This window comes from Nocardioides bizhenqiangii (genome assembly GCF_034661235.1).
Classification (GTDB): Bacteria; Actinomycetota; Actinomycetes; order Propionibacteriales; family Nocardioidaceae; genus Nocardioides; species Nocardioides bizhenqiangii.
Map to the genome: position 1 here is coordinate 341,170 of NZ_CP141059.1, position 111,404 is coordinate 452,573.

A 111,404-nucleotide genomic window follows, 5' to 3' on the forward strand; every position below is an offset into this window, starting at 1 on the left:
CGCAAGGTGTCGTGGGGCGTCGAGTGCGACGAGACCCGCGCCCTGTTCACCCACGTCGCGGCGCCGGTGATGACCCGGCTCCGGCAGCCCGAGCGCCGGGTGCTCGACCTGCTCGTGGCCGGCGGCGTCGCACGCAGCCGCAGCGACGCGCTCGGCTGGTGCGTCCGGCTGGTCCAGCAGCACGCCGACGACTGGCTGACCGAGCTCCGGGAGTCCCTGGTCCAGGTCGAGGAGGTACGCCGCCGGGGCCCCGACGCTTCCGCCAGCTAGCCGGGAGTCAGTCCGCCGGTCAGCCCGCCAGGTCGATCACCACGGCGATCACGGCGAGCAGGGGGATGAGTCCCTGCTTGAGCGCGGCCGACGCGCGGGACCGGTTCCCGAGCACCAGCACGATCGCCGCCGCTGCCATGGAGCCGGTGCCGGCGAGCACCAGAGCCCGCCCGGCGTCTCCGCAGTCGCACACCGTCAGCGCGATGCCGACACCGGTCACGATCGCCAGGAAGAGGTTGTAGAACCCCTGGTTGAACGCGAGCTCCCTGGTGGCCTCGGCCTCCTCGGCGGAGGTACCGAAGACCGCGCGCGTGCTCGGCCGGGTCCACGCCAGCGACTCCATGAAGAAGATGTAGACGTGGAGCGCGGCGGCCAGGCCCGCGAGCACGAGTCCGGCCGTCAGCATGACGGCAGCGTCCCACACGGGCGACCGGTCCCGGTACGTTGCTGAGCATGGAGCCCTGCGCCGGCCGCGCCAGTGTGGTGTTCGACCCGTCGCTGACCGAGTACGACTTCGGGCCCGATCACCCGATGACGCCACTCCGGGTCGACCTGACGATGCGCCTCGCCGCGGAGGCAGGCGTGCTCGACGGGCTCGAGCAGGTCCCGGCGCCGATGGCCTCCGACGACCTGATCGCCACCGTCCACGATCCCGGCCTGATCGAGGCAGTGCAGCGGATGAGCGCCCGGCCCGGGCCCGGCGAGGAGCTGCGCGGCCTGGGCACCGACGACAACCCGGTGTTTCGGGGGATGCACCACGCGTCGGCGCACATCGTCGGCGCCAGTCACGAGGCGTTCCGCAGGGTGTGGACCGGCGAGAGCATCCACAGCGCCAACATCACCGGCGGGCTCCACCACGCGATGCCCGATCGGTCGAGCGGGTTCTGCATCTACAACGACGTCGCGGTCGGCATCCGGTGGCTGCTCGACAACGGCGCCCAGCGGGTGGCGTACGTCGACGTCGACGTCCACCACGGCGACGGGGTGGAGGCGATCTTCTACGACGACCCCCGCGTCCTGACGATCTCCCTGCACGAGTCCGGCCAGTTCCTCTTCCCGGGCACCGGCTTCCCGGCCGACACCGGGGGCCGGGACGCCGAGGGCAGCGCCGTCAACCTCGCACTCCCGCCCGGCACCAGCGACGCCGGCTGGCTGCGCGCCTTCCACGCCGTGGTGCCGCCGCTGCTGCGTGAGTTCGCTCCCGACGTGCTGGTCACCCAGCACGGCTGCGACTCCCACGCCGACGACCCGCTGGCGCACCTGATGCTGAGCGTGGACGGCCAGCGCGCGGCGTACCTCGCCCTCCACGACCTGGCGCACGAGGTCGCCGGCGGCAGGTGGGTGGCCACCGGCGGCGGCGGGTACGCCGTCTTCGGCGTGGTCCCGCGCGCTTGGACCCACCTCCTGGCGGCCGTTGCCGGTCGGCCGCTCGACCCGGTGTCGCCGGTGCCGGAGGCGTGGCGCGAGTACGTCCTGGAGCGCTGCCTGGTCGAGGCACCCCGGCGGATGACGGACGGCGGATCCGCCGACTACCGGCGCTGGGAAGAGGGCTACGACCCCGACACCTGGCTCGACCGGGCGGTGCACGCGACCCGCTCCGCCGTGTTCCCGCTGCACGGTCTCGACGTGTATCCGTGATCCCGAGGAGCGGCCGGGACGTCACCCCTCCGCCGAAGCGGAGACTCGCTCGGCCCGTCGAAATGCAAGCCGACACGCCGAGTTGACAAAAGTTGCAGAGGTGAATCCCTTCCCCATGAGTCACATCTGGCCCTATTCTCACCGATAGGCGTCCGCAGATCACAGCTGGGGAAGGCGGTGACGGGCGCGCAGAAAGTGTGGTTGGCCATGGCTTCGTCCCAGGAGCGGTCCGAGTCTCGACCGGATCCCAAGTTCCTCACCATCGCCGAAGTGGCGACCATGATGCGCGTCTCGAAGATGACCGTCTACCGCCTCGTGCACAGCGGTGAGCTGCCGGCGGTCCGCGTGGGCCGCTCGTTCAGGGTGCCCGAGGGCGACGTCGACGAGTACCTCAGGAAGTCCTTCTACAACGCTGGCTGACCGCGAGATCCCGAGCGAAGCGAGGGAACTCGCGAAGAGTCAGCCAGGTCGAGTGCGCCCGCGGGCGAGGTACGAGCCCGCGACGGCGTCTATCGAGACCCGGTGAGACGAAAGCCGACCGCGACCACTCCGATGGGATGTTCCTCTCATCGTCGCTCGTGATTGTCCGGACGCTCTCCACGGCGGATAGGCTGTTCCAGTCGTCCGGCCACCGCCGGTCCGGCGGTAGTCGAATGGCCGGGCCATCCGGGCCCGGTGTTGTCGGAGAGGTTCCACGTGGGTTCTGTCATCAAGAAGCGGCGCAAGCGCATGGCGAAGAAGAAGCACCGCAAGCTGCTCAAGAAGACGCGGGTGCAGCGCCGCAAGCTCGGCAAGTGACCCGTCCCTAGCTGACGTCGGGAGTCGTGGGTATGAGCGGTCGTACCGTCCTGGTCACGGGTGTCTCCCGCGACCTCGGCCGCACCTGCGCCCGATCCCTGGCGAGCGACCCGTCCGTCGACCGGGTGATCGGCGTCGACGTGATGCCGCCGCGCGGTGACATCGGCGACGTCCAGTTCGTCCGGGCCGACATCCGCAACCCGGTGATCGCCAAGGTGATCGCCCGGGAGGACGTCGACACCGTCGTCCACATGAGCGTCATCGCCACCCCCGGCAGTGCCGGCGCGCGCGGCACGATGAAGGAGCTCAACGTCATCGGCACCATGCAGCTCCTCGCTGCGTGCCAGAAGGCGGAGTCGCTGCGCACGCTGGTCGTGAAGTCGACGACCACCGTCTACGGCGCCAGCAACCGCGACCCCGCGATGTTCACCGAGGACCTCGAGCCACGCCGCGCCGCTCGCAGCGGCTACGCCAAGGACGTCGCCGAGGTCGAGGCCTATGTCCGCGGGTTCGCCCGCCGGCGTCCCGACGTCACCGTGACGACGCTGCGGTGCGCCAACGTGATCGGCCCGCGCGTGGTCAGCCCGGTCACGTCGTACTTCCGGCTGCCGGTGATCCCGACCGTGCTCGGTTTCGACCCGCGCCTCCAGTTCCTCCACGAGTCCGACCTCAACCGCGTGCTCCGCCACGCCGTGATGGCCGGCGTCCACGGGACGTTCAACGTCGCCGGCGACGGCGTCCTGATGCTGTCGCAGGCCCTGCGCCGGCTGCAGCGGCCCGGAGTCCCGCTGCCGGGCGTCGCGTTCGGTGGCCTCGGGTCCGCGCTGCGCTCGGCCAGGTTCGCCGACCTGTCGCCCGAGCTGGTCGCCTTCCTCACCTACGGCCGCGGCGTCGACACGACGCGGATGCGCACCGAGCTCGGCTTCGAGCCCCGTTACTCCACCGCCGAGGCGTTCGGTGAGTTCGCCTCCACCCTGCCGCCGACCGGCGGTCGCACCGAGCGGGTGCTCGCCGCGGTCGCCGAGCGGCTGCCCGAGGTCGCCGACGACCGCGCGCCCGCCCTGACTCTCGCCGGAGGCAGCGATGGGTGACGCCGAGATCATCCCGATCGGCACCCGCGGCCGGCCCGGCCGGGGCACGGGCACCCGCCCGTCCGCAGCCGCCCGCACCCTGGCGGGCAAGTCGCGCGCTCCGAAGTCCGAGGCCCGTCCCGACCCGCCGGAGGCGGAGGCCGTCCGGACCGAGGAGTCCGGCACGCAGCCGCCCGTCGCGGAGCAGCCGGCGACCGAGCCCGTGATCCCGCTCCTGGGTGAGGACGTTCTGCCCCTCGCCACCGACTCCGAAGCGCTCGCTCCGCGCCTCGCGGTCACCCAGCGCGAGGGACCGGGCATCCCCGTCGGCGACCTGCTGGCGGCGTTCCAGGTGGCCGCCCGCGAGGTCTTCGGCGAGCAGTGGGAGACCCAGCTCGCCCACTTCCTGGCGTTCCTCCGCCGGCGCCTCACCGGGGACTACGTCGTCGACGAGTTCGGCTTCGACCCCGAGATCACCGAGCGGTTCTTCCTCGCCGCGGTGCGACCGATCGCCGAGAAGTGGTTCCGCATCGAGGTCCGCGGCGCTGAGAACATCCCCACCGACGGCGGCGCGCTGATCGTCTCCAACCACTCCGGCACCATCCCGGTCGACGCGCTGATGACCATGGTGTCGGTCCACGACCACACCGACCGCTACCTGCGCGCGCTCGGTGCCGACCTGGTGTTCAGGCTTCCGTTCGTCGGCACGGTGGCTCGCAAGGGCGGCGCCACCCTGGCCTGCAGCGAGGACGCCGAGCGGATGCTCGCCGCCGGTGAGCTGGTCGGCGTGTGGCCCGAGGGCTTCAAGGGCATCGGCAAGCCCTACTCGCAGCGTTACAAGCTGCAGCGGTTCGGTCGCGGGGGCTTCGTGTCCGCCGCGCTGCGCACCCAGGTGCCGATCATCCCGCTGTCGGTCGTCGGTGCCGAGGAGATCTACCCCCTCGTCGGCAACGTGCCTGCCCTGGCGCGGCTCCTCGGCGTGCCCTACATCCCGATCACGCCGCTGTTCCCGCTGCTCGGCCCGCTCGGCCTGGTGCCGCTCCCGTCGAAGTGGCTGCTGGAGTTCGGCGAGCCGATCCGGACCGACGAGTACGACGAGGGCGCCGCCGAGGACCCGATGCTCGTCTTCAACGTCACCGACCAGGTGCGGGAGACGATCCAGCAGACGCTCTACAGCCTGCTGATGCAGCGCGACTCGGTCTTCCGCTGAATCCGGTCGGCGATCGGCCGGGCTGTTCTGTGCCGGCTACTTGGTGCCGAGAAGTCCGTCGACCAGCCCGCCGACGCCGCTGACGACGCCGCTGATCACCTCGACGGGGTCGACCACGCCGGGCTCGTCGCCGTTGAGGTCGTCCTTGATCTTGTCGCCGAGGTCCTTGATCGGGGTCTTCGGGCCGTCGGTGTCAGGGGGGTCGACGCCGGGCACCTCGGTGCCGGGGTCGGTGTCCGTAGCAGTCTCGTCGTCGATGCCGCCGGTGTCTTCCTGCCGCTGCTTCGGCTCCTTGTCGAGCTGCCCGGCGAGCTCCTCGACCCGTCGGATGTCCACCGAGAGGCCGGTGGGCGCCGCACTGAGGAGGCCGTTGAGGTCGGAGACCGACGCGGCCGACCGGGTGGCGAACTCGGGGAGCTCGGTCACCGGTCCGTCGCCGCAGGTGGGGCAGACCTGGAAGGCAGCCGAGTCGGCCTGGAGCACCGACTGCGCTGCGGTGATCAGCGCCGGCCGGGCGTCGGCGGGCACGACCTCACCGAGCGCGTCGAGGTCGTCCATCGAGTCGTTCGCGAACGACCGCAGGTCGCCGATGGCGTCCTGGTCGCCGGTGGTCGTGTAGTCGTCGAGCGCCAGCTCGGCGGCCTGGTTGGACTGGTCCGTGAAGTCCTGCAGGGTCTCGGCGACGGTGTCGGCGTCGGCGCCCTCGGCCGTCAGCTGCTCGGCCTCCTGGAGCCGCCGCTGTGCGTGTGCGATCAGCGTCTGCGCCTTGGCCGTGTCGTCGGACTGCAGGTTGGTCTGGGCGTTCTCGATGGCCCGCTTGACCGGGTAGAGCACCTCACCCGGCAGCGCAGCCTGGGACGCCATCGCCATCGACCCGGTGGCCGCGACGATGGCGAAGCCGCCGAGCAGGGTCGCGGCGCGCCGCTCGCGGGCGCCACTGCGCTGGCGAGGAGTGAGCCGGAGTCGCAGCTCGTCGTCGACGACCGGGCGCGCCATCCGAGCCGCTTCCACGACCAGCTGGCTGCGGAGCTCGGAGACGAAGTCGGGTCGGGCGGAGACCTCGGGCATCGAGCGGAGGGAACCGACCAGGTCGAGCAGCTCGGCATCCTGCGTCGCCTTGACCTGCGCGCGGGCAGGGGCGGACACCAGCGCGTCGAATTCCTCGGCGCGGCGTCTGTTCCCGAACGCCCTGGTCATGCCTGCCATCCTCGGTCGATTTGATGCTTCCAATCGGTGAACGACCGCGCGGGAGCGTTGGTTACGCGTGATCGGATGTGACCTGCGTAATCCGTGGTGACTATGTCGACATAGCCCGAAGGGGTCATTGCCAGGAGGACCGTCATCGCAGGCCCTCCGGCATCAGCTTGGCGAGGTTGCGGACGCCCCGCAGCTGCAGCTGCTTGATCGCTCCCTCGCTCCGGCCCAGCACCTGCGCCGTCTCGGCGATGCTCATGCCCTGGAGGAAGCGCATCACCAGACAGTCCTTCTGCTCGTTGGGCAGCTCGGTGAGCGCCTCGAGGAGGATCTCGTTGGTGAGGCTCGCCAGGACCGCGGTCTCGGGCCCGTCGGTCGTGTCGTCGTGCTGGCCCATGTCCTCGGTCGTCATCTCGAGGCGGGTGCGACCAGCCTTGAAGTGGTCGGTGGCGAGGTTGCGGGCGATCGTCATCAGCCAGGCGCCGAAGTCCTTGCCCTGCCAGCGGAAGGACGCCATGTTGCGCAGAGCGCGGAAGAAGGTCTCCGAGGTCAGGTCCTCGGCCACCACGACCGACCGGGTGCGGTAGTAGAGAAAGCGGTAGATCGACGGCTGGTAATGGTCGTAGAGCAGGCCGAACGCGTCGGCGTCGCCGCCGCGGGCGAGCTCCACCAGGCCGATCAGGCGCTCCCGCGCCTCGGGGGAGTCCTCCGACGAGGCGGCGAGGCGGGCGTCGCCGTAGCCGGACCCCACGCTCGAGTCGGCCGCGTAGCTGCCTCCGTCGACCTCGCTCAGCAGCCAGCCGTACGACGACGGGCCCGCGGCACCGAGCCGGGATCCGCCGCCCGCGATGGCGAGACCGGGGGCCGCCGGCGGCTGCAGAGCGGCGAGGACGGCAGCGCGCAAGGCCGCGAAGCCGCGCGTGATGTCCTCGTCCCGGCCCACTGGTTTCCCTCCCAGGTTGACGCCCCTCAGGGGATCTTAGGGGGGATCGTGCCCATGTGAAACCTGAACGCAGGGACTGGACCCCTGTAATCGGATCTGAACACGTTTCGGATCAGCGCAGGCGGCGGCGTACCCGGTTGCGGACAACCACGCCGGCGAGCGCCGCACCGGATGCGGCCGACCCGATCACGAGCCCGGCGCGAGCGGCCTTCCGGCCGGTCCGGTAGTCCCGGATGCGCCAGCCCTGGGCACGCGCGTGCGCGCGCAGCCTCGGGTCGGGATTGATGGCGCACGGGTCTCCGACCAGGCTCAGCATGGGCAGGTCGTTGTAGGAGTCGGAGTACGCCGAGCACTGGCCCAGGTCGAGTCCTTCCCGCTCGGCGAGCGCCCGGATCGCCTCGGCCTTCGCGGGACCGTGGAGCATGTCGCCCACCAGCCGGCCCGTGTAGACGCCGTCGACGTGCTCGGCAACCGTGCCCATCGCGCCGGTCAGGCCGAGCCGGCGGGCGATCACCTGCGCGATCTCGATCGGAGCGGCGGTGACCAGCCACACCCGCTGACCCTCGTCGAGGTGCAGCTGGGCCAGGGCGCGGGTCCCGGGCCAGATCCGGTGCGCCATCGCCTCGTCGAAGATCTCCTCGCCGAGCTCCTCCAGTTCGGCGACGGTGTGGCCGGCGATGAACGCGAGGGCCGAGTTGCGGGCGTCGGCGACGTGCTCGGGATCCTCGATGCCCGCGATCCTGAAGTAGGCCTGCTTGTAGGCGGCACCGACCAGGTCGCGGGTGGTGAAGAACTTCCGACGGTAGAGACCACGGGCGAGGTGGAAGATGCTCGCCCCCTGCATCACCGTGTTGTCCACGTCGAAGAACGCCGCGGCCTGGGTGTCCGCGGGCAGGGAGAGGGCCGTCTCGACCTCGGCAGCCGCTGCGGCGGCCTCCCCCGCCAGCTTGGAGCGCTGCTTCAGGTTGAGCCGCTTGGTGCGGTCGGAAGGCGCTGCCATGACCGAAGCCTAGTGCGGCGGGGCCGGGGCATCCTGGCGAGTCGCCCGGCGACCATCACCACTGTCCGCGCCGACCGCGAGGCCCCGGCAGCGTGTCGCACCGCGGCGAAGCCGCACGGTGCGAAGGCCGCGGGCCGAGCGAAGCGATGGTCCGTGCGCCGAGCTCCGTCTGCGACACGCTCGGCCAGATGGAACTGCGTAGGATCGGGCCCATGTCTGTCCCCGACGTGGCCGCCCTGGTGGCAACCGCGGCAGCCGAGTCGGGCGATCGGCTCGCGGTGGTCGAGGCAGGCGGCCGCGGCATGACGTGGTCCGACCTCGATGCCGAGGTGAGCCGGGTCGCGAGCGGTCTCGGTGCGGCCGGGATCGTCGCCGGTCACCGGGTGCTGCTGGCGATCGGGAACCGGATGGAGTTCGTGACCGCCTACCTCGGCGTGCTGCGGGCGCAGGCGGTCGCCGTACCCGTCAACCCCGCCTCCACCAGGGGCGAGCTCACCCGGATGCTGGCCGACTCGGGTGCCCGGATGGCCATCGCCGATCCCGACACGGTCGGCGCGGTGCGCCAGGCCGTTGCCGCGGCCGGGAACGACGACGCCCGGCCGGTGCGGACGGTCGTGGTCGGCGCGCCCGCGGAGGCCGACGAGCTGTCGTACGACGACCTCCGCGCGGCCGTGCCGCGCGAGGTCCCGCCGCTCCCCGACCCCGAGAAGCTCGCGGTGCTGCTCTACACCAGTGGCACCTCCGGCCTCCCACGTGCGGTGATGCTGACCCACCGGGCGCTGGTCGCCAACATCGAGCAGGTGGCGACCCTCGAGCCGCCGATGATCCACAGCGACGACGTCGTCCTCGGCGTGCTGCCGTTGTTCCACGTCTACGGTCTCAACGCCGTGCTCGGCGGAGTGCTGAAGCACCGGGCCAAGCTGGTGCTCGCGGAGCGGTTCGACCCGGAAGGCACCCTCGACCTGATCGAGGACGAGGCGTGCAGCGTGGTGCCCGTCGCGCCGCCGGTCTTCGCCCACTGGCGCGGCGTCGATGCTCTCGAGGAACGGCTGGGGCCGGTACGGCTGGTCCTCTCGGGATCGGCGCCGCTGGCCGCCGACGTGATCGACGAGTTCACCGACCGCACCGGGGTCCCGGTGCACCAGGGCTACGGCCTCACGGAGGCGGCACCGGTCGTCACCACCACCCTCCGGTCGGAGAAGTCCGAACCCGGCTCGGTCGGCTCGCCGCTCGACGGCATCGAGCTGCGGCTGGTCGACGACGAGCGGATGCCGCTCAGCGGCGCCGACCTCAGCGACCCGGGCGAGATCGAGATCCGCGGTGCCAACCTGTTCAGCGGCTACTGGCCCGACGGCGCCGACGGGCCCGACAGCGACGGCTGGTGGCCCACCGGTGACGTCGGCGTCCTCGACGCGGCCGGCGGCCTGCACCTGGTCGACCGGGTCAAGGAGTTGGTCATCGTCTCCGGCTTCAACGTCTATCCGACCGAGGTCGAGGCCGTGCTCCTCGAGGTCCCCGGCGTCGCCGAGGCTGCGGTCATCGGCACCGAGGACGAGTTCACCGGCGAGGCCGTCGTCGCGTACGTCGTACCGACCGATCCGGACGCCGACCGCGACCGGCTGGCCGCCGCCGTCGACGCGCACTGCGGTGAGCGGTTGGCCCGGTTCAAGCGGCCGTCCCGCCTCGAGATCGTCGCCGAGCTGCCGCACACCGGCACCGGGAAGGTGCAGAAGGGCCGGCTGCGGGGGCAGGAGCGACGCCGCGCCCTCGGGCTCATCGAGTGATGCACGACCCAGGAGCGCGGGTCACCCTCTACTCGCGACCCGGCTGCCACCTGTGCGACGACGCGCGGGCGGTGATCACCGCGGTCTGCGCCGAGCTGGGCGAGGAGTACGTCGAGATCTCCATCGACGACGATCCCGCGCTGCAGAGCCGGTTCGCCGAGGAGATCCCGGTGACCTTCGTCGACGGGCGTCAGCACGACTTCTGGCGGGTCGATCCGGCGCGCCTGCGGAGGGCCCTCGCCGGCTGAGCCGCCCGTTCGTCTAGGGTCGCCCGCGTGATGGGGAAGGCGCGACGCATCGGGGCGCTCGCGGGGATCGGCCTGGTCATCGCCGTCCTCCTGCTGAGCCACCGCATCGGCCGCGCGGACCCGACCGGCGACTACCGCCCGGACCTCCCGCCGGACGCGCTGGCCACCGGCTGCTTCCCGCTGCCGGGCGGCGTCACCCTCGACTTCGGCTACCAGATCCGCCGCGACGGGGACGTCGAGGTGGACGGCGAGCTGCGCCGGCGCCTGTTCGGCCAGTACGACGAGATCGACGAGTCGGAAGCACTCGAGGTGATCGTCGCCGACTTCGTCGAGGCCGGTTTCGTCGCGTCCCGGCGGCCCGCGCCGTACGACGCCGTGCTCCGCAAGCCCGGTGCCGGCCGGGCCGACGTCGTCCGGGTGTCGGTCGAGCAGCTCTCCGGGATCGAGGAGGACACCCTCGTCCGCGGCACGTTCGAGCTCGACCTCCCGGTCGCGAAGGCCAGCCCCGACGCGCCGGCGGTCTGCAGCGACCCGAGGGCCACCAAGCGCTGGGACGACGAAGAATGAACACCGTCGCGCGGGCCGGTGGCCTGGTGACGCGGGTGGCGGCCCGGCTGCCGCGTCCCGAGGTGTTGCTGGTGTGGCTGCTGGTCGCACACGTGGTGATGAAGCTGCTCATCTATCCGCTGACGATGAACGCGCCGGCGTACAACGACGAGCAGCAGTACTACGACAGCGCCCGCGCGCTGTCCAACCTGGTGCGCGACGTGTTCGCGTTCAACACTCCCGACGGTGCCGAGCTCGAGCGCAACGTCGTCGGGTCCGGCTGGTTCATGCCAGGCATGGCGATCCTGATGGCCCCGCTGTTCGTCGTGTTCCCCGACGCTGCCGACCCGTTGTGCCGTGCCTATCTCGGGCTGGCCAGCTTCTTGGTGCTGCTGTGGGCGGTCGGGTCGCTCCGCAAGCGGCTCGGCACCGGCTACGCGGTGCTCTTCGTCGCGTTCCCGGCGCTGCTGCCGAGCTGGGTGCTGATGTCGTTCACCGCGTACGGCGACCCGCTCAGCGGCGTCGTGCTGATCGTGCTCGTCGCCCACGTCGTCGACATGCTCCGCAAGCTGCGCGGAGGTGAGCCGCCGGCGTGGAAGGAGGCGGTCCAGCTCGGGCTGCTCGCGATCGCCGTGCTCTACCTGCGGTCCAGCACGTCCATCGTGCTGGCCGTCCTCGGTGGCGTGACCCTGGTCGCGGCGTTGCTGCTGCTGAGGGGCGTCCAGCGGTGGCGGGCGGTGGGTGCGGCCGCCGTGGCCGGCCTGGTGTGCATGGTGCTGCTGGCTCCCTGGTCGATCGCGGCGTCCAAGTCCCTCGACACCCGCGTGGTCACGACGACCACCGTGCCGATCTCCCTCGCCAACACGTTCGGCGACCGCGAGCAGATCTGCTTCGGCAAGTGCGACCCCGACAGCTATCTCTGGTTCCGCCCGCTGCGCTACGCGCGCGAGGTCGGCCGCGCGACCGGCGAGTCGGAGGTCGTCGTGGAGAAGCAGATGTCGGACTACGCGCTCCGCGACCTGACGCGCCGTGACTACGCGCGCCAGGCGTGGTGGAACATCGGCTCCTACTTCTTCATCCCGGCCAACTTCGTCCGCTACATCGCGCCGGACGGCGGACGCGGGGCGGTCGGTGAGGTCGGCGAGGAAGTCGCGTGGTGGTCGACCTACCTCCTGTACGTACCGTTCTTCCTGCTGATGCTGATCTCGATGCTCTTCGTCCAGCTCCGGTCGCTGGAGGCGCAGATCCTGGACGCCATCACGAAGCTCGCCCTGCTGGCGCTGTTCGTGCAGCCGTTCGTGCACATCGCGGGGTCCCGCTACTGGACCACGGCCGGTCCGCTGTTCATGGTCGCCGCGGTGGGCTTCGTCCGGGAGTCCCAGGTACGACGACGCCCTGGCCTTCCGGTGCGCGAACGTCTCGAGGGCACCGACGCGCAGCTCAGCCAGTGGCTCAAGCCGGTGCAGCTGTCGCTGTCCGGTGTCTTCGCGCTGACGCTCGTCGTGCTCGGCCTGATGGCCATTTAGCGGTCCTCTAGAGTTCGCCGCATGCCCGATCCCGCCGACCCTGACGGCGCAGACCGGCGCCGGATCGCCTACGTCCTGCCCGTCTTCAACGAGCAGGACAACATCGCGGTGTTCCACTCCGCGCTCAGCGAGGCGACCGACGCGCGGGCCGACCTCGACTTCGAGTTCATCTACGTCGACGACGGCAGCCGGGACGACTCGCTCGAGCGGCTGCTCGAGCTCCGCGCCGCCGATCCTCGGGTCACCGTGCTCTCCCTCTCCCGCAACTTCGGCCACCAGCTGGCGGTCACCGCGGGGCTCGACCTGGTCGCCGAGGACTCGTCGGCGGACGCCGTGATCGTGATGGACACCGACCTGCAGGACCCGCCACAGGTCAGCGTGCAGATGCTCGACCTGTGGGAGGACGGCGTCGACGTCGTCTACGGCCAGCGCCGCAGTCGCAAGGACACCCTGTTCAAGCGCAGCACCGCCTACGTCTTCTACTGGGTGCTCGACCGGCTCGCCTCGACCGAGATCCCGCGCAACGTCGGCGACTTCCGGTTGATGGACGCCAAGGTGGTGGCCGAGGTCGCCCGCTACCGCGAGCACGGCCGGTTCCTCCGCGGCATCGTCGCCGACGTCGGGTTCCGGCAGGAGGCGCTGCTCTTCGACCGCGACGAGCGGTTCGCGGGCGAGACCGGCTACCCGCTGCGCAAGATGCTGAGCTTCGCGGCCAACGGCATCCTGGGCTTCTCGACCGCGCCGCTGCGGCTGATCAGCCGGCTCGGCATCTTCATCTCCCTGCTCAGCGTGCTGCTGGCGGTCTACGTGCTCTACGTCCGGCTGTTCCAGCCCGACCAGTCGGTGCCCGGGTGGGCGTTCCTCGGCGTCGGCATGTTCCTGCTCGGCGGCATCCAGCTGATCATGATGGGCGTGATCGGGTCGTACCTCGGCCGGGTCTACATCGAGGCCCAGGACCGACCGCTCTACTCCCTCGCGCTGGTCGCTCGGGACGGCGGACCACCCCACCCGCGGCGGCACCGGGACATGGGTCAGGCCGACCCCGGCATCGACGTACGCCGGCCGAGGTCGGTCTCCTGAATACCCGGATCCCGTGGACGGTGGTGCGGTTCGCCGGCGTCGGCGTCTGCAACACCGCCATCGACTGGGCGCTGTTCCTGGTGCTGCACGACCGGCTCGGGATCACGCTGGCGAACTTCGTCTCGTCGAGCGCCGGCATGGTGTTCAGCTTCGTCGTCAACGGGCTGTTCACGTTCCGCGCCGAGCGACTGACCCTCCGGCAGGCGCTGCTCTTCGTGGCGACCACTGGCGCTGTGATGTGGGTCGCACAGCCGCTGCTCATCCACGGTTGGCTGTGGGCGCTGGAGCAGATGGTCGACGACGCCGATCTGCGGCTGGCCGTGGCCAAGCTCGCCTCGATCGCGTGCAGCCTGGTGCTGAACTTCGCCGCCTACCGCCTCGTGGTGTGGCCTCACCTCCCGGGTGCGTCCGAGGGACGAGGACGCGCCCGAACCGGAGGGGAGATCGAGTAGGCGCGCCGGGGCGCGAGGCACGAGCGGACCGGCGACTGCCGTATCGAGATCCGGTGAGACGGTCACCGACGGCGACCACGTGGAGGGGTCTCGATACGCCCTCGCCTAGGGGCTCGGGCTACTCGACCTCCGAGGACTGACCGAGTGCTCCGCAATTTGTTCTCGCGTTCACAAACTCCTAAATTGAGTCCGTCGCGGTCCCGGTGAGCGCGGCTGGAAAGTAGAGCTGTGACCGCACGGAGTTCGAGCGAGACGGCCCGGGTCATCCCGGAGGCCACGGTCGCGCGCCTGCCTGTCTACCTCCGGGCCCTCACGGCGCTCGCCGACGACCACATCCGGACCTGCTCGAGCGAGGACCTCGCGACGGCCGCGGGCGTCAACAGCGCCAAGCTCCGCAAGGACCTCTCCTACCTCGGCAGCTACGGCACCCGGGGGGTCGGCTACGACGTCGACTACCTGCGCTACCAGATCGCCCGCGAGATCGGCGTCACCCAGGACTGGCCCGTGGTCATCGTCGGGATCGGAAACCTCGGCCACGCGCTCGCCAACTACTCCGGCTTCCGCAGCCGTGGCTTCCGGGTCGTCGCGCTGCTCGATGCCGACCCGGAGCGGCACGAGGAGATCGTCGCCGGCGTCCAGGTGCGCCCGTTCGACGACCTCGAGGCGATCGCCCGCGAGCACGCCGTCGCAATCGGCGTCATCGCCACGCCGGCGGGCTCCGCCCAGGACGTCGCCGACCGGATGGTCGCGGCCGGCGTCACCAGCATCCTCAACTTCGCCCCGGCGGTGATCTCGGTGCCCGACGGCGTCGACGTGCGCAAGGTCGACCTGTCGATCGAGCTGCAGATCCTCGCCTACCACGAGCAGCGGAAGGCGCACGAGCACGCGCGCGACGAGATCGCCGCCGCCGCTGCAGGGGGCGAGTCATGAGCGTCCTGGTCGTAGGCATCTCCCACCGCTCGGCGCCCGTCGCGCTGCTCGAGCGGGTCGCGCTCGACGACGACGGCGTCCAGAAGCTGATGGCCGACGCGTACGCCTGCGACCACGTCGCCGAGGCCACCGTCATCGCCACCTGCAACCGGGTCGAGATCTACACCGAGGTCGACCGCTTCCACGGCAGCGTCGAGTCCCTCTCGCGACTCCTCGTCGACCGTGCCGGCGAGGCGACCGAGGCGATGCTGCCGCACCTCTACGTCCACTACGACGACGGCGCGATCTCGCACCTCTTCCAGGTGGCCGCGGGCCTCGACTCGATGGCCGTCGGCGAGGGCCAGATCCTCGGCCAGACCCGGGAGGCACTGCGCCGCGGCCAGGAGCTCGGCACCGTCGGGCCCGCCCTCAACACGCTGTTCCAGCAGGCGCTGCGCGTCGGCAAGCGCACCCGCGCTGAGACCGCGATCGACCAGGTCGCGCCGACCCTGGTGTCCGCCGCGCTCGACCAGGTCGGCGGCGTCGGCGACTCCGTCCGCGGCAAGGACGTCGTCGTGCTCGGCGCCGGCGCGATGGCCGGGCTGGCCACGGCCACGGTCTCCAGGATGGGCGCCCGCAGGGTCGCCGTCGTCAACCGGTCGCAGGATCGCGCCCGGCACCTCGCCGCGCAGTACGACGCGCACCCCGTCCCGATGAGCGGGCTCGCCACCGAGCTGGCCGCCGCCGACGTGCTCATCACCTGCACCGGCTCGGCTGGCACCCTCGTCAGCAGGGACATGCTGGCGACGGTCCGTGCCGCCCAGGAGGAGGACCGGCCGCTCGCGATCGTCGACCTCGCGCTCCCGCACGACGTCGACCCGACCGCAGCCGACCTGCCCGGGGTCACGCTGCTCGGCCTCGCGGAGCTCGCCGCGGCCCTCCACGACGGGTCCGACGGCGCCGAGGTGCTCGAGGTGCGCCAGATCCTCGCCGAGGAGATCACCGCGTTCCTCGCCGCCCGCCGCCAGGCCAGCGTCACGCCCACCGTCGTCGCGCTCCGCTCGATGGCGACCTCCGTCGTCGACGCCGAGATGACCCGGCTCGAGAGCCGGCTGCCCGACCTCGACGAAGCCCTCCGCGCCGAGATCCGCCACACCGTCCGTCGGGTGGCCGACAAGCTGCTCCACGAGCCCACGGTCCGGGTCAAGGAGCTCGCCAACGAGCAGGGCGCCGTCTCCTACGCCGCCGCCCTCGCCGAGCTGTTCGCGCTCGACCCCGAGGCCGTCGACGCAGTCACCCGCCCGATCGGCGTCCCCGAGGACGGTGCGCCGTGACCATCGCGCTCCGCACCGTCCGCGTCGGCACCCGGCGCAGCCTGCTCGCGACGACCCAGGCCGAGCAGGTCGCCGCGCTGCTGCGCGAGCGGCTCGACGTCGACACCGAGCTGGTCGAGGTGACCACCGACGGCGACCGCAGCCAGGCCGCCGGCACACCCCTGCAGGGCAGCTCGACCGGGGTCTTCGTCGGTGCCCTGCGCGACGCCCTGCTGGCGGGCGAGGTCGACCTCGCGGTGCACTCGCTGAAAGACCTCCCGACCTATCCCGAGCCGGGCGTGGTGATCGCCGCCATCCCCCCGCGCGAGGACCCCCGCGACGTCGTCGTCGCGCGCGACGGACTCACCCTGGGTGAGCTCCCCGCCGGGAGCGTCGTCGGCACCGGCTCGCCGCGCCGGGCCGCCCAGATCAACGCACTCGGCCTCGGTTTGGACGTGGTCGGCATCCGTGGCAACGTCGACACCCGGATCGGCAAGGTGCGAGCAGGAGAGTGTGACGCGGTGGTGCTGGCGCGAGCTGGGCTGGCCCGGATCGGGCGGCTGGACGAGGTGAGCGAGGTGCTCGACCCGCTCCAGATGCTTCCCGCGCCCGGCCAGGGTGCGCTCGCCGTCGAGTGCCGCTCCGACGACCCGCTCGCCGGCCTGGTCGCCGTGCTCGACGACCCGATGACCCATGCCGCCGTCCTCGCCGAGCGCACCACCCTCGCCACCCTCGAGGGCGGCTGCTCCGCCCCGATCGGCGCCCTTGCCGACGTCGCCGAGGGCGACCACGGACCCGAGCTGTGGCTCCGGGCCGTCGCGCTCTCACCGGACGGCTCCCTCGCCGTACGCCGCTCCGCCACCGCCCCGTTGACCGACCGCGCCGCCGCTGCCGCCCTGGGGGCGCGGCTGGCGCAGGAGATGCTCGCCGACGGCGCCGGGCAGCTCGACTCCGCTCCCGAACCCGCCCCCACCCACGCCCCCACCGCAGGATCGACAGAGGTGCACAACGCATGACGCGAAAGACAGCACAGACAGCCGCCACCAAGGCTGCCCACGCTGCCAATTCAGACGCCACGAACCGCGCGGGCGGCATCGCCTTCGTCGGCACCGGCCCCGGTGACCCGGAGCTGCTCACCGTGCGCGCGCTCCGGATGATCGAGGACGCCGACGTGCTGATCACCGAGGGGCCCGAGCACCTCGACCTGGTCGCCCGGGTGCGCGGCACCGTCGACCCCGTCGACCCGGGGGCCGGTCCCGAGATCGTCGACGGTGGCTTCGGGGAGGACGGCCAGCCGCTCACCCACGCCGCCCGCGCCAAGGTGGTCGTCAAGCAGGCCAAGCGCGGGCTGCGCGTCGTCCGGCTGCTCAGCGGCGACCCGTTCCTCTACGCCTCCGGTCCCGAGGAGGCGCAGGCGGTCGCCAAGGCCGGCCTGGCGTTCGAGGTCGTGCCCGGTGTCTCCTCGGTCGCGGCCGTTCCGGCGTACGCCGGCATCCCGCTCACCACGAAGGACCACCGCGAGGTCGCCGTCGTCACCTGCGGCGACCGCGTCGACTGGAGCCGCTACTCCCACGCCCCGACCCTGGTGCTGCTCTCGGCCGTCGGCCAGATCGGCGACATCGCCAAGGACCTGATCGCCGCCGGCCGCTCGCCGGAGACGCCGGTCGCGATGACCAGCGTCGGCACCACCACCCAGCAGCAGACGGTCACCTCCACCCTCGCCCGGATCGCCGCCGACGCGCGCACCGTGCGGATCGCCCCGCCGGCGATCACGGTGGTCGGCAAGGTGGTCGACCTCCGGGCGACGCTGTCGTGGTTCGAGACCAAGCCGCTCTTCGGCTGGCGGGTGCTGGTGCCCCGCACCAAGGAGCAGAGCGCGTCGCTGTCCAACCGGCTGCGCCACTACGGCGGCGTGCCCGAGGAGGTGCCGACCATCTCGGTCGAGCCGCCGCGCAACCCGCAGCAGATGGACAAGGCCGTGCGCGGCCTGGTCGAGGGTCGCTACGAGTGGATCGCGTTCACCTCGGTCAACGCGGTCAAGGCGGTCCGCGAGAAGTTCGAGGAGTACGGCCTCGACGCCCGCGCCTTCAGCGGCCTCAAGATCGCAGCGGTCGGCGAGAAGACCGCGCAGGCGATCGCCGCGTGGGGCCTGCGCGCCGACCTGGTGCCGTCGGGCGAGCAGTCCGCGGCCGGCCTGCTCGAGGACTGGCCCGAGTACGACGAGCAGCTCGACCCCATCAACCGGGTCTTCCTGCCGCGTGCCGACATCGCGACGGAGAACCTCGTCGCCGGCCTGATCGACCTCGGCTGGGAGTGCGACGACGTCACGGCGTACCGGACCGTGCGGGCCGCGCCGCCCCCGGCGCCGACCCGCGACGCGATCAAGACCGGCAAGTTCGACGCGGTGGTCTTCACGTCGTCGTCGACCGTGCGCAACCTGGTCGGCATCGCCGGCAAGCCGCACCCGTCGACCGTGATCGCCGTGATCGGCCCCGCCACGGCGAAGACCGCCGAGGAGCACGGGCTGCGGGTCGACGTGATGGCGCCCAAGCCCGACGTCGACGTCCTCGTGGAGGCCCTCGCCGACTTCGGTGCCTCCCGCCGCCAGGCGATGGTCGAGGCCGGCGAGACCGTCACGAAGCCGAGCGACCGGAAGGCGTCCGGACGGCGGCGTAAGGCCGAGTAGCGATCCCGGTGGTCGAGTAGCCGGAGCCGCTGGGCGAGGGCGTATCGAGACCCAGTGACGTACCCGCCGACGGTAGGGACGGCCGAAGAGACGGTTGCGCCGTCTCGATACGCCCTCGCGCCAGAGCGCTCGGGCTACTCGACGACCGAGGGCGGCAGGCTGCGACAATAGGCACATGAGCGAGATCGACCCGCCCGTCGTACGTCCCCGTCGGCTGCGCACCACTCCGGCGATGCGGGACCTGGTCGCGGAGACGACGCTTCGGCCGAGCCAGCTGGTGCTGCCGCTGTTCGTGCGGGAGGGCATCGCCGAGCCCCAGCCGATCGCCTCGATGCCGGGACTCTTCCAGCACACGCGCGACACCCTGCGCAAGGCGGTCACCGAGGCCGCCGAGGCGGGGGTCCGGGGCGTGATGCTCTATGGGATCCCGGAGACCAAGGACGCCACCGGGTCCGGCGGGATCGACCGCGAGGGGATCCTCAACGTCGCCATCCGCGACGTCGTGGCCGAGGTCGGTGACGCGGTCGTGGTGATGAGCGACCTGTGTCTCGACGAGTTCACCGACCACGGGCACTGCGGCGTCCTCACCTCCGACGGCCGGGTCGACAACGACGCGACGCTGGCGGCGTACGCCGAGATGGCGGTCGTGCAGGCCGAGGCCGGCGTCGACCTGGTCGGGCCAAGCGGGATGATGGACGGGCAGGTCGCCGTGATCCGCGCCGCGCTCGACGCCTCGGGTCACACCGACACCGGCATCCTGGCGTACGGCGCGAAGTACGCCTCGGCGTTCTTCGGCCCGTTCCGCGAGGCGGTCGACTCCTCCTTGGAGGGTGACCGCCGCACGTACCAGCAGGACCCGCGCAACGGCACCGAAGGAGTCCGCGAGGCGCTGCTCGACGTCGAGCAGGGCGCGGACATCGTGATGGTGAAGCCGGCGCTGGCCTACCTCGACGTGCTGCGCCAGGTCCGGGACGCGCCCGAGCTCCGCGGCGTGCCGGTCGCCGCCTACAACGTCAGCGGCGAGTACGCCATGGTCGAGGCCGCGGCCGCCAACGGCTGGATCGACCGCGAGCCGGCGATCCTCGAGACGCTCACCGCGATCAGCCGGGCCGGCGCGGACGTCATCCTCACCTACTGGGCCGCGGAGGCCGCTCGTCTGGTGCGCTGAGGCGCGCGCTCGGAAAAAGGCGGAAGGCCCGGATCGGACTCGACCCGGGCCTTCGCGCGATACGTCAGTTCTGCGGGGTTCCTACGAGGTCGTTCACGCACTCCGTCTTGTCGTCGATCAGCCCCAGGGACTGCAACAGGGCAGTGGTGTTCAGGCCGAGCGGGTTGGCGACACCGTCGAGCAGCTGTGCCACGCACGCAGCCGTAGCCTCGGCCACGGTCCACAGGTTCTCGAGCGGCTCGTCGATGGGAGTGTTGGTGTCGGGGATGTTGTCGGTACCACCGTTGTTGCCCGGGTTGGTGGGGTCCGTCGGGTCGACGGGATCGGTGGGATCGGTGGGATCCGTCGGCTCCTCGTCGTCACCGCCCGCGGGCGGGACGTAGTCGCCTTCGTTGTCGAAGCCCGGGTCACCCGACGAGTCGTCGTTGAGGCCGTTGTAGGTGCCCGGGTTGTAGCTCGGCGCCTCGGGCACGATGTAGCCGGCCACGGTGGTGTTGTTGGGGATCGTGGTGAAGTCGCCCTCGAGGTAGGCGTCCATGATCGACAGCACCAGGTCGACGTAGGCCTGGCTGTGGTTGTAGCGGTAGACCGCGGCGCGCTGGCCGACCACCGTCGACAGGTCGTCCTTGCCGGAGCAGAGGTAGACCGCGGTGGCGAGCGCGGCGTCGTCGATGTCCTGCGGGTTGCGCTTGGCGTCACCGTCGGCGTCGACACCCACGATCGACCAGGTCGACGGGATGAACTGCATGGGGCCGACCGCGCGGTCCCACTGCGTGTCGTTGTCGAACTGACCGCCGTCGGTGTCGCTGATCGCCTTGGTGCTGCTGCGGCCGTTGAGCGCGACGCCGTAGATGCCCGGCTTCGCGACGCCGTCGTCGTCGAGGACGTTGCCCTTGAAACGGCCGTGGTTGGACTCGACGCGGCCGATCGCGGCGACCAGCTGCCAGGTGAGGTGGCAGGACTTGTCGGCCTTGTTGATGACGGCCTCGGCGCGCTGGTAGGCGGCGAGCGCCGCGGACGGGATCTGGTTGGTCGACGCCGTCGCCACGATGTTCTGGGTGTTGCCGGTCGGGCTCAGGTCGCCCGGGTCCGAGACGCTCGCCGGTGCCTCGATCGCCTCGGTCGGCACGCTGGTGCCGTCCGGCAGCGACCCGTCGGGGCCCTGGCTGGCGGAGACGGGCGGGGTGACCCCGCCGATGCCCGCGACGCTGGCCGTCCAGGCTGCCGACAGCAGCGCGAGCGGAACGATCGTGGCGGCCCTCTGCAGCCGTCCCAAGCGTTTCCTCGACATTCGGTCTCTCTCCCCGGCCTTTCTATCGGCCCCAAACTCGGTCACGCGAGCCACTCCCTCACCACCGGGCCCACTGTGGCGTCGCGCCTGCTCCCACGGGTGCGACACCTACAAGAACGAAGCGTCCCACATTGACGTTACGGGTGTCACATGTAGGAATTTCCCCAGTACCCGGCGTGGCGCACCCCACACCCCGCCCCCGAGGCGTATCCGGTTCCCGGGATCAGCGACAATGATCCGGTGACTTCCGTCCCGTCGACCTCCGGCAGCGCCGCCCCGACCGTCGGCCCGACCGACCGGTCGCAGGCGCTCTTCGAACGGGCTCGCGAGGTCACCCCGGGCGGGGTGAACTCCCCGGTCCGCGCGTTCAACGCCGTCGGGGGCACGCCCCGGTTCATCGCGTCGGCGCAGGGCGCCTGGCTGACCGACGTCGACGGCAACGAGTACGTCGACCTGATCGGCTCCTGGGGACCGATGCTGCTCGGTCACGCCCATCCCGAGGTGGTCGCGGCGGTCCAGGCGGCGGTCGCCCGCGGGACGTCGTACGGCACGCCGACCGAGGGCGAGGTCGCACTGGTCGAGGAAATCATCGACCGCACCCCGGTCGAGAAGGTCCGTCTGGTGTCGTCGGGCACCGAGGCGACCATGTCCGCGATCCGGCTCGCGCGCGGATTCACCGGTCGCGACGTGGTGGTCAAATTCTCCGGCTGCTACCACGGTCACCTCGACGCCCTGCTGGCGTCGGCCGGCTCCGGCCTGACCACGTTCTCGATCCCGGGCACTCCCGGCGTGCCGGAGTCGTCGACCGCGCTGACGCTGGTGCTGCCCTACAACGACCGCGCCGCGGTCGAGGCGGTGTTCGCCGAGCACGGGGACCGGATCGCCTGCCTGATCACCGAGGCGGCCCCGGGCAACATGGGCGTCGTCCCGCCCGAGCCCGGCTTCAACGCCTTCCTCGCCGAGACCTGCCGCCGCCACGGTGCCCTCTTCATCAGCGACGAGGTGATGACCGGGTTCCGCGTCTCCGCGAGCGGGCAGTGGGGCACCGACGGCGCCGTCGAGGGCTGGCGGCCCGACCTGACGACCTTCGGCAAGGTGATGGGCGGAGGCCTGCCCGCCGCGGCCTTCGGCGGCCGCGCGGACGTGATGTCGGCGCTCGCCCCGGACGGCCCCGTCTACCAGGCCGGCACCCTGTCCGGTAACCCGATCGCCACCGCGGCCGGACTCACGACGCTCCGGCTGGCGACCCCCGAGGTCTACGACCACCTCGGTGCGGTCGCGGACACGATCCGGTCCGCGGTCACCGACGCCTTCGCCGCAGCAGGGGTGCCGCACGTCATCCAGTCGACCGGCTCGATGTTCTCGGTGTTCCTCGCCGACGAGCCCGTCCGCGACTTCGCGGGCGCGTCCCGCACCGACACCGCGGCGTACGGCGCCTTCTTCCACGCCATGCTCGACCGCGGTGTCCACCTGCCGCCGTCGGCCTTCGAGGCCTGGTTCGTGTCCGCTGCCCACGACGACCGTGCGGTGCAGACCGTGCTCGACGCGCTGCCCGCTGCGGCCGACGCCGCCGCGGTCTCGACAGGCTCGACCAGCAAGGAAGGCGGCTGATGGCCATCCCCGACACCGTCGTCCACCTCGTCCGTCACGGTGAGGTGCACAACCCCGACGGCATCCTCTACGGCCGGCGCGACGGCTTCCACCTCTCCGACCTCGGGCGGGACATGGCGGAGAAGACCGCGGCGTTCCTCGCCTCTCGCGACATCACCGTGCTCCGCTCCTCGCCGCTCGAGCGGGCGCGAGAGACCGCGGCTCCGCTGGCGGACAAGCTGGGGCTGGAGATCGGCATCGACGCGCGGGTCATCGAGTCCACCAACCGGTTCGAGGGCCTGACCTTCGGTCGAGGCACCAACGCGCTGCGCAACCCGCTGCTGTGGCGGCACCTCTACAACCCGTTCCGGCCGTCGTGGGGCGAGCCCTACCGGACGATCGTCGCGCGGATGATGGCGGCGATCCACGACGTACGACGAGACACCCTCGGTCACGAGGGTGTGATCGTGTCCCACCAGCTGCCGATCTGGACGACGCGGCTGCACGTCGAGCGCCGGTCGTTCCTCCACGACCCGCGCCGGCGTCAGTGCACCCTGTGCTCGGTGACGTCGCTCCACTTCGTGGACGACAGGATCGCCCAGGTCAGCTACCAGGAGCCGGCGATCGACCTGATCCCGAAGAGCGACCGCAGCGCGCCGTTCTCGGCCGGCGATGCGCCCGTCGAGAAGCGCCCGGAGGGTTCGCTGCCGCCCGAGGAGCATGAGTCCTGAGCATCGTCCGTCGCGCCGCGCTCCCGGCCCTCGCCGGCGCGCTCCTGCTCACCGGCTGCACCGACATCGCGGGCACGGGTGACGGTGACTACGTGCCCGGCGACGGCAAGGTCATCGAGGTGCCGATCGACGAGCGGGAGGGTCCGGTCGACCTCGCCGGCGAGACCGTGCAGGGCGAGGTCCTCGACCTCGCCGACCTGCGCGGGGAGGTCGTCGTGGTCAACATGTGGTGGTCGGGCTGCGGCCCGTGTCGCACCGAGATGCCGATGCTGGTCGAGGCGGAGGGCGAGCTGGCGGCCGACGAGACCGAGTTCGTCGGCATCAACATCCGCGACCTCGCGCCGGAGAACGCGGAGGCGTTCGAGCGCGACCTCGGAGTGACCTACCCGTCGATCTACGACCCCGGCAGCGAGCGGCTCAACGCGTTCGGCCGCTACACGCCCTACGCACCGCCGACCACCTGGGTGCTCGACCGTGAGGGCCGGGTCGCGGCCCTCATCAACGGGCCGGTGCCGTCGAAGAGCACGCTGACCACCGTGGTCGAGGACGTGCTGGAAGAGCCCGTCGATGGGTGAGTGGTTCGAGACCCAGGCCGCGGCCGGTTCGCTGGCGCTCGCGGTGCCGGTCGCGGTCATCGCAGGCCTGGTCTCGTTCTTCTCCCCGTGCGTGATCCCACTGCTGCCCGGCTACCTGTCCTACGCGACCGGGCTCTCGGGCGCCGACCTCGCCGACATCAAGGACGGTCGCGGGAGCGCGCCGCGGGGGCGGATGCTGCTCGGGTCGGTCCTCTTCGTCCTCGGGTTCGCCGTGGTGTTCGTCCTGATCGGCGCTGCCTTCGGCACCGTGGGCGTCTGGCTGCGCAGCTGGCAGGACGAGATCACCGTCGTGCTCGGACTCGGGCTGATCCTGCTTGGTCTGGTCTTCTCCGGTGTGGTGCCGTGGCTGCAGCGCGACTGGCGGATCCACAAGATCCCGGCGGTGGGGTTGGGCGCGGCTCCGTTGATCGGCGCCCTGTTCGCCATCGGGTGGACGCCCTGCATCGGCCCGACGTACGGCGTCATCGTCAACCTCACCTTCGAGGACGCCACGGCCGCCCGCGGAGCGCTGCTGTCGCTCTTCTACGCGCTCGGGCTCGGCATCCCGTTCATCGTCGCCGGTCTGGCCTACCGCCGGACCCTCGGCGCCGTCGCCTGGGTGCGCCGGCACCAGGTCTGGGTGATGCGGATCGGCGGGGCGTTCCTCATCCTGCTCGGGATCGCGATGGTGACCGGGCTGTGGGACCACCTCGTGCAGTGGGTGCAGCTGCAGGTGGTCGACTTCGGGGAGACAGCTCTATGACCCAGACCGACCAACGTCCCGTCGAGCGGGGCGAGCTGACCGCCCGCGAGCTGGGGCGGTGGGTCTGGCGCCAGGTCACGTCGATGCGGACGGCGTTGGTGCTGCTGCTCCTGCTCGCGCTGGCAGCGATCCCGGGGTCGGTGATCCCGCAGTCGGGTGTCGACGCGCTCGCCGTCACCCGGTGGAAGGAGGAGCACCCCGACCTCACGCCGATCTACGAGAAGCTCGGCCTGTTCTCGGTCTACGACTCGATCTGGTTCTCCGCGATCTACCTGCTGCTCGTCCTGTCGCTCGTCGGCTGCATCGTGCCGCGGCTGTTCGTCTACGCGAAGGGGCTCAGGGCCCAGCCGCCCAGGACGCCCCGCAACCTGTCCCGCCTCCCGGACCACACGTCGTACGAGACGGACCTGCCGGCCGACGAGGTGCTCGCGAGGGCGCGCGCCGTGCTCGGGAAGCGCCACCGGCTGCGGGGTCTCGATAGGCCCTCGCCTAGCGGCTCGGGCTACTCGACCAACGAAGGGTCGGTAAGCGCGGAGCGCGGGTACCTGCGCGAGGCGGGCAACCTGCTGTTCCACCTCTCGGTGCTCATCGTCCTCGCGGGCTTCGCGATCGGCGGCCTGTTCGGCTACCAGGGCGGCGTGATCCTGGTGCAGGGGTCGACGTTCGGCAACAACCTCACCCAGTACGACGACTTCGACCCCGGCGGCCTGTTCACGCCGGAGCAGCTCGACGACTTCGCGTTCACCGTCGAGGACTTCGAGGTCGAGTGGCTCAGGAGCGGCGCGGGCGCGGGCACCGCCCGCGGGTTCGAGGCCGGCCTGTCCTACCACCAGGGCGACGGACCGGAGGAGCGGTACGACCTTCGGGTCAACCACCCGCTGTCGATCGGTGACACCGACGTCTTCCTCATCGGCCACGGATACGCGCCGGTGATCACGATCCGCGACGGCGAGGGCAACATCGCCCACACCGGACCGGCGCCCTTCCTGCCGCAGGACCAGTCGTTCGTGTCCTTCGGCGTGGTCAAGACGGCGGCCGCGGAGCCCGGCCAGATCGGGCTGGAGGGCCTGCTCTACCCGACGTTCAGGTTCTACGACGGCGACCCGGTCTCGGTCTTCCCGGACGACCTCGACCCGCTGGTCTCGATGCTCGTCTACACCGGCGACCTCGGCCTCGACTCCGGCGCCTCCCAGTCGGTCTACGTCCTCGACAAGAGCAACGCGGACCAGGTCCTGGACGAGGACGGCAAGCCGTTCCGGCTCGACCTGTCGGTCGGAGAGACGATCGAGCTCCCCGACGGCCTCGGCTCGGTGACGCTCGAGCGGATCGACCCGTGGGTGCGGGTCCAGATCAGCCAGTCGCCCGGCAAGGAGGTGGCCCTGGGTGGCGTCATCCTGGCGCTGATCGGCCTGTGCGGGTCGCTCTTCATCCGTCCCCGCCGGGTCTGGGTGCGGGCCCGGTCTGTGGACACCGGGGCCCCGGGAGACACAATGACCACGGTCGTCGAGGTCGCCGGACTCGACCGGTCCGGCAACGGCGACCTGGACGAGGTGCTGGCCGACCTGGTCGCGGCACTGCAGAAGGAGTGATGGTGACCAACGCTGCATGGGAGACCCTGAGCAACCAGGCCGTGGCTGCGGCCGGGCTCGGCTACTTCGTCGCACTGCTCGTTCACCTGGCGGAGTGGGCAGCGCTGCGTCAGCCCGCGCGCGAGGAGGCTGCACTTGTCGGCGCCGACGCGCCTCGCAGCGTGACCAGCGGCGAGGCCGACGATGATGCTCGTCGTACGCCGGCCGAGCGGATCGCCTTCCTCGGCCGGCTCGGCTTCCTCGTCACCTGCATCGCGGCCGGCGCCCACCTCGTCGCTCTGGTCGGCCGCGGCATGGCCGCCGATCCCGACCGGGTGCCGTGGGGGAACATGTACGAGTTCACGGTCTCGGGCACGTTCGTACTCACGCTGATGTACCTCGGCCTCTACCGCCGCTTCAAGCTCGCCTGGATGGCTCCGATCGTCGTCGGCTTCGTGCTGACCACGCTCATGGTCGCCGTGATCTGGCTGCACGAGCCGGTACAGCCGCTGCGCGAGGCGCTCAACTCCTACTGGCTGGTGATCCACGTCGTCTCCGCCGTGATCGCCACCGGCGCGTTCACGCTCGGCGGCATCGCGTCGATCATGTACCTGGTCAAGATGCGCGCCGGCGAGGACCCGCAGGGCTGGCTCGGCCGGGTGCCCACCCTCGACGCGCTCGACAAGCTCGCCTACCGGGTGCACGCGTTCGCCTTCCCGGTGTGGACCTTCGCGGTGCTCATCACCGGTCCCATCTGGGCGCACGAGGCCTGGTCGCGCTACTGGAACTGGGACCCCAAGGAGGTGTGGGCCTTCATCACCTGGGTGGTCTACGCCGGGTACCTCCACGCCCGGGCGACGGCCGGCTGGAAGGGCCGCAACGCGGCGATCCTCGCGCTGGTCGGGCTGGCGACGCTGTGGTTCAACTTCATCGGGATCAACTACTTCTCGACGACGAGCCAGCACTCGTACGCGAGCGAGCAAGTGCCTGCGAGGTACGAGCAGGCGCTGTAGCGAGCGAAGGTTGAGGAAGCCCCGCGACCGAGGAACGAGGTCGCGACGGGCGCATCGAAACCCGGTGACGTTCCACGCCGACAGTGGGGACGGTCGGCGCTCAGCCGTCCTCGGGCGGGTTGAGCCGCTTGCGGTCGAGGTCGCGCAGGAAGTCCTCGTCGTCGTCGGGAGCGACCGGACGCGGCGGCGTGCTGGGGCGCTTCCGGGCCTTGGGACGGGGCAGGCCGGGACGCTCACCCGGTCCGCGTTCCTGGAGCGCCCGGGTGACCAGGTAGGTCACGGCCGCGAAGACCAGGACGACCACGAGGAACTTGAGCACGTCTCCAGAGTAGATCGTTCCTGGTCACTCATGGTCACGGATTGAGAACACTCGCTCCCATCAACCTAGGCTGGAGGGGTGAAGGAGTTCTGGGTCTACACGCTGCTGCGCCTCGGTCTGTTCGCCGGATCGTTCGTCATCGTCTACGGCGTGTGGTGGCTCGTCGCCGGCGAGCTCGACTTCGCGCGCGACTCGGCCGCGCTGTGGTCGGTCATGATCGCGTTCGTGCTGAGCGGCATCGGTTCGTACTACCTCCTCCGCGGTCAGCGCGAGGCGTTCGCGCAGAAGGTCGAGGGCCGCGCGAACAGGGCAGCCCAGCGGCTCGAGCAGCAGCGCGCCAAGGAAGACGCGGACTGACGGAGTCGCGTCAGGCCACCGTGGGTTCGGCAGCGAGGTGTGGTGGATGTGGAGTGGTCGCGCAGCCCTGGTCAGGCCCCGGGCACCGCGCCCCAGCAACGGGTGACGCCAGCATTGTCGATCCCGCACGCGTAGCCGGCGCCGGATTCGACCGTCACGAATCGGCCCACGGGGGGAACGGTGACCGTGCCTTGGCCCCAGCACGTGAGCAGCCCGTCGACGCCGACCGCGCATGCGTGCGCAGCTCCCGCGGACACGGCGACGAACGCACCGGCCGGTTCCCCGGCTCCTGGTCCGGCGCCCCAGCAGGTCAGCTTGCCGGCTGTGCGCATCCCGCATGTGAACCCCTCACCGGCGGAGAGGGAGTTGAACGTGCCGGCCGGGACGGCTGGTCCGGCGCCCCAGCAGGCAACCGTCCGATCCGCGCGCAGCCCACAGGTGTGGTCAGCGCCAGCGGACACGGTGACGAACAGGCCGGACGGAGCGTCGGCCTGGCCGGATGCGTTGCTGCCCCAGCACGACACCCGGCCGGTGGCCTTCAGGCCGCAGGTGTGGGCGTCGCCGGCGGTCACGGTCGTGTAGCGGCCAGTCGGGTTGCTGGCCTGGCCGGATGCGTTGTCGCCCCAGCAGTTCACGGTGCGGGTGACGGTGAGCGCGCACGCGTGCCGGTCGCCGACGCTGGCCTGGAGGAACTGGCCGTCAGGGGCGGCGTCGACGACCGCACTCGACGGTCCGGTGCACGACAAGGTCGCATCGGCTGCGATCGAGCAGCGGGCGGTGCCGCCGGACGAGACGGCTCCGAGGGTGAAAGTGGTGTCGGCCGGCGCCTGGGTGCGGTGGGTGTGGTCGTCCTCGCCCCAGCATTCGACGAGCCCGGAGGGCCGGGAGCCGCACAAGTAGTCGTCGCCTGCCATCAGTCGGGTGAACGTTCCGTCGGGAACCTCGATGTCGCGGTTCTCGATGAGGCCCGCGCAGACCGCTGCTCCGTTGGGCCGGATTCCGCAGCCGAAGGTCCTTCCGATGGCGATGTCGACGAACCTGCCGGGCGGAGGCGGCGGCGGCGCGTACTCGTACTTGGGCCAGCACGTGACAGTGCCGTCGGGCCGCAGACCGCAGACGCTTCCGGGTCCGGAGTCCAGCCTCGTGAACTGTCCGTCGGGGGTGTCCTTGCTGCGGATGGAGCCCCAGCACACGGCGGTGCCGTCGGGCCGCAGCCCGCATGCGTACAGCGGTCCGGCGGTCAGCGTGGTGAGCCGGCCGGCGGGAGCGTCGGTCTGCCCGTACTGGTTCTCACCCCAGCACACGGCTCGACCCGACGGGCGGAGCCCGCAGGCGAAACCGGACCCGCCGGCCAGTGTGGTGAGCACGCCGCCGGGCGGGTCGAAGGAGCCGAATCCCCAGCAGACCGCCGTACCCCACGGCCGCAGGCCGCAGGCGTAGCTGCCGTCGCCGCCGATGATGGAGGTGATCTTCCCGGTCGGCGGGCTGCTGGTGTTGAACCAGTTGAAGCTCCAGCAGCGGGGCCGGTTGCTGGTGTTCAACCCGCATCCGCCGTCGGAGCCGGTGACCCCGACCCGGACGACGGTCGCGCCCGTGGTGCCGGGTACTGCCGGGGGCGGGTCTGCGGCCGCTGCTGGTGGACGGAGGCCGAGCAGGGCCACGACGGCGACGGCGACGGCGATGAGTGTGTGCAACAGGCGTGTTCGGTTCACCACAGCGGCGGGGAGCTGGGTGTCCATGGAGGTACTCCTCAAGGTCCGAGTGCGTGGTGGTCCGCGGACGACCGGTAGGCCGCTGGACGGCCAGCATGCAGCGCGTGCCCAACACTCGTGCGTCCTTCGCAGACGCGGCGATACCAGTAGTGGTCACAACGTCGAGAACGCCGGAAGAACCGTAGGAGGAGTTCGTCCCTGGCGCATGCTGTGGCGCAGGTCTGCACAGAGGATCTCCCCTTGCGGCCGAGCTCAGGCGACCGCGAGCCCGATCCCGCAGCCGAGGGCCCAGACCAGCTCCGCCAGCCCGGTCCGTTGGAGCACCGGGATCAGGCCCGGCCCCACGGCCCCGCCGAGCACCGTCCGTCCGGCCGGCACCGCGAGCGCCAGGAAGGGCAGACCGAGCAGCGCCCACGGCGTCGCCAGCGCGGCGACGCCCACCAGCGCGGCGAGGGCGAGGCCGACGAGCACCGCGTAGAACAGGCGCGTGCGACGGTCGCCGAGCCGGACCGCGAGCGTGATCTTGCCGGCCACGGTGTCGGTCGGGATGTCGCGCAGGTTGTTGGCGACGAGGATGGCGCAGGCGAGGGCACCGACGCCGGCGCCCGCGACCAGGGCGGTCCAGCCGCTCTCGCCCCACTCCTCGGTCTGCACGTAGGTGGTGCCGGCGACGGCGACGAGACCGAAGAAGACGAAGACCATCACCTCGCCGAGACCGAGGTAGCCGTAGGGCTTCGACCCGCCGGTGTAGTACCACGCCGCGAGCACGCAGAGCAGGCCGACGGCGACCAGCCACCACGCGGTGGTGGCGGCCAGCACCAGCCCGGCGACGCCGGCGACGCCGAACGCCAGGAACGCGGCACGCTTGACCGCCGCGGGCGAGGCCAGCCCGGACCCGACCAGCCGCAACGGGCCGACCCGCTCGTCGTCGGTGCCGCGGATGCCGTCGGAGTAGTCGTTGGCGTAGTTGACCGCCACCTGCAGCGCGAGGCTGACCACGAGGGCCAACAGGGCCTTCCACCACACCGCCTCGGCGCCGAAGCCGTCGTACGCCGCGACGCCGGTGCCGGCGACCACCGGAGCAACTGCTGCGGGGAGGGTGCGTGGACGGGCGCCCTGGAGCCAATGTGCGGGGGTGGCCATGATGCCGCGATTCAAGCAGGTTGCGTGATGCCTTGGTCGGCCAGGTGGCGTTCGGCGGCGCGGGCGGCGGGATGGATCAGCACCGCGGCCACGAGCACGATCGCGGCGATCACCAGCCAGCCCGGCGGGCCCCAGGACATGGCGAGGAACGTGTAGAGCGCCGGCGCCCACACCGAGCCGAGGGTGAAGCCGAGCTGGGAGACGCCCTGGTACTCGCCGCGGCGCTCGGGGTCGGACAGCTCGGCCTGGAGCCCCCACTCGCCGGCGGACTGGAAGAGCTCGGCTCCGGTGACGGTGACGTGCCCGATCCAGACCAGGGCGATGGTGATCCAGCCGACGGTGTCGTGGGTGACCAGGACGATGCCGCAGGAGAGCACGAAGAAGAACGCACCGCGGCGCTGGGCGCGCAGCGAGTCGGCGACGGTGGTGATGCCGCGTGCTGCGGCGACCTGGAGCAGCACCGCCATCACGGTGTTGGTGCCGAACAGCCAGGCCAGCAGGACGCGGGGGGCGTCGGTCTCCTCGACCAGCCAGAGCGGGATGACCACGTTGAGCAGCACCTGGTGCGTCGAGAGCACCCCACCGAGCACGGCCATGGCGACGTACGCGCGGTTCCGCAGGGCGCTGCGGCGCTCCCCGGATGCCTCGATCGCCACCTCCAGCGCCGGCTCGGTGCTGACGTGGTGGGCGGCGCGCGGCAGCCGGGCGACGAGCGCGGCGTTGAGCACGAGCAGTCCGGCAGTGATCACCGGCACCAGGCGCACGACGTCGTCGTCGTTGGTCGCGAGCGCGACGCCCGCGAGCAGCGCACCGAACGTGTAGCCGACGTTGCGTGCCGCCCGGAAGTACGCGTTGGACGAGACCCGCTCCTCCCGCGGGAACACGTCGAAGCGGTAGGCGTTGCGCGACGACCGGCTGGCGGTCTGCACCAGCCCGAGGCCGATCATCATCAGCACGAACGGGAGCATCCCGTCGACCGCGAGCCACACCAGGTAGAGCAGCGCCTCGACCAGCGAGCTCAGCGCCCAGACCAGCTTGGCGCCGTACCGGTCGCTCAGCTTGCCGAGCGGGACGGCGAGCGCGAAGGTCGCCAGTCCCGAGAGGGAGAGGCCGAGACCGACCTGCGCGGCGGAGAGGCCGACGATCTGCGTGAAGAAGACCGCGCTGCCGGTGAGGAAGACGCCGTCGCCGAAGGCGGACAGCACCGACTGGGCGGAGAGCCGACGGACCAGCGAGGTGGGACCGGCGAGGCGGAGGACCGGGTCCGGCAAGTATCTTGACATCAAGAGAAGGTTACGTCGGGTCGGCCGCGAGGTCCACATCCGCCCCGACGCCCGCGTCCTCCTCCGGCACCTGCTCGTGCTCGGACTCGGGCTCGGGCGGGAAGTGCCGGTCGCGGAACCGCTCGGCCATCCGCACCGACGGTCCGAGCCCGAGCGTCGCCACGACCACGATGCCGGCGATCACCAACCAGCCCTGACCACCAGCCCAGGAGAGGGCCAGCCACGTGTAGAGGGCCGGAGCCCACTGGAACCCGAGCGCGCTGCTGACCTCCTGGACCCCTTGGTACTCACCGCGTCGCTCGGGATCCGACAGCTCTGCCTCGAACGACCAGCTCGCCCCGGAGATCGCCAGCTCGGCGCCGGTCACGGTGAGGTGGCCCAGCCACACCAGCACGACGGTGATCAGGCCGACCGTCGAGTGCGTGATCATCGTGACCACGCACGACACGATGAAGAACGCCGACGAGATCCACGTGTAGCGCATCGCGTCCCTGAGGTTGCGCACGCCCTTCGAGGTGTACGCCGGCAGGAAGATGCAGAGGACGGTGTTGGTGCCGAACAGCCAGGCCAGCAGCACGTGCGGGGCGTCGGTCGCCGCGACCAGCCAGAGCGGGATCACGATCTGGAGCAGGACCTGGTTGGTCCACAGCACGCCCATGAAGAACGTGGTCAGGATCCACCCGATGTTGCGGATCGGGCCCGGTCCGGTCGGCTTGACCCGCCGCTCGCCGCTGGCGACCCGGAGGTCGTGGGGAGCCGCCGGCAGCCGTGAGACCCAGAACGCGTTCGCGAGCATCATCGCGGCAGCGAAGAACGGCGTCCACCGGATCACGGTCAGGCTGTCGGTCGCGAGCGCGAGGCCGCCGATCATCGCGCCGAGGGTGTGGCCGACGTTGAGCCACGAGTACATGTAGGCCTGGGTCTCCACCCGCTGGTTGCGCGGCAGCACGTCGAGCACGTAGGCCTGGTGGCTCGACGCCCCGAGCGAGGCGAACAGCGCGAAGGCGATGGCGACGCCGACGTACTCCTGGAACCCGGTGACGAAGGGCAGCGCACAGAACACGCCCGCGCGGCCCAGGGTCGACAACGCCCAGATCCGCTTCGGTCCGAAGCGGTCCACGACCCGGCCGGCGGGATAGGCGAACAGGAACTCCGCCACCCCCATGATCGTGAGGGCGATGCCGACCTTCCCGGCAGACATCCCGACGACGAGGGTCAGGAACACCGCGCTCCCGGTCATGAACGTGCTCTCGCCAGTGGCGAACAACATCGACTGCGTCGCGAGCCGCCGCGACAGCGGGGTCGGCGGGATCAGCCTCTTGAAGAAGCCGCGCTGGTCGCCCGAGATGGTGTTCGTCACTCGGCATATTGCACTGCACGGCACCGACACCCGGCCACCGAATATCCCCGACGGCCTAACCTCGTCGACATGTCCGACCTGACGCCCCGCGGGGAGCCGGCCGCGGTGGTCGAGCAGCTCCGTGCGTGGCTGACCGGGCCGACCGGCTCACGCCTCGTCGTCGAGACGTCCGGGTCGACGGGCCGGCCCAAGCGGGTCGCGCTCACGCGGGACGCGGTCCTCGCGTCGGTAGCGGCGTCGGCGCGACGGCTCGGCGCGACCGGCCCGTGGGTGCTGGCGCTGCCGCAGACGTACGTCGCGGGGGTGCAGGTGATCGTGCGCTCGCTGGTCGCCGGTCACGAGCCGGTGGTGCTGGCGCGAGACCCTTCGACAGGCTCAGGACAACGCGGGTGGCCGACCGGGGAGGGCTGGTTCGTCTCTCTCGTCCCGACCCAGCTGGCGCGGCTGCTCGACGACGACGACCAGGACGGCGCGGTCGCGGCGCTGCGCCGCGCGCACACCGTGCTCCTGGGCGGCGGGCCGATCGACCCGATGCTCCGCGAGCGGGCGGCCGCGGCCGGCGTCCACGTCGTCGCGACCTACGGCGCCGCGGAGACCGCGGGCGGCTGTGTCTACGACGGACTGCCCCTCGACGGCGTCGCCGTCGCGGTCGGCGAGAGCGGCCGGATCCGGATCGGCGGACCCACCGTCTTCGAGGAGTACGTCGACGATCCCTCGCTCACGGCGGAGACCCTGGTCGACGGTTGGTACCTCACCTCCGATGCCGGACGGCTCGACGAGGACGGCCGGCTCGCCGTCCTCGGGCGGGTCGACGACGTCGTCGTCACCGGCGGCCTCAACGTGCCCGCCCCCGCAGTCGCGGCGCGCCTGCGGGCGCATCCGGCGGTCGCGCAGGTCGAGGTGCTGGGCGTGCCGGACGAGGAGTGGGGCAACCGGGTGGTCGCGTTCGTCGCGGGCGCGATCACGCTCGACGACGCCCGCGACTGGGTGGCGGAGGTCCACCCCCGCCCGTGGGCACCCCGCGAGCTGGTCCTGGTCACCGAGATCCCGATGCTCCCCAACGGCAAGCCCGACCGGCAGGCGCTCCTGGCTCTCGCGGGCGCCGCGACATGACCGCGATGCGGGTGGTCTCGATCCCGATGCGCACCCGGTTCCGTGGGCTGACGGTGCGCGAGGCGGCACTGGTCGAGGGTCCGGCCGGCTGGGGCGAGTGGAGCCCGTTCCTGGAGTACGACGCGCGGATCGCCGAGCCGTGGCTCCGGTGCGCGGAGGAGGCCGCGGCGGGCGACTGGCCGGACCCGGTCCGCGACGGCGTGCCCGTCAACGTGACCGTGCCCGCGATCGGACCCGAGTCCGCGCACGCGCTCGTGGTCCGTGGTGGCTGCCGGACGGCCAAGGTGAAGGTCGCCGAGGCGGGCCAGTCTCTCGCCGACGACCAGGCGCGGCTCGAGGCGGTGCGCGACGCGCTGGGACCGGACGGCCGGGTGCGGATCGACGCCAACGGGGCCTGGTCGGTCGACGACGCCGTCGCGGCGATCGGCGTGCTGGACCGGGCCGCCGGCGGGCTGGAGTACGTCGAGCAGCCGTCCGCGTCGGTCGAGGAGCTCGCCGCGGTGCGCCGCCGGGTGCGGGTGCCGATCGCGGCCGACGAGTCGATCCGCCGGGCCGAGGACCCCTACCGGGTGCGCGACCTGGCGGCAGCCGACATCGCCGTGCTCAAGGTCCAGCCACTCGGAGGCGTGCGCGCGTGCCTCCGGATCGCGGAGGAGATCGGGCTGCCCGTCGTCGTGTCGTCGGCGCTGGAGACGTCGGTCGGGATCGCCGCCGGAGTGGCGCTGGCGGCGGCGCTGCCCGAGCTGCCGTACGCCTGCGGGCTGGCCACCGTGCAGCTGCTCACCGACGACGTTGCCGTCGCCCCGCTGCTGCCGGTCGCCGGTGCCCTCCCCGTCGGTCGGCCCCTCGTGGACGGCGCCGCCCTGACTCGCACGGCAGCGGCAGCCGGCCGGGTGGCCTGGTGGGAGGCCAGGCTCCGCGCCGTGCGCGCCCTCCAGCAGGATGGTCGACCGTGAGCGAGATCAGCGGTGTTCAGCTGGGTGCGGCGGTCGTCGCGCGGTTGCTTGCCGCGGGGGTCGACGAGGTCGTGGTGTGCCCAGGCTCGCGCAACGCGCCGCTGTCGATGGCAGCGTGGGCGGCCGGGCAGGCGGGTGAGCCGCTCCGCCTGCACACGCGCATCGACGAGCGCAGTGCCGGCTTCCTCGCGCTCGGTCTGACGAAGGTCTTCGCAAGGGCGGCCGTCCTCTGCACTTCCGGCACTGCCGTTGCCAACCTCCATCCAGCAGTCCTCGAGGCCGCCCACGCGGGCGTGCCGATGGTCGTCGTCACCGCCGACCGTCCTGCCCGGATGCGGGCGACGGGCGCCAACCAAACCACCGACCAGGTGGGGATCTTCGGGCTGCTGATTCCTACGTACGACGTCGCGGAGCTGGCCGATCTCGACGCGATCCCGTGGCGCCAGCACGGCCCGTTGCACGTCAACGTCCAGCTCGACGCCCCACTGGTGCCCGTCGACGGGCCGCTGGAGTGGCCAGCGCGCTCCGATGCCGAGGGCGGCGAAGTCGTGGCTCATTCCTCGCGGCGCAGCAGCCTGTCGTTGCCCGACGGTCCGGTAGGCGACCTGAGGACGGTCGTCGTGGCCGGCGACGACGCCGGGCCCACCGCCCGGATGTTCGCCGAGGCAGCAGACTGGCCACTGCTTGCCGAGCCGTCCAGCGGGGCCCGCCGGGGTTCGAACGCGATCCGCACCTACCGCCTGCTGCTCGGCACCGCGCTCGGTTCTCGGATCGAGCGCGTCGTGGTGCTCGGTCGACCGACCCTGTCGCGGCCCGTCGCCCAGCTCCTGGATCGGCCGGACGTGGAGATCCGCGTCGTTCCCGGCAGCGGCGCCTGGCCCTTCCACCGTGACGGGGCACTGGGCATGCCGGGGATCGAGAAGTTCGATCGCGGTTCCGGTGATTGGCTCAAGAGCTGGCAGGACGCGGACCGTGAGCTGAGCCGGCGGATCGACCGCCTGCTCGCGGAGGAGCCCGCGCTGACGCCGTACGACGTGGCTGCCGCAGTGTCGGCGGCTCTTCCCGCCGGGAGCCTCCTGGTCGTCGGTGCTTCCAGCCCGATCCGCGACCTCGACATCATGGAGCCCGCTGCGCCGGTCGGCGAGCGACGCAAGGTGATCGCCAACCGCGGCCTGTCCGGCATCGACGGGACCATCAGCACGGCGATCGGCGCCGCCCTGGGGCGGCCGGAAAGCAGCCGGGCGATCGCGCTCATGGGCGACGTGACCTTCCTCCACGACCAGAACGGACTGGTGCTCGGTCCGGACGAGCCGCGACCCGACCTCACGATCGTTGTCGCCAATGACGACGGCGGCTCGATCTTCTCGATGCTCGAGCAAGGGGCGCCCCAGCACGCGGCGTCGTTCGAGCGGCTGTTCGGCACGCCGCACGGTACTGACCTGGCGAGTCTCTGCGTCGGCACCCGCACGTCCTTCCTGCGGGTCACCTCGCGGCCCGAGCTCGAGCACGCGCTCTCCAGCCCCAACGGCGGCATCGAGGTCGTCGAGGCGATGATCGGCCGCAGCGACCGGCGCGGGCTCGACGCCCGGATCCGGGCCCTGGCGAGCGACCTGCGCTAGATCCTGCCGAGGATCTGCTGGGACTCGAGGATCCCCTCGTCGCTGGGCTTGCTGCCATCGCCGAACACCTTGGCCTGCTGGCGCGCGCGAAGCTCGAGGTGGGCGTCGCGCGGCCGGTCGTAGCCGTAGCGCTCCCGGGCCTGCGCCGGCGTCAGCACCTCCTCCGTCTCCGGGGGTACGCCGAGCAGCACCGGCGCCGCGACCGAGGCCGTCATGGGCGAGACCAGCCGGAGCAGCGCCACCTGGGCGGGTCCGTTGAGCGAGACGACCCAGAACGCGATCCGCAGCTCCGGCCGGATCAGCGCGCCCATCAGGCGCGACTCGACCGGGAGCGGATCCGCGTCATGTTCGCCTCGCTCATCTCCGACATCGGCGAGTCCCGACCCGACTGGAAGGTCGACGCCGAGCTCTACTCGCACGCCGTCCTCGCGATCGTCGAGCACTTCGGCCGGGTCATGGTCGACGACCCTGATCGCTTCACCGCCGAACGCCTGGTGGACGGTGCGAAGGCCGTGCTCGGCACTCTGTGGAGACAATGAACGCGTGGAGATCGCATTCCTGCTGGTGGCCATCGCCGTCACCGTCCTCACGGTCACGGCAATTGCCGGCCGGATCGGGATCGCCGCACCGATCCCGCTGATCCTGGTCGGGTGGGTCGGCTCCTACCTGCCGGGAGTCCCGACGATCCATCTCGAGCCCGAGGTGGTGCTGCTGGGCCTCCTGCCTCCGCTGCTCTACGCGGCCGCGCTCAGCACGTCCCTCGTCGACTTCAACGCCAACCGCCGCCCGATCCTGCTGCTCTCGGTCGGGCTGGTGGCGTTCACGACGGTCGGCGTCGCGGTCGTGGTGCACGAGATCCTGCCCGAGGTCGGCTGGGCCGCGGCGTTCGCGATCGGCGCCGTCGTCGCGCCGCCCGACGCCGTCGCAGCCACCGCGATCGGACGCCGGATCGGGCTGCCCCGCCGGATCGTCACCATCCTCGAGGGCGAGTCCCTGCTCAACGACGCGACCGCCCTGGTCGCGCTGCGCACCGCGATCGCGGCGGCCGGCACCGCCGGCGCGATGGCCCCGGCGTGGGAGGTCGGGGTCGACTTCGCCCTGGCGGCCGGGGGCGGCCTGGTGGTCGGCATCGCCGGCTTCCTCCTCGTGGCGAAGATGCGCAAGCACGTCACCGACCCGGTGCTGGACACTGGCATCTCGCTGGTCGTGCCGTTCGCGACCTTCATCGCCGCCGAGGAGATCCACGCCTCCGGCGTGGTCGCCGTCGTCGTCGCGGGCCTGCTGCTGGGTCACAAGGCGCCGATCCTGCAGACCGCGCAGTCGCGGATCGCGGAGCGGATGAACTGGCGCACGTTGGCGTTCATGCTCGAGAACACCGTGTTCCTGCTCATCGGCCTGCAGGCGCACTGGCTGGTCGACGACGTCCGCGCCAGCACGCTGCCGACCGGCACGATCGTGGGCGTCTGCCTCGCCACGCTGGTCGCGGTCGTCGTGCTCCGGATGGCGTGGGTGTTCCCCGTCCGCTACCTACTGATCCGGCCCGGGCCGGACCCGGCGACCGGACGCCCACCACCGGCGTCGTACACGTTCCTGATCGGGTGGGCCGGGATGCGCGGCGTGGTCACCCTCGCCGCCGCGTTCATCATCCCGGACACCGTTCCGCACCGCGAAGTGCTACTGATGATCGCGTTCACGGTCGTCGCCGGGACCCTCCTGCTGCAGGGGCTCAGCCTCGGATGGCTCGCGCGCCGGCTGAACGTCCCAGCGCCGGACCCGATGGACGACGCCCTCGCCCGTGCGACCCTCCTGCAACAGGCCTCCAAAGCCAGCCACAAGGTGCTCGCGGAGCTCAAGGCTGATGATCCGTACGGCGTCGCCGACCTCATCCGCCAGCGCATCGAGCAGCGCAACTTCGCCGCCTGGGAACGCCTCGGCACCACCGCGGGCGAGGAGAGCCCGGCCGCGCTCTACGCCCGGGTGCGCGAGGAGATGATCGAGGCCGAACGGCGGCGAGTGCTGGAGATCCGGTCCACCGGCTCCGTACCGTCGGAGGTGGTCAGCGACGTGCTGGCCATGCTCGACATCGAGGAGTCCATGCTGGACGCCGCCGAGCAGGAACGAGCCGACGTGGAGGCAGAGCGCGTGCGCAGACCGGTCGGACAGGCGTGCGACCACCTCCTGTCGACGCCGCTCGCGGACCCTGCCGGCGAGCTCGAGTGCGGTGCCTGCCTGGCGATCGGCAGCCGCTGGGTCGCGCTGCGGATGTGCCTCGCCTGCGGCGAGATCGGCTGCTGCGACTCCTCACCCAACCGGCATGCCTCCGCCCACTTCCACGAGAGCACTCATCCCGTGATGCGGTCGGTCGAGCCCGGTGAGGACTGGCGCTGGTGCTTCGTGCACCACCTGACTGCCTGACCGAATCCGCGGTCGACGGCGGGGCGGCGGTGGGTCAGGAACCGTGCTCGCGCGTGATGTCCGCGGTCATCGTCATGTCGCCGATGGAGCTCGTGAGCACCATCGAGACCGCCACCCGCCGTCCGCCCTCGCTCACGGTGACCGACCACGGGCCGCTGTCGGTGTAGCAGTAGAAGTAGTCCGTGTCCTCGTCGAGCTCCAGGTATGCCTCGTCGTAGGCCAGCGCCGCCCCTGCCGCCTCGCGCTCGCGCGAGATCGCCAACAGGTCGTAGCTGCCGTCTCCGGTGTACCCGGGGACCTGGAACCGCCAGCTGGCCAGCCGATGGCTCCCCAGTGACACCGCGTTCCCGGTCTGGGGGTGCAGCTCGACCGACAGGTAGGGCCGGTACGCGTAGGGGTCCGGGTCGGTGTACTCGGGGTCCGGGCCGTCCGGTGTGACCACCTCCCAGCGCAGGTGCATGGGGCCGAACCAGGCGTCCTCCGCCCACCCCGTCACTCGCATCTGGACCTGTGCCACCGGGAGCGCCGCGATCTCGTCGCGGAGCCTCTGGAGCCTGTCCTCCTCGGCCTGGCGCTGGCTCTCCTCCTGCTTGTCCTTCCACTTCGCGAGTCCGGGGAACGCCGTCCGCACCAGCTGTTCGCCCGCCTGGTCCTTGGCCTCCCGCTCGGTCGCGTCCGCATCGGCCGAGGCGCTCGCCGCCTTCTGGCTGTCGCTGGACAGCATCTCGGTGGCCTTCGACTTCGCCCACTGCTTGGCCAGGTCTCCCAGTCCCATGTCTTCCTCCCGCATGTCGAGCCTCGCGGGTATCACGCTACGTCCGGAACGAGCCCGTCGCGCGGGTCCTGAGAAAGTCCACGCCGAGACCTGCATCCCGTACCGACTGACGGCCGGACGGCTCTCGGCGATCGCGGTGCGGGTGACTGCCTGACCCCGCCGGTCCAAGAGCTGTGCGGGGCGGACCTGGCGCTCGCGCGGCAGTGCAGCCTGGTCTCGATCAAGCACCTGGCTGCTGATGCGTTGGATCTGGGCACCGGCTGCCGCTGGTGTGCACTTGCGGTCAAGGATGAAGCCCGACGACGTGACGCAGTTGACAACCTCAACGGCCACGCCGGCACGCTCTACCGCGCCGAGGTCAGCGACCTCGACACCGCCGAGCCTCTCCCCGCAGCCGCAGCCGCAGCCGCAGCCGCGGCCGCTGGCCTTTCGCTCGCCCCTTTCAGCGCGTCGACAGGGAGGGGACGGCCTGCTTCCGGGCCTGCTGCCCCGCGACGCCGATCGGAGAGCGTGTCCGGGGGCACGCGGCGACGTCCGGCACCAGGCGGAACCTGGTGATGGCGCGGTAGTGCTTGCCTTCGGGGAGAGGCCCGGTCTGGGCCCCGTACGCGCCACCGGCATCGGTCTTGTCCCCGACCAGGTGACGATCGCTACCCACGTACCAGCGCACCCAGACCTTGGTCCCGGTCGCCGCGCACGCAGGGGCCGAGGAGGAGAGCAACCCGTTCACGCTCTGGCCGGCGAGCGACGCGGTGAGCGAGCGACTCGCCAGCGGGCAGCCCTGGGCCCTCACCACGTTCGGATCCCCCGCCAGGGTGGAGCAGGCGTCGGCGCCATCCGCGATGGTGTCGTTGTCGTCGTCGGCGTCGCAGGCGTCTCCCGCTCCGTCGCCGTCGTGATCGTCCTGTCCCGGGTTGGGCACGCCCGGACAGTTGTCCAGACCCGTCAGTTCCCCGTCGGCGAAGAGCACGAAGTGGGAGTTCGGGAAGCCCAAGCTGGCAGCGGCCGTCGGCTCGGCTATCCCACAGTCCGGCGCCGCGATGTAGGAGGGGCCGCTCTGACCGTCGGCGTTCGCCCCGAGGAAGAAGCTGTGGTCCGCAGCCTGGCCGTTGGGCGTGAACAGTGCCACCACCAGGTCGGTCGTGGAGGGATCGGCGACCGTCGCGCTCACCGGGACGGTCTTGATCGTGCCAGCGTCGCTGTTGACCACCGTGGTCGGCACGTCCGCGAGCAGGGTCAGGTCGGCGAACGTCATCGTCGGGTCCGACGCCGCGATCGTGAAGACGCGCACCGAGGCCGGCTGGGAGGGGTCAGCCCCTGACAGCGCGGACTCGACGCCGAAGCTCACCGACGAGACGTGGAACCCGGCGTCCACCCCGTGGGCGCCGTCGAGGTCGAAGCGCCGCAGGTAGGTGTTGTCCGTGTGCTCGCTGCCGGCGTTGCACGAGAAGCCGACACCCGGCGTGATGGTGTCGGTGGAGTTCTGCTTGATGGTCAGCGCCGCCGCTGGAGTCGCGGACGTGAGGACGAGGCCTAGGGCGACGCCGACACTGACGAGGGCGCGGGCGGTCAACTGTCGGGGCATCGATGGCACCTTCCGGGAGGGACAGAAAGCGCCATCCGGGGCACCAACCGTCTCAACACCGTAGACCGCGTCACGGCTGCGGAAGAACGATTCGCCGAAGTCGGCCGTAGATCCGCCCGATCGGTCTAGACAGCGGCGCCCGCGACGCGGCGGAACCGCATCGCAGGAACGCCTTGCTTCCATCACCGGCACGCCGATAAGGCGGGTCGTCTTGGTCAGCGTCGTAGACGCAACCGACATGGGGAACGAGTGCGGTAGCGACGCTGCTGCCGGTCGCCGAATCCTCGGGCACTCAGCCCCGAAACACCTCATAGGTGAGGTGGGTCGCCACCGGTGACGTCTCGACCCCGACCTGGCGGAGCCGGTGCCGGCCGACGGCGTCGAAGAGTGGCGTCCCCGCCCCCAGCACCTCGGGCGAGAGATGGATCCGCAGCTGGTCGAGGAGGCCGGCGGCGAGGCAGCCGCCGACGGTCCGGCCGCCACCCATCACGTAGACGTCGCGGTCGCCTGCCGCCGCCCGCGCCTGCTCGACCGCTGGGCCGAGGCCGTCGAGCACGAAGGTGAAGTCATGGGAATCCGCGAGCCGGACATGGCTCGGCTGCGTGCTCGTGACGACGAAGAAGGCCGGTCGTCCGTCCTGGTCGGCGCCGTACCCACGCTCGGCGCTCCATCCGTCGGGGCCGTCCACCGTGTCGAAGGTCTTCCGGCCCATGACCACCGCTCCGGAAGCGGCTGTCAGCCGCTCCAGCATGCTGCGGTCGACAGAGTCCTTGCTGTCGAGCGCCCATGCGTGCAGGCCCTCGGCGTCGCGGCCGAGCCCGTGCTCGAGGTCGGCGCCGGGTCCGGTGACGAACCCGTCGAGGGACATGGTGATGTCGCCGATGATGTTGGTCATGTCGATGTCGACCACGTGCTGCGCACGGACTCATCGGTCTGCGACCGACCCCTGCCCAGGGAAGCTCGCCAGCGCCTCCTCGAGGGTGCGGGCGGGGTGGCCGGTGAGTCGTTCGACGTCGCCGGACACGTGGGACACCGAGCCGTCGGCGATCGCCGTGTAGGTGCTGACCCACGCGTCGAGCTGGTAGTCGGCCGCATCGGGGTACGCCGCCCGGCGGGAGGCGTAGGCCTCCGCGACCGTCTCCTCCTCGTAGCGCAGGTCGCGACCCAGCACGGCACCGGCGCGGGCGGCGACCTCGGCCATCGTCAGCGCCTCGGGTCCGGTCAGCTCGTAGGCGACGTCCGCGTGCGCCTCCGGCGCCTTGAGCACGACAGCAGCGACGTCGGCCACGTCCGCGCGGGCCACCGCCGCGAGCCGCCCGTGCCCGGCCGGCCCGCGGACCACGCCCGACGCGTCGGCGAACCAGGGGAGCACGTCGGCGTAGAAGTTGTCCCGCAGGAACGTGTAGGTCATACCGGTCCGCGCCGCGGCATCCCGGATCGCCTGCTCGGTGTCACCGTGGTCCCGCCCGAGCGTGAACGTCGACTCCCGGCCGGCACCGGCGAACGAGGTGTAGACGAGGTGCCGGACCCCGGCGGCCGCGGCGGCCTCGACCATGGTGCGGTGCTGCTCACGGCGGGTCGCGGACTCGGCCGCCGACACCAGCAGCAGCGTGGTCACGCCGTCGAGCGCCGCCTCGGCGGCGGGGCGGTCGTCGTACGACGCCTGGCGGACCTCCCCTCCGAGATCGGGCGCGCGGGACGGGTCGCGCACGACGAGTCGAGGGGACAGGTCGGCGAGCAGGCGGGCGACCTCTCCGCCGAGGGCTCCGGTGGCACCGGTGATCGCGATCATGGCCGGCCCAACCCGGCGAGGTCGGCAGGCATTCCGCCGCTAGCGTGAACACATGCGACTGACCAAGTTCGGCCACTCCTGCGTCCGGGTCGAGCACGACGGCACGGTCCTGGTGCTCGACCCCGGGGTCTTCACCGACGGCGACGCCGTCGACGGGGCGGACGTCGTCCTGATCACCCACGAGCACCCGGACCACTTCCACCCCGACCACCTGCGCCGGACCGACGCGGCGATCTTCACGATCGCCGCGGTGGCGGCGCAGGTCCGGGAGCAGGCGCCCGACCTGGGCGAGCGGGTCACCGTGGTCGGCCCCGGCCAGGACTTCGACGCCGGCACGATCCCGGTCACCGCCGTCGGCGAGCTGCACGCCGTGATCCACCCCGAGCTGCCGCGCTTCGACAACAGCGGCTACCTGCTCGCACTCGATGACGTCACCGTCTTCCACCCGGGCGATGCGCTCACCGGGCCCGGCCGTCCCGTCGACGTGCTCCTCGCACCGGTGTGCGCTCCGTGGATGAAGGCGTCCGAGGGCATCGACTTCGCACGGTCGGTCCGCGCACCGCGCAACGTGGCGATCCACGACCGCGTCTACTCCGACGCCGGTCTCGGCATCGTCGACGGACACTTCGCCCGGTTCCTCGGGGCAGCAGGGCAGGAATACGTGCGTCTCGCCGACGGCACCGACCTCTGAGGCGCCAGACGGGGCAGGCATGATGGCCCGATGCCCCTGCGTTCCACCATCATCGGTGCCGCGTCCGGCGTGGTCCTGCTGGCCGGTGTCGTCGGCTTCGCCGTCGGCCTCCCCGAGGTCACCGGCGACGAGGCGGAGCCGGCGGCGGAGACCGAGGACCAAGCAGCGGACGCAAGCAGTACGCCGGCTGCCGAGCTGATCCCCGAGTCCCTTCTCGGCGGCGCGCTCGTCCGCTACCCGGAGATCGATCCGCAGATGCAGTCGGTGTCCGACGAGGTCGAGCAGTTCGGCGGCGACAAGCTGGCCGACGTCTTCGACACCGACGTCGCGGTCGGCATCTACGCGACCCCCGACCTCCAGGTGCAGGTGGCGGTCACCGTCTACAACGGCGAGTCCGGCCTCTTCCTCCAGAAGGGCCCCCCGGTTCCTCCGAACCTGGCCGCGAGCCAGCAGACGATCAGCGACATCGTCCGGCAGGGCGACAGCGTCTGCATCGCGCAGTGGGAGGCGCAGGCCTTCGAGCAGGAGGGCCCGCCGTTCCAGACCCAGTGCCAGCGCGTGGTGGACGGCCGCACCGTCAACGTCTACGCCACCCCCGGGCTCACCATCGAGCAGACCGCCGAGCTCGTCGACGACGTCGTCTCCCAGGCCGGGCTGGACTAGACGAGTCCAGCCGTCAACGCTGCAGCGTCGTCTCCTCCCCGAGCCGCTGCAGCTTGTGCGGGTTGCGCATGGCGAAGATCCGCGTGATCAGGCCGTCCTCGACGACGAAGCTCAGCGCCGTGGTGGAGCCGTCGAACGGGATGTCGAGCCGCGCGCCCGGGAGACCGTTGATCGAGATCGGCACGCCGGTGAACTCGATGTTGATCCGCTTCGCGGTCCCGAGGAAGGCTGCGACCTTCGAGGCTCCGTGGATCGGCCTGCGCGCCGCCTGGGCGACGCCGCCGCCGTCGGCGACCATCACCACGTCGGGCGCCAGCACGGCGAGCAGGTCCTGGATGTCGCCGCCCTGCACCGCCGCGAGGAACCGCTCGACCGCCGCCCGCTGCTCGTCCTGCTTCACCTCCATGCGCGGTCGCCGGGCCGCGACGTGCTCCTTGGCCCGGTGCGCGATCTGGCGGACGGCGGCCGGCGACTTGCCGACCGCCTCCGCGATCTCCTCGTAGGGGGTGTCGAAGACCTCGCGCAGCACGAAGACCGCGCGTTCGGCGGGCCCCAGCGTCTCGAGCACGGTGAGCATCGCGATCGAGACGCTCTCGGCGAGCTCGACGTCCTCAGCGACGTCGGGCGAGGTGAGCAGCGGCTCCGGCAGCCACTCGCCGACGTAGTCCTCCCGCCGGCGTGACAGCGACCGCAGCCGGTTGAGCGACTGCCGGGTGACGATGCGGACCAGGTAGGCCCGCGGATCGCGCACCTCGGCCTGGTCGACATCGGACCACCTCAGCCAGCTCTCCTGGACGACGTCCTCGGCGTCGGCCGCCGAACCGAGCATCTCGTAGGCGACGGTGAAGAGCAGGCGGCGGTGCTCCACGAACGGATCTGCCGACGGGGAGGTCACGATCACGACCGTACGGCGCTCGCGGTCGGCTCGGCGAGCGGCTTCAGGCCGCAGGCCGCGGCAAAGCCGTCCGACTCGATGCCGAGAGCCACGTTGGGCCGGGTGGTGAAGTTGGCGAAGGCGATGACCGCGGTCAGCTCGACCACCGCCGCGTCACCGAGCTGCTGGCGCAGGCTCGCGACCATCTCGTCGGTGACCGTGACCGGCGTCCTGCTCATCGCCTCGGCGTAGTCCATGACCTCCCGCTCGAGCGGCGTGAAGACGTCGGACTCCCGCCAGCGCGGCACCTCGCGGGCCTTGTCCAGGTCGAGGTTCTTGTTGTGGGCCTCGAAGTAGTTGAAGTCGAGGCACCACGTGCAGCCGATGTACGACGCGACCGCCATGTGCGCGAAGGTCTTCAGGCCCTCGTCGCACGCGTCCCACTTCTTCAGCTTGCCGCCGAGGCCGCCCATGCTCATCAGCACCTTCTGGTTGTGCCAGTAGACGCCGAGCGACGACGGCACCTGGCCGAGCGTCTTCTTCATGATCCGCTTGAACATCGCGCCCTTGAAGCCGGTGATCTCGGCCGGGGGGATGCGGGTGTTGCTCATTGTTGCCTCCTCGGTTGCGGTGTGTGCTCATGGAGACACCGCAACCGGGAAGGTTGTGACACATACCGATCGTCGAGTAGCCCGAGCGCCTGCGCGAGGGCGTATCGAGACGCCCGCACCCGAACGACGACCTCGAGGCGGACAGGGGTGCTGCGTCTCGATACGTCGCTCGCTGCGCTCGCTCCTACTCGACGACCGGCAGGGGCGCTGCTCAGCTCCAGTACACGACGACGGTGTCGCCGATCTGCACCTGGTCGTAGAGCCAGGCGACGCCGTCGTAGTCGCGCGTGTTCACGCAGCCGTGGGACGCACCGTCGTAGCCGACCGACGCGAAGTCGGGGGAGTAGTGCACGGCCTGGCCGTTGGAGAAGAACATCGCGAAGGGCATCGACGTGTCGTAGAGGCTCGACACGTGGTCGCGGCTCTTCTGGAACACGCTGAACTCACCCTCGCGGGTCGGGGTCGCCGAGCCGCCGAACCGCGCGTCCATGGTCTTCAGCACCTCGCCGTCGACGACCCAGCGGAGCGTGTTGCTCGTCTTGTCGACGCAGATCACCCGTCCATCGAGGCAGCGCGGGTCGAGCGCACCGGGGGCGTTCGTGGTCGTCTGGTTGGTCAGCTCGGCCGGGGTCGGCTCGTTTGTCATGGAGTGGAGACGGTCGAGCGTGCGCCGGTCGACCTCGCCGGTCACCGGGATCTCGCGCTTGGCCTGGAAGCCGCGCACCGCCTCGGTGGTGACGTCGCCGTAGTAGCCGGTGACGTCAGCGTTGAACCAGTCGATCTGGGCGAGCCGCGCCTGGAGCTCGCGGACCTCGTCGCCGGAGTCGCCGGGCGCGATGAGAGCCGGCCCGGGCGTGAGCTCCGGCACGGTCGGCCCCTCGGGCTCATCGGTCGGCTGATCCGGGTTGCTCGGCTCCTCCGACCGGTCGTCGGTGGCCTCGTCGACCGGTTCGGTCGTCGGCAGGTCCTCCGGCACACCCGGCGGGTCCTCACCGGCCTGGGCGGGCGTGCTCGCGTCGTCGACGGGGCCCTGCCAGGGGAGGCTCCCGGCCTGGCTCGCCCAGCCGACGCCGTACGCGAGAGCGCACAGCAGAGCCGCGACGACGGTGACGATGGTGAAGCGGCGGGCGAACGACATGGCGGGATCCTCGAGGGGTCTTGGTGCTGCGACGTGGGTTGGTACTGAGACGACGCGGACGCGGCCCATTTGGTTGCACGGATTGGTTGCAGCGATTTCCCACGGCCTACAGTTCGCGAGTGGCCCGCGCAGCACTCGACAAGCAGCCCGCCGACGTGCGGCGGATGTTCGACGCCGTCGCCAAGCGGTACGACATCACCAACGACGTGCTGTCCTTCGGGCAGGACCGCCGCTGGCGGCGCGAGGTGCTGACGGCCGTCGACCCGTCGTACGGCGACAAGGTGCTCGACCTCGCCGCCGGCACCGGTACGTCGAGCCAGCCCTTCGCCGACGCCGGCGCGACCGTCGTCCCGTGCGACTTCTCGATCGGCATGCTTCAGGTCGGCAAGAAACAGCTGCCGCACCTGCCCTTCACCGCCGGCGACGGCACCAGGCTGCCGTTCGGCGACGGCACCTTCGACGCGGTGACCATCTCCTTCGGCCTCCGCAACATCGTCGACCCGGTCAAGGGTCTCGCCGAGCTGCGCCGGGTCACCCGCGCCGGCGGCCGCCTGGTCGTCTGCGAGTTCAGCCACCCGACCTGGAGCCCCTGGCGCACCGTCTACCTCGAGTACCTGATGAAGGCGCTCCCGACGGTCGCCAAGGCCGTGTCGTCCTCGCCCGACGCCTACGTCTACCTCGCCGAGTCGATCCGCGCCTGGCCGGACCAGGCCGGCCTGGCCGCGATGATCGGCGAAGCGGGCTGGCAGAACGCCGAGTGGCGCAACCTCTCCGGCGGCATCGTCGCCCTGCATCGCGCCTCTGTGTAAGCCGCGCGCTTCGCGCGCGGGTCTTTCCGCGCTGCGCGCGGTTTGAGTTGGGTGGGTTGTCGCTGGGTGGGTGTGGCGGGCGGTGCGGTGGCCTCCGGTGCGGGACGAGACCCCGAGCGGGCTGCAAACCGTGGCCTGCCGGCCTGGATGTGCCACGGGCTGGATGTCCCCTGGCATGGGAAAGGGTGGATGCCGTTCCTGCGACAGGGCAGACGAAGAGAGGCCGGCAGGCCCCGACTTGCCCGCCCGGGGTCCCGCCCCGCACCGGCCACCGCACCGCCCGCCACTCCCACGGCTCAGGGTCGTTCGGGGTGGATGGGTTTCCCTGTGTCGGACCGGCCGCTCGTGTGGGAGAGGACCACCCGGCGCCGTGGTGGGTCCGTCCCTCCCAGGGCGCCGAACCGGATGACATGGGTGGACCTCATCCACCCCGCGCCTCGAGCCGTGGGAGTGGCGGGCGCGGCCGCCTTCGTGCGGTGCGGGGCGTGGGGCCCGGCGGGCAAGTCGGGGCCTGCCGGCCTCTTCTGATGGCCCCTGTCGCAGGAACCTCATCCGGCTTGCCCATGCCAGGGCCATCCGGCCCGAGGTGTGGGTCAGGCCGGCAGGCCACGGTTTGCAGCCCGTCGGGGCCCATGCCCCGCACCGCCCCCAACCGGTCACGCCCGCCACACCCACCAGGCGACAACCCACCAACCCAACCCGCGCGAAGCGCGGAAAATCCCGCCGCGGAGCGGCGGAATTACGGCATGCGTCCGTGCGGTAAATCCGCTGGTCAGCGGCACGTTTCGAACCCCTAGACCCCCTTGTGCGTCAGGCGCCGCGTGGTGGCAGTATGTGTCTCGCGCCACTCGTGATTCCATTCACAAGATCACGATCGGAGCGCTGGAACGGGCCCGCCGCACGGGAAGGGGAGGCAGTTGGAGCTCTACACGCCGGTACTCGTCCTCGCGGCTCTCGCCGCGCTGTTCGCGGTCGGCTCGGTCGCGATGAGCGCCCTCGTCGGACCGGCCCGTTACAACCGCGCGAAGCTCGACTCCTACGAGTGCGGCATCGAGCCGACGCCGCATGCCATCGGGGGCGGCCGGTTCCCGGTGAAGTACTACATCACCGCGATGATGTTCATCGTCTTCGACATCGAGATCATCTTCCTCTACCCGTGGGCCGTGCACTTCGACGCGATGGGCTGGTTCGGGTTGGTCGAGATGGTCGTCTTCATCGCCACCGTCTTCGTCGCGTACGCCTATGTGTGGCGTCGCGGCGGCCTGGACTGGGACTAACAGGAGGTAGGGCCTGATGGGTCTCGAAGAGAAGCTTCCGAGCGGCGTCCTCCTGACCACGGTCGAGGGCGTCGCAGGCTACTTCCGCAAGGCCAGCTTCTGGCCGGCGACGTTCGGCCTCGCGTGCTGCGCGATCGAGATGATGACCAGCGGCGGCCCGAAGTACGACCTGGCCCGCTTCGGCATGGAGGTGTTCCGCGCCAGCCCCCGGCAGGCCGACCTGATGATCGTGGCCGGCCGGGTGAGCCAGAAGATGGCGCCGGTGCTCCGCCAGATCTACGACCAGATGGCCGAGCCCAAGTGGGTGCTCGCGATGGGCGTGTGCGCCAGCAGCGGCGGCATGTTCAACAACTACGCGATCGTGCAGGGGGTCGACCACGTCGTACCCGTCGACATGTACCTCCCCGGCTGCCCGCCGCGGCCGGAGATGCTCATCGACGCGATCCTCAAGCTCCACGACAAGGTCCAGGCCGGCAAGCTCGGCGCCAACCGCGAGGCCCAGATCCGCGAGCTCGAGGCCGAGGGCCTGGTGGCGCTGCCCACCAGCGACATGAAGGGCCTGCTGCGGTGACGGAGGACGAGAAGAACGTCGACGAGAACGCCGACGAGAAGAAGGTCGACGAGCCGAAGCCGGCCGTCGAGCAGCCGGCTGCCGAGCAGTCGCCCGAGAACGTCCCCGCCCCGACCGGCGAGGTGCGCAAGGTCGGCGAGCGGCACGGCATGTTCGGGGTCGCGGGCACCGGCGACACCAGCGGGTACGGCGGTCTGGTCGCCCCGGTCGTCTTCCCGGCCGCGACCGAGCGTCCGTACGGCGGCTGGTTCGACACCGTGGCCGACAGCCTCGACCCGCTCATCGAGTCGGTGGTGATCCACCGGGGCGAGATCACCTTCCACATCGCGCCCGGCAACCTGATCGCGGCCGCGAAGCTGCTGCGCGACGACCCGACACTGCGCTTCGAGCTGTGTGCCGGCGTCAGCGGCGTGCACTACCCGGACGACCACGGACGCGAGCTGCACGCGGTCTACAGCTTCTTGTCCATGACCTACAACCGGCGGATCCGGGTCGAGGTCAGCGTGCCTGACGCCGACCCGCACCTGCCGTCGCTGTGCGGGGTCTATCCCGCGGTCGACTGGCACGAGCGCGAGACCTACGACATGTTCGGCATCGTCTTCGACGACCACCCGGCGCTGACCCGGATCCTGATGCCCGACGACTGGCCGGGCCACCCGCAGCGCAAGGACTACCCACTGGGTGGCATCCCGGTCGAGTACAAGGGCGGCACCATCCCGCCGCCCGACCAGAGGAGGTCCTACTCATGACCACCCACGACGTCTACGCCGGCTCCTCCGAGACGACCGACGGGAAAGTCTTCACGGTCTCCGGCCAGGACTGGGACGACATCGCGGCCGGCCTCGGCGACGAGGGCGGCGACGCGCAGGAGCGGGTCGTCGTCAACATGGGGCCGCAGCACCCGTCGACCCACGGCGTGCTCCGGCTGATCCTCGAGCTCGAGGGAGAGACGGTCACCGAGGCCCGGTGCGGCATCGGCTACCTGCACACCGGCATCGAGAAGAACATGGAGTACCGCTCCTGGGTGCAGGGCACGACGTTCTGCACCCGGATGGACTACCTCAGCCCGTTCTACAACGAGATGACCTACGTCCTCGGCGTCGAGCGTCTCCTCGACATCGAGGACGACATCCCTGAGAAGGCCCAGGTCATGCGGGTGCTCCTCATGGAGCTCAACCGGATCTCCTCCCACCTGGTCTGCATCGCGACCGGTGGCATGGAGATCGGCGCCCTCACGGTGATGACCATCGGCTTCCGTGAGCGGGAGCTGGTGCTCGACCTGTTCGAGCTGATCACCGGCCTCCGGATGAACCACGCGTTCATCCGGCCCGGTGGCGTGGCCCAGGACCTGCCCCCGGGCGCGCTCGAGGAGATCCGCGGGTTCATCGCGCTGATGAAGAAGCGGCTCCCGGAGTACGCCGCCCTCTGCAACGCCAACCCGATCTTCAAGGCACGGCTCGAGGGTGTCGGCCACCTCGACCTCGAGGGCTGCCTCGCGCTCGGTATCACCGGGCCGGTGCTGCGCAGCACCGGCTACCCGTGGGACCTGCGCAAGACGTCGCCGTACTCAGGCTACGAGACCTACGACTTCGACGTGCAGACGTGGGACACCAGCGACTCCTACGGCCGGTTCAGGCTCCGCCTCAACGAGATGTGGGAGTCGCTCAAGATCATCGAGCAGGCCGCCGACCGGCTGGCGCGGATGGAGGGCGAGCCGGTGATGGTCGCCGACAAGAAGATCGCGTGGCCCAGCCAGCTCGCGATCGGCAGCGACGGGATGGGCAACAGCCTCGACCACATCCGCCACATCATGGGGGAGTCGATGGAGGCGCTCATCCACCACTTCAAGCTGGTGACCGAGGGGTTCCGGGTGCCAGCCGGTCAGGCGTACGTCCCGATCGAGTCGCCCCGCGGCGAGCTCGGCGCCCACGTCGTCTCCGACGGCGGCACCCGCCCGTTCCGCGCCCACTTCCGCGACCCGTCGTTCAACAACCTGCAGGCCATGGGCGTGATGAGCGAGGGCAGCATGATCGCCGACGTCATCGTCGCGATCGCCAGCATCGACCCGGTGATGGGAGGTGTCGACAGGTGAACGTCCTCGACGACAAGACGCTCGACGAGCTGCGCGAGATCGCCGGCCGCTACCCGGAGAAGCGCTCGGGTCTGCTGCCGATGCTCCACCTCGCGCAGTCCGTGCAGGGCAAGGTGACGCCCGAGGCCATCGAGGCCTGCGCCGACATCCTCGACATCTCCGCCGCCGACGTCAGCGGCGTCGCGACGTTCTACACGATGTACAAGCGGCACGCGGTCGGCGACTTCCACGTCGGCGTCTGCACCAACACGCTGTGCGCGGTGATGGGTGGCGACGCGATCTTCGACCGGCTCAAGGAGCACCTCGACGTCGGCAACGACGAGGTCGCCGAGAAGCGGCAAGGCGATCAGCACTCCGTGAGCCTCGAGCACGTCGAGTGCAACGCGGCCTGCGACTACGCCCCGGTCGTGATGGTCAACTGGGAGTTCATGGACAACCAGACCCCCGACAGCGCGGTCCAGATGGTCGAGGCGCTCCGCACCGGCCAGGAGGTCCGCTCCACCCGAGGTCCCGCCATCTGCACCTGGCGCGAGGCCGAGCGGGTGCTCGCCGGCTTCCCCGACGGCCGCGTCGACGAAGGCCCGGGCGCCGGACCGGCGAGTCTGGCCGGGCTCGAGATCGCTCGCGAGCGCGGCTGGACCGCTCCGACCGCGCCGGCACCGGCCGCGGTCGAAGCCGCCGGGTCGAAGCAGGAGGCGGTCTCCGAGGCCGACACGTCGCGGGCCGAGTCCGAGACGGTCGAGGAGACCAGCGCCACCGGCGAGTCCGCTGCGGAGAAGGAGGAGGCGCAGTGACCGCCCAGGACTCCGTGCTGACCCCGGTCCTCACCGACATGTGGGACGTCGACCGCGGGTGGACGCTGCCGGCCTACGCGGCCAAGGGCGGCTACCAAGCGCTCGACCATGCCTTCGGCATGAGCCCGGACGACGTCATCACCGCCGTCAAGGACTCCGGCCTGCGCGGTCGCGGCGGCGCCGGCTTCCCGACCGGCATGAAGTGGTCGTTCATCCCGCAGGACAACCCCCGGCCCAAGTACCTCGTGGTGAACGCCGACGAGTCCGAGCCGGGCACCTGCAAGGACATCCCGCTGATGATGGGCAACCCGCACGTCCTCGTCGAGGGCGTCATCATCAGCTCCTACGCGATCCGCGCCAACAAGGCGTTCATCTACATCCGCGGCGAGGTGCTCCACGTCATCCGCCGGGTGCAGGCGGCGGTCGACGAGGCGTACGCCGCCGGCCACCTCGGCAAGGACATCCACGGGTCCGGCTACGACCTCGACGTCGTCGTGCACGCCGGTGCCGGCGCCTACATCTGCGGCGAGGAGACCGCGCTCCTCGAGGGCCTCGAGGGCCGTCGCGGACAGCCGCGCCTCCGGCCGCCGTTCCCGGCCGTCGCCGGCCTCTATGCGAGCCCGACCGTCATCAACAACGTCGAGTCGATCGCGTCGGTCCCCAGCATCGTCGCCAACGGCGCCAAGTGGTTCGCGTCCATGGGCACCGAGAAGTCCGCGGGCTTCGGCATCTTCTCCCTCTCCGGGCACGTGCAGAAGCCGGGTCAGTACGAAGCGCCCCTCGGCATCACGCTCCGCGAGCTGCTCGACCTCGCCGGCGGCGTCCGCGAGGGCCACCAGCTGAAGTTCTGGACCCCGGGCGGGTCCAGCACGCCGCTGCTCACTGCTGAGCACCTCGACATCCCGCTCGACTTCGAGGGCGTCGGTGCGGCCGGTTCGATGCTCGGCACCCGGGCGCTGCAGATCTTCGACGACAGCGTCTGCGTCGTCCGGGCCGTGCTGCGCTGGACCGAGTTCTACAAGCACGAGTCGTGCGGCAAGTGCACCCCGTGCCGCGAGGGCACCTGGTGGCTCGTGCAGGCCCTCAGCCGGCTCGAGAAGGGCTCGATCGCCGAGGCCGACGGTGCGGAGACCTTGGACCTGCTCCTCGACCAGTGCGACAACATCCTCGGGCGCTCCTTCTGCGCCCTCGGTGACGGTGCGACCAGCCCGATCTCGAGCTCGATCGCCTACTTCCGAGACGAGTACCTCGCCCACCTGGCGCAGGGCGGATGCCCCTTCGACCCGGCGAGATCGACGGCCTGGGCCGGCCAGGAGGTGAGGGCATGACCACCACGCCCGAGAAAGCGACCGACCTGGTCAACGTCACCATCGACGGCATCCAGGTCGCGGTCCCCAAGGACACGCTGGTGATCCGGGCGGCCGAGCAGGTCGGCGTCCAGATCCCGCGCTTCTGCGACCACCCGCTGCTCGCGCCGGTCGGCGCCTGCCGCCAGTGCCTGGTCGACGTACCCGACGCCGGCAACGGCCGCGGCTTCCCCAAGCCGCAGGCCTCCTGCACGCTTCCGGTCGCCGACGGCATGGTCGTCAACACGCAGGTCACCAGCCCGGTCGCCGACAAGGCGCAGCAGGGCGTGATGGAGTTCCTCCTCATCAACCATCCCCTCGACTGCCCGGTGTGCGACAAGGGCGGCGAGTGCCCGCTGCAGAACCAGGCGATGTCCAACGGCCGTGGCGAGTCGCGGTTCTCGAGCCCTGCGTCCGAGGGCGTCAAGCGGACCTTCCCCAAGCCGATCAACCTGTCGCCCAACGTGCTGCTCGACCGCGAGCGGTGCATCGTGTGCCAGCGCTGCACCCGCTTCGCCGACGAGATCGCGGGCGACCCGTTCATCGCGCTGGTCGAGCGGGGCGCCCAGCAGCAGATCGGTATCGCCGAGGACGCGCCGTTCCTGTCGTACTTCTCCGGCAACGTCATCCAGATCTGTCCCGTCGGCGCCCTCACGTCGGAGGAGTACCGGTTCCGGTCCCGTCCGTTCGACCTGGTGTCCAGTCCCGCCATCGCGGAGCACGACGCCTGCGGCTCCGCCATCCGCGTCGACCACCGGCGCGGCAAGGTGATGCGCCGGCAGGCTGGCGACGACCCCGCGGTCAACGAGGAGTGGATCACCGACAAGGACCGGTTCGCGTTCAGCTACGCGCACGCGGACGACCGGATCACGTACCCGCAGGTCCGCGGCGCCGACGGCGTCCTGCGCCCCGCGTCATGGCCCGAGGCGTTCGCCGTCGCCGCCCGCGGCCTCGCCGCTGCCCGGACGGCCGGCGGGGTGGGCGTCCTGACCGGTGGTCGGCTCACCGCCGAGGACGCCTACGCCTACAGCAAGTTCGCCCGCGTCGCGCTCGGGACCAACGACATCGACTTCCGCGCCCGGCCGCTCTCGGCCGAGGAGACGGACTTCCTCGCCGCGCACGTCGTCCTCACCGCTCCGGCGGGCGGCGGCGTGACCTACGGCGACCTCCAGTCCGCGGCGAAGGTCGTGCTGGTCGGGCTCGAGCCCGAGGACGAGGCCGGCGCGATCTTCCTGCGCCTGCGCAAGGCGGTCCTCGCCGGCCGCACCCAGGTGACCGCCCTGGCGCCGTACCGGACCCGGGGCCTGAGCAAGCTGTCGGGTCGGCTGGTCCCGACCGTTCCCGGCACCGAGGCGGAGGCGCTCCGTTCACTGCTCGAGCAGGCCGAGCACGGCGTCGACAGCACCGCGGTGGTGCTGGTCGGCGAGCGTCTCGCGGCCGTGCCGGGCGCCCTCAGCGCCGCTGCCGAGCTGGCGGCGAAGTCCGGTGCCCGACTGGCCTGGGTGCCGCGTCGGGCAGGAGACCGTGGCGCGATCGAGGCCGGCTGCCTGCCCAACCTGCTGCCCGGCGGCCGACCGGTCGCCGACGCCTCGGCCCGGGTCGACGCCGCCGCCGCCTGGGGCGTCGACGCGCTGCCCGAGGCCGAGGGCCGCGACGCCGACGGGATCGTGGCCGCGCTGAACGCCGGCGAGCTCGGCGGGCTGGTGATCGCGGGTGTCGACCCCGCCGACACCGCCGACCCGGCCGCCACCCGTGCCGCCGTCGGGGCCGCCGGCTTCGTCGTCGCCCTCGACCTCCGCGAGACGGAGGTAACCCGGGTCGCCGACGTCGTGCTGCCGGTCGCACCGGTGAGCGACAAGTCGGGTTCGTTCGTCAACTGGGAGGGCCGGATGCGGTCCTTCGAGGCCGCGCTCCGCAACCCCTCCTCGCTCCCGGACCTGCGCATCCTGTCCGGCATCGCGGCGGAGATGGGCACGCCGCTCGGCTTCCGCTCCGTACCGGAGGTCCGTGCCGAGATGGCGCAGCTGGGGCCGTGGGACGGCGAGCGACCTGGTCTCGATACGTCCTCGCCTAGCGGCTCGGACTACTCGACCAACGAAGATGTCGTTGGTCGAGTAGCGGCGAGCGCCAGCGAGCCGCGTATCCAGACCTATGTCCTCGCGACCTGGAAGCAGTCGATCGACAACGGCCGGATGCAGGACGGCGACAAGTACCTCAAGGCCACCGCGCGGCCCGTGGTCGCGCTGGTGCACCAGGACGTCTACGACAGGTGCGGGTCGACCGTGACCCTGACCGGTGACCGCGGGTCGGTCACGCTGCCGGCCGAGGTCGGCGTCGACCTGGCGCCCGGCGTGGTGTGGGTGCCCGCCAACTCGTTCGGCGCCGGAGTGCTCAGCGACCTCGCCTCGCCCGGCAGTCGCGTGCGCGTGGAGGGAGGACAACCGTGATCGCCAACCTGCTGCCGCTCGCGGCGGACGACACCGAGCTGCCGGCGTTCGGCCACGACGTCTGGTGGGTCATCGGCCTCAAGACACTGCTGATCTTCGTCATCCTGGTGCTGCTCACCCTCTTCAACATCTGGTGGGAGCGCCGGGTCGTGGCCCGGATGCAGCACCGGATCGGGCCCAACGTGCACGGGCCGTTCGGCCTCCTGCAGTCGCTCGCCGACGGCGTCAAGCTCGCCCTCAAGGAGGACCTGACGCCCAAGAACGCCGACAAGCTCGTCTTCATCCTCGCGCCGGTCATCGCGACGGTCCCCGCGTTCGTGACGTTCGCCGTCATCCCGTTCGGCCCCGAGGTCAACTTTTTCGGCGAGCGGACCCCGCTCCAGCTCACCGACATGCCGGTCGCCGTGCTCTTCGTGATGGCGATCGCGTCCATCGGCATCTACGGCATCGTGCTCGGCGGCTGGTCCAGCGGCTCGACGTACTCGCTGCTCGGCGGCCTCCGGTCGAGCGCCCAGATGATCTCCTACGAGGTCGCGATGGGCCTCGCGCTGGTGTCGGTCTTCATGTACGCCGGCGCGATGTCGACCAGTGAGATCGTCGCCGCCCAGGACGACTACTGGTTCGGCCTGATCCTGTTCCCGTCGTTCGTGATCTACACGATCGCGATGGTGGGGGAGACCAACCGCGCGCCGTTCGACCTCCCGGAGGCCGAGGGCGAACTGGTCGGCGGCTTCCACACCGAGTACTCCTCGCTGAAGTTCGCCCTCTTCTTCCTCGCCGAGTACATCAACATGGCGACCGTGTCGGCGCTCGCGACGACCCTGTTCCTCGGCGGCTGGCACGCACCGTTCTGGATCGACGAGCTCTGGGCCGGGGCGAACGAGGGCTACTGGCCGGTGCTCTGGTTCTTCGGCAAGGTCCTCTTCTTCATCTTCATCTTCATCTGGCTGCGCGGCTCGTTGCCGCGACTGCGCTACGACCAGTTCATGGCGTTCGGCTGGAAGCTGCTGATCCCGGGCGCGCTGGCATGGATCATCGCGGTCGCCGCGATGCGGACGGCCCGCAACGAGGGAGTCTTCGACGACGGCCTGATCGGCGAGCCACGCAACCTGCTCATCGTGGTCGGCGTGATCGTCGGCGTCTCCCTGGTGCTGTTCCTGATCCCCGAGAGCCGCAGGAGCGACGACGACGCGACGCACCTCGCGGCGCCGCGCTCGGGCGGCTACCCGGTGCCGCCCATGCCGGCCGGCGGAGCGGTCCGGGGCGCGGCCCGGCCGCTCGTGTTCGCAGCGGACGAGCGGGTCACCACCCCAGGGACGAGCAGCAGGTCCGGCACCACCGACAACACCACCGACCGAGGGGCGAACGATGGCTGATCAGCCAGGCAAGCAGGACTCCCCGTCGCTCAAGGAGCAGTTCTGGGACCCGGTGGCCGGCTTCGGGGTGACCTTCCGGACCATGTTCCGCAAGGTCGTCACCGAGCAGTACCCGAAGGAGAAGTTCCCCACCGCGCCGCGGTTCCACGGGCGGCACCAGCTCAACCGGTGGCCAGACGGCCTGGAGAAGTGCATCGGCTGCGAGCTGTGTGCCTGGGCGTGCCCGGCCGACGCGATCTACGTCGAGGGCGCGGAGAACAGCGACCAGCCGACCGTGGATGCCGACGGCAACACCGTGCAGTCGGGGCGCTTCTCGCCTGGCGAGCGCTACGGCCGCGTCTACCAGATCAACTACCTGCGCTGCATCCTCTGCGGTCTCTGCATCGAGGCGTGCCCGACCCGGGCGCTCACGATGACCAACGAGTACGAGCTCGCCGATGACAACCGGCGCGACCTGATCTTCGAGAAGTCCGACCTGCTCGCACCGCTGCTTCCCGGGATGGAGCAGCCGCCGCACCCGATGCTGCTCGGCGACGACGAGCAGGCCTACTACCGCGGCGAAGCCGCGACGCCCGTCGACGCGAGCGAGCGTCCTGCGGCATCGCGGGCCGCCCAGGCACCGAGCGAGGAGGCCGCGCAGTGACCGCATTCTGGATCCTCGCGCCGATCATGGTGCTGGCCGCGCTCGGCATCCTGTTCGTGCGCAAGGCCGTGCACGCCGCGCTGCTGCTGGCTGTGGTGATGATCAGCCTGGCGATCCTGTACGCCGTGCTCGAGGCGCCGTTCCTCTTCGCCGTGCAGATCATCGTCTACACCGGCGCGATCCTGATGCTCTTCCTCTTCGTGCTGATGCTGGTCGGGGTGGACGCGTCCGACTCGCTGGTCGAGACGATCAAGGGACAGCGGGCGCTGGCCTGGCTCACCGGCCTGGTGTTCGTGGTCGTGCTGCTCGTCGGCCTGACCCAGATCAGCTTCGGCACCGCGGTCGGGCTCGACGAGGCCAACGAGGGCGGCAACGTGCAGGTGCTGGCGAACCTGCTGTTCTCCCGCTACGTCTTCGCCTTCGAGGTCACCAGCGCGCTGCTGATCACGGCCGCCGTCGGCGCGATGGTGCTGGCCCACCGCGAGCGGCTCACGCCGAAGGTCAACCAGGCCGACCTCGCGGCCAAGCGGGTCCGGGACTTCAGCGAGAAGGGCGTCCACCTAGGGCCGCTGCCGCCACCCGGTGTCTACGCCCGCCACAACGCCGTCGACACCCCCGCACTGCTGCCCGACGGCAGCCCGGCGCCGGCCTCTGTGTCCCGCGTCCTCGCGGCGCGTGGCTCGATCCGCGCGGCCGAGGACCTCGCCGACGACATCGACGTGGTCACCGCGCAGCTCGACCAGGACCCCGGCACCAAGCCCGAGACCGGCGGCAAGACCAGCGCTACAGCCAGTTCAGAGGAGGATCAGGCCGCGCCCCACGGTGACCACAGTGTGCGAGGCCAGGAAAAGGGTGACCACAAGTGAGCCTGACGCCGTACGTGGTCCTGTCCGCGATCCTGTTCACGATCGGGTCCGTGGGCGTCCTGACCCGCCGCAACGCCATCGTCGTGTTCATGTGCGTCGAGCTGATGCTCAACGCATGCAACCTGGCCTTCGTCGCCTTCGCCCACCAGCACGGCAACCTCGACGGCCAGGTCGCCGCCTTCTTCGTGATGGTGGTGGCCGCGGCCGAGGTCGTGGTCGGGCTCGCGATCATCATGACCATCTTCCGGACCCGTCGATCGGCCTCGGTCGACGACGCCAGCCTGCTGAAGTTCTGAGGAACGGATGAGCTCACTTCTCCTGACCGCCGCGGCAGAGGCGGAGCACCACATCCCCGTGGTCGCCCCGACCGACGCCGACGGCGTCTTCTCGCTGCTGTGGCTGATCATCGCGCTGCCGCTGTTCGGTGCCGTGGTGCTGCTGCTCGGTGGCAAGTACACCGACAAGTGGGGCCACCTCCTCGGCACTGCCCTGCCGCTCGGGTCGTTCGTGATCAGCCTGCTCTGCTTCTTCAGCCTGCTCGGGCGCGACGAGGGCGACCGTCAGGTCTCCCAGCACCTCTACGACTGGATGCAGGTCGGCGGTCTCGATGTCGGCATGGACCTCCTCTACGACCCGCTGTCGGCGATGTTCCTGCTGCTGATCACGGGCGTCGGGTCGCTGATCCACGTGTACTCGATCGGCTACATGGCGCACGACCCGCGCCGGCGCCGGTTCTTCGGCTACCTCAACCTGTTCGTCGCCGCGATGCTGATGCTGGTCCTCTCCGAGAACTACCTCGGCCTGTTCCTGGGCTGGGAGGGCGTCGGCCTCGCGTCGTACCTCCTCATCGGCTTCTGGCAGCACAAGCACTCCGCCGCGGCCGCCGCCAAGAAGGCGTTCGTCATCAACCGGGTCGGCGACATGGGGATGGCGCTGGCGATCTTCCTGTTCTTCGTCACGTTCGGCTCCACCAGCTTCACCGTGATCAGCGCCAACGCCGGCAGTGCATCGGAGACCACCCTCAACTGGCTCGGCGTGCTGCTCCTGATCGGCGCGTGCGGCAAGTCGGCCCAGGTGCCGCTCCAGGCCTGGCTGCTCGACGCGATGGAGGGCCCGACCCCGGTGTCGGCGCTCATCCACGCCGCGACCATGGTGACCGCGGGCGTCTACCTGATCACCCGCTCCAACTTCGTCTTCGAGCTGGCGCCGGCCGCGCAGACCGCGGTCGTCATCGTCGCGACGGTCACGCTGCTCTGGGGTGCGATCCTCGGGTGCGCCAAGGACGACATCAAGAAGGGCCTCGCCGGCTCCACGATGAGCCAGATCGGCTACATGATGCTCGGCGCCGGGCTCGGTGTCGCCGGCTACGCCTTCGCGATCTTCCACCTGATGACCCACGGGTTCTTCAAGGCCAACATGTTCCTCGGCGCCGGCTCGGTCATGCACGCGATGGACGACGACGTCGACATGCGTCACTACGGCGGCCTGCAGAAACTGCTGCCGGTGACGTTCCTGACGTTCGCGATGGGCTACCTGGCGATCATCGGGTTCCCCGGGTTCTCCGGGTTCTTCTCCAAGGACAAGATCATCGAGGTCGCGCTCACCGAGAACCTCCTCGTGGGCATCTGCGCGCTGCTGGGCGCCGGCATCACCGGCTTCTACATGACCCGGATGATGCTGTTGACCTTCTTCACCAAGAAGCGCTGGGAGGACGGCGTCCACCCGCACGAGTCGCCCGCCGTGATGACGGTGCCGCTGATCGTGCTGGCGGCGCTCTCGGTGCTCGGCGGCGTGATGCTCGCCGGCGACTGGATCGTCGACTTCCTCAGCCCGGTGGTCGGCCACGTGGAGCACGAGGACCCGCCGCTCCCCGCGATCGTGATCACCCTGCTCGTCGTCGCGGTCGTCGGCGTCGGCGTGGCGCTCGCGTTCCTGCTCTTCCAGAAGCGCGACGTGCCGCGCGAAGCCCCCCAGGACGTCTCGTTCGTCACGAGGGCCGCGCGTGCGGACATCTACGGCGACGCGATCAACGACGCGCTCGTCGTACGGCCCGGCGGCCAGTTGGTGACCGGGCTGGTCGCGACCGACCGGGGTCTCGTCGACGGCAGCTTCACCGGCGGCGCGACCGTCGTCGGTGGCATCGGCCAGGGGCTGCGTCGGCTGCAGACCGGCTACGTCCGGTCGTACGCGTTGTCCGTGCTCGGGGGCGCACTCATCCTCGTCCTGACCCTGGTGGCGGTGAACCTCTGATGTTGTCCACTCTCATCTGGCTCCCGCTGGCCGGCGCGGTCGTCGTCGCCCTCGCGCCGCGGTCGCTGAGCAAGCTGCTCGGCATGGGCGTCGCGCTGGCGACCCTCGTCGTCGGCGCGGTGGCCGCGGTCTCCTACGAGGTCGACGGCGGGATGCAGCTCGAGGAGAGCTACACCTGGATCGACGCGTTCGGCGTCCACTACGCGCTCGGCCTCGACGGGCTCGGCCTGCTGATGGTGCTGCTCACCGTGGCGCTGGTCCCGCTGGTGCTCGCGGCGGAGTGGTTCGCGGCCGACGACGCCGACGGCGGCGGGGCGCGCGCGTTCGTCGCGTGGGCGTTGGCGCTCGAGTCCTTGTCGCTCGCGGTGTTCTGCGCGACCGACGTGTTCCTCTTCTACGTCGTGTTCGAGGCCACCCTGATCCCGGCGTACTTCCTCATCGGCGGCTTCGGCCGCGCGGGCCGCGGCGCGGCGGCGGTGAAGTTCCTGATGTTCCAGCTCGCCGGCGGACTGGTGCTGCTCGCCTCCGTGATCGGGCTCTACGTCGTCTCGGCCGAGGAGGGCGAGCCGTCGTACCTCCTCTCCGACCTGATGGCCCTCGACATCGACACCGACGCCGGGCGCTGGCTGTTCATCGGCTTCTTCATCGCCTTCGCGATCAAGGCGCCGCTGTTCCCGCTCCACACCTGGCTCGCCGACACCACCGAGAAGGCCACGCCCGGCACCTCGGTGCTGCTGGTGTGCGTGCTCGACAAGATCGGCACCTTCGGCATGCTGCGGTTCTGCCTCGGGATCTTCCCGGAGGCGTCGGAGTGGGCGACCCCGGTCGTGATCACGCTGGCACTGATCTCCATCGTGTACGGCGCCCTCGTGGCGATCGGGCAGGACGACGTCCTCCGGCTGATCGGCCTGACCTCGCTGAGCCACTTCGGCTTCATCACCCTCGGCATCTTCGCGATGACCAGCCAGGGCAGCTCCGGCGCGATCCTCTACATGGTCAACCACGGCATCGGCACCGCCGCGCTGTTCCTCATCGCCGGCTACCTCTACCACCGCCGCGGCACCATGCTGATCAGCGAGATGGGCGGCCTCGAGAAGGCGACCCCGGTGCTCGCCGGGCTGTTCCTCGTCGCCGGGCTGGCGACCCTCGGCCTCCCGGGCCTCAGCCCGTTCGTCTCCGAGTTCCTCGTGCTGGTGTCGGCCTTCGACTACGCCTGGTACGCCGGCGTGATCGCGGTCACCGGCATCGTGCTGGCCGCCATCTACGTGCTGTGGATGTACCAGCGCACGTTCACCGGTCCGCCGGGGCCGTCGTCGGTCGGCGGGGGGACGAGTGACCTCGGCGTGCGCGAGGTCGCAGCGGTCGCCCCGTTGATGGCGGCGCTGGTCCTCTTCGGCTTCTACCCGGCGCCGCTGCTCGACGTCGCCAACCCTTTCACCGATGACCTGCTGGGCCATGTCGGCGTCGAGGACGACAGTCCCGACGTCCCACCGGCCGAGGTCGAGCACGACGCTGCCGACGAGGGGGAGGCGCACTGATGCCCGAGTTCAGCAAGCCCACGCTCGAGTACTTCGAGCTCCTTCCGCTGTTCATCGTCTTCGGCGCGGCCTGCCTCGGCGTGCTCGTCGAGGCGTTCCTCCCGCGGGAGCGGCGTCGGCTGCCGCAGGTGCTGCTGACCCTCGTCGCGCTCGCTGCCGCGCTGGGCGCCACCATCTGGATCGCCACCGACCTGGAGGAGCACGCAGACGGCGCGGCGCGCGGCCTGGTCGGCGCCGAGGGCAGCATCATCGTCGACGGTCCGACCGTCTACCTGTGGGGCCTGCTGCTGGTCTTCGGCATCCTCGGCACCGGGCTCTTCGCCGAGCGCCGCCTGGAGGGCGGGCTGTCCGCGTTCGCGGGCCAGGCCGCGGCCCTGCCCGGCACCGAGGCGGAGCGGCTGGCCGCCACCAAGGGCCTCGACCACACCGAGGTCTACCCGCTGCTGCTGTTCGCCACTGGCGGCATGCTGATGTTCCCGGCGTCGGGTGACCTGCTCACCATGTTCGTCGCGCTCGAGGTGCTCTCGCTGCCGCTCTACCTGCTCTGTGGACTCGCCCGCCGGCGACGGCTGCTGAGCCAGGAGGCGGCCCTCAAGTACTTCCTGCTCGGCGCCTTCTCCTCCGGGTTCTTCCTCTACGGCGCCGCCCTGGTCTACGGCTACGCCGGCTCGGTGTCGCTGGCCGGCATCGACCAGGCGGTCCGGGCCGGCAACGCCGACCGCGGCCTGCTGCTCGCCGGTATCGCGCTGCTCGCGGTCGGTCTGCTGTTCAAGGTCGGCGCCGCGCCGTTCCAGGCCTGGACGCCGGACGTCTACCAGGGTGCTCCGACCGCGGTCACCGCGTTCATGTCGGCAGCGACCAAGGTCGCCGCGTTCGGGGCGCTGCTGCGCCTGTTCTACGTCGCGTTCGACGCGGAGCGGTGGAGCTGGCAGCCGATGCTCTCGGTGGTCGCGATCGCCACCATGCTGCTCGGTGCGGTGCTCGCGATCGTGCAGACCGACGTGAAGCGGATGCTGGCCTACTCCGCGGTCGCGCACACCGGCTTCCTGCTGACCGGTCTGATCGGTGCCCAGGGCGCCGGGGAGCTCGCCGAGGGCCAGTACTCCTCGCTGGAGGGCGTGCTGTTCTACCTGACGACCTACGGGTTCGCGTCGGTCGGCGCCTTCGCGCTGGTCACGGTGGTGCGCGACGCCGGCGGCGAGGCTTCCGGGATGTCCGCCTGGGCCGGGCTGGGGAAGCGGTCCCCGCTCGTGGCGGGTTCCTTCGCGTTCTTCCTGCTGTCGATGGCCGGGATCCCGCTGACCTCGGGATTCGTCGGCAAGTGGGCGGTCTTCACCTCGGCGATGTCCGCCGGGTTCTGGTGGGTGGTGCTACCGGCGATCGTGTCCAGTGTCATCGCCGTCTTCTTCTACATCCGGTGCATCCGGGTGATGTTCTTCAACGACCCGGAGCCGGGTGAGACAGCGGCGGTGACGGACGCGTCGGTGCTGACCGTCGGCACCGTCGCGATCTGCCTGGCGGCGACCGTCGTGCTCGGTATCGTGCCGGGCCCGGTTCTGGATCTGGTCGTGGGTGCGGGAGACTTCATCAGGTGAATCCCGCCGACCTGGCCCTGCCGATCACGGACGACGCCCTCGCCGCCCGCCTGCGCGAACGGATGACGGCGGTCGAGGCGGCACTCTTCGAGCACGCGAGCAGTCGGGCGCCGTACGTCACCGAGGCGGCGCGCCACCTGCTCGCCGCCGGCGGCAAGCGGTTCCGGCCGCTGCTGGTGCTGCTCGCCGCCGAGGCCGGCGACCGGCCGGACTCCGACGAGGTGCTCACGGCCGCCTGCGTCGTCGAGATCACCCACGTCGGCTCGCTCTACCACGACGACGTGATGGACGAGGCCGCGCTCAGGCGGGGAGCCGACTCGGCCAACTCCCGCTACGACAACCTGGTCGCCATCCTCACCGGCGACTGGCTGTTCGCGAAGTCCTCCGAGCTGACCTCCCGGCTCGGGCCCGAGGCGGTGCGCATCCAGGCCGAGACGTTCACCCGGCTGGTCGAGGGCCAGATCCTCGAGACCGTCGAGCCGGGGCCCGACGACGACCCGCTGCAGCACTACCTGGAGGTGGTCGCCGGCAAGACCGGCTCCCTGATCGCGACGTCCGCCCGCTACGGCGCGATGTTCGGCGGCGCGCCGCCGGAGGTGGTCGCCGCGCTGACGGAGTACGGCGAGCTCGTCGGGACCGCGTTCCAGCTCTCCGACGACATCCTCGACATCGCGTCGGAGTCCGCCGAGTCCGGCAAGACGCCGGGCACCGACCTGCGCGAGGGCGTGCCGACCCTGCCGGTGCTGATGGCCCAGGCGTCGAAGGACCCAGCGGACGCCCGCCTGCACGAGATCCTCGCCGCCGACCTCGCCGACGACGACCTCCACGCCGAGGCCCTCGACCTGCTGCGCAAGCACCCCGCGATGGACGAGGCCCGCGCCTACGTCCTCGCCCGCGCCGGCGAGGCCAAGCAGCGCCTCGCCGCCCTCCCCGAGGGATCGGTCCGCTCCGCCCTCGAGGCCTTCGCCGACGCCGTCGCTGTCCGCACCGCCTGAGCTCGTCCCTCGGACGAGCGCCGGCGCTCAGCAGGCCGGCGCGGTCTCGACCACGAGCGCGAACTGGCGGCGGCGCTCGCGGAGCGCGTCCCAGGTGAACACCGAGAGGGCGAGCCAGACGAGGGCGAAGCCGATCCAGCGGCCCGGTGGCATGTGCTCGCCGAGCACCGTGACGCCGAGCGCGAACTGCAAGATCGGCGCGAGGTACTGCAGCAGCCCGAGTGACGTCATCGTGAGCCGGGTCGCCGCTCCGCTGAAGAGGAGGAGCGGGATGGCGGTGACCACACCGCTCGACATCAGCAGCAGCACGTGGCCGATGCCTTCGGAGCCGAAGTGCGCGTCGCCCGTCGTACCCAGCCAGGCGAGGAAGCAGAGGGCGAACGGCGCGATCAGCGCTGTCTCGAGGGCCAGGCTCTCGATCGCGCCGACTCCCGCGGTCTTCTTCGCCAGCCCGTACGTCCCGAACGAGAACGCGAGCACCAGCGCGATCCACGGCGGGCGGCCGTAGTCCCACGTCAGCACGGCGACGGCCACGAAACCGATGCCGAGCGCGGTCCACTGAACCCAGCGCAGCCGCTCGCCGAGGATGATCACGCCCATCAGCACCGTCACCAGCGGGTTGATGAAGTACCCGAGCGACGTCTCGACCACGCGCTCGGAGTTCACGCCGTAGATGTAGGTGCCCCAGTTGAAGGTGATCGTCGCTGCCGCGAGCACCAGGAGCAGCGTCTTCCGACGATCGCGGAGCAGGTCCCGCATGGTCGCCCGGCGCCGCAGTGCGAGGACCAGCAGCGCCATGACCAGCGCCGACCACACGATCCGGTGGGCGAGGATCTCGATCGCGCCACCCGGCTCCAGGAGCGGGAAGTAGAGGGGGAACGCGCCCCAGAGCCCGTACGCTCCGATCCCGAAGATCAGGCCACGCCGAGACTCCATCACGTCACAAGCGTAGGTGTCAGACGACCATGACAACAACCGGGACCCGGTTCGGCGCTCCGGGTTTGCGCCCGATAGCGTCGGGTAGACGCCGCCTTGCAACGCTCACAACTCGGAAATAAAAAGGGGACCCCATGCGCCGCATGATCTTTGCGCTGATCGCCACGTTCAGCGCCTTCCTGCTCGCCGCCACCGTCGCGCCGGCCGCGACCGCGCAGCAGGACGCCAGCATCACGACCGACCGAACCTCCGTCAGCACCGCGACCGTCGGCGAACGCCCGCCGCACGTCGTGCGGGGCCTGAAGGCCTACGAGATCCGCAACACCGGCAGGTTCCGGGTCGTCGGAAAGGCGATCACCTACCGGGGCAAGCCGGTCGTCCTGAAGAAGTCGAACCGCAAGCTCACCGGCTACCGGTTCGTCAAGCAGGACCGGACCAGCCCCGAGGGCCGGTTCGCGATGAACTTCGACGGTCCGGTCGGGACCCACTTCCGCATCTTCCTGAAGGCGACGCCGCGCAACAGCGCCACGAACTTCTACCTGGGCAGGATCGTCCGCGACTGATCGCGCCGGACAACGCAACGTGGGCCCCGCCGGATGGCGGGGCCCACGTCTGCGTCTGGTCGGGGGAGCTCAGCCGACGTCCCAGGTGTCGCCGGCGTTGAGCAGCTGGGTGAGCCGGTCGGTGTCGGTGCCCTCGACCTTGGCCTTGGCGTCGTCGACCTGCGCGCGGGCGAGGTCGTCGTAGGTCGGCCGCTCGACCTGGCGGAAGATGCCGATCGGTGAACGGTTGAGGTAGCCGGCGTCGGTGAGCCGTGAGATCGCGAACGCCGTCGACGGGTCCGGGTTGTGGGCGTCGTGGACGAGCAACTGGTCGTCGGTCACCGACGCCGTTTCGGCCACGTCGACGCCGCCGGCGGACCGGACGAGGGCCTTGTCGCCGCGGCCGGTGTCCTCGTCGAGCGTGCCGAAGGTGATCGGCTGGCCGTGGACGAGCGGGATGATCGCGTGGTCCTTGGTGTCGCGATCCTTGATCGCGTCGAACGCGCCATCGTTGAAGATCGGGCAGTTCTGGTAGATCTCGACGAACGACGTGCCCCGGTGGGCGGCGGCCGCGGCAAGCACGGCGGTGAGGTGCTTGCGGTCGCTGTCGATGGTGCGGGCGACGAAGGACGCTTCGGCGCCGAGCGCCAGGGACACCGGGTTGAACGGGTGGTCGAGCGAGCCCACCGGAGTCGACTTGGTGACCTTGCCGACCTCGGAGGTGGGGGAGTACTGACCCTTGGTGAGGCCGTAGATCCGGTTGTTGAACAGCAGGATCGTCATGTTGACGTTGCGGCGCAGCGCGTGGATCAGGTGGTTGCCGCCGATCGACAGCGCGTCACCGTCACCGGTGACGACCCAGACCGACAGGTCCGCACGCGCGGTCGCGATGCCGGTCGCGATCGACGGCGCGCGGCCGTGGATCGAGTGCATGCCGTAGGTGTCGAGGTAGTAAGGGAACCGCGACGAGCAGCCGATGCCGGAGACGAACACGATGTTCTCGCGGCGCAGGCCGAGATCGGGCAGGAACGACTGCACCGCCTTGAGCACGGCGTAGTCCCCGCAGCCCGGGCACCAGCGCACCTCCTGGTCGCTGGTGAACTCCTTGCCGGTCTGCGGGCCGTCGGCAGCGGGCACCGACTCGGTGCCGGAGCGGAAGGACGGGACGGGAAGCTCGGTGGTGCTCATGCTTTTTCGGGGTCCCTGCGGAGTTGTTGGGCGGAGGAGCGCAGCGGGGGAGTCCAAGAACTCCGTGGGGTGTTCATGAGAAGGGGGCCTCTTCGTGGTCGGAGGGCGGGTTGAGGCCGTGCTCACCGAGGTCGACGTCGATGCCCTCGGCCGCACCGACCAGCTGGCCGATCGCCTCGGCGAGCTCGGCCGCCTTCAGGGGCAGACCGCGCACGTGGTTGTAGCCGATCGCGTCGACGAGGTACTCCGCGCGGAGCAGCTTGGAGAGCTGGCCGAGGTTCATCTCGGGCACGAGCACCTTGTCGTAGCCCTTGAGGATCTCGCCCAGGTCGGCCGGGAACGGGTTCAGGTGGCGCAGGTGGGTCTGCGCGACGTGGTAGCCGGCACGCCGGACCCGGCGGCAGGCGGCGCCGATCGGGCCGTACGTCGAGCCCCAGCCGATGACGAGCACCTTCGCCTTGCCTTGTCCTGGTGGGCCGGAGGGGTCGTCGACCTCGAGCGGCGGGAGCGACTTGGCGATCGCCTCGACCTTGGCCTGGCGGGTGCGGACCATGAAGTCGTGGTTGGCCGGGTCGTAGGAGATGTTGCCGTGCCCGTCGCCCTTCTCCAGGCCACCGATCCGGTGCTCCAGGCCGGCGGTGCCGGGGATGGCCCACGGGCGGGCCAGCGTCTCCTCGTCGCGCAGGTAGGGCCAGAACTCGTCGGGCTCGCCCTCCCCGACCCCCTCCTTCTGTGCAGCCAGCGACTTCTTGCCGACGTGGTTGGGACCGGTCGCGAACGCGGGGTCGATCTCCGGGAGGTCGTCGAGGGACGGGATCAGCCACGGCTCGGAGCCGTTGGCGAGGTAGCCGTCGGAGAGCAGCATGACGGGGGTGCGGTAGGTGATCGCGATCCGGGCCGCCTCGACGGCCGCGGAGAAACAGTCACCGGGGGACTGTGGCGCGACGATCGGCACCGGCGCCTCGCCGTTGCGGCCGTACATCGCCTGCAGCAGGTCGGCCTGCTCGGTCTTGGTCGGCAGTCCGGTCGACGGACCACCGCGCTGCACGTCGATCACGAGCAGCGGCAGCTCGGTCATCACCGCCAGGCCGATCGCCTCGGACTTCAGGGCGATGCCCGGGCCGGAGGTGGTGGTCACGCCGAGGGAACCGGCGAAGGACGCGCCGATCGCGGCACCGATGCCGGCGATCTCGTCCTCGGCCTGGAGCGTGGTCACGCCGAACGACTTGTGCTTCGACAGCTCGTGGAGGATGTCGGAGGCCGGGGTGATCGGGTAGGAGCCGAGGAAGATCGGCAGGCCCGAGCGGACGCCCGCGGCGATCAGGCCGTAGGACAAGGCTAGGTTGCCGGTGATGTTGCGATAGGCCCCGGGCGGCAGGGTGGCCGGCTTGATCTCGTAGCGGACCACGAACGTCTCGGTCGTCTCGCCGAAGTTCCACCCCGCCTTGAACGCGGTGAGGTTGGCACCGAGGATGTCGGGCGCCTTCTTGAACTTGTTCTCCAGGAACGCCGTCGTGGGCTCGGTCGGCCGGCCGTACATCCAGGACAGCAGCCCGAGGGCGAACATGTTCTTGGCGCGGGCGGCGTCCTTGCGGGACAGGCCGTACTCCTTGACCGCCTCGACCGTCATGCCGGTCAGGTCGACCGGGTGGACCTGGAAGTCACCGAGCGGGTCGTTGGCGTCGCCGAGCAGGTCGAGCGGGTTGACGTCGTAGCCGGCCTTGTCGAGGTTGCGCTTGGTGAAGTCGTGGCTGTCGACGATGATCGCCGCGCCCTTCGGCAGGTCGCCGACGTTGGCCTTCAGGGCGGCGGGGTTCATCGCCACCAGCACGTCGGGCCGGTCGCCGGCCGTGAGGATGTCGTGGTCGGCGAAGTGCACCTGGAAGGACGACACGCCCGGCAGGGTGCCCTGAGGGGCGCGGATCTCGGCCGGGAAGTTCGGCAGGGTCACCAGGTCGTTGCCGAAGACGGCGGACTCCTGGGTGAACCGGTCACCGGTCAGCTGCATGCCGTCGCCGGAGTCGCCGGCGAACCGGATGATCACCCGGTCGAGCTGCTTGACCTGTTTGGTCTGACTCACGATCGGTCCACTTTCCCTGTGCACGTTCCTGATTCTAGAACCTGTTCCAGTTTTTGCCTGGACACGTGTCCGAAGTCTCGCTCGCGGTGGCTAGCGACACGCGCTCCACGATAGTCCGCCCGCGGCGCTCATCCGATTCGGTGCCAGGTTCTGGGAGGGGATCGAGGTGAGGTCACTCACAACCCGGCGCCCGGCGAGCACAACCACGTCTCACGTCCGACATGCGGGATTTGCATACTGACTCACTTAAGTCTAGTAATCTACCTGTCATTAGGCATGAAGGCCGCGCCTAACGGGGTATCGGCCAGGGACACGAAGGCAGGAAGTGACGTACATGAAGAAGACGATCAAGGCGACGGTCGTGGGACTGACCGGAGTGCTGGCCTTGACCGCCTGCACCTCGGCCGGCGGCAGCAGCTCGGAGGACACGCTCTCGGTGGTGGCCTTCTCGGTCATGGAGACGGCGAACGAAGGCGTCTACGAGGGGTTCAAGGACTCGGACGCCGGCGACGGTGTCGAGTTCGCTCCGTCGTACGGCGCCTCCGGCGACCAGAGCCGCGCCGTCGTCGACGGCAAGGAGGCCGACTACGTCCACTTCTCGCTCGAGACGGACGTGACGCGTCTGGTCGACGAGGGCCTGGTCGCCGAGGACTGGAAGGAGGCCACGCCCACCAACGGCATCGCCACCTCGTCGGTCGTGGTCTTCGTGGTCCGCGAGGGCAACCCGCTCGGCATCGACTCCTGGGACGACCTCGCCAAGCCGGACATCGCGATCGTGACGCCCAACCCCGGCTCGTCCGGCGCGGCGCGGTGGAACATCCTCGCCGCGTGGGCGCACATCATCGGCGAGGGCGGCACCGAGGCGGAGGCGGAGGCGTTCGTGTCCGACCTGCTCGCGAACACCCCGGCGCTGCCCGCCAGCGGACGGGAGGCGACGTCCGCGTTCGTCGAAGGTGACCAGGACGTGCTGCTGTCCTACGAGAACGAGGCGATCCTCGCCAAGCAGAACGGCGAGGCCATCGACTACGTCGTCCCCCAGGACACGCTGCTCATCGAGAACCCGGCCGCGGTGACGGTCGACGCCAAGGACGCGGCCACGGACTTCCTCGAGTACGTCACCTCGGCGGAGGCGCAGTCGCTGTACGCCGGGTTCGGGTTCCGTCCCGTGGCGGGCGTCGAGGGCGTCGAGCTGCCGGAGGTCGAGGGAGCCAACGACCCTGCCGACCCGTTCCCGGCGCCGGCGCAGCTCTACACGATCGACGGTGACTTCGGCGGCTGGTCAGAAGCCGCGGAGAAGTTCTTCGCCGACGGTGAGGACGGGGAGCCACTCGGCATCATTCCCCAGCTCATCGAAGAGTCCGGCGCGGACGCCCAGGAGTAACGAGACCTGTGGCTACCGCGACTCTTGACGCGACCGCCCGCCCGACGCCGCCACCGCGGCGCCGGGCGGGCGCCCGCTCGACCCTGACCGCCGGGTCCGCGCTCGGGCTCGGCATCGCGGTCACCTGGTTCAGCCTGCTGGTGCTGATCCCGCTGACCGCCATCGTCGCCACCTCCGCCGAGCGCGGCTGGTCCGGCTACATCGACACGCTCTCCAACCCGCAGACCATGGCGGCGATCCGGCTCACCGTCGGCCAGTCGTTGCTGGTCACGGGGATCAACGTCGTCATGGGCACGCTGATCGCCTGGGTCCTGGTCCGCGACCGGTTCTGGGGCAAGCGGGTCCTCGACGTCATCATCGACATCCCGTTCGCCCTGCCGACCATCGTCGCCGGTCTGGTCCTGCTCGGCCTCTACGGCAACGGCAGCCCGATCGGGCTGGACTGGGCCTACACCGAGCGCGCGGTGCTGCTGGCCCTGGCGTTCGTGACCCTGCCCTTCATCGTGCGGACGGTGCAGCCGGTGCTGGAGGAGCTCGACCATGACGTCGAGGAGGCCGCCGCATCCCTCGGCGCGAAGCGGCTCACCATCTTCCGGCGGATCATCCTGCCCAGCCTGGTGCCGGCGATCTTCGCCGGAGCCGCGCTGTCGTTCGCCCGGGCCATCGCGGAGTACGGCTCGCTGGTGCTGCTGAGCGGCAACAAGCCGTTCTCCACCGAGGTGGTCTCGGTGCGGGTGCTGTCCTTCATCGAGAACGGAAGCACGGCGTCGGCCGCCGCGGTCGCGAGCCTGATGCTCGCCGTCGCGCTGGTCGTGATCGTCGTGCTCGACATCGTGCAGAGGCGGGTGTCGCGTCGTGGTTGAGGTCTCGAACCCGGTCAAGTGGCTGCTCCGACTGCTCGCGCTGGGCTACGTCTTCCTCCTGGTCGCCTGGCCCGTCTCGACCATCGTCCGGGAGGCGTTCGGCGACGGTCTCGGCACCTTCGTCGACATCTTCAGCGACGAGGAGGCGGTCAACGCCCTCATCCTGACGGCACAGGTCGCGCTGCAGGCGGTGGCCATCAACCTCGTCTTCGGCGTGGGTATCTCGCTGCTGCTGGTCCGCTACGAGTTCCCTGGCAAGCGGGTCCTCTCCGCGCTCATCGACCTCCCGATGGCCGTGTCGCCCGTGGTGGTGGGGTTGTCGCTGCTGCTGGTCTACAACGGTCGCGACGGGTGGTTCGGAACCCACCTGGAGGAGTGGGGGATCCAGATCATCTTCAGCGGCACCGGGATGATCATGGCCACCTGCTTCGTCGCGCTGCCGCTGGTGATCCGCGAGGTGGTGCCGGTCCTCACCGAGATCGGTGACGACCAGGAGCAGGCCGCGCGCAGCCTCGGCGCGAACGCGCGGCAGACGTTCCTGCGGATCACCCTGCCCAGCATCAAGTGGGCGGTGGTGTACGGCGTCGTGCTGAGCCTGGCCCGCAGCCTCGGCGAGTTCGGCGCGGTCAAGATCGTCTCCAGCGGCGTCGCCAACCAGACCCAGACCGCGACTCTTCTCGTCGAGAAGCAGTACCAGAGCTTCGACCAGGACGGCGCCTACGCCGTCTCGTTCGTCCTCGCCTTCGCGAGCGTGCTCTGCATCGTCGTCGTCTCCCTCCTCCGACCCAAGGAGATACACAAATGAGCATCGAAGTAACCAACGTGACCAAGAAGTACGGCGACTTCTACGCCCTCGACGACGTCAGCGTCTCGCTGCCCACGGGCCAGCTCACCGCGCTGCTCGGCCCGTCGGGCGGCGGCAAGTCGACGCTGCTGCGGATCATCGCCGGCCTCGACACCGCCGACAGCGGCACCGTCGCGATCGAGGGCACGAACGCGACCAAGCTGCCGCCGCAGAAGCGGAACGTCGGCTTCGTGTTCCAGCACTACGCCGTCTTCAAGCACATGACGGTGGCGAAGAACGTGGCATTCGGCCTCGAGATCCGCAAGACCCCCAAGGCCGAGGTCAAGCGGCGGGTGGGGGAGCTGCTCGAGCTCGTTCACCTCTCGCAGTTCGCCGACCGGCTGCCGTCGCAGCTGTCGGGCGGCCAGCGGCAGCGGATGGCACTGGCCCGGGCTCTCGCCGTCGAGCCGACGGTGCTGCTGCTCGACGAGCCGTTCGGGGCACTCGACGCGAAGGTCCGCAAGGAGCTGCGCGAGTGGCTGCGCCGTCTCCACGACGAGGTCCACGTGACGACGGTCTTCGTCACGCACGACCAGGAGGAGGCGATGGAGGTCGCCGACGAGATCGTCGTCATCAACCACGGCCGGGTCGAGCAGGTCGGCAGCCCCGACCAGCTCTACGACGAGCCGGCCAGCGACTTCGTGATGGGCTTCCTGGGTGAGGTGACCCGGCTGGGTCCGGTGCGCCTCCGCCCCCACGACGTCGAGGTCGCGGTCACCCCGGGTCGCGCCGGCGCGCTGCCGGGCACCGTCACCCGGTTGCTGCGGGTCGGCTTCGAGGTGCGGCTCCAGGTCGAGCTCGACGAGGAGTTCGGGGCCGGCGCCGACCCGGTGTCCGTCGTACTCTCCCGGAGCCACGCGCGTTCGCTCGACCTCGAGCTCGGCTCCAAGGTCTGGCTCACCGCCGCCATCGGCGCCGTCACGGTCCCCGCGATGGTCGCCGTCTGACGCTGCCGGGCCGGATTCCGCGTAGTCCCTGACGTCTCTGCTGCGCGATCTGGCGCGATCGACGACAGAAACGTCAGGGACTATCCGCGCCCGGCTCCGCCTCCGCGCGTCGCTTGAGCGCGTCGGCGTGGCGGCGGAAGCCGTCGGCGACGCGGCCGGGTCCGGCAAGGGGGACCAGAGGTCCGGAGAACTCCTCGACTGTGTCGTACGTCGTCGGCCCGCCCGGCGCTTGCGTCAGCCGTTGGTGCCGGGTGCCTCGGACCAGGCCCAGCTTGGAGGGGAGGCCGGCGTACTCGTAGGAGAGCAGGGCGGTCGTCGTGCCGTCGGCGGCGGTGGCCGGCGGCTCGATCGCGGTGATCACCTCGGGGGACCGGGTGCCCTTGCCGTTCGCCCAGCGCACATGGAGAACGATCGGGTTGCCGACCGCGGGCGGCTGCGGAGTCTCGGCGCGAACGACGAACGGGTTCCACTCGCCGTAGCAATCCGTGTCGAGCATGACCTGCCAGACCGCGGCGAGCGGGGCGTCGATCTCGACCGACGCCCGGGGGTCAGCAGCCATCGAGCTGAGCGCTGAGCGCTCGGACCGACTCCAGCTGGCTCTCGCGGTCGAGGCCCTCCCCGGGCGTGATCAACGCCGGCGCGATGAGGCCGACGGTCACGGTCGCCTGCGTGCCCGAGACACAGGCCTGGTGCTCGGCGTACTCCCGTGCCTGCTCGGCATCGTCGTGGGCTTGCTCACCCGCCCGCCAGACGAGGAACCCGTGCACTGCCACGAGCACGATCAACACGGACAGGAGGACGACGATCAGCCGATTCATGCGCGTCACCCTAACGACGACCCCTCCGTGCGGGGCAGACAGAATTAGCCCGTATGGGTGATTCTGCGCAGCTTTACCCTCGGTAGCGTCGGTGGCCGGGCCCGGGCCACCGGGCCGATCTCGGGTATTCACGGCTTTTCGCTCTCAGAGGACGGCTAAACGCATGAGGCTTCCGCAACTCACCTTCGGCAAGGTCCTGGCAGGCACGGCTGTCGTGCTGGTCCTGACCACGGGCACCGCCTACGCGCACGGCATGATCAACAGCGCAGACATCGTCAACGGCTCGATCCGGAGCGTCGACATCGGCAGCGGCGAGGTCAAGAGTGTCGACATCGGCAACTCGACGGTCCGCAGCGCCGACATCCTCAACGGCGGCGTCAAGTCCGACGACGTCCTCGACAGCTCGCTGACCTCGGCCGACGTCGCCCCCGACACGCTGACCGCTGACGACCTGGCGTCCAACTCGGTGGGCCAGCTCGAGATCCAGACCGACGGTGTGGCCGCGACCGAGATCGCGGACAACACCATCGACTCGGGTGAGATCGTCGACTTCCAGCTGTCCAACCAGGACATCAGCGTCCTCACGGCCGAGGTGAGCTCCGCCGGTGTTCTCGACAACCAGTGCCCCGGTTGTGGCGTGTCGGTGATCAAGCTCAACGTCGGCCAGTACGAGGTCGACTTCTCGCGCGTCATCACCGCCTGCACCTTCGTGGCGACCGTCGGCCCTTCGGGCGGCGGTTCGGCGGCCGGTGAGATCAACGTGGCCGACCGTGGTGGCAACAACGAGGCGGTCTTCGTCGACACCAACGACTCCGCAGGCACGAGCGCGGACAGGCCGTTCCGGTTGGTCGTGGTGTGCTGATGAAGCTGCGACCCAGTCACGCTGTCGCCGCTGGCGCCGCCGTGCTCGGGATGTTGGTCGCGGCGCCGGCGATCGCCGGCGTCGGTCAGGCCTCCGATCCCGGACGGCAACCGTCAGCGGGGGCGAGCGCGGAGAAGAAGTCCGACTTCCGGGTCGGCAGCCAGCCGAAGGCCGGCGTCGAGGTGAAGGCCGGGACGACCGACTTCCGCCTCGGCAAGCAGCCGGTCAACCGCAACCCGCAGAAGCCGACCAAGGTCGCAAAGGTCAGGGACAACGACCGGGGCGTCAAGGGGCTGAAGGTGACGAAGGACAGGGGCAAGAGGAACCTGCCCGCCACGCGGGATCGCGGAGTCCGCTAACGGGTGCGCTGGCCGTGGTCCGGCTTCCGAGGGAGTCGGACCACGGACGGGCATGCCTATGCCGAATTAGCCCGTTCGGGTGATTCTGCCCGCGCCGCCTCGTCGGTAGCGTCGGGGCCCGGGCTCGGACCACCGGGCCGATCTCGGGTATTCACGGCTTTTCGCTCTCAAAGGACGGCAATAACCACATGAGGCTTCCGCAACTCTCCTTCGGCAAGATCCTGGCTGGCACGGCTGTCGTGCTGGTCGCGACCACGGGCACCGCCTACGCACACGGCATGATCAACAGCGCAGACATCGTCAACGGCTCGATCCGGAGCGTCGACATCGGCAGCGGCGAGGTCAAGAGCGTGGACATCGGGAACTCGACGATCCGCAGCGCCGACATCTTCAACGGCGGCGTCAAGTCTGACGACGTCCTCGACAACTCGCTGACCGCCGACGACCTGGCGTCCGGCTCGGTGGGCCAGCTCGAGATCCAGACCGATGGCGTGGCCGCTACCGAGATCGCGGACGACTCCATCGATTCCGGCGAGATCCAGAACGGCACCCTCGCCCGGGCGGACCTGAACTTCGACGTCCCGGTCGTCCTAGCAGCGTTGGTCCAGTCGAACGGCACCCTGTCGAGGGGCATCGGCGCCACCGCTTCGAGCCGGACCGACACCGGTATCTACACGGTGACGTTCAACCAGTCCATCGGAAACTGCTTCGCGAACGTGACCGGCACCGGGGACCAGCACGACGAGATGGCGTCCACCCTGAGTGGCTCGGTCGTCACCGTCGACATCGAGGACCCGGACCAGGAGGACGTGCAGAACGACGCGTCGTTCTTCCTCACGGTCGTCTGCCCGGCCTGATCCGCCACTGAACAAACTGCGTGGGCCTGGCTCCTTCGGGAGTCGGGCCCACGTTCGTTCTGGTCAGCGGTAGTTCGTGAACTGCACCGCGAAGTCGTAGTCCTGTGCCTTCACCAACGCCTGGACCGCCTGGAGGTCGTCGCGCTTCTTCGACGACACCCGCAGCTCGTCGCCCTGGATCTGGGCCTTCACGCCCTTCGGCCCCTCGTCGCGGATCAGCTTGCTGATCTTCTTGGCGTCCTCGGAGGTGATCCCCTCCTTCAGGGTGATGCCGATCTTCGACTGCTGGCCGGACGGGCGCGGCTCGGAGGCGTCGAGGATCTTGAGGGACTGGCCGCGCTTGATCAGCTTCTGCTGGAAGACGTCGAGTACGGCGGACGCGCGGTCGTCGGCGGAGGCGGTGATCTCGATCGCGTGATCGCCCTTCCACTCGATGGTGGCGCCCGTGCCCTTGAAGTCGAAGCGGGTCGCCACTTCGCGGGCCGTCTGGCCGAGCGCGTTGTCGACCTCCTGGCGGTCGATCTTGCTGACGATGTCGAACGAGGAGTCGGCCATGGGTTCTGGTCTCCGCTGGTTTCTTGGAGGGGCAGGTGCTGCGCTATTGTTTCGCGTCGTTGTCGACCGGCCAACCGGGGTCGCATTTCTCCGGTTCGCAAGCGGCCGCGACACCACCCTGGCAGGTTGCCCGAGCGGCCAAAGGGAGCTGACTGTAAATCAGCCGGCAACGCCTACAGTGGTTCGAATCCACTACCTGCCACGGCACGAAAACCGCCCCTGACCTGCGAAGCAAGGTCAGGGGCGGTTGTGCATTTGGCGGGCGGTTACAGCGAACTTACTGGGGCGAGGACGAGCGCTGGGAGCCACTCGGTAACGATCCTGCCGTCGACCTCGTGACTGACGAGGCCCTCCCATACGTCGCCGCGCCGACGCCACCTCACCACTAGACCGTCGCTGTCGTCGGCGCTCTCAGGCCGGTCGACGATGACTTCGTGTACGCCAGAAAAGATGTCTTGAATCGCCATGATGGCCGGTCCCTAGTGAGCCTCTGATGGCTCTGGCTTCGCCGCAATAGGCGGCATTGGTGCCGGGGGACGAACCGGGGTCTCGGGCCAGTCGGGCGACTTGGACTTTCGACTGTACGCCTACTCTCCGGATGGAGGGTCAGGGGTCGGGTACTGCTCAGCCAGCCAGCCCGCACTTGCGCGCACCGTCGACGGGCCCGGGGCCGGCTAGGTCCCGGAAGGTTCAGTCGAGTTGCCTCCGGGACCGCCGGGCGGCATTCCTGCGGCGCATGGCCGACCGAGTGCGCCACGTCTGGGTGCGACCTGAGCACAGCCCTACCGAGTGTCCCGGCCTGGTCCTCGAGTGGAGCCAGAACCCCGACTGGGAGGCGCTGACGGAAGTCCGTGACCGGCTGACGCAGATGACCGACTGACCATCAGGCGCCCCTTGGCCCAATTCGGGAGGGGGTTCGAGGGGCGTCGTGGCCGTGGCCCCCGCTCACGCCCGGACGACCTCGAGGCCGGCAGCCTCGAACGCCTTGGCGTCAGCGGTGTCGATGGCGTCGTCGGTCACCAGGACGTCGACGTCGTCGAGGGCGGCGAACCGCACCGTGCGCTCCTGCCCGACCTTGGTCGAGTCGCTGAGCACGACGACCCGCTCCGCGGCGGCGACCAACGCGCTCTTGGTCGCGGCCTCCTCCGGGTCGGGCGTGGACAGGCCGTGTCGCACCGAGATGCCGTTGGTGCCCACGAAGGCGACGTCGGCGCGCAGGTGGGCGATGGCCTCGACCGTGGCGTGGCCGACGGCCGCCTGCGTGGCCGCCCGCACTCGACCCGGGAGCAGGTGCAGCTCGACTTGCGGGAGCGGGGCCAGGATCGCGGCGATCGGGACGGAGTGCGTGATCACGGTCCACTGCTCGCCCGTCGGCAGCCGAGCGGCGAGCCGCGCCGTGGTGGTTCCCGCGTCGATCAGCAGGGTGCCGCCGCCCTCGGGCAGCTGCGAGAGGGCGGCCAGCGCGATCCGGTCCTTCTCCTCGGCGTTGACCTGGTCGCGGTCGGGCAGCCGTGCCTCGAGCATCGTGACCGAGCGCATCGACACCGCGCCGCCGTGGACGCGGCGGAGCAGCTGCAGCTTCTCGAGCTGGGACAGGTCGCGTCGCACCGTCTCCGTCGTGACGTCGAAGTGGCTGGCCAGCTCGGTGACCGCCACCCGGCCGCGGCTGGCGACCAGCTCGGCGATGGCCTGGTGCCTCTCCTCGGCGTACATGGTCGCCTCCTGCCTGGCCCAGCGCGGGGATCTTTGGATCTGTTGTCTTGGTCCCGATTATGTTGCTGCCCGCGGGGGTGGTCCAGCCGCCGCGCTGAGCCGGACCCGTTACGGCTCGACGGTGACCTTGATCGCCTCGCCGTTCTTGACGATGGTGAAGGCGTCCAGGACGTCGACCAGCGGGACGTGCCGGGTGATCAGGTCCTTGACCGGGACCTGGCCGGTGGAGATGTACTCCAGGGCCCGCTTGTTGTGCTCGGGGGCCGAGCCGTTCGCGCCGTGGATGTGCAGCTGGCGGTAGTGGACGACGTTGGAGTCGCACTTGATGAACGGGTCGTTCTTCGGCAGCCCGCCGAAGAAGGAGATCCGGCCGTTGCGGGCAGCCATCGCGATCGCCTGCTCCTGGGTCACGTTCGCGGCGGTCGCCGTGATGATCACGTCGGCTCCGCGGCCGTCGGTCAGCTCCAGCACCCGTTCGACGACGTCGACCTGCGAGCCGTCGATGGTCTCGTCCGGCTGCACCGCCTCGGCCGACATCTTCAACCGCTCGGCGTTGACGTCGACGAGATAGACGGGGCCGGCCCTGTGGACCCCGCGCGCGATCCGGATGTGCATGCAGCCGATGGGGCCGGCGCCGAAGACCACGACGGTGTCGCCGGGCTCGATGCCGAGCAGCTCCTGGGCGTTGATCGCGCACGCGAACGGCTCGGCCGCCGACGCCTCGTCGTACCCGACGTTGTCGGGGATCCGGTTCAGGCCGTCGACCTTGAGCACCTGGCGCGGAACGATCATGAACTCCGCGAACCCGCCGTCGTACTGGTAGCCGACCGAGGTCTGGTTCTGGCAGACGGCCATCCAACCCTTGCGGCACTCGTGGCACTCGCCGCACGGGACGGCGGCGATCACCTGGGCCCTGTCGCCCACCTGCCAGCTCGAGCCGTACGTCGCGTTGACGTCGGCCCCGACCTCGGCCACCTCGCCGGCGATCTCGTGCCCGATCGTCCGCGGCGGGGTCAGGTTCTGGTGGCCGTTGTGGAAGATCTTCACGTCCGTGCCGCAGGTCGAGCAGTTGCGGACCCGGAGCTTGACCTCGTCCGGCCCGCACTCGGGCTCGGGGACCTCCTCCAGCCGGACGTCCTCGGGAGCGTAGAAGCGCAGCGCCTTCATGTTCGGGTGGTCCTCTCTGCGGGCGGATCGAGTGCGACTCACCGCGACGGTAGTGCCGAAACAGGCAAAATGCCACAGCAACGGGCGGAAAACTCTGCCCGAATGCTTGGCAACGTGCCCGGTTGTGTGCAAACTGAGGGCATCGGACAGTGACGCGGGTCACGTCCCAGCTCGACGAGAGGAACCCTGATGGCCGCCACCGCCACCGCCACGCCCGGGCCCAAGACCGGGGTACGCGTCCACGTGCAGAGGTTCGGCACCTTCCTGTCCAACATGATCATGCCGAACATCGCTGCGATCATCGCCTGGGGCCTGATCACCGCGTTCTTCATCCCGGACGGCTTCACGCCCAACGAGAAGATCGCGACGATGGTCGGCCCCACCATCTACTACCTGCTGCCGATCCTCATCGCCTACACCGGCGGTCGGATCGTCCACGGCACCCGCGGCGGCGTGGTCGGCGCGATGTCGGTCATGGGCGTGATCATGGCGACCAGCGACGTGCTCTTCGTCGGCGCCGACGGTGGCTCGCCGATGTTCCTGGGCGCGATGATCATGGGCCCGCTCACCGCCTGGGTGGTGAAGCAGCTCGACTCGCTCTGGGAAGGCAAGATCAAACCCGGCTTCGAGATGCTCGTCGACAACTTCTCCGCCGGCATCGCGGCGGCCGCGATGGCGATCGGTGGGATGTTCCTGCTCGCCCCGGTGCTGCGGAAGGTCATCACCTGGCTCGGCGACGGGGTGGACTTCCTCGTCGACAACGACGTGCTGCCCTTCACCTCGATCGTGATCGAGCCGGCGAAGGTGATGTTCCTCAACAACGCCATCAACCACGGCGTGCTGACCCCGCTCGGCATCGACGAGGCCGCCGAGCAGGGCAAGTCGATCCTGTTCCTCCTCGAGGCGAATCCCGGCCCGGGACTCGGCCTGCTGCTCGCCTACACCTTCTTCGGGCGTGGCCTGGCCCGCGCCGCGGCGCCCGGCGCCGCGATCATCCAGTTCTTCGGCGGCATCCACGAGGTGTACTTCCCGTTCGTGCTGATGAAGCCGAAGATGATTCTCGCGCCGATCGCTGGCGGCATCACCGGCATCTTCCTCCTGACGATCTTCGACGCGGGGCTGCGCGCGCCCGCCGCTCCCGGCTCGATCTTCGCGGTCTACGCGCAGACGCCGGGCGACGCGGGGGACTACCTCGGAGTCACCCTCGGCGTGTTCGGCGCCGCGGCTGTGTCGTTCGCGGTGGCGGCGTTGCTGCTCAAGACCGACAGGTCGACCGACGAGGGCGACCTCGACCATGCGACCGCCGCGATGGAGCAGATGAAGGGCAAGAGGTCGATCGCCTCGTCGGTGCTCGCCTCCCGCGACGGTGAGCAGATCCGTTCGGTCGTCTTCGCGTGCGACGCCGGGATGGGTTCCTCGGCGATGGGTGCCTCGGTGCTTAGGAAGAAGATCCACGACGCCGGCCACCCCGAGGTCACCGTGGTCAACATGGCCATCGCGAACCTCACCGACAGCTTCGACCTCGTGGTCACCCACCAGGACCTCACCGATCGGGCCAGGCTGAAGACGCCTTCCGCGATCCACGTCTCCGTCGAGAACTTCATGGGGAGTCCGCGGTACGACGAGATCGTCGACCTCATCGACCAGACGGGTGCGCCGTCGGGGACCAGCGCGACCGCCGACCCTGTGACCGCCGGCGCCGCCGGCGACGTGCTGACCCGCGACTCGATCGTGCTCGGGGGCACCGCCCGGAGCCGCGACGAGGCGATCACCGAGGCCGGCCGGCTGCTCGTGGAGAGCGGCGCGGTGGACGCGTCGTACGTCGACGCGATGCAGGCCCGCGAGTCGTCGGTGTCCACGCACATGGGCAACGGCCTGGCGATCCCGCACGGGACCAACGAGGCCAAGGGGGCGATCCGTCGCACCGCGATCTCGTTCGTCCGCTACGACGAGCCGATCGACTGGAACGGCAAGCCCGCCGAGTTCGTGCTCGGCATCGCCGGGGCAGGGAACGACCACCTCGCCCTGTTGTCGCGCATCGCCGAGGTGTTCACCGACGACCAGGCAGTCGCCCGCCTGCGGGCCGCCCGCACGCCGGAGGACGTCCTCGCCACCCTGGACACGGTCCGGGTCTAGGAGCCGGTCGCTGTGAGCCGACCTTCCCGCGGGGGGCGGCAGGTCTGACCTCGCGGCAAAGGGGCACTGTGCGGTTGGATCGGACCAACTGGGGGTGGTCTTGGCCCAGCGGACCGTCCGCACAGCGATATCGGACGTATCGGACATAGGAGGACACGATGACGGACAAGCCTCTCGGCGACGACGACATGACCACAGGGCCGGTAGCCGGCTCGGGTCCCGGCGTCGGTGACGCCGACGGCACCGACGGTGACGCCACCGACACCACCGACGGCGACACCACCGACAGCGACGGCACCGACGGCGACGCCAGCGACAGCGACGGCTCCGACAGTGACAGCACCGACGGCGATGCGACCGATGGGGACATCATCTGAGTGTCCGCTCTCGGCCTGTTGACCGGTGACGCCCAGACCTTCCTGACGAAGGTCTGGGCGTCGCGCGTCCACCTCCACCGGGCCGATCCGGACGAGCTGGTCGGCCTGCTCTCGCTGCAGGACGCCGACCGGCTGCTGACGTCCTCCGCGATCCGCACGCCCTCGATCCGGCTGGCCAAGGACGGCGCGATCGTGCCGGAGTCGGCGTACACCCGCGGGGCCACGGTGACCGGTCGGCCGCTCACCGGGCTCGTCGACGCCCGCAAGGCGCTCGCGTTGTTCGACGACGGCGCCACCGTGGTCTTTCAAGGCGTGCACCGCTACTGGCCCCCGCTCGCCGAGCTGGTCGCCGAGCTCGAGCTCGAGCTCGGGCACCCGTGCCAGGTCAACGCCTACCTGACGCCACCGGGGTCGCAGGGCTTCGCCGTGCACTCCGACTCCCACGACGTCTTCGTGTTCCAGACCGCCGGCTCCAAGCAGTGGGAGGTCCACGGCGAGGACGGCGCCGAGGAGGTGCTGCTCGAGCCCGGGCTCTCGATGTACCTGCCCACCGGTACGCCGCACGCGGCGCGGGCGCAGGAGAGCGTCTCCCTGCACGTGACCCTCGGCGTCAACCAGCTCACGTGGCGCGGTCTCGTCGAGCGCACCGTGGCGGAAGTGGTCGCGGGCGTCCCCGCCGAGCACCTCCCTGCAGGCTACCTCGACGACCCCGCCCTGCTGGCCGGGCCGCTGGCCGAGCGGCTGGAGGCCCTCGCCGACGACGTACGACGCATCGATGCCGACTCGGCCGTCGAGGCCGAGATCCGTCGCTTCCTCACGTCCCGACCCTCCCGGCTCCCGGGTGGGGTCACCGATGTCCTGGCGCTGCGTGCCGGCATCGACGACGACACCCGGCTCCGCCGCCGTCCCGGCCATCCCTGCGTGCTCCTCGAGGACGGCGAACACCTCGTGGTCCTGCTCGGCGACCGGTCGCTGACGGTGCCGGCGTGGATCCGGCCCGCCCTCGAGGAGATCCGGGCCCGCCCGTCGTTCACCGTCGGTGACCTCGCCGGCCACCTCGACGCCCAGAGCCGGAAGGTGCTCTGCCGGCGCCTGGTCCGGGAGGGGCTGCTCGAGGCGGTGTCCTGACCACGTTGGAGACCGCCGCCGCGAAGCGTTTCTCGTGCGCCGCCGCCAGCGTGCTGCGCGACGAGCCGGTGGCCGGCACCGCCACACACGTCCGCACCTGGATGCTGCTCGAGCACTCGGGCCCCTGGGGCGACGACGCGCTCCTCGACGCCCGCCTCCCGGACGGCCTCGGCGCGTCCCTCAAGCAGCAGGCGAAGACCTACCGCGCCAAGATCCTGCTCGCCCGGCGCGCGCGGGCGAAGAGAGATCCCGAGCGGCTGAACGTGTACGTGGCCGACGCCCATCCCCGTCTCCCGCGGGTCGAGCACGGCACCGTCGGGGATCTCCGTGAGGTGCTCGACCTCGACCTCAGCTCGTTCCGCGAGGGGGGCTCGGCCGGGCTGGAGCCCTACGACGGCGCCCTCTTCTGCGTCTGCACCAACGGTCGTCACGACGCCTGCTGCGCGGAGTTCGGCCGGCCCGTCGCGATGGCGCTCGACGACGCGCACCCCGAGGAGACCTGGGAGGTCTCGCACATCGGCGGCGACCGCTTCGCGGGGAACCTGGTCGTGCTGCCGGAAGGCCTCTACTACGGGCGTCTCGACCCTCAGCGCGCGATTGGCGTCGCGGGTGCACACGTCGCCGGCGAGCTGGACCTCGACCACCTGCGCGGCCGGTCGTCCTACCCGATGCCGGTCCAGGCCGCCGAGCACCATCTGCGGCGCCGGGTCGGAGCCACCCGGATCGTCGACGTCGAGCTGGTCCGACACACGGTCGACGGCGACGTCAACGCGGCCACCTTCGTCGTGGGAGGGGCGACCTACGCCGTACGCGTCCGGACCGTCCTCGACCCGGCGAGCGCCACGAGGCTGACGTGCAAGGCCCACCGTGACAACCCCATCCCGCGACACGAGCTGTTGTCGGTCGAGCGGACGTCGTGAGCGCTCGACAGCGACCAGAGCGACGAGAGCGATGAGTTGGTGAGGCGACGGCGGTCCACCCGGCCATGGGAATCGTGACCGCAGACATCGCCATCACCCTCGACGGCTACGGAAGCGGAGCAGCGCAGAGCCTCGCGCGCCCCTTCGGCGAGCTCGACGACGAGCGGCTCCACAGCTGGATGTTCGACCATGCTGCCGAGAACGCCACGGAGGTGGATGCCATCGTCGACGCGGGCGCCTTCGTGATGGGCCGCAACATGTTCACGCCCGGCCGGGGCGACTGGGACCCGGACTGGCGTGGGTGGTGGGGCGATGACCCGCCGTACCACGCGCCGGTCTTCGTGCTGACCCATCACGAGCGGGAACCGGTCGTCATGGAGGGCGGCACCACCTTCCACTTCGTCACCGACGGGCCGGATGCCGCGCTCGGTCTCGCCCGAGCGGCCGCGGGCGACCGCAACGTTGCGATCGCCGGTGGTGCGTCGACGATCAACGCCTACCTTGCGGCCGACGCCATCGATGAGCTGCGGCTGCACGTCGTGCCGTTCACGTCCGGACTCACCGAAGGGTCGCGGATGTTCGACGGCGTCCCGGCGCTCGCCCTGGAGTCAGTGGGCGCACGGCACACGCCGCACGTCACCCACCTCACCTACCGCCGGGCCTGACCGTCCGGCCGTCGAGTAGCCCGAGCGCCCTGGCCCGAGGGCATATCGAGGCGCCCGCAGCCAAGACCCGACCGTCCCTGCCGTCGGCGGGCACGTCACCAGGTCTCGATACGCGCGTCGCCGGTTCGTTCCTCACCCGCGGCGCTACTCGACCTTCGCGCCGGATCGGCGCCCGTCCTCGTTCCTCGGACGGGCGGCCGCGCGCTCGAACGCGACGACCTCGCCGACGACCGCGACGCGGACCCGCTCACCAGGTGCCGGGACCGAGGTGGCCGGGGTACGGGCCGAGAGCTCCTCACCCGAGTCGAGACGCACCCGCACGGTGGCGTCATGGCCGTAGAAGCTGATGTCGACGACCTCGGCCGGCGCACCGTCCGTCGCGTCCGTGCCGGCCGCGTCGTCGGGCCGGATCTGGATCTGCTCCGCGCGGACGGCGAGCCGCACCGGTCCGGGGCGGGTTGCTGCCCGGAGGCGGAGGACGCCCAGCGCGCAGTCGGCGTCGGTGCCGTGCGCGACCAGGCCGTCGAGGAGCGAGGCGTGGCCGAGGAAAGCGGCCACCCGAGGGTCGGCCGGGGTGAGGTAGACCGTCGCGGGGGTCCCGACCTGCAGGAAGCCGCCGTCCATCATCACGGCCACCTGGTCGGCGAGCGAGAGCGCCTCGCCCTGGTCGTGGGTCACGAGGACGGCGGCGGCGCCGGCGGTCCGCAGCGCGCGGGCGACGGCCCGTCCGGTGTCCTCGCGCAGCGCCGCGTCCAGCGAGGAGAACGGCTCGTCGAGGAGTACGACGCGCGGCCGCGGCGCCAGCGCCCGGGCCAGCGCGACGCGTTGCTGCTGCCCGCCGGACAGCTCGTGCGGGTAGCGGCTCGCCAGGCTCGTCGGCAGCTCGACCAGCTCCAGCATCTCCGAGACCAGGTCGGCACCCCGTCGCTCCGACCGTGAGAGCCCGAACGCCACGTTGCCCGCCACGCTGAGGTGCGGGAAGAGCGCGCCGTCCTGGGGCACGTAGCCGAGGCCGCGGAGGCGGGCGGGGACCGGACGGGGCCCGCCGACGACCGGGGTGCCCGCCACGACCACCGAGCCCGCGGTGGGCGTCACGAACCCGGCGACCGCGCGCAGCAGCGTGGTCTTGCCGCACCCCGACGGCCCGAGGATCGCGGTGATGCCGTCGGCGACCACCAGGTCGAGGTCACGGAGCACGGGGGTGCCGCCGTAGCCGGCCGCGAGCCCGTGGACCTCCAGGGCGGCGGTCAGTTCCTTGGAGATCACGACGTGCTCCCGAGGCTCAGCCGGCCCAGCAGCCAGGTGGACGGGATGGACAGCACCACCAGCGCCAGGCCGTAGGGAGCCGCGGCGCCGTACGCGATCGAGGACGCATCGGACCAGAAGCGGGTCGCGAGGGTGTCGGTGCCGGTGGGGGCCAGCAGCAGGGTCGCGGTGAGCTCGGTCGCCACCGCGAGCGCGACCAGGGCCGTGGCAGCGGTCAGGCCGGGCAGGACCAGCGGCAGCGTCACCCGTCGGGCAACCGACGGCCCGGTGCAACCGAGGTTGCGCGCGACGTCCTCGAGCCCGGGCGGCACCAGCTCGAACGTCGACCGCACGCTGACGACCGCCCGCGGCAGGAACAGGATCGTGTAGCCGATCAGGAGCACGACCAGAGTCTGGTACAGCGACGGCACCACCCGGATGGAGACGGTCACGAGCGCCAGCGCGATGACGATCCCCGGCATCGCGCTGGCGGTGTAGACGCTGCGCTCGATCGCCGTCGTCAACAGCCCGCGGTGCCGGACCGCCAGCCAGACGACCGGTACGGCGACGGCGGTCGCCATCAGGCCGCCACCGAGTGCCAGGCCGAGGGTGGTCCAGATCGCGCCGGTCAGCTCGCCGACGTCGACGGAGCTCGAGGTGCCCCGGACCAGCCAGCGCACCAGGGCCACGATCGGCACCGCCAGCGCCCACAGGGCGAGGGCGGCCAGCGCGCCGACGACGGGCAACCGGAGTCGTCCGAGCCGGATCCGGTGCGGCACGCCGCTCGCTCCGGAGCCGACCCGTGCGCGGCGGCGACGGCCCCGCAGCAGCAGCTCCAGACCCAGCAGCAGCAGGCAGAAGGTGACCAGGACCAGCGCGAGCAGCGTGGCCTCCGGCCCGTTGAAGACGGTGGCGTACTGCTGGAGGATCGCGGTCGTCAGGGTCGGGTAGTTGAGCAGCTGGAGGGCGCCGTACTCCGCCAGCAGGTGGAGGCCGACCAGCAGCGCACCGCCCAGGACCGCCGGGCTGACGGCGGGGAGCGTCACCCGGGTGAAGACGCTCCAGCCGCTCCGGCCGAGCGATGTGGCGACCTCTTCGACGGACGGGTCGAGCCGGCGCAGGGCGGCGACCGTCGGCAGGTAGACCAACGGGTAGTACGACAGTGTCACGACCATCACGGCGCCCGGGAACGACTGCACGGCGTGGGTCGTCGACACCCATCCGTAGCCGTTGACGAACGCCGGTACGGCGAGCGGGGCGCACATCAGGCCGTGCCACCAACCCCGGCCCGGCACGTCGGTCCGCTCGACGACCCAGGCACCGGCGACGCCGATGAAGGTGCTGGCCAGGACCCCGGCGACGAGCAGGCGCACCGTGTTCCAGAGCAGCTCGCCGATCCGTGGCCGCCACAGGAAGTCAGTGGCCTCGCGGGGGCCGAGCTCGGCGGTGGTCCAGAGCACGTAGCCGAGCGGCACCAGGGTCAGGGCGGCGACCGCGAGACCCACCGCGAGCAGCAACGGTGAGGCGCCTCCGGCCAGCTGCCGCGGGCGTCTCGTCTCCCGCACGGGTGCGGTGAGGGTGCCGCTCAGAGGAAGCCGACCTCCGTCATCAGGTCGACGACGGCCTCGGAGTCGAGGTCGGACACGTTGACCACCGGGGGCTCGAGCTCGGCGAACGGCTTGACGCCCTTCTCCAACGTGACTGCAGGGTTGAGGGGGTACTCCAGGGCATAGCTGTCGGCGAGGGTCTGCTGACCCTCCTCGCCGACGAGGAACTCCATGAACTCCCGGGCCTCGTCCTTCATGTCGCTCGACTCGAGGATGCCCGCGCCGGACACGCTCAGGAAGGCGCCGGGGTCCTGGTCGGTGAAGTAGTACTGCTCGCTGTTGTCGCTGAGGTCGCCGCCCTCGACCCGGTCGCGCTCCCAGTAGTAGTGGTAGACGATGCCGACCTCTGACTCGCCGGCGTCGACCGCCTCCAGCACGACGTTGTTGCCGTCGTAGACGGTGCCGTTCTCCTCGATGCCCTCCAGCCAGGCGCGGGTGGCGTCCTCGCCCTCGAGCTCGAGGATCGCCGCGACGATCGCCTGGAAGTCGGCGCCCGTCGGCGAGAAGGAGATCCGGCCGGCCCACTCCGGGTCGGCGAGGTCGAGGATCGACCCGGGGAGCTCGGAGGGGTCGACCAGGTCGGTGTTGTAGACGAGCACGGTCGACCGCGCCACGAACCCGGTCCACAGCCCGCTGCGCGGGCGGTACTGCTCCGGGATCACCTCGAGGATCTCGGCGGGCAGCTCCTCGAACAGGCCGGCCTGCTCGACCTGCGACATCGCCGGGGAGTTCTCGGTGAGGAACACGTCCGCGTCCGATGCGTCGCCCTCCTGGACCAGCTGGTTGGACAGCTCGAGGTCCTTGCCGTGACGCAGCTCGACCTCGATCCCGGACGCCTCCTCGAACGCGGGTGCGATCTCGTCGAGCAGCTGCTCGTGCTGGGCGTTGTAGATCACCAGCTTCGGCTCGTCCTCGCCGCAGGCGGCGAGGAGCGGGAGGGCGAGGGACAGTGCGGCCAGGCTGACGGCGGCACGGACGTGGATCATCGGGTTTCCTTGCTGGGGGTGTCGAGCTGTGGGTGGGAAGCGCCGAGGCCGTGCCAGTGGCGGCGGCCCAGGACACGCCCTCGGTCCGAGACGTGGTCGACGAGCCGCCACACGGCGATGCCGACCAGGAGTGAGGCGAGCAGCCCGGCGACGGGCAGCCGGTGCTCGAAGTGGGGATAGACCTGCCAGTGGGTCAGGTAGACGTAGAGGGAGGCGCCCGCCACCTGGCCGACCACGCCGATGAGGGCCCGCGGGAAAGGCACGTACGGCAGCCAGACCAGCGCCAGCAGGCCGAGCGCGATCGTCGCCTCGCGGACCGGGTCGTCGCAGAAACCGACCAGGCCGGCGACCAGCAGCGCCGAGAGCAGCAGTCGGTGGCCCGCGTGACGTGCCCGGGTGGCGGCCCAGCCGCCCGCGAACAGCCAGGCCACGAACAGCGACGAGTGGATGAGGTCCCCGTCGTACCCGCTCGCTGTCGCCCAGAACCGCGGGACCAGGCCGGCCACGACGAGCCCGACGGCGAACCAGTACGGCGACCGCCGCTCCCACGCCGCGACCCGGGCGACGGTCGTGAGCGCGCCGGCGCCGACCAGCAGGTAGACGAGCACCTCGATGAACCAGAAGTGCCACTCGGGCTCGTGCCAGGTGCGGCGGCCGATCGCGTCGTTGAGGAGCAGGACGTTGCGCCAGCCGTACTGGCCGCTGATCAGCAGGACCGCCGCGACCCAGAGCGCGGTGGGGACGGCGATGCGGGCGATCGAGCGGGTGAGGTTGCGCCGGCGCTCACTGCGCTCGGCGCCCGCCAGATGGAAGCGCGCGAAGTTCGCGCCGGCGACGGCCAGGAGCACGTGGGCGCCACCGGCGAGCACGAACAGGTTGGTGTGGCTGCCGACGATCATCACGATCGCCGCCGCGCGCAGCAGGATCCCGGTGTCGAGCCGCACCCAGCGCGAACGGCGGGCGCCGGCCGCCGACGCGGCGAGGTCGCCGATCGTCCGGTCCGGCCAGTCCGACGGCAGGCGTCCGAGTCGACTCTCCAGACGCAGCGAGAGCTCGACGTAGGACAGTGAGTCGCCGCCGAGACCCGTGAACGTGTCGTCCGCGGTGACCCGGTGCCGGCCGAGCACGGCGGCGTACACCGCCGTCAGCGCGTCGACCGGCGACAACGCGCGGACGTCGGCACGCGGCGCCTCGAGCCGGGACACCGCGGCCTGGTCGACCTTGCCGTTGGGCAGTCGCGGCACCGCAGCGACGGGTACGACGGCGACGGCGTGCTCGGGCAGGCCGGTCGCGGCGACGGCTGTCGCGGCGGCCTCGTCGATCGCGAACCGGTCGGCCTCGCCCGCAAGGGCGACCACGAGCCGGGTCGCGTCGGCGGACTCGGCGCAGGCGACCTCGTGGTCGTCGAGGGTGAGCAGGTTCTCCACTCGGTCGAGGTCGATCCGCTTCCCGAAGAGCTTGGCGAATCGCGAGCTGCGACCGACGACCTCGAACAACCCCGCGTCGTTCTGCCGGGCCAGGTCGCCGGTGCGCAGCTCGGTGAGCTCCGCGCCGCGGGCCAGGTCGGCGGTGCCGTGGGCGTAACCCATCATCACGTTCGGGCCCGTGTAGACCAGCTCGCCGACGCCGGCGGCGTGCCCGACCGCACCGTCGACGGGCTCGAGGTGCAGCGCGCCACCGGGGATCGCGACGCCGATCGCGCCGGGGTGGGCATCGGTCAGGTCCGGGGGCAGGTAGGCCATCCGGGCGGTCGCCTCGGTCTGGCCGTACATGACGATCAGGTCCCAGCCCTCGCGCCGACCGCGCTCGGCGACGGCGGCGACCCGGTCAGGAGCGAGCCGGCCACCGGCCTGGGTGACCTGCCGCAGGGTCGGCAGTGCCGGCCAGCCGGCGGTGTCGAGCAGGTCGAAGGTGAACGGCACGCCCGCGAACGACGTCACCCCGGTCGCCCGCGCCAGGTCCCAGAGCGCCGACTCGGCGACGGAGAGGTCGGTGAGCACGAGCGAGGCGCCGACCGCGAGGTGGCTGTGCAGCACCGAGAGGCCGTAGCAGTAGTCGAGGGGGAGCGTGGTGATCGCCCGGTCGTCCGCGGTCAGGCCGAGGTAGGACGCGATCGCTCCGGCGTTGCTCTCGATGTTGCTCCGGGACAGGCGGACCAGCTTGGGCGAGCCGGTGGATCCGGAGGTGCTGAGCAGCAGCCGCAGGTCGGGGTGAAGGACCGGGTCCGGTCGGCCGGTCGCCGTGAAGCCGCCGTCGGCCCAGGTGGTGCTCGCGCCGTAAGCCCGGGCGAGCACCTCGTCGTGGGACAGGAGCACGGCGTGGCCCCCTGCGAGCGCGGCCAGGTAGGCGACGACGAACTCGATCGTCGGCGCCGGGACCAGGCCGACCAGCCGCTGGGCGGACCCGAGCCGGGCCCGCGCCCGGGCGACCCGGTCCGCGAGGTCGTCGTACGACACCACCTCGTGGCCGGCGACCAACGCGGGCCGTCCGCCGTGCTGCGCGAGGTCCGCCGCGAACCCGACGCCCGTGCGGGGCCGGGTGGCGCGATCGGGCGCGCTCGTCGGCAGCGGGGGCGTCACCCGTTCAATATAAGGCTAGCCAAACCAACGTTAGGCATCGCTCACCAAAACGGCCCGGCGGCGCTGGTTGCGGTGCGCGCGCGAGCCCCGGGAACCCAGTTGTCAGCCTGCGACGCGTGTCAGCCGGAAGACCGGGATCACCCGGTCGGTGCGCTCGGCGTACTTGTCGAAGTTCGGCCACAACGCCCGCATCGTCTCCCACGCCTGCTCGCGCTCCTCACCCACCATCTCGCGCCAGGTGACCGTGTAGTCCTGCCGCCGGTAGCGGATCTTGACCGTCTCGGCCGCCCGGAGGTTGGCGACCCAGATCGGCGGCTTGGGGGCGCCGAAGTAGGACCCGGCGATCAGCCACTCGTCGCCGTCCGGGACGGTCAGCAGGTTGGTGGACCGGGGGATGCCACTCTTCCGGCCCGGCACCGTCAGCACGACGTTGGGCAGGCCGGCGATGTCGAGGATGCCGTAGCGGTTCTTCGTGACCTTGTGAACCAGGTTGTCGGTCCAGACGATCTGGGGGAGCAGCTTCGGCATCCACGAGATGGAGCCGATCTTGATCGCGACGGGGGTGAGCAGGCCCATGCCCGAAAGGTAGACGAAAGGACCGTTCCGCGGTCGGCCGCCCGCTTGATGAGCGCCAGATGAGAGCCTCATCGAGGTCTCATCCGGCGTTCCTAACGTCGTCGACGTGCTCACGACCACTGCTGCTCCCGTCTCGGCAACCCGAGCTGCTGATCCTCGAGTGCCCGCGCGGCCGGCCCTCTCGGCCCGGACCGCGCTGCTGGCGTCGCTGACGTCGTTCGGCCTCGTCATCCTGATCGGTCTCGCCATGACCGGCGGGACCCCGGGCCCGGGCGGGCTCGACGCGTCCAGCGCAGGGTTCCGGGAGTGGGCGGTGAGCCACACCTGGACGCAGCAGCCGCTGTTGTGGGTCGAGTGGGCGTTCGACAAGCACACCTTGCAGTACTGGATGCTGGCGCTGGCGGCCCTCCTGCTGCTGCGGCGACAGGTCCGCGAGGCGCTCCTCACCGTCGCCGTGATGTGGACGACGCTCGAGCTCACCGGTTGGGCGAAGGCGCTGTTCGGCCGCGACCGGCCGCAGTGGCAGGCCCCCGACCACTTCCACGCGTCCGGCTCGTTCCCGTCGGCCCACGCCTCCGGTACGGCGGCGCTGATGGGCCTGGTGCTCGTGTTCGTGGTCCTGCGGAGCCGGAACGCGGCCGTCCGCCTGTGGGGCACGGTCGTGGTCACCGCGACGGTGCTCGCCGTCTGCCTCGACCGGCTGTTCCTCGGCCGGCACTACCCCAGCGACCTCGCGGCGGGCGTCCTGCTCGGCGGCGGCATGGTGCTGGTCGCCATGGCGTTCGTCTCGGTCCAGGCACGCGAAAGGGGCACCACCCTTGCCCGGGTGGCGCCCCTTCAGGATCGCGAGCGGGTGCTGGTCAGCCGATCTGCCTGACCAGGGTGCCGCCGGCGAACTTGTCGTGCCAGCCCTGGTGGTTGGGCTGGTCGCTGTTCAACGTGACCGCGATGAAGATCATCGCGGCAATGGGTGCTGCCCAGCCGAGGAAGAACCAGCCGATGATCGGGATGATGCTCAGCACACCGAGCGCGGAGTAGGCGTTGCGCTTCGCAGCCTGCTCGACCGTCGGGTTGCTGACCCCGTCGGGGCCGTAGGTGCGGAGCTTCATGATCATCTTGCCCACGGTCTGTCCGCGGTTCGACTCCAGCAGCGTGAAGTAGGCCAGGTAGAGCGCGGCCTGGAGGATCGCGATCAGCGTGTAGAAGATGAACTGCTCGCCGAACGAGTTGCTGAAGCCCGAGTAGATGATCGCGCTGAGGATGATGAAGATCGGCACGTAGACCACGCCGAGAATCACGTGGTCGATCAGCCGGGCAAGGAATCGGTTGAGAAGCTCACCCGGGCGTCCTGCGCCCGCCGGCTGTCCGCCGGGAACGCTGCCCCCAGCGGGGTAGCCGCCATCGCCCGGGGGCGGCGTCGGCGGTCCGGGCGGCGGTGTGCTCGGGGGGCCGGGAGGGCCCGGAGGCTCTGGGGGCATGGACATGTGCTGCTCCTAGCTGTTTGGCGGAAGGACGCTGGCATCGAGAGTCAGGTCCGTGCACTGCGGCCAACCATAGAATGACCGACGCCGGTCCGAAACGGTGCCAACTCGGCGTTTTGGGCTTTCGGCGCGTTCGCCCCGGCCATCCACGACCTCCGGCCCGCGGTTGTAGCGTGGCCGGACCGTGATGACACACCGCCTCGCGCTCGCTCTCGCCCTCCCGCTCCTGATCGCCGCCGGCTGCGCGGAGGACGGACCGGACGCCGCGGATCCCTCGGCCGCCTCGACCGCCACTGCGGACGAGTCGCAGCTCGAGGACATCGACTACCCCGACGAGGGGGTCGACCTCGTCGACCGCCCGGAGCTGGAGGGTGCCTACCAGCAGGCGCTGCAGACCTACGTGGACTTCGAGCGCGGACGGAGGCAGGCCGCCCGCGAGGGCGAGGTCGGGCGACTGCTGTCGCTGAACGGCACCGCGTCGGTCGTCGACCCCTACCGCGAGGCCTTCGCGGCGTACTCCGACGGGACGTACGACGGCGACGTGGTGATCGAGTTCCTCGAAGCCCGGCCGCGCGACACGGTGCTCCGGCTCGACATCTGCGTCGACGCCACCCGGCTCGTCGTACCCGACGGCGCCCCCACCCAGCTGGGCGAGGCGACCCGGGCGCCGCAACGGATCGAGGTCACCAACATCCTCGGACCCTGGCGGGTCACCGAGGTCGCATCGGTCGACGGCTCCTGCTGACCTGACGGATCAGGCCGTCGCGGGCACCCGGAGCGCGTTGCCGTCGTGGACCGCGAGCATCCGCTGGACGGTCTCCGACCACGGGTACTGCTCGGCGCGTCGGCGAGCCGCCGTACGACGGTCGGCTCGCGGTCTCGCTGCCACCGCGAGGACGGCGTCTGCGAGAGCCTCCGGCTCGGGCGGGGCCCAGGCGCCGGACCTGGTGTCGATCAGCTCGCGGGCGCCGCCGCGATCCGCGGTGACCACGGGTGTGCCGCTCGCCAGCGCCTCGAGGACGGCCAGTCCGAATGTCTCGGTGGGGCAGACCGAGAGCGCCACGTCGGCCGCGGAGATCCGGCGGCTGAGCTCCTCGCGCCCGTCCACGAAACCGTGGAAGACGACGGGAGCGGACCCGGCGATGGCCTGCAGCTCGTCGAGGTGCGGGCCCTCGCCGTACACATCCATCCGCAGTGGTACGCCGCGCCGGTGCAGCTCGACCGCCGTCGCGACGGCCAGGTGCGGTGACTTCTCGCGAGAGAGCCGCCCGACGTGAGCCAGCCGCAGCACGCCGTCGTCGGGCGGGGTGAGGTCGTGCGGCCGGAACGTCGCGAGGTCGACTCCGAGAGGCACCCGCTCGACCGGGCAGCCCACCGCGTCGGCCACCCGCTGGAACTCGTTCTGGGCGTAGCGGGAGGTGACGACCAAGGTGTCGAAGCTGCGGACCACCAGCCGGTTGACGACGCCGATGGACACCTTCGAGGTCGTGGGCCTGCCGCTGCGCTTCGCGAACATGTCGGTCAGCTGCTCGTGGGAGAGGCAGACCGACCGGACGCCCGCCCGCCGCGCCCACCAGGCGACCGGGAGCAGCGTGAGCTTGTCGTTCCACTCGATCGACGTGGGCGCGAACCGCTCGAGGAGATCGACGAGTCGCCACGGTTCGACGATCAGCCGGTAGCCGCTGCCTACGTGCGGTGCTCGCACCTGGGCGACGACGCCCTCCTCGCTCTCGCTGACCGAGTCGGCGGGCCCGGGGATGACGAGCAGTCGGCCGACCCCGGCGTCGACGTACCCCCGGCCGAGCTCGGTCAGCGCGGTCTTCATCCCGCCCGATGCCGCGCCGACGAAGTTGGCAAGCTGGGCGATGCGCACGCTCGGCACCTTCCCGCCCTCCGGTGAACGACCGGCGACACCGGGGTGGAGGTCGCGTGGCGAGGCACAACCGCGCTTGCGCCCCTGCAGCGTGTTGACGTGCGCGCCAAGATGGATGCGTGAGCAACCCGGAGGCGCGACCAGACGAGATCGTGTGCACCGGCGCTGACGCGCCGAGCGTGGAGATCATGGTGCCGCGGGAGGTGCCGCTGGGCGGCCCGCGGGCGATGACGGTACGACGAACCCTGCCGCAGCGGGAGCGGAGCCTGATCGGCGCGTGGTGCTTCCTCGACCACTACGGGCCGGACCCGGTCGCGGAGTCGGGCGGCATGTCGGTGGCTCCGCATCCGCACACCGGGCTGCAGACCGTGAGCTGGCTGTTCGAGGGGGAGATCGAGCACCGCGACAGCGCCGGGCACCACGCGATGGTGCTGCCGGGCGAGGTCAACCTGATGACCGCTGGGCGCGGCATCAGCCACTCGGAGGTGTCGACCGGAGCGACCACGACGCTGCACGGCGCCCAGCTGTGGGTCGCCCTGCCCGACGCGAGCCGGGACGCCGACCCCGGGTTCGAGCACTACGTCCCGGAGCAGCTCGTCAGCGACGGCTGGCAGGCGAGGGTGTTCATCGGCTCGATGCTGGGGCACACGTCGCCCGTGTCCACGTACACGCCGTTGCTCGGTGCTGAGCTGTCCCTCGAGCCCGGAGTCATCCTGCCGCTCGAGGTGGACCCGTCGTTCGAGCACGGGATCCTGGTCGACCAGGGGTCGGTCACGGTCGACGGACTGACCGCAAAGCCGGCCGACCTCGCCTACGTGCCACCGGGTGACGGTCTGATCGCGCTGGTGGCCGGCGACGACGGCGCGCGAGTGCTTCTGCTCGGCGGCACCCCGTTCGGCGAGTCGATCGTCATGTGGTGGAACTTCGTCGGCCGCACCCACGAGGAGGTGGTCGGCTACCGCGAGGAGTGGCAGGCGCAGATCACCCGCGACGGCGTTGTCGTCCCCGACTCCACCGAGGTCGCCGACGGCCGGTTCGGCGTGGTCGCCGACGACCACCTCCGCCCGATCCCCGCTCCCGAGCTCCCGAACGCCCGGCTCAGGGAACGGCGCTAAAGGGAGGCCCACGATGGGCATCGAGCTGAACCACACGATCGTGCACGCATCCGACAGGGACGCCACCGCGACCTTCCTCGCCGACATCCTCGGCCTACCCGAACCCCAGGAGTACGGACCGTTCCGGGTCGTCGAGCTCGCGAACGGCGTCAGCCTCGACGTCGTCCAGGACTCCGGGTCGTTCCAGCCGCAGCACTACGCGTTCCTGGTCGGCGAGGACGAGTTCGACGCCATCCTCGGCCGGATCAAGGAGCGTGGCCTCACCTATTGGGCCGACCCGTTCCACCGGCAGGCTGGTCGGGTCAACCACAACGACGGAGGCAGTGGCGTCTACTGGGAGGACCCCGACGGCCACAACCTGGAGATCATCACCGTCCCGTACGGCGGCGGCTGACGCCGGACGACCCAGCCCGGCGCTGTCGGTGGACACCGGCATGATCAGCACCCATGGACACGGTCACCGGCGAGGACGGCATCACCCGCTGTGCGTGGGCGGGCGCACCGGGGCCGATGCGCGACTACCACGACGACGAGTGGGGCCATCCGGTCGTGGGGGAGTCGGCGTACTTCGAGCGGATGACGCTCGAGGCGTTCCAGTCGGGTCTGTCGTGGGCCACGATCCTCGCCAAGCGGCCGGCCTTCCGCGAGGTCTTCGCCGGCTTCGACGCCGACGCGGTCGCCGACTTCGACGAGACCGACGTCGAGCGGCTGATGGGCGACGCGCGGATCGTGCGCAACCGCAGCAAGATCGAAGCCACGCTGCAGAACGCCCGGGCGATCATCGCGCTTCGCGACGACGGCGGGCTCGAGCGGCTCATCCTCGGCTTCGCCCCGTCGACGCCGCCCCCCGCGGACGCCACCACGTCGACGGAGTCGGTCGCGATGGCGAAGGACCTCAAGCGACGGGGATTCGCCTTCGTGGGTCCGACCACCGCGTTCGCACTCATGCAGGCCCTCGGACTCTTCGACCCGCACGTGCCGGGCTGCCACCGGCGGAAACCCGACTGAGGTGTGAGGCGCTCGGGCCCCGGTGGCGCTACGGTGCCTGACCATGACGCGTGTGCACGCCTTCTCCGACGACGCCCTCGGCGACCTCGACGCGGTCGGCCTCGTCGAGCACCTCCAAGCCGGCAAGGTCTCGATCCCGGAGGTGGTCGACGCTGCCATCGCGCGCACCGAGCAGGTGGCGGACGTGCTCGGTGCGGTCGCCTACGCCGACTTCGACCGGGCGCGGCGCGAGGCTCGCAGCCCCCGCGGCGGGTTCTTCGCGGGCGTGCCCACCTTCATCAAGGACAACGTCGACGTCGCCGGGATGCCGACGATGGAGGGCACCGACGCGTGGACGCCGCACCCCGCGAAGAAGGACGGCGACTTCGCACGGATGTACCTCGCGACCGGGCTGATCCCGCTCGGCAAGACCCAGCTCTCGGAGTACGGGTTCAGCGCCAGCAGTGAGCACCCCCGGCTGGGACCGGTCCGCTGCCCATGGCACACCGACCACACCGCCGGCGCCTCGAGCGCCGGTTCGGCCGCGCTGGTCGCGGCCGGCGCGGTGCCGATGGCCCACGCCAACGACGGCGGCGGCTCGATCCGGATCCCGGCCGCGGTCAACGGCCTGGTGGGGCTCAAGCCGAGCCGCGGCCGGCTCGCGCAGGACGCGGCGATGCGGCAGATGCCGGTCAAGATCGTGGCCGACGGGGTGGTGACCCGCAGCGTCCGCGACACGGCCGCGTTCTTCCGCGAGGCGGAGCGGGTCTACCGGCCGCTGGAGATGCCGCCGATCGGCGACCTGACCCGCCCCGGCCGCAAGCGGCTCCGGATCGCGATGAACACCACCGGCCTGGCGCGCGGCGCCGACGCCGAGGTCACCCGGCTCACCGAGCAGACGGCCCGCCTCCTGGAGGACCTCGGACACACCGTGATCGAGGTCGAGGCACCGGCGCCGGAGACGTTCGCCGACGACTTCCTCCTCTACTGGGGCGGACTCGCCCTCGCCCTGCTGAACGGCGGGCGCCGGCTGCGCGGCCGGACGTGGAACCGCGACCATCACGACGCGCTGACGGTCGGGCTGGCCCGCCACGCCCGCCGCAACCTGCACCGGATGCCCGGCGCGATCATGCGGCTGCGCCGCAGCAACCACGACGCGGCCCTCTTCTTCGACAAGTACGACGTCAGCCTGACGCCCACCCTGGCGACCCCCACGCCGAAGGTCGGGCACCTCGATCCGAGCAGGGACTACGAGGTCGTGATCGACCGGCTGCAGGACTGGGTGACCTTCACCCCGCTGCAGAACGTGACCGGTACGCCGGCCATCTCGCTGCCCCTGGCAACCGCCTCGAACGGGCTGCCGCAGGGCATGATGCTGGGCTCCGGATTCGGTCAGGAAGCGGTCTTGATCGAGCTCGCCTACGAGCTCGAGCAGGCCCGGCCGTGGGCCCGGATCCAGGACTGATCCGGCTTCGGGGATCGGGCGTGCCGGGCGATTTCGTCGAACCGCCGCGCGGCCGGTATTGTTCTGCGGCGTTGCCCCTTTAGCTCAGTCGGCAGAGCGTCTCCATGGTAAGGAGAAGGTCTACGGTTCGATTCCGTAAAGGGGCTCTGGGAGATCAAACCCTGGCGGGGTAGCTCAGGTGGTTAGAGCACACGGCTCATAATCGTGGTGTCGCGGGTTCGAGTCCCGCCCCCGCTACGCCAGACGACCAAGACGCACAACAACCAGACAGCAGCAAGGACTTCCCGTGGCCAGCAAGAGCTCCGACGTTCGCCCCAAGATCACGCTCGCGTGCGTGGACTGCAAGGAGCGCAACTACATCACGAAGAAGAACCGGCGCAACGACCCCGACCGCCTCGAGCTGTCGAAGTTCTGCCCGCGTTGCCGCAAGCACACCGAGCACCGCGAGACGCGTTGATCGTGCGCCCTGCCTGACGGCAGCGGCTGACCGACCCGGCTCCCCCTGGGAGTCCGGGTCGTTGTCTTTTCACGTCCCGCAGTCGGACCGTTCCCAGCGCGGGAGGTCGCGCACGTCGTAGTGCGCGAGCGTCGGTACGACGGGCCGCCCGCCGTCCAGGAAGTACGGCGCCGCGGTCGTCTCGCTCACCACCCAGACCCGGCCGCGGGCGTAGGCCACCCCCTCGGCGCCGGGGTGGAACGCGAAGCGCCGCCGCGGACCCGCCCACAGCTCGCCGCAGTAGGTGTTGGAGCGCGTGAACCACACCTGCGCCGGGCCCGGTCCCAGGTCCGCCCAGAGGGCACCCTGGCCCGCCGAAGGACCGAGCTGGACCGCCGCCGCGTCGTCGGGGGTGAGGTCGAGCCGCCCGCTCTCGAAGAGCACCCCGGGCTCGAACCAGTGCAGGGGCCACCGCCGCTCCCCGTGGAAGCCGCCCACCCCGAGCCGGCCGCGGTCGTCGTGCACGAGGAACGAGCCCCGCACCTCGTCGACGAGGTGCCACACCCGCCGCACGTCGAACGTGTCCGGGTCGAGCAGCCAGACCTTGGTGAACTGTGAGATCCACAGGCCGTGGTCGTCGAGGCTGAGTCCGCCGGCATGACGGCAGCTGGCCGGCCCGCGCGGCGCGAGCCCGGCCCGGATCGGCGCCCGCTGGGCCAGCTCCTTCCCAGTGCGGAGATCGAGCCGGACGACCCGGCAGGTGTCGGAGCCGACCCGGGTCCGCCCCCGGTCGTAGCCGCTCACCCATGCGGTCCGGCCGCGCACCACCAGCCCCTGCGGCACGAAGGTCTCACTGGTCGGCGGGAGCCAGGCGCCGGCGCACAGCGCGTGGTCGTTGGGGACGGGATCGAGCGGACCGTCGACGTACGACGGCGCCCGGCCGGCCACGTCGTCGTACGAGACCGGGCCGCAACCCTCCAGCGCCGGGGTGCGCGGCTCCTCGCTGTCGGCCTCGCCGGAGCAGCCGGTGAGCCCCATAACCGCCGCAGCCAGCGCCGCGGCCACCGCGCGAGCCGACATGCTCGCCAGTGTGCACCCCGGGGGCCGAGAAGGGGCGGGGCACGCCCCCTAGGGTGGGGGCATGCCGATCGACTCGTCGCTCATCGGCCGGGAGTTCCCGCCGACCCCGCCGCTCGTCGTGACCGCGGCGGAGGTGACGTCGTTCGCGTCGGCCACCGGGTCGGAAACGCGGCGGGTTCCGGCGACGTTCCCGATCGTTGTCACGTTCCGGGCGCTGCTCGGCTTCCTCGAGGCCGAGCAGGTCGAGCTGGCGCGGATCGTGCACGGCGAGCAGAGGTTCACCTACGAGCGGCCGATCGTGATCGGCGACGAGCTCAGCGCCACCCTCAGCGTCACCGGGCTGCGGCAGATCGAGGGCACCGACATCCTGCGCACCACCAGCACGATCACCGACGCCGCCGGCGAGCTCGTCTGCACGGCCGGCGCCACCCTGGTCCACCGGGCGGATGCATGAGCGCGCTGACGGCGGGCACCGAGCTCGCGCCGCAGGAGTTCGTCGTACGACGCAGCGATCTGGTCGCCTACGCGGACGCCTCCGGCGACCAGAACCCGATCCACCAGGACGAGGCGATCGCCCAGCTGGTCGGACTGCCCGGGGTGATCGCGCACGGGATGTACACGATGGCACTGGCCGCGCGCGCGGTCGCGACCTGGACCGACGACGCCGAGGTCGTCGAGATCGGGTGCAAGTTCACCGCGCCGGTGGTGGTGCCGGCCGAGGGCGGTGCGACGGTGCGGATCGCCGGTGTCGTCAAGAGTGTCGCCGACGGCCGCGCGACCATCGCGCTCGACGTCACCTGCGCCGGCGAGAAGGTGCTCGGCGCCCCGAAGGCCGTCGTCCGTGTCGGCTGACCGCCGCCGCCTCGCCGACCACACCACCCTGCGGCTCGGCGGGCCCGCCCGTGCGTGGGTGCGGGCCACGACCGAGGACGAGCTGGTCGCGGCGGTGTCGGCCGCCGACGCCGCCGGTGAACCGGTGCTGGTGCTCGGCGGCGGCAGCAACCTGGTGGTCGCCGACGAGGGCTTCGACGGCACGGTCGTGGAGGTCGCGACCCGCGGCGTCCACGCCGACGTCGGCGACGGAGGCGACCCGACCTGCGGCGGCGCTGTGGTGACCGTCGCCGCGGGGGAGACGTGGGACGACCTGGTGGCCCACGCCGGCGAGCAGGGCTGGGTCGGCGTCGAGGCGCTGTCGGGGATCCCCGGCTCGGTCGGAGCGACGCCGATCCAGAACGTCGGCGCGTACGGCCAGGAGGTCGCGCAGACGATCGCCTCGGTCCGGGTGTGGGACCGCAAGCTCAACGGCATTCGCACGTTCGCGGTGGCCGACTGCGGGTTCGGCTACCGCACGTCGCGGTTCAAGATCGACCGGTACCCCGGTGATGCAGCCCATGGCGCCCGGCACCTGGTGCTGTCGGTGACCTTCCAGCTGCGGCAGGGGTCGCTCGGCGCCCCGGTCGTCTATGCCGAGCTCGCCCGCTCCCTCGGCGTCGAGCCCGGGCAGCGCGCGCCGCTCGCCGACGTGCGTGACGCGGTGCTCGGCCTGCGCAGCGGCAAGGGGATGGTGCTCGACCCGTCCGACCACGACACCTGGAGCGCCGGCTCGTTCTTCACCAACCCGGTCGTGCCCGCAGCGGATGTGCCCGAGGGCGCGCCGACCTGGCCGACGGCGGACGACGGCCTGGTGAAGACCAGCGCTGCCTGGCTGATCGAGCATGCCGGGTTCGGGAAGGGCTATGGGCTCGACCGCGGGCGGGCCGCCCTGTCGACCAAGCACACCCTGGCCCTGACCAACCGCGGCGGAGCCACCGCGGCCGACCTGCTGTCGCTCGCGCGGGAGGTCCGCGACGGCGTCGCGGCGGCGTACGGGATCACGCTGGTCAACGAGCCGGTGCTGGTGGGTTGCTCGCTCTGAGCCCTGCGGCTACTGCTCGGCGCCGGCGAAGAGCCAGATCAGCAGGCCGAAGAAGGCCAGCACCAGGAGCAGCGCCAGCACCGCGAGCAGGATCCCGATCAGGCCCATGATCCAGCCCGCGATCGCCTGTCCGCGGTTGTTGTAGAGATCGGGTCGGTTGCGGACGGCCTTGCTGGCCCAGAGACCGACACCGACCGCCACCGGTGAGCAGACCATCCCGGGCGCCGTCAGGCCTCCCGTCGGCAGGGAGAGGATCGCGGAGACGAGACCGACGATGCCGAGGATCATCGACCACAGCGCGCCCTGGTGGGTCTGCTGACCGGTGACCTGCTGGTACTGCGCGGGCACGCCGTACGCCGGCGGGGGTGGTGGCGGTGGCGGTGGTAGCGGCGCAGCACCCCACGGCGGGCTCGCCGGCTCGTCGGGCGGCCTCGGTGGGGTCAGTCCGGGCTGGTCGGTCATCCGGCGATCCGCATCAGGCGGACCAGGTTGGCGACGTACGGCCGGGTGCCTTCCTCGTCGAGCGCGGGCGTGGGGGTGGTGATCAGGGAGATCACGATCCGGTAGCCCCACTCGGCCGCCGCACGGGGAGTGAGGGCGTCGTCGGACGTCCCCGCCGACCCCGCCGACCCCGTGGACGCGGCCTGGCTCAGTGCCCGCCCGAGCTGGTCCTCGAACAGCGTGACCACCCGTTCGACAAGAGCGCCGGACTCCGTCGTCAGTGCCGGGAGGATCAGCTCGGGGTGCTCGCGCAGTGCCTTCTGGAGCAGCGCGTGCCCGCGCCCGTACTCGACGACGAACACGATCGCGTCGACCAGGTGCGCCTCGAGGTCGTCGCTGCGGCGCAGCAGCGGCACGGCGGCGCCGAAGAACTGGTCGAGCTCGCGATCGAGGATCGCGGCGACGATCGCGGCCTGGTCGCCGACGTACTTGTAGACGGTGGGCCGCGAGATCCCCGCCCGCTCGGCGATCATCGCGTGCAGTCGCGCGTCCAGCCCCTCGGCCAGCAGGCAGTCGGTGGCGGCATCGAGGATCCGCTCCCGGATCCGCGCGGCGGCGTCCGGATCGGAGGGACCCGGACGCAGAGGAGTGACGCTCGCCATGACGGAATGGTACGGCCCCTTGACCGGTCGTTGACGAAATGCGAAAGTACGTAAACAACTTCGCCGGACATTCTCGAAAGGCCGCTCATGACGACCGCGCCCGAGCGCACCGCCCTCTCTCCCGACCAGGTGGCCACCCGTCTCATCAGCGGGTCCGTCCGCCGGTCCTACGAACCGGCCGTCGCCATCGACTGGGACGCGCCGCTCGTCGAGGGCAAGTACTTCCTCCCCAAGGAGGTCGTCTCCCTCTACGGCACCGGCTACTGGGAGGAGCTGACCGAGGAGCAGCGGATCGCGCTGTCCCGCGAGGAGCTCGCCAACGTGCTGTCGGTCGGCCTGTGGTTCGAGAACATCCTCAACCGCGGGCTGCTGCTGCAGCTCCTCCGCGAGGACCCGACGTCGCCGTTCGCCCACTACGTGCTGACCGAGATGGGTGACGAGTGCCGGCACATGACGATGTTCGGCAAGGTCATCGACCGGGTCGGCGCCCGGCCCTACCGGATGGGGCGCACCGACCGGTTCCTCGCCGCCGCGCTCCCGCACTTCCTCCGTGGCTCGCTGCTCTGGGTCGGCGCCCTGATCGGTGAGGAGATCTTCGACGCGCAGCAGCGCCGGATCATGGCGGATCCCGACCTGCAGCCCGTCGTCGCCCAGCTGATGCGGATCCACGTCACCGAGGAGGCCCGGCACATCAGGTTCGCCCGGGAGGGCGTCGTGCACCGGATGCAGGACGCGACCTGGCTCGAGCGGTTCCTGGTCCGCAACCTCAACGGTCTCGGCGGTCCGGTGCTCCGGCGGTCGCTGACCCACCGCGGCATCTACCACCGGGCAGGGCTCGACGTCGAGCGTGCTTATCGCGAGGCGCAGGCCAACCCGCACCACCGGGAGATGGCCACGGTCGGGTTCGCGTCGCTCGCCGCGTTCCTCGAGGACAACGGCCTGATGGGCCGGCTCGGCCGCCTCATGTGGCACCGCAGCGGGTTCCTGGCGTGAAGACCGTGCGCCGCCGTCGGCGTCACCCGCGGGGGATGGCCTGGCTCCCTCCCGAGGAGGAGTCCGGCTACGACGGCCCGGCCGTGCTGCACCTCGGCGACCGGGCGTTCGGCGTGATCGTCCACCTCGACGGACACCTCGAGCCGCTCGACGGCCGCTACCACTGGTACGGCCGGATCGAGCGGTCCGCCGACGTCGTGGCCGCGAAGGACGGCGGAGCGACGACGGCACACCTGGTCGTCGCCGACCGTCCGCCGGCCACGCTCCGGCTCGCCGAGTACGACCCGTGGGGCCACGTCCAGGTCAGCGGCACCGGCGCTCCGCCGTACCCCCTCGCCGCGGTGGAGGTCGACGTCCCCGTCTAGACGGAGTCGTCGGCCAGCCAGTCGTCGATGTCGGCCTCGGCCCGCTTGCGGATGTCCTCGGGCGCGCGGCTGGCACGGAAGGACATGCGCGCCAGCTCCGCCAGCTGCTCGTCGGCCAGGCCGTGCGCGGCCCGCATGGTGGCGTACTGGCCGGCCAGCCGGGAGCCGAACAGCAGCGGGTCGTCCGCGCCCAGCGCGACCGTCGCTCCGGCCGCGAGCAGGGCGGGCAACGGCACCGACGTCAGGTCGGAGTAGACCCCGAGGGCGACGTTCGAGACCGGGCACACCTCGAGGGCGACGCCGGCGTCGACGATCCGGGCCAGCAGCTCGGGGTCCTCGGCCGCGCGCACGCCGTGCCCGAGCCGGTCGGCATGGAGGGCGTCCAGGCAGATCCGGATGTGCTCGGGCCCGCGGAGCTCCCCGCCGTGCGGCGCCAGCAGCAGTCCGGCCCGCTCGGCGATCTCGAACGCCGGGCCGAAGTCGGCCGTCGTGCCGCGGCGCTCGTCGTTGGAGAGCCCGAAGCCGACCACGCCGCGGTCGACGTACTGGCCGGCGAGCCGGGCCAGGGTCCGGGCGTCCAGGGGGTGGCGGGTGCGGTTCGCGGCGATGACCACCGCCATCCCGAGGCCGGTGCGCTCGCTCGCGTCGCGCACCGCGTCGATAACCAGGTCGGTGAAGGCCGTGATGCCGCCGAACCGTCCGCCGTAGCCGCTCGGGTCGACCTGGATCTCCAGCCAGCGCCCACCGTCCGCGACGTCGTCCTCGGCGGCCTCGCGCACGAGGCGTCGTACGTCGTCCTCGGTGCGCAGCACCGAACGCGCGACGTCGTACAGGCGCTGGAAGCGGAACCAGCCCTTCTCGTCGGCCGCGGTCAGCTGCGGCGGCCACTCCGACACGAGCGCGTCGGGGAGGTGGATGCCGTCGCGCTCGGCGAGCTCGAGCAGCGTCGCGTGCCGCATGGACCCGGTGAAGTGCAGGTGCAGGTGCGCCTTCGGTAGTGAGTGAGGGTCCCGCATCCGGCGATCGTAGAGGTGGGGCCGGCGGCGGGCGCGGTCGTCGTACTGCTTTTGGTCCGCTTGGACGAGGGTGCGTAGACTCCACTCTTGGTGGCTTTCCCCCAATGGTGAGTCGCGCCCTCGTGACGGTGGTCACGGGTGCGAGGAGGCCGGGATCGCCGTCGGAGGGCACTAGCTCAACTGGCAGAGCATCGGTCTCCAAAACCGAAGGTTGGGGGTTCAAGTCCCTCGTGCCCTGCAGGACCAGACGAGAATCCAGACAGAAGTTGAAGAGGTGAGCAGCGTGTCGGACTCCCACGCGGCCCAGAAGGGCCGCCAGTCCGACGCCGGCAAGTCCGGCGACAAGCGCACCGGGCCGGTGACGTTCTACCGCCAGGTCGTCGCCGAGCTCCGCAAGGTGGTCTACCCCACCCGCGAGCAGCTGATGACCTACTTCTTCGTCGTCATGACCTTCGTCCTGGTGATGATCGCGATCGTCTCGCTGCTGGACCTCGGTCTCGGCAAGCTCGTGTTCGCGGTCTTCACCGGCGGCGACGCCGGGTGACCGGGGCTGTCCGCAGCGCCACCCCAGGTCACACCCCAGCCAACAGCAACTGATGGAGCAGCACGTGTCGGAGCAGTACGGCTCATCCCCGGAGACGGGCGAGGACGTCACCACCCCCGAGGAGCTCGAGGTCACCCCCGAGCCGACCGAGGGTGTCGGGTCGACCCCTGAGGAGGTCGAGGCTGCGACGGACGAGGCCCCGGTCGACGAGGTGCCGGCCGACGAGGCGCCGGTCGAGGACGACGCCGTCGAGGAGCCCCTGGCCGAGGACGCCGTGGCCGATGAGGCTGCGGAGGAGCCGGCCGAGGAGCAGCTCGACCCGCTGGAGGCCTTCCGTCGCGAGCTGATGATGAAGCCGGGCGACTGGTTCGTCGTGCACACCTACTCCGGCATGGAGAACCGGGTGAAGCACAACCTCGAGAACCGCATCCACTCCCTCAACATGGAGGACTACATCCACGAGATCGTGGTCCCCACCGAGGAAGTCGCCGAGATCAAGAACGGTCAGCGCAAGATGGTCCGGCGCACCGTCCTCCCCGGCTACGTCCTGGTCCGGATGGACCTCACCGACGAGTCCTGGGCCGCCGTGCGGCACACCCCGTCGGTGACCGGCTTCGTCGGCCACAGCCACCAGCCGGTGCCGCTGAGCATGGACGAGGTCGAGAAGATGCTCGCGCCGTCCGCCGTCCTTGCCGCTCCGTCCGAGGCCGACGGCTCGGCCGCCGCCGGCACCCCGGGCGCCCCGACCTCGAAGAAGCCGATCGAGGTCGCCGACTTCGGTGTGGGCGACTCCGTGATGGTGGTCGACGGCCCGTTCGCGACGCTCCACGCGACGATCACCGAGATCAACGCCGAGTCGCAGCGCCTCAAGGCGCTGGTCGAGATCTTCGGCCGGGAGACCCCGGTCGAGCTCAGCTTCAGCCAGGTCCAAAAGGTCTGACCCCGTAGAACAGGGGGTCCGAGGTCAGCGGCCGTCCGAGGAACGAGGCCGCGACCGGGCGTATCGAGACCCGGTGAGCTTCGTGATTTCCGCAACCACGGGCATCAGCCTCACAATAGGCAGGTTGCTCGAGCAACAGGTGGCAGAGGCGTACGGCGTACTCCTCGTCATGACCACGAGAAGAAAGAGATACAGGAATGCCTCCCAAGAAGAAGATCGCCGCGCTGGTCAAGGTGCAGCTGCAGGCGGGTGCCGCCACGCCGGCGCCGCCGGTCGGTACCGCCCTCGGTCCGCACGGCGTCAACATCATGGACTTCTGCAAGGCGTACAACGCCCAGACCGAGTCCATGCGCGGCAACGTCATCCCGGTCGAGATCACGATCTACGAGGACCGGTCGTTCGACTTCATCACCAAGACCCCGCCGGCCGCCGAGCTGATCAAGAAGGCAGCCGGGTTGAAGAAGGGCTCGGGCGTCCCGCAGAAGGACAAGGTCGGCAAGCTGACCAAGGACCAGGTGCGCGAGATCGCCCTCACCAAGATGCCCGACCTCAATGCCAACGACATCGAGGCCGCCATGAAGATCGTCGAGGGCACCGCCCGCTCGATGGGCGTCACCACCGACTACTGAGCCCGATTCTTGGGTGTGGGAGAGCCGCGCTGGCTCGCTGACCACATCTCCTGACAAACGAAGGAAAACTCATGCAGCGCAGCAAGACCTACCGCGCGGCAGCGGAGACGTTCAACAAGGACGAGCTCTACGCGCCGCTGGCCGCGATCAAGATCGCCAAGTCCACCAGCAAGAAGAAGTTCGACGAGACCGTCGACGTGGTGATGCGCCTCGGCGTCGACCCGCGCAAGGCGGACCAGATGGTGCGCGGCACCGTCAACCTACCGCACGGCACCGGCAAGACGGCTCGCGTCCTCGTGTTCGCGAACGCCGACAAGGCCGAGGCCGCCCGTGAGGCCGGCGCCGACATCGTCGGTGGCGACGAGCTCATCGACAAGGTGGCCGGCGGCTGGCTCGACTTCGACGCCGTCGTCGCGACCCCGGACATGATGGGCAAGGTCGGCCGTCTCGGTCGCGTCCTCGGCCCCCGCGGCCTGATGCCGAACCCGAAGACCGGCACCGTCACCCCGGACCCGGCCAAGGCCGTCTCCGACATCAAGGGCGGCAAGATCGAGTTCCGCGTCGACCGCCACGCCAACCTGCACTTCATCATCGGCAAGGCGTCGTTCGGGGAGACCCAGCTGGTCGAGAACTACGCCGCCGCCCTCGAGGAGGTGCTGCGGCTCAAGCCGGCCAGCTCCAAGGGCCGCTACCTCAAGAAGGTCACCGTCTCCACGACCATGGGCCCCGGTGTCCAGGTCGACCCCAACCGGGTCAAGAACGTCACGGTGGAGGATGACGCCTCCGCCGGCTGAGCTTGCGAAGCCGCGGACCAAGGCGGCAGATCGAGTAGCGCCACGGCTGAGGAACGAAGCCGTGTAGCGCGTATCGAGATCCGGTGAGACGACAACGAAGCCCGGCCACTCTCGTGGGTGGCCGGGCTTCGTCGTACCTGGTCTCGATACGCCCTCGCCTAGCGGCTCGGGCTACTCGACCACCGGAGCGGTGAGCTTCTCGACTGCGGCGAGCTCCACGCACACCGCGACCCCGGCCATGGCGGCCTCGACCTCGGCCAGCGCGGGGAACGTGGGAGCGAGCCGGATGTTGCGGTCGTCGGGGTCGTTGCCGTAGGGGAAGGCGGAGCCGGCCGGGGTGAGGGCGATGCCGGCCTCCTTGGCGAGCTGGACGACGCGGGCGGCGGTGCCGTCCATCACGTTGAGGTCGACGAAGTAGCCGCCCACGGGTTGGCTCCAGGTCGCGACGCCGAGCCCGTCGAGCCGGGCGCTGAGCGCCTCCTGCACCGCGGCGAACTTGGGCGCGATCAGGTCCCGGTGCTTGCGCATGTGCGCGCGTACGCCGTCGGCGTCGCCGAAGAACTCGACGTGGCGCAGCTGGTTGACCTTGTCGGGGCCGATCGCGGCGTACGAGAGGCGCTTGAGGTACCACGCCTTGTTCTCCGGCGACGCCGCCAGTGCGGCCACGCCGGCGCCGGCGAAGGTGATCTTCGACGTCGACGCGAACATGATCGGCCGGTTGGGGTGGCCGGAGGCCGAGGCGAGACCGAGCGCGTCCGCGCTCTTGGTCTCCACGTCGGTCAGGTGGTGGACGACGTACGCGTTGTCCCACAGGATCCGGAAGTCCGGCGCGGCGGTCGGCATCGCCATCAGGTCGGCCGCGACCTCGGTCGAGCACACCGCCCCGGTCGGGTTGGCGTACGTCGGCACCAGCCACATCCCCTTCACCGAGGGGTCGTCCGCGACCAGGGCGCGCACGGCCGGGAC

115 protein-coding genes and 4 tRNA genes (2 of these 119 only partly in view) are annotated in these 111,404 nt (G+C 70.8%); 81 read left to right on the plus strand and 38 right to left on the minus strand.

Annotation, left to right across the window (positions count from 1 at the left end; all coding sequences use genetic code 11):
• A protein-coding gene (locus SHK19_RS01660; RefSeq protein ID WP_322457546.1) for a hypothetical protein crosses the window boundary here: on the plus strand, positions 1-270 show its 3' portion. 249 nt of this gene lie to the left of the window's left edge; only the last 270 of its 519 coding nucleotides appear in the window; its start codon lies beyond the left edge, outside the window; it ends in the stop codon at positions 268-270.
• Between the two features lie 19 nt (positions 271-289).
• Here the strand turns inward: SHK19_RS01660 and SHK19_RS01665 are convergent, their stop codons facing one another.
• Positions 290-676, minus strand: a complete 387-nt coding sequence (locus tag SHK19_RS01665) for a DUF1304 domain-containing protein (RefSeq protein WP_322457547.1) — start codon at positions 674-676, stop codon at positions 290-292.
• Positions 677-723: 47 nt separating this feature from the next.
• Here SHK19_RS01665 and SHK19_RS01670 point away from each other — a divergent pair, with 47 nt between their 5' ends.
• From SHK19_RS01670 to SHK19_RS01690, 5 genes are all read left to right on the plus strand, one after another.
• Positions 724-1,908 (plus strand): acetoin utilization protein AcuC, encoded by a 1,185-nt coding sequence (locus SHK19_RS01670; protein WP_322457548.1) that lies wholly within the window; start codon positions 724-726, stop codon positions 1,906-1,908.
• 207 nt (positions 1,909-2,115) lie between these two features.
• The gene (locus SHK19_RS01675) at positions 2,116-2,328 is read left to right on the plus strand and encodes a helix-turn-helix domain-containing protein (protein ID WP_322457549.1); all 213 of its coding nucleotides are present in this window, start codon (positions 2,116-2,118) and stop codon (positions 2,326-2,328) included.
• Positions 2,329-2,604: 276 nt separating this feature from the next.
• Complete coding sequence (locus tag SHK19_RS01680; RefSeq protein WP_008356322.1) at positions 2,605-2,706, plus strand: 30S ribosomal protein bS22; 102 nt, start codon at positions 2,605-2,607, stop codon at positions 2,704-2,706.
• A gap of 32 nt (positions 2,707-2,738) precedes the next feature.
• Positions 2,739-3,797: an NAD-dependent epimerase/dehydratase family protein gene (locus SHK19_RS01685; protein WP_322457550.1), complete on the plus strand. Its 1,059-nt coding sequence runs from the start codon at positions 2,739-2,741 to the stop codon at positions 3,795-3,797.
• Positions 3,790-4,986, plus strand: coding sequence for a lysophospholipid acyltransferase family protein (locus SHK19_RS01690; protein WP_322937665.1), 1,197 nt, complete (start codon positions 3,790-3,792; stop codon positions 4,984-4,986). The genes SHK19_RS01685 and SHK19_RS01690 overlap by 8 nt, the downstream gene beginning before the upstream one ends.
• A 36-nt stretch (positions 4,987-5,022) precedes the next feature.
• Here SHK19_RS01690 and SHK19_RS01695 read toward each other — a convergent pair whose 3' ends face one another.
• The 3 genes from SHK19_RS01695 to SHK19_RS01705 form a co-directional block, all read right to left on the minus strand.
• Positions 5,023-6,183: a DUF5667 domain-containing protein gene (locus SHK19_RS01695; RefSeq protein ID WP_322937666.1), complete on the minus strand. Its 1,161-nt coding sequence runs from the start codon at positions 6,181-6,183 to the stop codon at positions 5,023-5,025.
• Positions 6,184-6,325: 142 nt separating this feature from the next.
• A complete protein-coding gene (locus SHK19_RS01700; protein ID WP_322457553.1) occupies positions 6,326-7,123 on the minus strand; it encodes a sigma-70 family RNA polymerase sigma factor in 798 nt (265 codons plus the stop codon).
• Between the two features lie 112 nt (positions 7,124-7,235).
• Positions 7,236-8,123, minus strand: coding sequence for an HAD family hydrolase (locus SHK19_RS01705; RefSeq protein ID WP_322457554.1), 888 nt, complete (start codon positions 8,121-8,123; stop codon positions 7,236-7,238).
• 212 nt (positions 8,124-8,335) lie between these two features.
• Here SHK19_RS01705 and SHK19_RS01710 point away from each other — a divergent pair, with 212 nt between their 5' ends.
• From SHK19_RS01710 to hemB, 11 genes are all read left to right on the plus strand, one after another.
• On the plus strand, positions 8,336-9,907 hold the full coding sequence (locus tag SHK19_RS01710) for a class I adenylate-forming enzyme family protein (protein WP_322457555.1): 1,572 nt from the start codon (positions 8,336-8,338) through the stop codon (positions 9,905-9,907).
• Entirely contained in the window at positions 9,907-10,155 is a 249-nt protein-coding gene (locus tag SHK19_RS01715; protein ID WP_322457556.1) for a glutaredoxin family protein, read from the plus strand. Before SHK19_RS01710 ends, SHK19_RS01715 begins: the two co-directional genes overlap by 1 nt.
• Before the next feature lie 27 nt (positions 10,156-10,182).
• Positions 10,183-10,722 (plus strand): hypothetical protein, encoded by a 540-nt coding sequence (locus tag SHK19_RS01720; RefSeq protein WP_322937667.1) that lies wholly within the window; start codon positions 10,183-10,185, stop codon positions 10,720-10,722.
• Complete coding sequence (locus SHK19_RS01725; RefSeq protein ID WP_322937668.1) at positions 10,719-12,227, plus strand: hypothetical protein; 1,509 nt, start codon at positions 10,719-10,721, stop codon at positions 12,225-12,227. The genes SHK19_RS01720 and SHK19_RS01725 overlap by 4 nt, the downstream gene beginning before the upstream one ends.
• A gap of 21 nt (positions 12,228-12,248) precedes the next feature.
• On the plus strand, positions 12,249-13,307 hold the full coding sequence (locus tag SHK19_RS01730) for a glycosyltransferase family 2 protein (protein WP_322937669.1): 1,059 nt from the start codon (positions 12,249-12,251) through the stop codon (positions 13,305-13,307).
• Positions 13,308-13,327: 20 nt separating this feature from the next.
• Positions 13,328-13,759: a GtrA family protein gene (locus SHK19_RS01735; RefSeq protein WP_322457560.1), complete on the plus strand. Its 432-nt coding sequence runs from the start codon at positions 13,328-13,330 to the stop codon at positions 13,757-13,759.
• 228 nt (positions 13,760-13,987) lie between these two features.
• Positions 13,988-14,689, plus strand: a complete 702-nt coding sequence (locus SHK19_RS01740) for a redox-sensing transcriptional repressor Rex (RefSeq protein ID WP_322457561.1) — start codon at positions 13,988-13,990, stop codon at positions 14,687-14,689.
• The gene (locus SHK19_RS01745; protein ID WP_322457562.1) at positions 14,686-16,002 is read left to right on the plus strand and encodes a glutamyl-tRNA reductase; all 1,317 of its coding nucleotides are present in this window, start codon (positions 14,686-14,688) and stop codon (positions 16,000-16,002) included. Before SHK19_RS01740 ends, SHK19_RS01745 begins: the two co-directional genes overlap by 4 nt.
• On the plus strand, positions 15,999-16,997 hold the full coding sequence (gene hemC / locus SHK19_RS01750) for a hydroxymethylbilane synthase (protein WP_322457563.1): 999 nt from the start codon (positions 15,999-16,001) through the stop codon (positions 16,995-16,997). The genes SHK19_RS01745 and hemC overlap by 4 nt, the downstream gene beginning before the upstream one ends.
• The gene (locus tag SHK19_RS01755; protein WP_322937670.1) at positions 16,994-18,667 is read left to right on the plus strand and encodes a bifunctional uroporphyrinogen-III C-methyltransferase/uroporphyrinogen-III synthase; all 1,674 of its coding nucleotides are present in this window, start codon (positions 16,994-16,996) and stop codon (positions 18,665-18,667) included. The genes hemC and SHK19_RS01755 overlap by 4 nt, the downstream gene beginning before the upstream one ends.
• Positions 18,668-18,842: 175 nt before the next feature.
• Entirely contained in the window at positions 18,843-19,835 is a 993-nt protein-coding gene (gene hemB, locus SHK19_RS01760; protein WP_322937671.1) for a porphobilinogen synthase, read from the plus strand.
• Between the two features lie 64 nt (positions 19,836-19,899).
• Here the strand turns inward: hemB and SHK19_RS01765 are convergent, their stop codons facing one another.
• Positions 19,900-21,111 carry a lytic transglycosylase domain-containing protein gene (locus SHK19_RS01765; protein ID WP_322457566.1) on the minus strand — a complete coding sequence of 404 codons (1,212 nt, stop codon included), beginning with the start codon at positions 21,109-21,111 and terminating at the stop codon, positions 19,900-19,902.
• Between the two features lie 255 nt (positions 21,112-21,366).
• On the opposite strand from SHK19_RS01765, the gene hemL reads away from it, so the two are divergent.
• The 6 genes from hemL to ccsB all read left to right on the plus strand — a co-directional run bounded on the left by hemL (position 21,367) and on the right by ccsB (position 27,366).
• Complete coding sequence (hemL, locus tag SHK19_RS01770) at positions 21,367-22,737, plus strand: glutamate-1-semialdehyde 2,1-aminomutase (protein ID WP_322937672.1); 1,371 nt, start codon at positions 21,367-21,369, stop codon at positions 22,735-22,737.
• On the plus strand, positions 22,737-23,447 hold the full coding sequence (locus tag SHK19_RS01775; RefSeq protein WP_322937673.1) for a histidine phosphatase family protein: 711 nt from the start codon (positions 22,737-22,739) through the stop codon (positions 23,445-23,447). The genes hemL and SHK19_RS01775 overlap by 1 nt, the downstream gene beginning before the upstream one ends.
• A 92-nt stretch (positions 23,448-23,539) precedes the next feature.
• Positions 23,540-24,022 carry a TlpA disulfide reductase family protein gene (locus tag SHK19_RS01780; RefSeq protein WP_322457569.1) on the plus strand — a complete coding sequence of 161 codons (483 nt, stop codon included), beginning with the start codon at positions 23,540-23,542 and terminating at the stop codon, positions 24,020-24,022.
• On the plus strand, positions 24,015-24,785 hold the full coding sequence (locus SHK19_RS01785; RefSeq protein WP_322937674.1) for a cytochrome c biogenesis CcdA family protein: 771 nt from the start codon (positions 24,015-24,017) through the stop codon (positions 24,783-24,785). Before SHK19_RS01780 ends, SHK19_RS01785 begins: the two co-directional genes overlap by 8 nt.
• Entirely contained in the window at positions 24,782-26,374 is a 1,593-nt protein-coding gene (gene resB, locus SHK19_RS01790; RefSeq protein WP_322937675.1) for a cytochrome c biogenesis protein ResB, read from the plus strand. The genes SHK19_RS01785 and resB overlap by 4 nt, the downstream gene beginning before the upstream one ends.
• A 2-nt stretch (positions 26,375-26,376) precedes the next feature.
• Positions 26,377-27,366, plus strand: a complete 990-nt coding sequence (ccsB, locus tag SHK19_RS01795; RefSeq protein WP_322937676.1) for a c-type cytochrome biogenesis protein CcsB — start codon at positions 26,377-26,379, stop codon at positions 27,364-27,366.
• Between the two features lie 100 nt (positions 27,367-27,466).
• Here ccsB and SHK19_RS01800 read toward each other — a convergent pair whose 3' ends face one another.
• On the minus strand, positions 27,467-27,685 hold the full coding sequence (locus SHK19_RS01800) for a hypothetical protein (protein WP_322457573.1): 219 nt from the start codon (positions 27,683-27,685) through the stop codon (positions 27,467-27,469).
• Positions 27,686-27,763: 78 nt separating this feature from the next.
• Here SHK19_RS01800 and SHK19_RS01805 point away from each other — a divergent pair, with 78 nt between their 5' ends.
• Positions 27,764-28,042: a DUF4229 domain-containing protein gene (locus tag SHK19_RS01805; protein WP_322457574.1), complete on the plus strand. Its 279-nt coding sequence runs from the start codon at positions 27,764-27,766 to the stop codon at positions 28,040-28,042.
• 71 nt (positions 28,043-28,113) lie between these two features.
• On the opposite strand, the gene SHK19_RS01810 is transcribed toward SHK19_RS01805, so the two are convergent.
• From SHK19_RS01810 to SHK19_RS01825, 4 genes are all read right to left on the minus strand, one after another.
• Positions 28,114-29,781, minus strand: a complete 1,668-nt coding sequence (locus tag SHK19_RS01810; RefSeq protein WP_322937677.1) for an RCC1 domain-containing protein — start codon at positions 29,779-29,781, stop codon at positions 28,114-28,116.
• A 225-nt stretch (positions 29,782-30,006) separates the two neighbouring features.
• On the minus strand, positions 30,007-30,897 hold the full coding sequence (locus SHK19_RS01815; RefSeq protein WP_322937678.1) for a 1,4-dihydroxy-2-naphthoate polyprenyltransferase: 891 nt from the start codon (positions 30,895-30,897) through the stop codon (positions 30,007-30,009).
• A gap of 11 nt (positions 30,898-30,908) precedes the next feature.
• Positions 30,909-32,180: an MFS transporter gene (locus SHK19_RS01820; RefSeq protein WP_322937679.1), complete on the minus strand. Its 1,272-nt coding sequence runs from the start codon at positions 32,178-32,180 to the stop codon at positions 30,909-30,911.
• 10 nt (positions 32,181-32,190) lie between these two features.
• Complete coding sequence (locus SHK19_RS01825) at positions 32,191-33,540, minus strand: MFS transporter (protein WP_322457578.1); 1,350 nt, start codon at positions 33,538-33,540, stop codon at positions 32,191-32,193.
• Between the two features lie 69 nt (positions 33,541-33,609).
• On the opposite strand from SHK19_RS01825, the gene SHK19_RS01830 reads away from it, so the two are divergent.
• Genes SHK19_RS01830 through menD form a run of 3 tightly spaced genes read left to right on the plus strand, consistent with a single transcriptional unit; the run spans position 33,610 to position 37,228 of the window.
• On the plus strand, positions 33,610-34,653 hold the full coding sequence (locus SHK19_RS01830; protein ID WP_322937680.1) for an AMP-binding protein: 1,044 nt from the start codon (positions 33,610-33,612) through the stop codon (positions 34,651-34,653).
• A gap of 5 nt (positions 34,654-34,658) precedes the next feature.
• Positions 34,659-35,609, plus strand: coding sequence for an o-succinylbenzoate synthase (locus SHK19_RS01835; RefSeq protein ID WP_322938662.1), 951 nt, complete (start codon positions 34,659-34,661; stop codon positions 35,607-35,609).
• Positions 35,606-37,228 carry a 2-succinyl-5-enolpyruvyl-6-hydroxy-3-cyclohexene-1-carboxylic-acid synthase gene (gene menD / locus SHK19_RS01840; RefSeq protein WP_322937681.1) on the plus strand — a complete coding sequence of 541 codons (1,623 nt, stop codon included), beginning with the start codon at positions 35,606-35,608 and terminating at the stop codon, positions 37,226-37,228. Before SHK19_RS01835 ends, menD begins: the two co-directional genes overlap by 4 nt.
• Here the strand turns inward: menD and SHK19_RS01845 are convergent.
• On the minus strand, positions 37,225-37,539 hold the full coding sequence (locus SHK19_RS01845) for a hypothetical protein (protein ID WP_322937682.1): 315 nt from the start codon (positions 37,537-37,539) through the stop codon (positions 37,225-37,227). The genes menD and SHK19_RS01845 overlap by 4 nt on opposite strands.
• Before the next feature lie 33 nt (positions 37,540-37,572).
• On the opposite strand from SHK19_RS01845, the gene SHK19_RS01850 reads away from it, so the two are divergent.
• Together SHK19_RS01850 and SHK19_RS01855 are read left to right on the plus strand one after the other, a co-directional pair.
• Positions 37,573-37,767 (plus strand): hypothetical protein, encoded by a 195-nt coding sequence (locus tag SHK19_RS01850; RefSeq protein ID WP_322937683.1) that lies wholly within the window; start codon positions 37,573-37,575, stop codon positions 37,765-37,767.
• Between the two features lie 4 nt (positions 37,768-37,771).
• Positions 37,772-39,643, plus strand: coding sequence for a cation:proton antiporter domain-containing protein (locus SHK19_RS01855; RefSeq protein WP_322937684.1), 1,872 nt, complete (start codon positions 37,772-37,774; stop codon positions 39,641-39,643).
• Between the two features lie 34 nt (positions 39,644-39,677).
• Here SHK19_RS01855 and SHK19_RS01860 read toward each other — a convergent pair whose 3' ends face one another.
• The 4 genes from SHK19_RS01860 to SHK19_RS01875 form a co-directional block, all read right to left on the minus strand.
• Positions 39,678-40,433, minus strand: a complete 756-nt coding sequence (locus SHK19_RS01860) for a hypothetical protein (RefSeq protein WP_322937685.1) — start codon at positions 40,431-40,433, stop codon at positions 39,678-39,680.
• Between the two features lie 427 nt (positions 40,434-40,860).
• Complete coding sequence (locus SHK19_RS01865; protein ID WP_322937686.1) at positions 40,861-42,003, minus strand: thrombospondin type 3 repeat-containing protein; 1,143 nt, start codon at positions 42,001-42,003, stop codon at positions 40,861-40,863.
• A gap of 292 nt (positions 42,004-42,295) precedes the next feature.
• On the minus strand, positions 42,296-42,898 hold the full coding sequence (locus tag SHK19_RS01870) for a dihydrofolate reductase family protein (protein WP_322937687.1): 603 nt from the start codon (positions 42,896-42,898) through the stop codon (positions 42,296-42,298).
• A 30-nt stretch (positions 42,899-42,928) separates the two neighbouring features.
• The gene (locus SHK19_RS01875) at positions 42,929-43,795 is read right to left on the minus strand and encodes an NmrA family NAD(P)-binding protein (protein WP_322937688.1); all 867 of its coding nucleotides are present in this window, start codon (positions 43,793-43,795) and stop codon (positions 42,929-42,931) included.
• Positions 43,796-43,847: 52 nt separating this feature from the next.
• On the opposite strand from SHK19_RS01875, the gene SHK19_RS01880 reads away from it, so the two are divergent.
• The gene (locus SHK19_RS01880) at positions 43,848-44,486 is read left to right on the plus strand and encodes an MBL fold metallo-hydrolase (RefSeq protein ID WP_322937689.1); all 639 of its coding nucleotides are present in this window, start codon (positions 43,848-43,850) and stop codon (positions 44,484-44,486) included.
• A gap of 30 nt (positions 44,487-44,516) precedes the next feature.
• Positions 44,517-45,149 (plus strand): hypothetical protein, encoded by a 633-nt coding sequence (locus SHK19_RS01885; RefSeq protein WP_322937690.1) that lies wholly within the window; start codon positions 44,517-44,519, stop codon positions 45,147-45,149.
• Between the two features lie 13 nt (positions 45,150-45,162).
• Here the strand turns inward: SHK19_RS01885 and SHK19_RS01890 are convergent, their stop codons facing one another.
• The 3 genes from SHK19_RS01890 to SHK19_RS01900 form a co-directional block, all read right to left on the minus strand.
• Positions 45,163-46,047 (minus strand): RNA polymerase sigma-70 factor, encoded by an 885-nt coding sequence (locus tag SHK19_RS01890; protein WP_405030478.1) that lies wholly within the window; start codon positions 46,045-46,047, stop codon positions 45,163-45,165.
• Positions 46,047-46,634, minus strand: a complete 588-nt coding sequence (locus SHK19_RS01895) for a carboxymuconolactone decarboxylase family protein (protein ID WP_322937691.1) — start codon at positions 46,632-46,634, stop codon at positions 46,047-46,049. Before SHK19_RS01895 ends, SHK19_RS01890 begins: the two co-directional genes overlap by 1 nt.
• Before the next feature lie 211 nt (positions 46,635-46,845).
• Entirely contained in the window at positions 46,846-47,772 is a 927-nt protein-coding gene (locus SHK19_RS01900) for a L,D-transpeptidase family protein (protein ID WP_322937692.1), read from the minus strand.
• A gap of 119 nt (positions 47,773-47,891) precedes the next feature.
• On the opposite strand from SHK19_RS01900, the gene SHK19_RS01905 reads away from it, so the two are divergent.
• The 16 genes from SHK19_RS01905 to SHK19_RS01980 all read left to right on the plus strand — a co-directional run bounded on the left by SHK19_RS01905 (position 47,892) and on the right by SHK19_RS01980 (position 66,371).
• A complete protein-coding gene (locus SHK19_RS01905) occupies positions 47,892-48,581 on the plus strand; it encodes a demethylmenaquinone methyltransferase (RefSeq protein WP_322937693.1) in 690 nt (229 codons plus the stop codon).
• 917 nt (positions 48,582-49,498) lie between these two features.
• The gene (locus SHK19_RS01910) at positions 49,499-49,858 is read left to right on the plus strand and encodes an NADH-quinone oxidoreductase subunit A (protein WP_322457594.1); all 360 of its coding nucleotides are present in this window, start codon (positions 49,499-49,501) and stop codon (positions 49,856-49,858) included.
• Between the two features lie 16 nt (positions 49,859-49,874).
• Positions 49,875-50,429 carry a NuoB/complex I 20 kDa subunit family protein gene (locus SHK19_RS01915; protein WP_322457595.1) on the plus strand — a complete coding sequence of 185 codons (555 nt, stop codon included), beginning with the start codon at positions 49,875-49,877 and terminating at the stop codon, positions 50,427-50,429.
• Positions 50,426-51,178: an NADH-quinone oxidoreductase subunit C gene (locus tag SHK19_RS01920; RefSeq protein WP_405030450.1), complete on the plus strand. Its 753-nt coding sequence runs from the start codon at positions 50,426-50,428 to the stop codon at positions 51,176-51,178. The genes SHK19_RS01915 and SHK19_RS01920 overlap by 4 nt, the downstream gene beginning before the upstream one ends.
• Positions 51,175-52,521 (plus strand): NADH-quinone oxidoreductase subunit D, encoded by a 1,347-nt coding sequence (locus tag SHK19_RS01925; RefSeq protein ID WP_322457596.1) that lies wholly within the window; start codon positions 51,175-51,177, stop codon positions 52,519-52,521. Before SHK19_RS01920 ends, SHK19_RS01925 begins: the two co-directional genes overlap by 4 nt.
• The gene (gene nuoE / locus SHK19_RS01930; RefSeq protein ID WP_322457597.1) at positions 52,518-53,315 is read left to right on the plus strand and encodes an NADH-quinone oxidoreductase subunit NuoE; all 798 of its coding nucleotides are present in this window, start codon (positions 52,518-52,520) and stop codon (positions 53,313-53,315) included. Before SHK19_RS01925 ends, nuoE begins: the two co-directional genes overlap by 4 nt.
• Before the next feature lie 38 nt (positions 53,316-53,353).
• Positions 53,354-54,643, plus strand: coding sequence for an NADH-quinone oxidoreductase subunit NuoF (gene nuoF, locus SHK19_RS01935; protein ID WP_322938663.1), 1,290 nt, complete (start codon positions 53,354-53,356; stop codon positions 54,641-54,643).
• Positions 54,640-57,108 (plus strand): NADH-quinone oxidoreductase subunit G, encoded by a 2,469-nt coding sequence (locus tag SHK19_RS01940; RefSeq protein ID WP_322937694.1) that lies wholly within the window; start codon positions 54,640-54,642, stop codon positions 57,106-57,108. Before nuoF ends, SHK19_RS01940 begins: the two co-directional genes overlap by 4 nt.
• Positions 57,105-58,484, plus strand: coding sequence for an NADH-quinone oxidoreductase subunit NuoH (nuoH, locus tag SHK19_RS01945; RefSeq protein ID WP_322457599.1), 1,380 nt, complete (start codon positions 57,105-57,107; stop codon positions 58,482-58,484). The genes SHK19_RS01940 and nuoH overlap by 4 nt, the downstream gene beginning before the upstream one ends.
• On the plus strand, positions 58,477-59,127 hold the full coding sequence (nuoI, locus tag SHK19_RS01950) for an NADH-quinone oxidoreductase subunit NuoI (protein ID WP_405030451.1): 651 nt from the start codon (positions 58,477-58,479) through the stop codon (positions 59,125-59,127). The genes nuoH and nuoI overlap by 8 nt, the downstream gene beginning before the upstream one ends.
• Positions 59,124-59,993 carry an NADH-quinone oxidoreductase subunit J gene (locus SHK19_RS01955; protein WP_322457600.1) on the plus strand — a complete coding sequence of 290 codons (870 nt, stop codon included), beginning with the start codon at positions 59,124-59,126 and terminating at the stop codon, positions 59,991-59,993. The genes nuoI and SHK19_RS01955 overlap by 4 nt, the downstream gene beginning before the upstream one ends.
• Complete coding sequence (gene nuoK / locus SHK19_RS01960; RefSeq protein WP_322457601.1) at positions 59,990-60,289, plus strand: NADH-quinone oxidoreductase subunit NuoK; 300 nt, start codon at positions 59,990-59,992, stop codon at positions 60,287-60,289. Before SHK19_RS01955 ends, nuoK begins: the two co-directional genes overlap by 4 nt.
• Before the next feature lie 7 nt (positions 60,290-60,296).
• Positions 60,297-62,243, plus strand: a complete 1,947-nt coding sequence (nuoL, locus tag SHK19_RS01965; RefSeq protein ID WP_322937695.1) for an NADH-quinone oxidoreductase subunit L — start codon at positions 60,297-60,299, stop codon at positions 62,241-62,243.
• Positions 62,243-63,781: an NADH-quinone oxidoreductase subunit M gene (locus SHK19_RS01970; protein ID WP_322937696.1), complete on the plus strand. Its 1,539-nt coding sequence runs from the start codon at positions 62,243-62,245 to the stop codon at positions 63,779-63,781. Before nuoL ends, SHK19_RS01970 begins: the two co-directional genes overlap by 1 nt.
• Positions 63,781-65,376: an NADH-quinone oxidoreductase subunit NuoN gene (nuoN, locus tag SHK19_RS01975; RefSeq protein ID WP_322457604.1), complete on the plus strand. Its 1,596-nt coding sequence runs from the start codon at positions 63,781-63,783 to the stop codon at positions 65,374-65,376. Before SHK19_RS01970 ends, nuoN begins: the two co-directional genes overlap by 1 nt.
• A complete protein-coding gene (locus SHK19_RS01980; protein ID WP_322457605.1) occupies positions 65,373-66,371 on the plus strand; it encodes a polyprenyl synthetase family protein in 999 nt (332 codons plus the stop codon). The genes nuoN and SHK19_RS01980 overlap by 4 nt, the downstream gene beginning before the upstream one ends.
• Before the next feature lie 27 nt (positions 66,372-66,398).
• Here the strand turns inward: SHK19_RS01980 and rarD are convergent, their stop codons facing one another.
• Positions 66,399-67,307 (minus strand): EamA family transporter RarD, encoded by a 909-nt coding sequence (gene rarD / locus SHK19_RS01985; RefSeq protein ID WP_322457615.1) that lies wholly within the window; start codon positions 67,305-67,307, stop codon positions 66,399-66,401.
• Between the two features lie 134 nt (positions 67,308-67,441).
• Between rarD and SHK19_RS01990 the strand changes: the two genes are divergently transcribed.
• Positions 67,442-67,870, plus strand: a complete 429-nt coding sequence (locus SHK19_RS01990; protein WP_322457606.1) for a hypothetical protein — start codon at positions 67,442-67,444, stop codon at positions 67,868-67,870.
• A gap of 69 nt (positions 67,871-67,939) precedes the next feature.
• Here the strand turns inward: SHK19_RS01990 and SHK19_RS01995 are convergent, their stop codons facing one another.
• Complete coding sequence (locus tag SHK19_RS01995; protein ID WP_322937697.1) at positions 67,940-69,037, minus strand: 2-oxoacid:ferredoxin oxidoreductase subunit beta; 1,098 nt, start codon at positions 69,035-69,037, stop codon at positions 67,940-67,942.
• A gap of 73 nt (positions 69,038-69,110) precedes the next feature.
• A complete protein-coding gene (locus SHK19_RS02000) occupies positions 69,111-71,150 on the minus strand; it encodes a 2-oxoacid:acceptor oxidoreductase subunit alpha (RefSeq protein ID WP_405030480.1) in 2,040 nt (679 codons plus the stop codon).
• Positions 71,151-71,451: 301 nt separating this feature from the next.
• Between SHK19_RS02000 and SHK19_RS02005 the strand changes: the two genes are divergently transcribed.
• From SHK19_RS02005 to SHK19_RS02020, 4 genes are read left to right on the plus strand one after another with little or no spacing between them, the layout of a single operon-like run.
• Positions 71,452-72,498, plus strand: coding sequence for a sulfate ABC transporter substrate-binding protein (locus tag SHK19_RS02005; RefSeq protein WP_322937699.1), 1,047 nt, complete (start codon positions 71,452-71,454; stop codon positions 72,496-72,498).
• A gap of 8 nt (positions 72,499-72,506) precedes the next feature.
• A complete protein-coding gene (gene cysT, locus SHK19_RS02010; protein ID WP_322937700.1) occupies positions 72,507-73,361 on the plus strand; it encodes a sulfate ABC transporter permease subunit CysT in 855 nt (284 codons plus the stop codon).
• Complete coding sequence (locus tag SHK19_RS02015) at positions 73,354-74,166, plus strand: sulfate ABC transporter permease (RefSeq protein WP_322937701.1); 813 nt, start codon at positions 73,354-73,356, stop codon at positions 74,164-74,166. The genes cysT and SHK19_RS02015 overlap by 8 nt, the downstream gene beginning before the upstream one ends.
• Entirely contained in the window at positions 74,163-75,152 is a 990-nt protein-coding gene (locus SHK19_RS02020) for a sulfate/molybdate ABC transporter ATP-binding protein (RefSeq protein ID WP_322457617.1), read from the plus strand. The genes SHK19_RS02015 and SHK19_RS02020 overlap by 4 nt, the downstream gene beginning before the upstream one ends.
• Before the next feature lie 73 nt (positions 75,153-75,225).
• Here the strand turns inward: SHK19_RS02020 and SHK19_RS02025 are convergent, their stop codons facing one another.
• Together SHK19_RS02025 and SHK19_RS02030 are read right to left on the minus strand one after the other, a co-directional pair.
• Positions 75,226-75,711, minus strand: coding sequence for an SRPBCC domain-containing protein (locus SHK19_RS02025; RefSeq protein ID WP_322937702.1), 486 nt, complete (start codon positions 75,709-75,711; stop codon positions 75,226-75,228).
• Positions 75,701-75,970 (minus strand): hypothetical protein, encoded by a 270-nt coding sequence (locus SHK19_RS02030; protein ID WP_322457619.1) that lies wholly within the window; start codon positions 75,968-75,970, stop codon positions 75,701-75,703. The genes SHK19_RS02025 and SHK19_RS02030 overlap by 11 nt, the downstream gene beginning before the upstream one ends.
• Positions 75,971-76,133: 163 nt before the next feature.
• On the opposite strand from SHK19_RS02030, the gene SHK19_RS02035 reads away from it, so the two are divergent.
• The 3 genes from SHK19_RS02035 (at position 76,134) to SHK19_RS02045 (ending at position 78,048) form a co-directional block, all read left to right on the plus strand.
• Positions 76,134-76,832, plus strand: coding sequence for a hypothetical protein (locus SHK19_RS02035; RefSeq protein WP_322457620.1), 699 nt, complete (start codon positions 76,134-76,136; stop codon positions 76,830-76,832).
• Entirely contained in the window at positions 76,832-77,191 is a 360-nt protein-coding gene (locus SHK19_RS02040; protein WP_322937703.1) for a hypothetical protein, read from the plus strand. The genes SHK19_RS02035 and SHK19_RS02040 overlap by 1 nt, the downstream gene beginning before the upstream one ends.
• A gap of 188 nt (positions 77,192-77,379) precedes the next feature.
• Entirely contained in the window at positions 77,380-78,048 is a 669-nt protein-coding gene (locus SHK19_RS02045) for a hypothetical protein (RefSeq protein ID WP_322457622.1), read from the plus strand.
• A 63-nt stretch (positions 78,049-78,111) separates the two neighbouring features.
• Here SHK19_RS02045 and SHK19_RS02050 read toward each other — a convergent pair whose 3' ends face one another.
• Positions 78,112-78,603, minus strand: coding sequence for a YajQ family cyclic di-GMP-binding protein (locus SHK19_RS02050; RefSeq protein WP_322457623.1), 492 nt, complete (start codon positions 78,601-78,603; stop codon positions 78,112-78,114).
• Positions 78,604-78,723: 120 nt separating this feature from the next.
• On the opposite strand from SHK19_RS02050, the gene SHK19_RS02055 reads away from it, so the two are divergent.
• Positions 78,724-78,805: transfer RNA gene (locus SHK19_RS02055), tRNA-Tyr, on the plus strand.
• A 534-nt stretch (positions 78,806-79,339) separates the two neighbouring features.
• On the plus strand, positions 79,340-79,483 hold the full coding sequence (locus SHK19_RS02060) for a hypothetical protein (RefSeq protein WP_322937704.1): 144 nt from the start codon (positions 79,340-79,342) through the stop codon (positions 79,481-79,483).
• A gap of 65 nt (positions 79,484-79,548) precedes the next feature.
• Here the strand turns inward: SHK19_RS02060 and SHK19_RS02065 are convergent, their stop codons facing one another.
• Positions 79,549-80,316: a DeoR/GlpR family DNA-binding transcription regulator gene (locus SHK19_RS02065; RefSeq protein WP_322457625.1), complete on the minus strand. Its 768-nt coding sequence runs from the start codon at positions 80,314-80,316 to the stop codon at positions 79,549-79,551.
• A 108-nt stretch (positions 80,317-80,424) separates the two neighbouring features.
• Positions 80,425-81,483 carry a zinc-dependent dehydrogenase gene (locus tag SHK19_RS02070; RefSeq protein WP_322937705.1) on the minus strand — a complete coding sequence of 353 codons (1,059 nt, stop codon included), beginning with the start codon at positions 81,481-81,483 and terminating at the stop codon, positions 80,425-80,427.
• Positions 81,484-81,672: 189 nt separating this feature from the next.
• On the opposite strand from SHK19_RS02070, the gene SHK19_RS02075 reads away from it, so the two are divergent.
• From SHK19_RS02075 to SHK19_RS02095, 5 genes are all read left to right on the plus strand, one after another.
• Entirely contained in the window at positions 81,673-83,619 is a 1,947-nt protein-coding gene (locus SHK19_RS02075) for a PTS mannitol transporter subunit IICBA (RefSeq protein ID WP_322937706.1), read from the plus strand.
• A gap of 158 nt (positions 83,620-83,777) precedes the next feature.
• Entirely contained in the window at positions 83,778-83,996 is a 219-nt protein-coding gene (locus SHK19_RS02080; protein ID WP_322457628.1) for a hypothetical protein, read from the plus strand.
• Entirely contained in the window at positions 83,997-85,124 is a 1,128-nt protein-coding gene (locus SHK19_RS02085) for a JmjC domain-containing protein (RefSeq protein ID WP_322937707.1), read from the plus strand.
• 5 nt (positions 85,125-85,129) lie between these two features.
• Complete coding sequence (locus SHK19_RS02090; protein ID WP_322937708.1) at positions 85,130-86,044, plus strand: sucrase ferredoxin; 915 nt, start codon at positions 85,130-85,132, stop codon at positions 86,042-86,044.
• Positions 86,045-86,109: 65 nt separating this feature from the next.
• A complete protein-coding gene (locus SHK19_RS02095) occupies positions 86,110-86,709 on the plus strand; it encodes a dihydrofolate reductase family protein (RefSeq protein ID WP_322457631.1) in 600 nt (199 codons plus the stop codon).
• 144 nt (positions 86,710-86,853) lie between these two features.
• Here SHK19_RS02095 and SHK19_RS02100 read toward each other — a convergent pair whose 3' ends face one another.
• The 5 genes from SHK19_RS02100 to SHK19_RS02120 form a co-directional block, all read right to left on the minus strand.
• Positions 86,854-87,975, minus strand: coding sequence for an ABC transporter ATP-binding protein (locus SHK19_RS02100; RefSeq protein WP_322937709.1), 1,122 nt, complete (start codon positions 87,973-87,975; stop codon positions 86,854-86,856).
• Positions 87,972-89,519 (minus strand): ABC transporter permease, encoded by a 1,548-nt coding sequence (locus SHK19_RS02105; RefSeq protein WP_322937710.1) that lies wholly within the window; start codon positions 89,517-89,519, stop codon positions 87,972-87,974. The genes SHK19_RS02100 and SHK19_RS02105 overlap by 4 nt, the downstream gene beginning before the upstream one ends.
• 20 nt (positions 89,520-89,539) lie before the next feature.
• Positions 89,540-90,547 carry an iron ABC transporter substrate-binding protein gene (locus tag SHK19_RS02110; protein WP_322937711.1) on the minus strand — a complete coding sequence of 336 codons (1,008 nt, stop codon included), beginning with the start codon at positions 90,545-90,547 and terminating at the stop codon, positions 89,540-89,542.
• A complete protein-coding gene (locus tag SHK19_RS02115) occupies positions 90,544-93,126 on the minus strand; it encodes an AMP-binding protein (RefSeq protein WP_322937712.1) in 2,583 nt (860 codons plus the stop codon). The genes SHK19_RS02110 and SHK19_RS02115 overlap by 4 nt, the downstream gene beginning before the upstream one ends.
• Positions 93,127-93,228: 102 nt before the next feature.
• Positions 93,229-93,702 carry a nitroreductase family deazaflavin-dependent oxidoreductase gene (locus SHK19_RS02120; RefSeq protein WP_322937713.1) on the minus strand — a complete coding sequence of 158 codons (474 nt, stop codon included), beginning with the start codon at positions 93,700-93,702 and terminating at the stop codon, positions 93,229-93,231.
• Between the two features lie 106 nt (positions 93,703-93,808).
• On the opposite strand from SHK19_RS02120, the gene SHK19_RS02125 reads away from it, so the two are divergent.
• Positions 93,809-94,579, plus strand: a complete 771-nt coding sequence (locus SHK19_RS02125) for a phosphatase PAP2 family protein (protein WP_322457637.1) — start codon at positions 93,809-93,811, stop codon at positions 94,577-94,579.
• Here SHK19_RS02125 and SHK19_RS02130 read toward each other — a convergent pair.
• Complete coding sequence (locus SHK19_RS02130) at positions 94,563-95,186, minus strand: RDD family protein (RefSeq protein WP_322457638.1); 624 nt, start codon at positions 95,184-95,186, stop codon at positions 94,563-94,565. The genes SHK19_RS02125 and SHK19_RS02130 overlap by 17 nt on opposite strands.
• A 184-nt stretch (positions 95,187-95,370) precedes the next feature.
• Here SHK19_RS02130 and SHK19_RS02135 point away from each other — a divergent pair, with 184 nt between their 5' ends.
• Complete coding sequence (locus tag SHK19_RS02135; RefSeq protein WP_322457639.1) at positions 95,371-95,928, plus strand: hypothetical protein; 558 nt, start codon at positions 95,371-95,373, stop codon at positions 95,926-95,928.
• A gap of 9 nt (positions 95,929-95,937) precedes the next feature.
• Here SHK19_RS02135 and SHK19_RS02140 read toward each other — a convergent pair whose 3' ends face one another.
• Positions 95,938-97,056, minus strand: coding sequence for a glycosyltransferase (locus SHK19_RS02140; RefSeq protein ID WP_322937714.1), 1,119 nt, complete (start codon positions 97,054-97,056; stop codon positions 95,938-95,940).
• 119 nt (positions 97,057-97,175) lie between these two features.
• On the opposite strand from SHK19_RS02140, the gene SHK19_RS02145 reads away from it, so the two are divergent.
• The 7 genes from SHK19_RS02145 to rpmG all read left to right on the plus strand — a co-directional run bounded on the left by SHK19_RS02145 (position 97,176) and on the right by rpmG (position 101,080).
• Positions 97,176-98,171, plus strand: a complete 996-nt coding sequence (locus SHK19_RS02145; RefSeq protein WP_322457641.1) for a pirin family protein — start codon at positions 97,176-97,178, stop codon at positions 98,169-98,171.
• Positions 98,172-98,184: 13 nt separating this feature from the next.
• Positions 98,185-98,565, plus strand: a complete 381-nt coding sequence (locus tag SHK19_RS02150) for a VOC family protein (RefSeq protein ID WP_322457642.1) — start codon at positions 98,185-98,187, stop codon at positions 98,563-98,565.
• A 53-nt stretch (positions 98,566-98,618) separates the two neighbouring features.
• Positions 98,619-99,179 (plus strand): DNA-3-methyladenine glycosylase I, encoded by a 561-nt coding sequence (locus SHK19_RS02155; RefSeq protein WP_322937715.1) that lies wholly within the window; start codon positions 98,619-98,621, stop codon positions 99,177-99,179.
• A gap of 43 nt (positions 99,180-99,222) precedes the next feature.
• Positions 99,223-100,623: an amidase gene (locus SHK19_RS02160; RefSeq protein ID WP_322937716.1), complete on the plus strand. Its 1,401-nt coding sequence runs from the start codon at positions 99,223-99,225 to the stop codon at positions 100,621-100,623.
• 73 nt (positions 100,624-100,696) lie between these two features.
• Positions 100,697-100,769: transfer RNA gene (locus SHK19_RS02165), tRNA-Thr, on the plus strand.
• Between the two features lie 17 nt (positions 100,770-100,786).
• Positions 100,787-100,860: transfer RNA gene (locus SHK19_RS02170), tRNA-Met, on the plus strand.
• A gap of 49 nt (positions 100,861-100,909) precedes the next feature.
• Positions 100,910-101,080 carry a 50S ribosomal protein L33 gene (rpmG, locus tag SHK19_RS02175; RefSeq protein ID WP_118923003.1) on the plus strand — a complete coding sequence of 57 codons (171 nt, stop codon included), beginning with the start codon at positions 100,910-100,912 and terminating at the stop codon, positions 101,078-101,080.
• Positions 101,081-101,149: 69 nt separating this feature from the next.
• On the opposite strand, the gene SHK19_RS02180 is transcribed toward rpmG, so the two are convergent.
• Entirely contained in the window at positions 101,150-102,139 is a 990-nt protein-coding gene (locus SHK19_RS02180) for a hypothetical protein (protein ID WP_322457645.1), read from the minus strand.
• 61 nt (positions 102,140-102,200) lie between these two features.
• On the opposite strand from SHK19_RS02180, the gene SHK19_RS02185 reads away from it, so the two are divergent.
• From SHK19_RS02185 to SHK19_RS02195, 3 genes are read left to right on the plus strand one after another with little or no spacing between them, the layout of a single operon-like run.
• Positions 102,201-102,593 carry an FAS1-like dehydratase domain-containing protein gene (locus SHK19_RS02185; protein ID WP_322457646.1) on the plus strand — a complete coding sequence of 131 codons (393 nt, stop codon included), beginning with the start codon at positions 102,201-102,203 and terminating at the stop codon, positions 102,591-102,593.
• Positions 102,590-102,991, plus strand: a complete 402-nt coding sequence (locus tag SHK19_RS02190) for a MaoC/PaaZ C-terminal domain-containing protein (RefSeq protein ID WP_322457647.1) — start codon at positions 102,590-102,592, stop codon at positions 102,989-102,991. The genes SHK19_RS02185 and SHK19_RS02190 overlap by 4 nt, the downstream gene beginning before the upstream one ends.
• Positions 102,981-104,054 carry a UDP-N-acetylmuramate dehydrogenase gene (locus SHK19_RS02195; protein WP_322937717.1) on the plus strand — a complete coding sequence of 358 codons (1,074 nt, stop codon included), beginning with the start codon at positions 102,981-102,983 and terminating at the stop codon, positions 104,052-104,054. The genes SHK19_RS02190 and SHK19_RS02195 overlap by 11 nt, the downstream gene beginning before the upstream one ends.
• Positions 104,055-104,063: 9 nt before the next feature.
• Here SHK19_RS02195 and SHK19_RS02200 read toward each other — a convergent pair whose 3' ends face one another.
• Complete coding sequence (locus SHK19_RS02200; RefSeq protein ID WP_322937718.1) at positions 104,064-104,516, minus strand: DUF4190 domain-containing protein; 453 nt, start codon at positions 104,514-104,516, stop codon at positions 104,064-104,066.
• Positions 104,513-105,157 carry a TetR/AcrR family transcriptional regulator gene (locus SHK19_RS02205; RefSeq protein WP_322457650.1) on the minus strand — a complete coding sequence of 215 codons (645 nt, stop codon included), beginning with the start codon at positions 105,155-105,157 and terminating at the stop codon, positions 104,513-104,515. Before SHK19_RS02205 ends, SHK19_RS02200 begins: the two co-directional genes overlap by 4 nt.
• Positions 105,158-105,244: 87 nt before the next feature.
• Between SHK19_RS02205 and SHK19_RS02210 the strand changes: the two genes are divergently transcribed.
• Positions 105,245-106,150: an AurF N-oxygenase family protein gene (locus tag SHK19_RS02210; RefSeq protein WP_322457651.1), complete on the plus strand. Its 906-nt coding sequence runs from the start codon at positions 105,245-105,247 to the stop codon at positions 106,148-106,150.
• Positions 106,147-106,515 (plus strand): DUF4873 domain-containing protein, encoded by a 369-nt coding sequence (locus SHK19_RS02215; RefSeq protein ID WP_322937719.1) that lies wholly within the window; start codon positions 106,147-106,149, stop codon positions 106,513-106,515. Before SHK19_RS02210 ends, SHK19_RS02215 begins: the two co-directional genes overlap by 4 nt.
• On the opposite strand, the gene SHK19_RS02220 is transcribed toward SHK19_RS02215, so the two are convergent.
• Positions 106,512-107,531 (minus strand): adenosine deaminase, encoded by a 1,020-nt coding sequence (locus tag SHK19_RS02220; RefSeq protein ID WP_322457653.1) that lies wholly within the window; start codon positions 107,529-107,531, stop codon positions 106,512-106,514. The two genes, SHK19_RS02215 and SHK19_RS02220, sit on opposite strands and share 4 nt — an antisense overlap.
• Positions 107,532-107,696: 165 nt before the next feature.
• Between SHK19_RS02220 and SHK19_RS02225 the strand changes: the two genes are divergently transcribed.
• From SHK19_RS02225 to rplA, 5 genes are all read left to right on the plus strand, one after another.
• A tRNA-Trp gene (locus SHK19_RS02225) sits at positions 107,697-107,769 on the plus strand.
• Between the two features lie 45 nt (positions 107,770-107,814).
• The gene (gene secE / locus SHK19_RS02230; RefSeq protein WP_322457654.1) at positions 107,815-108,075 is read left to right on the plus strand and encodes a preprotein translocase subunit SecE; all 261 of its coding nucleotides are present in this window, start codon (positions 107,815-107,817) and stop codon (positions 108,073-108,075) included.
• A gap of 52 nt (positions 108,076-108,127) precedes the next feature.
• Positions 108,128-109,015, plus strand: a complete 888-nt coding sequence (nusG, locus tag SHK19_RS02235) for a transcription termination/antitermination protein NusG (RefSeq protein ID WP_405030452.1) — start codon at positions 108,128-108,130, stop codon at positions 109,013-109,015.
• Between the two features lie 197 nt (positions 109,016-109,212).
• On the plus strand, positions 109,213-109,644 hold the full coding sequence (gene rplK / locus SHK19_RS02240; RefSeq protein ID WP_322457655.1) for a 50S ribosomal protein L11: 432 nt from the start codon (positions 109,213-109,215) through the stop codon (positions 109,642-109,644).
• A 71-nt stretch (positions 109,645-109,715) separates the two neighbouring features.
• Positions 109,716-110,438 carry a 50S ribosomal protein L1 gene (rplA, locus tag SHK19_RS02245; protein WP_322457656.1) on the plus strand — a complete coding sequence of 241 codons (723 nt, stop codon included), beginning with the start codon at positions 109,716-109,718 and terminating at the stop codon, positions 110,436-110,438.
• Positions 110,439-110,609: 171 nt separating this feature from the next.
• Here the strand turns inward: rplA and SHK19_RS02250 are convergent, their stop codons facing one another.
• Positions 110,610-111,404 carry the 3' portion of a PLP-dependent aminotransferase family protein gene (locus SHK19_RS02250; protein WP_322938666.1) on the minus strand. 471 nt of this gene lie beyond the right edge of the window, so the window shows 795 of its 1,266 coding nt (coding positions 472-1,266); its start codon lies beyond the right edge, outside the window — the gene reads right to left on this strand; the stop codon is at positions 110,610-110,612.

Coding starts and splice junctions, on each gene's coding strand:
- SHK19_RS01665 (WP_322457547.1), bottom strand. CDS start 676: ATGCTGACGGCCGGACTCGTGCTCGCGGGCCTGGCCGCCGCGCTCCAC.
- SHK19_RS01670 (WP_322457548.1), top strand. CDS start 724: ATGGAGCCCTGCGCCGGCCGCGCCAGTGTGGTGTTCGACCCGTCGCTG.
- SHK19_RS01675 (WP_322457549.1), top strand. CDS start 2,116: ATGGCTTCGTCCCAGGAGCGGTCCGAGTCTCGACCGGATCCCAAGTTC.
- SHK19_RS01685 (WP_322457550.1), top strand. CDS start 2,739: ATGAGCGGTCGTACCGTCCTGGTCACGGGTGTCTCCCGCGACCTCGGC.
- SHK19_RS01690 (WP_322937665.1), top strand. CDS start 3,790: ATGGGTGACGCCGAGATCATCCCGATCGGCACCCGCGGCCGGCCCGGC.
- SHK19_RS01695 (WP_322937666.1), bottom strand. CDS start 6,183: ATGACCAGGGCGTTCGGGAACAGACGCCGCGCCGAGGAATTCGACGCG.
- SHK19_RS01705 (WP_322457554.1), bottom strand. CDS start 8,123: ATGGCAGCGCCTTCCGACCGCACCAAGCGGCTCAACCTGAAGCAGCGC.
- SHK19_RS01710 (WP_322457555.1), top strand. CDS start 8,336: ATGTCTGTCCCCGACGTGGCCGCCCTGGTGGCAACCGCGGCAGCCGAG.
- SHK19_RS01715 (WP_322457556.1), top strand. CDS start 9,907: ATGCACGACCCAGGAGCGCGGGTCACCCTCTACTCGCGACCCGGCTGC.
- SHK19_RS01725 (WP_322937668.1), top strand. CDS start 10,719: ATGAACACCGTCGCGCGGGCCGGTGGCCTGGTGACGCGGGTGGCGGCC.
- SHK19_RS01730 (WP_322937669.1), top strand. CDS start 12,249: ATGCCCGATCCCGCCGACCCTGACGGCGCAGACCGGCGCCGGATCGCC.
- SHK19_RS01745 (WP_322457562.1), top strand. CDS start 14,686: ATGAGCGTCCTGGTCGTAGGCATCTCCCACCGCTCGGCGCCCGTCGCG.
- SHK19_RS01755 (WP_322937670.1), top strand. CDS start 16,994: ATGACGCGAAAGACAGCACAGACAGCCGCCACCAAGGCTGCCCACGCT.
- hemB (WP_322937671.1), top strand. CDS start 18,843: ATGAGCGAGATCGACCCGCCCGTCGTACGTCCCCGTCGGCTGCGCACC.
- SHK19_RS01775 (WP_322937673.1), top strand. CDS start 22,737: ATGGCCATCCCCGACACCGTCGTCCACCTCGTCCGTCACGGTGAGGTG.
- SHK19_RS01785 (WP_322937674.1), top strand. CDS start 24,015: ATGGGTGAGTGGTTCGAGACCCAGGCCGCGGCCGGTTCGCTGGCGCTC.
- resB (WP_322937675.1), top strand. CDS start 24,782: ATGACCCAGACCGACCAACGTCCCGTCGAGCGGGGCGAGCTGACCGCC.
- SHK19_RS01810 (WP_322937677.1), bottom strand. CDS start 29,781: ATGGACACCCAGCTCCCCGCCGCTGTGGTGAACCGAACACGCCTGTTG.
- SHK19_RS01815 (WP_322937678.1), bottom strand. CDS start 30,897: ATGGCCACCCCCGCACATTGGCTCCAGGGCGCCCGTCCACGCACCCTC.
- SHK19_RS01820 (WP_322937679.1), bottom strand. CDS start 32,180: ATGTCAAGATACTTGCCGGACCCGGTCCTCCGCCTCGCCGGTCCCACC.
- SHK19_RS01830 (WP_322937680.1), top strand. CDS start 33,610: ATGTCCGACCTGACGCCCCGCGGGGAGCCGGCCGCGGTGGTCGAGCAG.
- SHK19_RS01835 (WP_322938662.1), top strand. CDS start 34,659: ATGCGGGTGGTCTCGATCCCGATGCGCACCCGGTTCCGTGGGCTGACG.
- SHK19_RS01845 (WP_322937682.1), bottom strand. CDS start 37,539: ATGGGCGCGCTGATCCGGCCGGAGCTGCGGATCGCGTTCTGGGTCGTC.
- SHK19_RS01850 (WP_322937683.1), top strand. CDS start 37,573: ATGTTCGCCTCGCTCATCTCCGACATCGGCGAGTCCCGACCCGACTGG.
- SHK19_RS01860 (WP_322937685.1), bottom strand. CDS start 40,433: ATGCGGGAGGAAGACATGGGACTGGGAGACCTGGCCAAGCAGTGGGCG.
- SHK19_RS01865 (WP_322937686.1), bottom strand. CDS start 42,003: ATGCCCCGACAGTTGACCGCCCGCGCCCTCGTCAGTGTCGGCGTCGCC.
- SHK19_RS01870 (WP_322937687.1), bottom strand. CDS start 42,898: ATGACCAACATCATCGGCGACATCACCATGTCCCTCGACGGGTTCGTC.
- SHK19_RS01875 (WP_322937688.1), bottom strand. CDS start 43,795: ATGATCGCGATCACCGGTGCCACCGGAGCCCTCGGCGGAGAGGTCGCC.
- SHK19_RS01880 (WP_322937689.1), top strand. CDS start 43,848: ATGCGACTGACCAAGTTCGGCCACTCCTGCGTCCGGGTCGAGCACGAC.
- SHK19_RS01885 (WP_322937690.1), top strand. CDS start 44,517: ATGCCCCTGCGTTCCACCATCATCGGTGCCGCGTCCGGCGTGGTCCTG.
- SHK19_RS01895 (WP_322937691.1), bottom strand. CDS start 46,634: ATGAGCAACACCCGCATCCCCCCGGCCGAGATCACCGGCTTCAAGGGC.
- SHK19_RS01900 (WP_322937692.1), bottom strand. CDS start 47,772: ATGTCGTTCGCCCGCCGCTTCACCATCGTCACCGTCGTCGCGGCTCTG.
- SHK19_RS01915 (WP_322457595.1), top strand. CDS start 49,875: ATGGGTCTCGAAGAGAAGCTTCCGAGCGGCGTCCTCCTGACCACGGTC.
- SHK19_RS01925 (WP_322457596.1), top strand. CDS start 51,175: ATGACCACCCACGACGTCTACGCCGGCTCCTCCGAGACGACCGACGGG.
- nuoF (WP_322938663.1), top strand. CDS start 53,354: ATGTGGGACGTCGACCGCGGGTGGACGCTGCCGGCCTACGCGGCCAAG.
- SHK19_RS01940 (WP_322937694.1), top strand. CDS start 54,640: ATGACCACCACGCCCGAGAAAGCGACCGACCTGGTCAACGTCACCATC.
- nuoI (WP_405030451.1), top strand. CDS start 58,477: ATGGCTGATCAGCCAGGCAAGCAGGACTCCCCGTCGCTCAAGGAGCAG.
- nuoL (WP_322937695.1), top strand. CDS start 60,297: ATGAGCTCACTTCTCCTGACCGCCGCGGCAGAGGCGGAGCACCACATC.
- SHK19_RS01970 (WP_322937696.1), top strand. CDS start 62,243: ATGTTGTCCACTCTCATCTGGCTCCCGCTGGCCGGCGCGGTCGTCGTC.
- nuoN (WP_322457604.1), top strand. CDS start 63,781: ATGCCCGAGTTCAGCAAGCCCACGCTCGAGTACTTCGAGCTCCTTCCG.
- rarD (WP_322457615.1), bottom strand. CDS start 67,307: ATGGAGTCTCGGCGTGGCCTGATCTTCGGGATCGGAGCGTACGGGCTC.
- SHK19_RS01990 (WP_322457606.1), top strand. CDS start 67,442: ATGCGCCGCATGATCTTTGCGCTGATCGCCACGTTCAGCGCCTTCCTG.
- SHK19_RS01995 (WP_322937697.1), bottom strand. CDS start 69,037: ATGAGCACCACCGAGCTTCCCGTCCCGTCCTTCCGCTCCGGCACCGAG.
- SHK19_RS02005 (WP_322937699.1), top strand. CDS start 71,452: ATGAAGAAGACGATCAAGGCGACGGTCGTGGGACTGACCGGAGTGCTG.
- SHK19_RS02020 (WP_322457617.1), top strand. CDS start 74,163: ATGAGCATCGAAGTAACCAACGTGACCAAGAAGTACGGCGACTTCTAC.
- SHK19_RS02025 (WP_322937702.1), bottom strand. CDS start 75,711: ATGGCTGCTGACCCCCGGGCGTCGGTCGAGATCGACGCCCCGCTCGCC.
- SHK19_RS02030 (WP_322457619.1), bottom strand. CDS start 75,970: ATGAATCGGCTGATCGTCGTCCTCCTGTCCGTGTTGATCGTGCTCGTG.
- SHK19_RS02035 (WP_322457620.1), top strand. CDS start 76,134: ATGAGGCTTCCGCAACTCACCTTCGGCAAGGTCCTGGCAGGCACGGCT.
- SHK19_RS02040 (WP_322937703.1), top strand. CDS start 76,832: ATGAAGCTGCGACCCAGTCACGCTGTCGCCGCTGGCGCCGCCGTGCTC.
- SHK19_RS02045 (WP_322457622.1), top strand. CDS start 77,380: ATGAGGCTTCCGCAACTCTCCTTCGGCAAGATCCTGGCTGGCACGGCT.
- SHK19_RS02050 (WP_322457623.1), bottom strand. CDS start 78,603: ATGGCCGACTCCTCGTTCGACATCGTCAGCAAGATCGACCGCCAGGAG.
- SHK19_RS02060 (WP_322937704.1), top strand. CDS start 79,340: ATGGCCGACCGAGTGCGCCACGTCTGGGTGCGACCTGAGCACAGCCCT.
- SHK19_RS02065 (WP_322457625.1), bottom strand. CDS start 80,316: ATGTACGCCGAGGAGAGGCACCAGGCCATCGCCGAGCTGGTCGCCAGC.
- SHK19_RS02070 (WP_322937705.1), bottom strand. CDS start 81,483: ATGAAGGCGCTGCGCTTCTACGCTCCCGAGGACGTCCGGCTGGAGGAG.
- SHK19_RS02075 (WP_322937706.1), top strand. CDS start 81,673: ATGGCCGCCACCGCCACCGCCACGCCCGGGCCCAAGACCGGGGTACGC.
- SHK19_RS02080 (WP_322457628.1), top strand. CDS start 83,778: ATGACGGACAAGCCTCTCGGCGACGACGACATGACCACAGGGCCGGTA.
- SHK19_RS02095 (WP_322457631.1), top strand. CDS start 86,110: ATGGGAATCGTGACCGCAGACATCGCCATCACCCTCGACGGCTACGGA.
- SHK19_RS02110 (WP_322937711.1), bottom strand. CDS start 90,547: ATGATCCACGTCCGTGCCGCCGTCAGCCTGGCCGCACTGTCCCTCGCC.
- SHK19_RS02120 (WP_322937713.1), bottom strand. CDS start 93,702: ATGGGCCTGCTCACCCCCGTCGCGATCAAGATCGGCTCCATCTCGTGG.
- SHK19_RS02130 (WP_322457638.1), bottom strand. CDS start 95,186: ATGTCCATGCCCCCAGAGCCTCCGGGCCCTCCCGGCCCCCCGAGCACA.
- SHK19_RS02135 (WP_322457639.1), top strand. CDS start 95,371: ATGACACACCGCCTCGCGCTCGCTCTCGCCCTCCCGCTCCTGATCGCC.
- SHK19_RS02150 (WP_322457642.1), top strand. CDS start 98,185: ATGGGCATCGAGCTGAACCACACGATCGTGCACGCATCCGACAGGGAC.
- SHK19_RS02155 (WP_322937715.1), top strand. CDS start 98,619: ATGGACACGGTCACCGGCGAGGACGGCATCACCCGCTGTGCGTGGGCG.
- SHK19_RS02160 (WP_322937716.1), top strand. CDS start 99,223: ATGACGCGTGTGCACGCCTTCTCCGACGACGCCCTCGGCGACCTCGAC.
- SHK19_RS02180 (WP_322457645.1), bottom strand. CDS start 102,139: ATGTCGGCTCGCGCGGTGGCCGCGGCGCTGGCTGCGGCGGTTATGGGG.
- SHK19_RS02185 (WP_322457646.1), top strand. CDS start 102,201: ATGCCGATCGACTCGTCGCTCATCGGCCGGGAGTTCCCGCCGACCCCG.
- SHK19_RS02190 (WP_322457647.1), top strand. CDS start 102,590: ATGAGCGCGCTGACGGCGGGCACCGAGCTCGCGCCGCAGGAGTTCGTC.
- SHK19_RS02200 (WP_322937718.1), bottom strand. CDS start 104,516: ATGACCGACCAGCCCGGACTGACCCCACCGAGGCCGCCCGACGAGCCG.
- SHK19_RS02205 (WP_322457650.1), bottom strand. CDS start 105,157: ATGGCGAGCGTCACTCCTCTGCGTCCGGGTCCCTCCGATCCGGACGCC.
- SHK19_RS02210 (WP_322457651.1), top strand. CDS start 105,245: ATGACGACCGCGCCCGAGCGCACCGCCCTCTCTCCCGACCAGGTGGCC.
- SHK19_RS02220 (WP_322457653.1), bottom strand. CDS start 107,531: ATGCGGGACCCTCACTCACTACCGAAGGCGCACCTGCACCTGCACTTC.
- nusG (WP_405030452.1), top strand. CDS start 108,128: ATGGAGCAGCACGTGTCGGAGCAGTACGGCTCATCCCCGGAGACGGGC.
- rplK (WP_322457655.1), top strand. CDS start 109,213: ATGCCTCCCAAGAAGAAGATCGCCGCGCTGGTCAAGGTGCAGCTGCAG.
- rplA (WP_322457656.1), top strand. CDS start 109,716: ATGCAGCGCAGCAAGACCTACCGCGCGGCAGCGGAGACGTTCAACAAG.